107 protein-coding genes and 2 pseudogenes (2 of these 109 running past the window's edge) are annotated in these 112,659 nt (G+C 69.8%); 61 read left to right on the top strand and 48 right to left on the bottom strand.

Annotated features, from left to right (window positions below; all coding sequences use genetic code 11):
* Positions 1–718, top strand: the end of a protein-coding gene (locus tag ABZT74_RS11705) for a Na+/H+ antiporter (RefSeq protein ID WP_356166559.1). The gene continues 878 nt to the left of window position 1, outside the view; 718 of the gene's 1,596 nt are visible here — the last part of the coding sequence; the start codon falls outside the window, past its left edge; its stop codon occupies positions 716–718.
* Here ABZT74_RS11705 and ABZT74_RS11700 read toward each other — a convergent pair.
* From ABZT74_RS11700 to ABZT74_RS11690, 3 genes are all read right to left on the bottom strand, one after another.
* Positions 700–1,599 carry a pyridoxal-phosphate dependent enzyme gene (locus ABZT74_RS11700; protein WP_356434457.1) on the bottom strand — a complete coding sequence of 300 codons (900 nt, stop codon included), beginning with the start codon at positions 1,597–1,599 and terminating at the stop codon, positions 700–702. The genes ABZT74_RS11705 and ABZT74_RS11700 overlap by 19 nt on opposite strands.
* A 165-nt stretch (positions 1,600–1,764) precedes the next feature.
* Positions 1,765–2,355, bottom strand: a complete 591-nt coding sequence (locus ABZT74_RS11695; protein WP_356434286.1) for an N-acetylmuramoyl-L-alanine amidase — start codon at positions 2,353–2,355, stop codon at positions 1,765–1,767.
* 135 nt (positions 2,356–2,490) lie between these two features.
* Positions 2,491–2,724: a hypothetical protein gene (locus tag ABZT74_RS11690; protein WP_355882780.1), complete on the bottom strand. Its 234-nt coding sequence runs from the start codon at positions 2,722–2,724 to the stop codon at positions 2,491–2,493.
* A 210-nt stretch (positions 2,725–2,934) separates the two neighbouring features.
* Between ABZT74_RS11690 and ABZT74_RS11685 the strand changes: the two genes are divergently transcribed.
* The 3 genes from ABZT74_RS11685 (at position 2,935) to ABZT74_RS11675 (ending at position 6,476) form a co-directional block, all read left to right on the top strand.
* The gene (locus ABZT74_RS11685) at positions 2,935–4,341 is read left to right on the top strand and encodes a family 2B encapsulin nanocompartment shell protein (RefSeq protein ID WP_355882777.1); all 1,407 of its coding nucleotides are present in this window, start codon (positions 2,935–2,937) and stop codon (positions 4,339–4,341) included.
* 220 nt (positions 4,342–4,561) lie between these two features.
* A complete protein-coding gene (locus ABZT74_RS11680) occupies positions 4,562–5,620 on the top strand; it encodes a family 2 encapsulin nanocompartment cargo protein polyprenyl transferase (RefSeq protein WP_356434282.1) in 1,059 nt (352 codons plus the stop codon).
* A 226-nt stretch (positions 5,621–5,846) separates the two neighbouring features.
* Positions 5,847–6,476: a GNAT family N-acetyltransferase gene (locus tag ABZT74_RS11675; RefSeq protein WP_356434279.1), complete on the top strand. Its 630-nt coding sequence runs from the start codon at positions 5,847–5,849 to the stop codon at positions 6,474–6,476.
* Here the strand turns inward: ABZT74_RS11675 and ABZT74_RS11670 are convergent.
* Positions 6,473–7,093: a TetR family transcriptional regulator gene (locus tag ABZT74_RS11670; RefSeq protein ID WP_356434276.1), complete on the bottom strand. Its 621-nt coding sequence runs from the start codon at positions 7,091–7,093 to the stop codon at positions 6,473–6,475. The two genes, ABZT74_RS11675 and ABZT74_RS11670, sit on opposite strands and share 4 nt — an antisense overlap.
* 164 nt (positions 7,094–7,257) lie before the next feature.
* Between ABZT74_RS11670 and ABZT74_RS11665 the strand changes: the two genes are divergently transcribed.
* The 4 genes from ABZT74_RS11665 (at position 7,258) to ABZT74_RS11650 (ending at position 10,010) form a co-directional block, all read left to right on the top strand.
* Positions 7,258–7,842, top strand: a complete 585-nt coding sequence (locus ABZT74_RS11665) for a dihydrofolate reductase family protein (RefSeq protein WP_356434273.1) — start codon at positions 7,258–7,260, stop codon at positions 7,840–7,842.
* 164 nt (positions 7,843–8,006) lie between these two features.
* Positions 8,007–8,420: a YciI family protein gene (locus ABZT74_RS11660; RefSeq protein ID WP_356166567.1), complete on the top strand. Its 414-nt coding sequence runs from the start codon at positions 8,007–8,009 to the stop codon at positions 8,418–8,420.
* Between the two features lie 5 nt (positions 8,421–8,425).
* On the top strand, positions 8,426–9,652 hold the full coding sequence (locus ABZT74_RS11655) for a sigma-70 family RNA polymerase sigma factor (RefSeq protein WP_356434270.1): 1,227 nt from the start codon (positions 8,426–8,428) through the stop codon (positions 9,650–9,652).
* Between the two features lie 10 nt (positions 9,653–9,662).
* Complete coding sequence (locus tag ABZT74_RS11650; RefSeq protein WP_356166573.1) at positions 9,663–10,010, top strand: DUF952 domain-containing protein; 348 nt, start codon at positions 9,663–9,665, stop codon at positions 10,008–10,010.
* 43 nt (positions 10,011–10,053) lie between these two features.
* On the opposite strand, the gene ABZT74_RS11645 is transcribed toward ABZT74_RS11650, so the two are convergent.
* The 5 genes from ABZT74_RS11645 to ABZT74_RS11625 form a co-directional block, all read right to left on the bottom strand.
* Positions 10,054–10,809 (bottom strand): VOC family protein, encoded by a 756-nt coding sequence (locus ABZT74_RS11645; protein WP_356166576.1) that lies wholly within the window; start codon positions 10,807–10,809, stop codon positions 10,054–10,056.
* Positions 10,806–11,681 carry a hypothetical protein gene (locus ABZT74_RS11640; RefSeq protein ID WP_356166579.1) on the bottom strand — a complete coding sequence of 292 codons (876 nt, stop codon included), beginning with the start codon at positions 11,679–11,681 and terminating at the stop codon, positions 10,806–10,808. Before ABZT74_RS11640 ends, ABZT74_RS11645 begins: the two co-directional genes overlap by 4 nt.
* A gap of 116 nt (positions 11,682–11,797) precedes the next feature.
* On the bottom strand, positions 11,798–12,217 hold the full coding sequence (locus ABZT74_RS11635; RefSeq protein WP_356434267.1) for a VOC family protein: 420 nt from the start codon (positions 12,215–12,217) through the stop codon (positions 11,798–11,800).
* A 10-nt stretch (positions 12,218–12,227) separates the two neighbouring features.
* On the bottom strand, positions 12,228–12,608 hold the full coding sequence (locus ABZT74_RS11630; RefSeq protein WP_164372013.1) for a helix-turn-helix transcriptional regulator: 381 nt from the start codon (positions 12,606–12,608) through the stop codon (positions 12,228–12,230).
* A gap of 158 nt (positions 12,609–12,766) precedes the next feature.
* On the bottom strand, positions 12,767–13,180 hold the full coding sequence (locus ABZT74_RS11625; protein ID WP_355882744.1) for an SHOCT domain-containing protein: 414 nt from the start codon (positions 13,178–13,180) through the stop codon (positions 12,767–12,769).
* 182 nt (positions 13,181–13,362) lie between these two features.
* Between ABZT74_RS11625 and ABZT74_RS11620 the strand changes: the two genes are divergently transcribed.
* Positions 13,363–13,560, top strand: a complete 198-nt coding sequence (locus ABZT74_RS11620) for a hypothetical protein (protein WP_355882741.1) — start codon at positions 13,363–13,365, stop codon at positions 13,558–13,560.
* Between the two features lie 143 nt (positions 13,561–13,703).
* On the opposite strand, the gene sodN is transcribed toward ABZT74_RS11620, so the two are convergent.
* Complete coding sequence (gene sodN / locus ABZT74_RS11615; protein WP_266846929.1) at positions 13,704–14,099, bottom strand: superoxide dismutase, Ni; 396 nt, start codon at positions 14,097–14,099, stop codon at positions 13,704–13,706.
* Positions 14,100–14,244: 145 nt separating this feature from the next.
* Between sodN and sodX the strand changes: the two genes are divergently transcribed.
* Positions 14,245–14,676, top strand: coding sequence for a nickel-type superoxide dismutase maturation protease (sodX, locus tag ABZT74_RS11610; RefSeq protein ID WP_355882806.1), 432 nt, complete (start codon positions 14,245–14,247; stop codon positions 14,674–14,676).
* On the opposite strand, the gene ABZT74_RS11605 is transcribed toward sodX, so the two are convergent.
* Positions 14,580–15,209, bottom strand: coding sequence for a CGNR zinc finger domain-containing protein (locus ABZT74_RS11605; protein WP_355882736.1), 630 nt, complete (start codon positions 15,207–15,209; stop codon positions 14,580–14,582). The genes sodX and ABZT74_RS11605 overlap by 97 nt on opposite strands.
* 100 nt (positions 15,210–15,309) lie before the next feature.
* Between ABZT74_RS11605 and ABZT74_RS11600 the strand changes: the two genes are divergently transcribed.
* Entirely contained in the window at positions 15,310–16,068 is a 759-nt protein-coding gene (locus tag ABZT74_RS11600; RefSeq protein WP_356166581.1) for a class I SAM-dependent methyltransferase, read from the top strand.
* Positions 16,069–16,175: 107 nt separating this feature from the next.
* On the opposite strand, the gene ABZT74_RS11595 is transcribed toward ABZT74_RS11600, so the two are convergent.
* Genes ABZT74_RS11595 through ABZT74_RS11585 form a run of 3 tightly spaced genes read right to left on the bottom strand, consistent with a single transcriptional unit; the run spans position 16,176 to position 18,888 of the window.
* Positions 16,176–16,937, bottom strand: coding sequence for an amino acid ABC transporter ATP-binding protein (locus ABZT74_RS11595; RefSeq protein WP_355882730.1), 762 nt, complete (start codon positions 16,935–16,937; stop codon positions 16,176–16,178).
* Positions 16,934–17,899: an amino acid ABC transporter permease gene (locus tag ABZT74_RS11590; RefSeq protein ID WP_356166584.1), complete on the bottom strand. Its 966-nt coding sequence runs from the start codon at positions 17,897–17,899 to the stop codon at positions 16,934–16,936. The genes ABZT74_RS11595 and ABZT74_RS11590 overlap by 4 nt, the downstream gene beginning before the upstream one ends.
* 29 nt (positions 17,900–17,928) lie before the next feature.
* Positions 17,929–18,888: an ABC transporter substrate-binding protein gene (locus ABZT74_RS11585; protein ID WP_356166587.1), complete on the bottom strand. Its 960-nt coding sequence runs from the start codon at positions 18,886–18,888 to the stop codon at positions 17,929–17,931.
* A 538-nt stretch (positions 18,889–19,426) separates the two neighbouring features.
* Here ABZT74_RS11585 and ABZT74_RS11580 point away from each other — a divergent pair.
* The 4 genes from ABZT74_RS11580 to ABZT74_RS11565 all read left to right on the top strand — a co-directional run bounded on the left by ABZT74_RS11580 (position 19,427) and on the right by ABZT74_RS11565 (position 22,779).
* A complete protein-coding gene (locus ABZT74_RS11580) occupies positions 19,427–20,650 on the top strand; it encodes an NADP-dependent malic enzyme (protein WP_355882718.1) in 1,224 nt (407 codons plus the stop codon).
* Positions 20,651–20,859: 209 nt separating this feature from the next.
* Positions 20,860–21,825, top strand: coding sequence for a zinc-binding dehydrogenase (locus tag ABZT74_RS11575; RefSeq protein WP_355882715.1), 966 nt, complete (start codon positions 20,860–20,862; stop codon positions 21,823–21,825).
* 172 nt (positions 21,826–21,997) lie between these two features.
* On the top strand, positions 21,998–22,207 hold the full coding sequence (locus tag ABZT74_RS11570) for an HTH domain-containing protein (protein ID WP_081219377.1): 210 nt from the start codon (positions 21,998–22,000) through the stop codon (positions 22,205–22,207).
* Positions 22,207–22,779 carry a Clp protease N-terminal domain-containing protein gene (locus ABZT74_RS11565; RefSeq protein ID WP_356166590.1) on the top strand — a complete coding sequence of 191 codons (573 nt, stop codon included), beginning with the start codon at positions 22,207–22,209 and terminating at the stop codon, positions 22,777–22,779. Before ABZT74_RS11570 ends, ABZT74_RS11565 begins: the two co-directional genes overlap by 1 nt.
* Before the next feature lie 522 nt (positions 22,780–23,301).
* Here ABZT74_RS11565 and ABZT74_RS11560 read toward each other — a convergent pair.
* Both ABZT74_RS11560 and ABZT74_RS11555 read right to left on the bottom strand, forming a co-directional pair.
* Positions 23,302–24,384, bottom strand: a complete 1,083-nt coding sequence (locus ABZT74_RS11560) for a helix-turn-helix transcriptional regulator (protein ID WP_356434263.1) — start codon at positions 24,382–24,384, stop codon at positions 23,302–23,304.
* 1 nt (position 24,385) lies between these two features.
* Entirely contained in the window at positions 24,386–25,408 is a 1,023-nt protein-coding gene (locus ABZT74_RS11555) for a DUF4097 family beta strand repeat-containing protein (protein WP_356434260.1), read from the bottom strand.
* Positions 25,409–25,572: 164 nt separating this feature from the next.
* Here ABZT74_RS11555 and ABZT74_RS11550 point away from each other — a divergent pair, with 164 nt between their 5' ends.
* Positions 25,573–26,412, top strand: coding sequence for a hypothetical protein (locus tag ABZT74_RS11550; protein WP_356434257.1), 840 nt, complete (start codon positions 25,573–25,575; stop codon positions 26,410–26,412).
* Positions 26,413–26,483: 71 nt separating this feature from the next.
* Here the strand turns inward: ABZT74_RS11550 and ABZT74_RS11545 are convergent, their stop codons facing one another.
* Positions 26,484–26,675 (bottom strand): DUF6104 family protein, encoded by a 192-nt coding sequence (locus ABZT74_RS11545; RefSeq protein WP_355882700.1) that lies wholly within the window; start codon positions 26,673–26,675, stop codon positions 26,484–26,486.
* A 162-nt stretch (positions 26,676–26,837) separates the two neighbouring features.
* On the opposite strand from ABZT74_RS11545, the gene ABZT74_RS11540 reads away from it, so the two are divergent.
* From ABZT74_RS11540 to fxsT, 8 genes are all read left to right on the top strand, one after another.
* The gene (locus tag ABZT74_RS11540) at positions 26,838–27,284 is read left to right on the top strand and encodes a CU044_2847 family protein (RefSeq protein ID WP_356166600.1); all 447 of its coding nucleotides are present in this window, start codon (positions 26,838–26,840) and stop codon (positions 27,282–27,284) included.
* On the top strand, positions 27,281–29,407 hold the full coding sequence (locus ABZT74_RS11535) for a trypsin-like peptidase domain-containing protein (RefSeq protein ID WP_356434254.1): 2,127 nt from the start codon (positions 27,281–27,283) through the stop codon (positions 29,405–29,407). The genes ABZT74_RS11540 and ABZT74_RS11535 overlap by 4 nt, the downstream gene beginning before the upstream one ends.
* 157 nt (positions 29,408–29,564) lie before the next feature.
* Positions 29,565–30,593, top strand: coding sequence for a MoxR family ATPase (locus ABZT74_RS11530; RefSeq protein ID WP_356434251.1), 1,029 nt, complete (start codon positions 29,565–29,567; stop codon positions 30,591–30,593).
* A 7-nt stretch (positions 30,594–30,600) separates the two neighbouring features.
* Positions 30,601–33,903, top strand: coding sequence for an SAV_2336 N-terminal domain-related protein (locus tag ABZT74_RS11525; RefSeq protein ID WP_356434248.1), 3,303 nt, complete (start codon positions 30,601–30,603; stop codon positions 33,901–33,903).
* A 57-nt stretch (positions 33,904–33,960) separates the two neighbouring features.
* Positions 33,961–34,164, top strand: a complete 204-nt coding sequence (gene fxsA, locus ABZT74_RS11520) for an FxSxx-COOH cyclophane-containing RiPP peptide (RefSeq protein WP_356434245.1) — start codon at positions 33,961–33,963, stop codon at positions 34,162–34,164.
* A gap of 365 nt (positions 34,165–34,529) precedes the next feature.
* Positions 34,530–35,654: an FxsB family cyclophane-forming radical SAM/SPASM peptide maturase gene (locus tag ABZT74_RS11515; protein WP_356434454.1), complete on the top strand. Its 1,125-nt coding sequence runs from the start codon at positions 34,530–34,532 to the stop codon at positions 35,652–35,654.
* Positions 35,654–37,366: an HEXXH motif-containing putative peptide modification protein gene (locus tag ABZT74_RS11510; RefSeq protein ID WP_356434451.1), complete on the top strand. Its 1,713-nt coding sequence runs from the start codon at positions 35,654–35,656 to the stop codon at positions 37,364–37,366. Before ABZT74_RS11515 ends, ABZT74_RS11510 begins: the two co-directional genes overlap by 1 nt.
* A 196-nt stretch (positions 37,367–37,562) precedes the next feature.
* Positions 37,563–40,574: an FxSxx-COOH system tetratricopeptide repeat protein gene (gene fxsT, locus ABZT74_RS11505; RefSeq protein ID WP_356434243.1), complete on the top strand. Its 3,012-nt coding sequence runs from the start codon at positions 37,563–37,565 to the stop codon at positions 40,572–40,574.
* A 124-nt stretch (positions 40,575–40,698) separates the two neighbouring features.
* Here fxsT and ABZT74_RS11500 read toward each other — a convergent pair whose 3' ends face one another.
* From ABZT74_RS11500 to ABZT74_RS11485, 4 genes are all read right to left on the bottom strand, one after another.
* Complete coding sequence (locus ABZT74_RS11500) at positions 40,699–44,511, bottom strand: multifunctional oxoglutarate decarboxylase/oxoglutarate dehydrogenase thiamine pyrophosphate-binding subunit/dihydrolipoyllysine-residue succinyltransferase subunit (protein ID WP_356166612.1); 3,813 nt, start codon at positions 44,509–44,511, stop codon at positions 40,699–40,701.
* 291 nt (positions 44,512–44,802) lie between these two features.
* On the bottom strand, positions 44,803–45,939 hold the full coding sequence (locus ABZT74_RS11495) for a HAMP domain-containing sensor histidine kinase (protein WP_355875925.1): 1,137 nt from the start codon (positions 45,937–45,939) through the stop codon (positions 44,803–44,805).
* 62 nt (positions 45,940–46,001) lie between these two features.
* Positions 46,002–46,739, bottom strand: a complete 738-nt coding sequence (locus tag ABZT74_RS11490; protein WP_355875922.1) for a response regulator transcription factor — start codon at positions 46,737–46,739, stop codon at positions 46,002–46,004.
* Positions 46,740–46,851: 112 nt separating this feature from the next.
* Positions 46,852–47,529, bottom strand: coding sequence for a spermidine synthase (locus ABZT74_RS11485; protein ID WP_356434241.1), 678 nt, complete (start codon positions 47,527–47,529; stop codon positions 46,852–46,854).
* Positions 47,530–48,043: 514 nt separating this feature from the next.
* Between ABZT74_RS11485 and ABZT74_RS11480 the strand changes: the two genes are divergently transcribed.
* Positions 48,044–48,832, top strand: a complete 789-nt coding sequence (locus ABZT74_RS11480) for a rhomboid-like protein (RefSeq protein WP_356434448.1) — start codon at positions 48,044–48,046, stop codon at positions 48,830–48,832.
* Here the strand turns inward: ABZT74_RS11480 and ABZT74_RS11475 are convergent.
* Positions 48,829–49,494: a GNAT family N-acetyltransferase gene (locus tag ABZT74_RS11475; RefSeq protein ID WP_356434238.1), complete on the bottom strand. Its 666-nt coding sequence runs from the start codon at positions 49,492–49,494 to the stop codon at positions 48,829–48,831. The two genes, ABZT74_RS11480 and ABZT74_RS11475, sit on opposite strands and share 4 nt — an antisense overlap.
* A gap of 254 nt (positions 49,495–49,748) precedes the next feature.
* Between ABZT74_RS11475 and lon the strand changes: the two genes are divergently transcribed.
* Positions 49,749–52,163, top strand: coding sequence for an endopeptidase La (lon, locus tag ABZT74_RS11470; RefSeq protein ID WP_356434236.1), 2,415 nt, complete (start codon positions 49,749–49,751; stop codon positions 52,161–52,163).
* A gap of 114 nt (positions 52,164–52,277) precedes the next feature.
* Here lon and ABZT74_RS11465 read toward each other — a convergent pair whose 3' ends face one another.
* Positions 52,278–53,096 (bottom strand): lysozyme, encoded by an 819-nt coding sequence (locus ABZT74_RS11465; RefSeq protein WP_356166622.1) that lies wholly within the window; start codon positions 53,094–53,096, stop codon positions 52,278–52,280.
* Positions 53,097–53,376: 280 nt separating this feature from the next.
* Between ABZT74_RS11465 and ABZT74_RS11460 the strand changes: the two genes are divergently transcribed.
* On the top strand, positions 53,377–53,895 hold the full coding sequence (locus ABZT74_RS11460) for a MarR family transcriptional regulator (RefSeq protein WP_355875907.1): 519 nt from the start codon (positions 53,377–53,379) through the stop codon (positions 53,893–53,895).
* A 54-nt stretch (positions 53,896–53,949) separates the two neighbouring features.
* Here ABZT74_RS11460 and ABZT74_RS11455 read toward each other — a convergent pair whose 3' ends face one another.
* Positions 53,950–54,738, bottom strand: coding sequence for a protein phosphatase 2C domain-containing protein (locus ABZT74_RS11455; RefSeq protein WP_356434234.1), 789 nt, complete (start codon positions 54,736–54,738; stop codon positions 53,950–53,952).
* A gap of 359 nt (positions 54,739–55,097) precedes the next feature.
* Here ABZT74_RS11455 and ABZT74_RS11450 point away from each other — a divergent pair, with 359 nt between their 5' ends.
* The 5 genes from ABZT74_RS11450 to ABZT74_RS11430 are packed head-to-tail and all read left to right on the top strand — an operon-like array spanning position 55,098 to position 61,030.
* Positions 55,098–58,220, top strand: a complete 3,123-nt coding sequence (locus tag ABZT74_RS11450; RefSeq protein ID WP_356434232.1) for a nitrate- and nitrite sensing domain-containing protein — start codon at positions 55,098–55,100, stop codon at positions 58,218–58,220.
* A complete protein-coding gene (locus ABZT74_RS11445; protein ID WP_355875900.1) occupies positions 58,217–58,720 on the top strand; it encodes a roadblock/LC7 domain-containing protein in 504 nt (167 codons plus the stop codon). Before ABZT74_RS11450 ends, ABZT74_RS11445 begins: the two co-directional genes overlap by 4 nt.
* Positions 58,717–59,127: a DUF742 domain-containing protein gene (locus tag ABZT74_RS11440; RefSeq protein WP_355875898.1), complete on the top strand. Its 411-nt coding sequence runs from the start codon at positions 58,717–58,719 to the stop codon at positions 59,125–59,127. The genes ABZT74_RS11445 and ABZT74_RS11440 overlap by 4 nt, the downstream gene beginning before the upstream one ends.
* Complete coding sequence (locus tag ABZT74_RS11435) at positions 59,108–59,746, top strand: ATP/GTP-binding protein (RefSeq protein ID WP_355875896.1); 639 nt, start codon at positions 59,108–59,110, stop codon at positions 59,744–59,746. Before ABZT74_RS11440 ends, ABZT74_RS11435 begins: the two co-directional genes overlap by 20 nt.
* A 30-nt stretch (positions 59,747–59,776) precedes the next feature.
* Complete coding sequence (locus ABZT74_RS11430; protein WP_356434230.1) at positions 59,777–61,030, top strand: styrene monooxygenase/indole monooxygenase family protein; 1,254 nt, start codon at positions 59,777–59,779, stop codon at positions 61,028–61,030.
* A 156-nt stretch (positions 61,031–61,186) separates the two neighbouring features.
* On the opposite strand, the gene ABZT74_RS11425 is transcribed toward ABZT74_RS11430, so the two are convergent.
* Positions 61,187–61,486: a hypothetical protein gene (locus ABZT74_RS11425; protein WP_356434228.1), complete on the bottom strand. Its 300-nt coding sequence runs from the start codon at positions 61,484–61,486 to the stop codon at positions 61,187–61,189.
* A gap of 326 nt (positions 61,487–61,812) precedes the next feature.
* Between ABZT74_RS11425 and ABZT74_RS11420 the strand changes: the two genes are divergently transcribed.
* Complete coding sequence (locus tag ABZT74_RS11420) at positions 61,813–62,259, top strand: hypothetical protein (protein WP_356434226.1); 447 nt, start codon at positions 61,813–61,815, stop codon at positions 62,257–62,259.
* A 147-nt stretch (positions 62,260–62,406) separates the two neighbouring features.
* On the opposite strand, the gene ABZT74_RS11415 is transcribed toward ABZT74_RS11420, so the two are convergent.
* From ABZT74_RS11415 to ABZT74_RS11395, 5 genes are all read right to left on the bottom strand, one after another.
* Positions 62,407–62,817, bottom strand: coding sequence for a peptidase inhibitor family I36 protein (locus ABZT74_RS11415; RefSeq protein ID WP_356434224.1), 411 nt, complete (start codon positions 62,815–62,817; stop codon positions 62,407–62,409).
* 326 nt (positions 62,818–63,143) lie between these two features.
* Positions 63,144–64,355, bottom strand: a complete 1,212-nt coding sequence (locus tag ABZT74_RS11410) for an NlpC/P60 family protein (protein ID WP_356434222.1) — start codon at positions 64,353–64,355, stop codon at positions 63,144–63,146.
* A 109-nt stretch (positions 64,356–64,464) separates the two neighbouring features.
* A complete protein-coding gene (locus ABZT74_RS11405) occupies positions 64,465–64,785 on the bottom strand; it encodes a hypothetical protein (protein WP_355875890.1) in 321 nt (106 codons plus the stop codon).
* A gap of 10 nt (positions 64,786–64,795) precedes the next feature.
* Positions 64,796–65,521 (bottom strand): TetR/AcrR family transcriptional regulator, encoded by a 726-nt coding sequence (locus ABZT74_RS11400; RefSeq protein ID WP_356166636.1) that lies wholly within the window; start codon positions 65,519–65,521, stop codon positions 64,796–64,798.
* Between the two features lie 92 nt (positions 65,522–65,613).
* Positions 65,614–66,543, bottom strand: a complete 930-nt coding sequence (locus ABZT74_RS11395) for a diiron oxygenase (RefSeq protein ID WP_164371821.1) — start codon at positions 66,541–66,543, stop codon at positions 65,614–65,616.
* Between the two features lie 195 nt (positions 66,544–66,738).
* Between ABZT74_RS11395 and ABZT74_RS11390 the strand changes: the two genes are divergently transcribed.
* Positions 66,739–67,638 (top strand): ADP-ribosylglycohydrolase family protein, encoded by a 900-nt coding sequence (locus tag ABZT74_RS11390; RefSeq protein ID WP_356434220.1) that lies wholly within the window; start codon positions 66,739–66,741, stop codon positions 67,636–67,638.
* Here the strand turns inward: ABZT74_RS11390 and ABZT74_RS11385 are convergent.
* The 7 genes from ABZT74_RS11385 to ABZT74_RS11355 form a co-directional block, all read right to left on the bottom strand.
* Complete coding sequence (locus ABZT74_RS11385; protein ID WP_356434218.1) at positions 67,635–68,108, bottom strand: DUF3291 domain-containing protein; 474 nt, start codon at positions 68,106–68,108, stop codon at positions 67,635–67,637. The genes ABZT74_RS11390 and ABZT74_RS11385 overlap by 4 nt on opposite strands.
* Before the next feature lie 122 nt (positions 68,109–68,230).
* Positions 68,231–69,706 (bottom strand): penicillin-binding transpeptidase domain-containing protein, encoded by a 1,476-nt coding sequence (locus ABZT74_RS11380; RefSeq protein ID WP_356434217.1) that lies wholly within the window; start codon positions 69,704–69,706, stop codon positions 68,231–68,233.
* Positions 69,703–71,079 carry an FtsW/RodA/SpoVE family cell cycle protein gene (locus ABZT74_RS11375; protein ID WP_356434215.1) on the bottom strand — a complete coding sequence of 459 codons (1,377 nt, stop codon included), beginning with the start codon at positions 71,077–71,079 and terminating at the stop codon, positions 69,703–69,705. Before ABZT74_RS11375 ends, ABZT74_RS11380 begins: the two co-directional genes overlap by 4 nt.
* Positions 71,080–71,167: 88 nt before the next feature.
* Positions 71,168–71,695, bottom strand: a complete 528-nt coding sequence (locus ABZT74_RS11370) for an SH3 domain-containing protein (RefSeq protein ID WP_356434213.1) — start codon at positions 71,693–71,695, stop codon at positions 71,168–71,170.
* Between the two features lie 70 nt (positions 71,696–71,765).
* Positions 71,766–73,049, bottom strand: a complete 1,284-nt coding sequence (locus ABZT74_RS11365; protein WP_356434211.1) for a HAMP domain-containing sensor histidine kinase — start codon at positions 73,047–73,049, stop codon at positions 71,766–71,768.
* Complete coding sequence (locus tag ABZT74_RS11360; RefSeq protein ID WP_356434209.1) at positions 73,046–73,846, bottom strand: hypothetical protein; 801 nt, start codon at positions 73,844–73,846, stop codon at positions 73,046–73,048. The genes ABZT74_RS11365 and ABZT74_RS11360 overlap by 4 nt, the downstream gene beginning before the upstream one ends.
* A 290-nt stretch (positions 73,847–74,136) precedes the next feature.
* Positions 74,137–74,643: a dual specificity protein phosphatase family protein gene (locus tag ABZT74_RS11355; protein WP_355875863.1), complete on the bottom strand. Its 507-nt coding sequence runs from the start codon at positions 74,641–74,643 to the stop codon at positions 74,137–74,139.
* A gap of 98 nt (positions 74,644–74,741) precedes the next feature.
* On the opposite strand from ABZT74_RS11355, the gene ABZT74_RS11350 reads away from it, so the two are divergent.
* The gene (locus ABZT74_RS11350; RefSeq protein ID WP_356434208.1) at positions 74,742–75,545 is read left to right on the top strand and encodes a nuclease-related domain-containing protein; all 804 of its coding nucleotides are present in this window, start codon (positions 74,742–74,744) and stop codon (positions 75,543–75,545) included.
* Positions 75,546–75,579: 34 nt separating this feature from the next.
* Here the strand turns inward: ABZT74_RS11350 and ligD are convergent, their stop codons facing one another.
* The gene (ligD, locus tag ABZT74_RS11345) at positions 75,580–76,461 is read right to left on the bottom strand and encodes a non-homologous end-joining DNA ligase (protein ID WP_356434206.1); all 882 of its coding nucleotides are present in this window, start codon (positions 76,459–76,461) and stop codon (positions 75,580–75,582) included.
* A 62-nt stretch (positions 76,462–76,523) separates the two neighbouring features.
* Between ligD and ABZT74_RS11340 the strand changes: the two genes are divergently transcribed.
* The gene (locus tag ABZT74_RS11340; RefSeq protein WP_356434204.1) at positions 76,524–77,660 is read left to right on the top strand and encodes a Ku protein; all 1,137 of its coding nucleotides are present in this window, start codon (positions 76,524–76,526) and stop codon (positions 77,658–77,660) included.
* Between the two features lie 250 nt (positions 77,661–77,910).
* Here the strand turns inward: ABZT74_RS11340 and ABZT74_RS11335 are convergent, their stop codons facing one another.
* The 6 genes from ABZT74_RS11335 to ABZT74_RS11310 form a co-directional block, all read right to left on the bottom strand.
* A complete protein-coding gene (locus tag ABZT74_RS11335; RefSeq protein WP_356434202.1) occupies positions 77,911–79,674 on the bottom strand; it encodes a beta-ketoacyl-[acyl-carrier-protein] synthase family protein in 1,764 nt (587 codons plus the stop codon).
* 491 nt (positions 79,675–80,165) lie between these two features.
* The gene (locus ABZT74_RS11330; RefSeq protein WP_356166662.1) at positions 80,166–80,987 is read right to left on the bottom strand and encodes a transferase; all 822 of its coding nucleotides are present in this window, start codon (positions 80,985–80,987) and stop codon (positions 80,166–80,168) included.
* Positions 80,984–82,270, bottom strand: a complete 1,287-nt coding sequence (locus tag ABZT74_RS11325) for a glycosyltransferase family 4 protein (RefSeq protein WP_356166664.1) — start codon at positions 82,268–82,270, stop codon at positions 80,984–80,986. Before ABZT74_RS11325 ends, ABZT74_RS11330 begins: the two co-directional genes overlap by 4 nt.
* Positions 82,271–82,644: 374 nt before the next feature.
* Positions 82,645–82,974, bottom strand: a complete 330-nt coding sequence (locus tag ABZT74_RS11320; protein ID WP_356434200.1) for a hypothetical protein — start codon at positions 82,972–82,974, stop codon at positions 82,645–82,647.
* Positions 82,975–82,984: 10 nt separating this feature from the next.
* Positions 82,985–83,599: a hypothetical protein gene (locus ABZT74_RS11315; protein ID WP_356434198.1), complete on the bottom strand. Its 615-nt coding sequence runs from the start codon at positions 83,597–83,599 to the stop codon at positions 82,985–82,987.
* A gap of 485 nt (positions 83,600–84,084) precedes the next feature.
* Positions 84,085–84,705 carry a hypothetical protein gene (locus ABZT74_RS11310; protein WP_356434196.1) on the bottom strand — a complete coding sequence of 207 codons (621 nt, stop codon included), beginning with the start codon at positions 84,703–84,705 and terminating at the stop codon, positions 84,085–84,087.
* Positions 84,706–85,507: 802 nt separating this feature from the next.
* Here ABZT74_RS11310 and ABZT74_RS11305 point away from each other — a divergent pair.
* The 3 genes from ABZT74_RS11305 (at position 85,508) to ABZT74_RS11295 (ending at position 90,102) form a co-directional block, all read left to right on the top strand.
* The gene (locus ABZT74_RS11305; protein ID WP_356434194.1) at positions 85,508–86,407 is read left to right on the top strand and encodes a DNA adenine methylase; all 900 of its coding nucleotides are present in this window, start codon (positions 85,508–85,510) and stop codon (positions 86,405–86,407) included.
* Between the two features lie 148 nt (positions 86,408–86,555).
* On the top strand, positions 86,556–88,658 hold the full coding sequence (locus ABZT74_RS11300; protein ID WP_356434192.1) for a DUF87 domain-containing protein: 2,103 nt from the start codon (positions 86,556–86,558) through the stop codon (positions 88,656–88,658).
* 10 nt (positions 88,659–88,668) lie between these two features.
* Positions 88,669–90,102: a hypothetical protein gene (locus tag ABZT74_RS11295; RefSeq protein ID WP_356434190.1), complete on the top strand. Its 1,434-nt coding sequence runs from the start codon at positions 88,669–88,671 to the stop codon at positions 90,100–90,102.
* A 32-nt stretch (positions 90,103–90,134) separates the two neighbouring features.
* On the opposite strand, the gene ABZT74_RS11290 is transcribed toward ABZT74_RS11295, so the two are convergent.
* Positions 90,135–90,974, bottom strand: a complete 840-nt coding sequence (locus ABZT74_RS11290) for an HNH endonuclease (RefSeq protein ID WP_356434188.1) — start codon at positions 90,972–90,974, stop codon at positions 90,135–90,137.
* Complete coding sequence (locus ABZT74_RS11285) at positions 90,974–92,500, bottom strand: AAA family ATPase (protein ID WP_356434186.1); 1,527 nt, start codon at positions 92,498–92,500, stop codon at positions 90,974–90,976. The genes ABZT74_RS11290 and ABZT74_RS11285 overlap by 1 nt, the downstream gene beginning before the upstream one ends.
* 298 nt (positions 92,501–92,798) lie before the next feature.
* Between ABZT74_RS11285 and ABZT74_RS11280 the strand changes: the two are divergent.
* From ABZT74_RS11280 to ABZT74_RS11245, 8 genes and pseudogenes are all read left to right on the top strand, one after another.
* A pseudogene (locus ABZT74_RS11280) lies at positions 92,799–93,170 on the top strand (replication initiator); the annotation flags it as partial.
* A gap of 20 nt (positions 93,171–93,190) precedes the next feature.
* Positions 93,191–93,364: a helix-turn-helix domain-containing protein gene (locus tag ABZT74_RS11275; RefSeq protein WP_356434445.1), complete on the top strand. Its 174-nt coding sequence runs from the start codon at positions 93,191–93,193 to the stop codon at positions 93,362–93,364.
* A pseudogene (locus ABZT74_RS11270) lies at positions 93,361–94,712 on the top strand (site-specific integrase). Before ABZT74_RS11275 ends, ABZT74_RS11270 begins: the two are co-directional and overlap by 4 nt.
* Before the next feature lie 173 nt (positions 94,713–94,885).
* Positions 94,886–95,521 carry a hypothetical protein gene (locus tag ABZT74_RS11265; protein WP_356434184.1) on the top strand — a complete coding sequence of 212 codons (636 nt, stop codon included), beginning with the start codon at positions 94,886–94,888 and terminating at the stop codon, positions 95,519–95,521.
* 558 nt (positions 95,522–96,079) lie between these two features.
* A complete protein-coding gene (locus ABZT74_RS11260) occupies positions 96,080–97,531 on the top strand; it encodes a hypothetical protein (RefSeq protein WP_356434182.1) in 1,452 nt (483 codons plus the stop codon).
* A gap of 11 nt (positions 97,532–97,542) precedes the next feature.
* On the top strand, positions 97,543–97,896 hold the full coding sequence (locus ABZT74_RS11255) for a hypothetical protein (protein WP_356434181.1): 354 nt from the start codon (positions 97,543–97,545) through the stop codon (positions 97,894–97,896).
* Positions 97,897–97,973: 77 nt separating this feature from the next.
* Positions 97,974–98,420 carry a winged helix-turn-helix domain-containing protein gene (locus tag ABZT74_RS11250; protein WP_356434180.1) on the top strand — a complete coding sequence of 149 codons (447 nt, stop codon included), beginning with the start codon at positions 97,974–97,976 and terminating at the stop codon, positions 98,418–98,420.
* Positions 98,421–98,431: 11 nt separating this feature from the next.
* Positions 98,432–99,001, top strand: coding sequence for an HD domain-containing protein (locus tag ABZT74_RS11245; RefSeq protein ID WP_356434178.1), 570 nt, complete (start codon positions 98,432–98,434; stop codon positions 98,999–99,001).
* On the opposite strand, the gene ABZT74_RS11240 is transcribed toward ABZT74_RS11245, so the two are convergent.
* Both ABZT74_RS11240 and ABZT74_RS11235 read right to left on the bottom strand, forming a co-directional pair.
* Positions 98,989–99,462: an NUDIX domain-containing protein gene (locus ABZT74_RS11240; RefSeq protein WP_356434176.1), complete on the bottom strand. Its 474-nt coding sequence runs from the start codon at positions 99,460–99,462 to the stop codon at positions 98,989–98,991. The genes ABZT74_RS11245 and ABZT74_RS11240 overlap by 13 nt on opposite strands.
* Entirely contained in the window at positions 99,462–100,229 is a 768-nt protein-coding gene (locus ABZT74_RS11235) for a helix-turn-helix transcriptional regulator (protein ID WP_356434174.1), read from the bottom strand. The genes ABZT74_RS11240 and ABZT74_RS11235 overlap by 1 nt, the downstream gene beginning before the upstream one ends.
* A 619-nt stretch (positions 100,230–100,848) precedes the next feature.
* Here ABZT74_RS11235 and ABZT74_RS11230 point away from each other — a divergent pair.
* From ABZT74_RS11230 to ABZT74_RS11165, 14 genes are all read left to right on the top strand, one after another.
* Positions 100,849–101,016: a hypothetical protein gene (locus ABZT74_RS11230; RefSeq protein ID WP_356434172.1), complete on the top strand. Its 168-nt coding sequence runs from the start codon at positions 100,849–100,851 to the stop codon at positions 101,014–101,016.
* A gap of 117 nt (positions 101,017–101,133) precedes the next feature.
* Complete coding sequence (locus ABZT74_RS11225; protein WP_356434170.1) at positions 101,134–101,451, top strand: hypothetical protein; 318 nt, start codon at positions 101,134–101,136, stop codon at positions 101,449–101,451.
* Positions 101,448–102,113: a GGDEF domain-containing protein gene (locus tag ABZT74_RS11220; RefSeq protein ID WP_356434168.1), complete on the top strand. Its 666-nt coding sequence runs from the start codon at positions 101,448–101,450 to the stop codon at positions 102,111–102,113. Before ABZT74_RS11225 ends, ABZT74_RS11220 begins: the two co-directional genes overlap by 4 nt.
* On the top strand, positions 102,113–103,237 hold the full coding sequence (locus tag ABZT74_RS11215) for a conjugal transfer protein (protein ID WP_356434166.1): 1,125 nt from the start codon (positions 102,113–102,115) through the stop codon (positions 103,235–103,237). The genes ABZT74_RS11220 and ABZT74_RS11215 overlap by 1 nt, the downstream gene beginning before the upstream one ends.
* A complete protein-coding gene (locus ABZT74_RS11210; protein ID WP_356434164.1) occupies positions 103,234–103,620 on the top strand; it encodes an RRQRL motif-containing zinc-binding protein in 387 nt (128 codons plus the stop codon). Before ABZT74_RS11215 ends, ABZT74_RS11210 begins: the two co-directional genes overlap by 4 nt.
* 93 nt (positions 103,621–103,713) lie before the next feature.
* Positions 103,714–105,891, top strand: coding sequence for a cell division protein FtsK (locus tag ABZT74_RS11205; RefSeq protein WP_356434162.1), 2,178 nt, complete (start codon positions 103,714–103,716; stop codon positions 105,889–105,891).
* A 140-nt stretch (positions 105,892–106,031) separates the two neighbouring features.
* Entirely contained in the window at positions 106,032–106,325 is a 294-nt protein-coding gene (locus tag ABZT74_RS11200) for a hypothetical protein (RefSeq protein ID WP_356434160.1), read from the top strand.
* Positions 106,326–106,330: 5 nt separating this feature from the next.
* Entirely contained in the window at positions 106,331–106,519 is a 189-nt protein-coding gene (locus ABZT74_RS11195; RefSeq protein WP_356434158.1) for a hypothetical protein, read from the top strand.
* A gap of 11 nt (positions 106,520–106,530) precedes the next feature.
* Entirely contained in the window at positions 106,531–107,133 is a 603-nt protein-coding gene (locus ABZT74_RS11190; RefSeq protein WP_356434156.1) for a hypothetical protein, read from the top strand.
* A gap of 84 nt (positions 107,134–107,217) precedes the next feature.
* A complete protein-coding gene (locus ABZT74_RS11185) occupies positions 107,218–108,486 on the top strand; it encodes a DNA cytosine methyltransferase (RefSeq protein WP_356434154.1) in 1,269 nt (422 codons plus the stop codon).
* Between the two features lie 85 nt (positions 108,487–108,571).
* The gene (locus tag ABZT74_RS11180) at positions 108,572–109,498 is read left to right on the top strand and encodes a bifunctional DNA primase/polymerase (protein ID WP_356434152.1); all 927 of its coding nucleotides are present in this window, start codon (positions 108,572–108,574) and stop codon (positions 109,496–109,498) included.
* Positions 109,495–111,033: a YfjI family protein gene (locus ABZT74_RS11175; RefSeq protein WP_356434150.1), complete on the top strand. Its 1,539-nt coding sequence runs from the start codon at positions 109,495–109,497 to the stop codon at positions 111,031–111,033. The genes ABZT74_RS11180 and ABZT74_RS11175 overlap by 4 nt, the downstream gene beginning before the upstream one ends.
* A gap of 314 nt (positions 111,034–111,347) precedes the next feature.
* The gene (locus tag ABZT74_RS11170) at positions 111,348–111,539 is read left to right on the top strand and encodes a helix-turn-helix domain-containing protein (protein ID WP_355981502.1); all 192 of its coding nucleotides are present in this window, start codon (positions 111,348–111,350) and stop codon (positions 111,537–111,539) included.
* A protein-coding gene (locus ABZT74_RS11165; protein WP_356434147.1) for a tyrosine-type recombinase/integrase crosses the window boundary here: on the top strand, positions 111,536–112,659 show its 5' portion. Its footprint extends 319 nt past the window's final position; 1,124 of the gene's 1,443 nt are visible here — the first part of the coding sequence; the start codon lies at positions 111,536–111,538; the stop codon falls past the right edge of the window. The genes ABZT74_RS11170 and ABZT74_RS11165 overlap by 4 nt, the downstream gene beginning before the upstream one ends.

The raw sequence follows: 112,659 nt of genomic DNA, 5'->3' as shown, positions 1-112,659 counted from the left end.
CGAGGGGACGAGCGCCGCCTGGTACGCGATCGCTCTCTTCGTCGTCGTCGTCGCGACCCGGTTCGTGTGGGTGTACCCCGCCACCTTCCTGCCCCGCATCCTCTCGTCACGGATCCGCGAGCGCGAGGAGAACCCCACCTGGAAGGCGCCGTTCGTCATCGGCTGGGCGGGCATGCGGGGCGTCGTCTCGCTCGCCATCGCCTTCTCCATCCCGCTGACGATGCACGGCGGCGAGGCCTTCCCCGGCCGTAACCTGATCCTCTTCCTGACCTTCACGACCGTCATCGGCACCCTCGTCGTCCAAGGGCTCACGCTGCCCCCGCTGATCCGGCTGCTGAAGCTGCCGGGCCGCGACCCCCAGGCCGAGACGCTCGCCGAGGCCAACGCGCAGGCACAGGCCTCCCAGGCCGCCGAGCAGCGCCTCGACGACCTCCTCGCCGACGAGCGCAACGCCCTGCCCCCGCCGCTCGCCGAGCGGCTGCGCTCGGTGCTGGAGCGGCGCCGCAACGCCGTCTGGGAGCGGCTCGGCGCGGTCAACCCGGTCACCGGCGAGACCGCCGACGACACCTACCGCCGGCTCTCCCGCGAGATGATCGGCGCCGAGCGCGAGGTGTTCGTCAGGCTGCGCGACCTGCGCTACATCGACGACGAGATGCTGCGCACGCTGCTGCGCCGGCTGGACCTGGAGGAGGCCGCCGCCTATCGCGAGGCGGCCTGAGGCGCCGCCCCGGCGGCGGTGAACGGCGCTCCGGTGATCACCGCCGCGACCGTCGTGCCGCGCGGGAACGCGCGCTCCTCGGCCAGGGCGACAAGTCCGTACAGCATCTTGGCGACATAGAGACGTTCGACCGGCAGACCGTGCCGCTGCCCGAAGTCCTCGGCGAAGGCGTCGAGTTCGGGGGTGGTGCGGGCGTAGCCGCCGAAGGTGAAGCGGTCGTCGAGGGACCAGGTGCCGCGCCGGCCGCCGAACGCGGCGGTCTGGAGCGACTCCGTCTCCGTGCCGAGAAAGCCGCCCCTGAGGACCGGGACGCCGAGGGCGCGCTGGTCGGGGGCGAGGCCGGCGGCCAGGCCCGCGAGGGTGCCGCCGGTGCCGCAGGCGAGCGCGGCCACGTCGACGCCGTGGCCGCGCAGCTCCTCGCCGAGCGTCCGGCAGCCGCGCACCGCCGGCGCGTTGCTGCCGCCCTCCGGTACGACGTACGCGTCCTCGGCCCCCGTGGCGCGCAGGATCTCCGCCAGGGTCTCCGGCTCCGCCTTGCGGCGGTAGGTCGATCTGTCGACGAAATGCAGGCGCATGCCGTCGGCGGCGCAGCGCGCGAGCGAGGGGTTGAGGGGACGGCCGGCCAGCTCCTGGCCGCGGACCACGCCGAGGGTGGGCAGACCGAGGAGCCGGCCGGCCGCGGCGGTGGCCCGCAGATGGTTCGAGTACGCCCCGCCGAAGGTGACCAGGGTGCGGTCGGCCGCCGCCGCGAGGTTCGGCGTGAGCTTGCGCCACTTGTTGCCGACGAGGTCGGGGTGGATCAGGTCGTCCCGCTTCAGCAGCAGGCGCACCCCCCGGCGGGCGAACCGCTCGTCCACCGCCTCCCGCAGCGGGGACGGCAGCCGTGGTGCGGTCCCGAGCCGCCCGGGCGCCCCCCACCCATCGCGTCGAGGGCCGCCGGAGCGCGACGTCGCGGCGGCGGTGCCGGTGGTCTCCGGGGTGTCGGGGCTGGTCACCCGCCCATTGTCGGACACCTGTCCGCAGACGGCCCGGCGCGGGGGCCGGTACTACTTCAGCAGCTCGCGGACGCGGCCCCGCAGGGACGTCATCGTGAAGCCCTTCGGGTCCACCTTGCCCGGCTGCCACTCCAGGTGGCCGATCACCGAACGCTCGCTCCACCCGTGATGGCGGCAGATGGCCGCGGACACCTTGGCCACGGCCGCCAGCTGGGCCTCGGGCCACGGGTCCTTGCCGTCGCCGAGGTTCTCGCACTCGAAGCCGTAGAAGTGGCGGTTGCCGTCGGTGTTCGCCTCGTTGTCGTGCGGGAGGGACTTCTCGGCGATCACCGCGCGCAGCACGTCGTCGTCGCCGAGACCCGCGTGGTTGGCCCGACCGTACCCGACGAGGTGGACGACACCGTCCTTCGTGATGACGCCGTGGCACAGCGGACCGGGCAGGTCCTCGCGTCCGTCACGGCACAACCCGACCGTGCGCGCGGCGCCCGAGGTCACCGTGTGGTGGATCATCACGCCGTGCACCGGACCCCACGGTCCCTTGTGGTTGCGGTTGTGATGTCTCCAGTCGCCCACCTCGACGACGTGGACGCCCTCGTCCCTGATCCGGTCCAGGAAACTGCCCGCGGACATGGGCGATGCCATGGCCGCCTCCTTCGCGCTGCGCGCCGGCCGCCTCGCGCGGCCGTCTCGTATCGCAGCTTGTATCGCCGACGCGGCCGCCGGACCCACTCGTTCGCACGGCGAGCGAGCCGATCCGGTCAGCGGCGCGGGATCCGGTCAGGAGTGGAGGAAGCTGTCCCCGTGGGTGGCGATGTGGCTCTCCAGGGACTGGAGAGCCTGCTGGGTCGCCTCGGTGGAGCCGGTGCCGTGCCGCTCCGCGTAGTACGCGGCGCCGAGTCTCTTCAGGAGGTCGGCGCCCGCCCGCTGGGCCTGCACGTCGTCCAGCTTCTGCTTGCCCTGATTGAGGCCGCGCTGCGCCTGTTCCTTCGCGCGGTCCAGAAAGCCTGCCACTGCGATCTCCCGTCGTCGTCCGTCAGTGATCAAACGGATGGCCGGAAGCGGGAGTTCCCCGGCCGACGCGCGGTGAACGCTCGACGGAATCACCCTCTCTGCCCAACTCGCGGGTGATCCATTCCCCCTCATTCGTGTAATAGCACCGGCACGCTCCGTGATGGAAGGCTTGCTCTCGAAGATCAGCGCACGACCGGGAGGGCAATTTTCATGTCGGTAGGCGAAGAGGTCCGCGCGGAGCAGAACCGTCCGCAGCAGAGTCTCGGCACAACAGCCGCGCGGAACCTGGCCACCACCACCAAGTCCGCGCCACAGATGCAGGAGATCAGCTCGCGGTGGCTGCTGCGCATGCTTCCGTGGGTGAACGTGCAGGGTGGCACGTACCGCGTGAACCGGCGGCTCAGCTACTCCGTGGGCGACGGCCGCGTGACGTTCGTGAAGACCGGGGACCAGGTCCAGGTCATCCCCGCGGAACTGGGCGAGCTGTCCGTCCTGCGGTCGTACGAGGACCAGGAGGTGCTGGCCGAGCTCGCGGCCCGGTGCCGGCAGCGGGAGTTCGTCCCGGGCGACGTACTGGCCTCGTTCGGAAGCCAGGCCGACGAGGTGTTCCTGCTGGCGCACGGCAAGGTCGAGAAGATCGGCACCGGTCCCTACGGGGACGACGCGGTGCTCGGCGTCCTCGCCGACGGCGCGTACTTCGGGGAGCAGTCCCTGATCGACCCCGAGGCCATCTGGGAGTACACGGCCCGCGCGGTCACGTCGGTGACCGTGCTCGCGCTGCCCCGTCAGGACCTCGAACAGGTCGCGGAGCGTTCCGATTCGCTGCGCGAGCACCTCCAGGCGCTCCGCGCCATCCCGTCGCAGCGCACCAACAAGTACGGCGAGAAGGAGATCGACCTCGCGGCCGGCCACACCGGTGAGTCGGACATCCCCGGAACCTTCGTGGACTACGAGGGCAGCCCTCGCGAGTACGAACTGAGCATCGCCCAGACCGTCCTGCGCCTGCACACGCGCGTGGCCGACCTCTACAACCAGCCGATGAACCAGACGGAGCAGCAGCTCCGGCTCACCGTCGAGGCGTTGAAGGAACGCCAGGAGCACGAGCTCATCAACAACCGGGAGTTCGGCCTGCTCAACAACTGCGAGTACGACCAGCGGCTCCAGCCGCACGACGGCGTGCCCAGCCCCGACGACCTGGACGAGCTGCTCAGCCGCCGCCGCGGAACCAAGATGCTCCTCGCGCACCCGCGGGCGATCTCCGCGATCGGCCGCGAGTTCAACAAGCGCGGACTCGTCCCCGAGAGCATCGAGATGGCGGGCAACCGCATCCCGACGTGGCGGGGCATCCCGATCTTCCCGTGCAACAAGATCCCGGTCACGGACGCCCGTACGACCTCGATCATCGCCCTGCGTACGGGTGAGGCCGAGCAGGGTGTGGTCGGGCTCCAGCAGGCGGGCATCCCGGACGAGATCGAGCCGAGCCTGTCGGTGCGCTTCATGGGCATCAACGAACAGGCGGTCATCTCCTACCTGGTGACGGCGTACTACTCGGCCGCGGTGCTCGTGCCGGACGCCCTCGGCATCCTGGAGAACGTCGAGATCGGCCGCTGGCGGTGACGTTCCGCACGGCGGAACCCGGCGTGCGCCCGTCCTCCGGGGCGGGCGCACCCGGGCAGTCCGTGCCCGGCGGCCGTGACGGCGCCACGATCGGCCCGCTCTGCGAGACGACCGCGGGGGAGACCGTATGACGACGGGGACGAAGCAGGGTCCGGCCGGCATCCCGAACAGGCGGCCTCCGGCCGGGATCCCGGACACGCGAGGCGCCGGCGGGAGGTCCATGGGACGACACGGTGAGCGGCGGGCGGTGCCGGGTCCGCCCGAAGGGCAGGAGGCCGTGGACGTCCTGGAGCGTGCCCGGGCGCTCGTCGACCCCGAGCTGCGCAGGGCCATCGACTCGCTGCCCGGTTCGATGCGCAGGGTCGCGCTCTACCACTTCGGCTGGGAGCACGCGGACGGCACTCCGGCCGCGGGCAACGCGGGCAAGGCCATCCGGCCGGCGCTCGTCCTGACCGCGGTGCGGGCGCTCGGCGGACAGCAGGCGGCGGCCGTCCGCGCGGCCGCGGCGATGGAGCTGATCCACAACTTCACCCTGCTCCACGACGACGTGATGGACCGGGACACCACGCGCAGACACCGCCCCACCGCGTGGACCGTGTTCGGCGACGCCGACGCGATCCTCGCCGGGGACGCGTTGCAGGCACTGGCCCAGCAACTGCTCGCCGAGGATCCGCACCCCGCGTCCGCGGCGGCCGCGGCCCGGCTCGCGGGCTGCGTCGTCGAACTGTGCGCCGGCCAGCACACGGACACGGCCATGGAGAAGCTCGGCCCGGACGAGGTCACCCTCGACGAGTGCCTCGCCATGGCCGAGGCGAAGACGGGCGCCCTCATCGGGTGCGCCTGCGCCCTCGGGGGGCTGTACGCCGGGGCGGACGCGCAGGACGTCGACGCGCTCGACGCGTTCGGACGGGAGGCCGGGCTCGCGTTCCAGCTCATCGACGACGTGATCGGGATCTGGGGGGACCCGAGCCGCACCGGCAAGCCCGCCGGGGCGGACCTCGTCGCCCGCAAGAAGTCCCTGCCGGTGGTCGCGGCGCTCGGGTCGGGCACCCCGGCAGCCGTCGAGCTGGCCGAGTTGTACGGAGCGCCCTACCGGGAAGGAGAGCTGGAGCGCACGGTGCTCGCCATCGAGCGGGCCGGAGGCCGTGACTGGGCGCAGGCCCAGGCGGCGGACCGGATGGCGCGGGCGATGCACGAACTGTCCCGGGCGGTCCCCGATCCGGAGGCGGCGGGAGGCCTCCTCGCACTCGCCGAGTTCGTGACCCGGCGCAGCAGCTGACCGGCCCCGGCCGGTGGAAGACCCCGGAGCCCCGGGCACCGTACGGAACCTGACCGCCGTACGGTGCCGGACTCCGGTGAGCGGGTCCCGCACATCCCCACGGCGTGCGGGGCCCGCGCCTTTTCCCTCGGTCCGCACCCAGCAGGGGCCCGACCGGATCGGGCCCGCGTACTAGGCTCAACCTCCGTACGATCAAGGGCGGTTGGGGCGAGGGGTGGGGCAGGTCATGGGTGTGGCGATCCGGGTGGCGGACAGCGGTGACCGGGAGCTGGTCGTCCGGCTGCTGGACGAGGCGTTCCAGGACGATCCGGTGAGCGGCTGGGTCTTCCCCGACCCCGCGGACCGCCGGGCGACCCATCACCGGCTGATGGCCGCGTTCACCGACATCGTGCTCGCCGAGGGCCGGGTCGACCTGGCCGAGGACGGTTCGGCGTGCGCGCTGTGGCTGGACGTCCCCGCCGGGGATCACGACGGCGGGGAGGGGGAGACGCCGGGCGAGGACGGCCCCGCGCAGCTGCGTGCAGCCGTCGACCCGGACAACGAACGCGTCGAGCTGATCGGCCGGCTCACGGCGGACGTCCACCCCTCCGGCCGCGCGCACACCTACCTCTGGATGATCGCGGTGTCGCCGGAGCGCCAGGGCGAGGGACTCGGCAGCGCGCTCATGGAGCCTGTGCTCGACCGCTGCGACCGCGAGGGCCTCGCCGCCTACCTGGAGGCGAGCAACGCCCGCAGCCGCGCCCTGTACGAGCGCCTCGGATTCGTCCTCACGGGCGGCCCGCTCGACCTGCCCGACGGCCCGCGCATGTGGCCGATGTGGCGCGAACCGCGCGCGGGGCGGCAGGTCACGAGCTAGTCCCGCTCCTCGTTCCCGTCTCCGGCGCGGACCTCGGGGACGATCGTGGTCACGATCTGTTCGAGGAGGGCGTCCGGTACGGCCACGCCGGGCAGGACGCCCTCCAGGACGCCGGGCAGGGTGAGGTGTTCCAGGAGCAGGCCGAGGACCGCGAGGTAGAGGACGGCCACGGTCGGGTCCCCGCCGGGCAGCCCGGCGTCCCGGTGGAACTCCATCGCCTGTTCCAGATCGCCGCGCACCGACGCCGTGTACGAGGCGCGCAGGGCCGGGCGGCGGGTCGCTTCCAGGCGCATCTCGAAGAGGGCGAGGTAGCCCGTGCGGTCGCGGGTCGCCCGGCCCACCAGGTCGCGCATGAACTCCAGGACGAGGGCGCGGTCGCGGGGGGCCTCCAGCAGAGCGGCCAGGACCGCGGGGTCCGGGGCCAGCCGTCGGTGGAGGTGGCTGTCGACCTGGTTCAGCAGATCGTCGCGGTCGGTGAAGTAGTTCGACGCCGTACCCACCGGAACCGCGGCCTCCGCGTCCACCGCGCGGAACGTCAGTCCCCGGGCACCCTCCCGGGCCAGCACCGCCACCGCCGCGTCGACGAGGGCTGCCCTGCGCTCGATGTTCCTGGCCATGCCGGTTCCTCTCCCCGAGCCGCTCCGGCCTCCCGGCGTCAGGCCGGCGGGACTTCCGGAGGCGGACTCGTCAATCCCCTTGAACCACTACGGATGAAGCACTATAACTGAAGTGGTTCGGCAGGAGCCGTCCAACACGATGCCGCCTCGGAAGAGAGACCCGCTTGCGCAAGCTCTCCTACTTCGTCGCCTGCTCGATCGACGGCTTCATCGGCGATCCCGGCGGCGACGCACACCCCTTCATGCCGTTCGTCGACGAGGAGTTCCTCGCCTTCCTGAAGGCGGAGTATCCCGAGACCGTCGCGACCCACGGCCGCCGCGCCCTCGGCATCGACGACCTGGAGAACCGGGCCTTCGACACGGTCGTCCAGGGCCGGGCCAGCTATCAGGTGGCCCTCGACATCGGAGTGACCAGCCCCTACGCACATCTGCGCCAGTACGTCGCCTCCCGCACCCTCACCGAGTCGCCCGACCCGGCCGTCCGGATCGTCGCCGACGACGTCGTCGGCACCGTCCGCGAACTCAAGGCGGAGGACAGCGAGTTCGGCATCTACCTGTGCGGCGGCTCGCAGCTCGCCGGTGAGCTGATGGACGAGGTCGACGAACTGGTCGTCAAGACGTACCCGGTGGTCCTGGGCTCCGGGATGCCGATGTTCGGCTCCGGATTCGACGTCGGCGTGTTCACCCTCGACGAGCTGCGGATCTTCGGGAACGGCGTCATCGTGCGGACCTACGGCAGAAAGCGCTGAATCCGCCGTCCCCCTACCCTGAAAGCAGGGAACGGCCCGCCCCCGAAAAAGAAACCGACGTCGTGGACCCCGTCGTGTCGAGAACCGCGGACCGGCTCCGACGTCCCCTGTGAGAGCCGCCCCGCACGGGTGGCCCGAGCCGAGGAAACAGAAGGAGCGGACTCATGAAGTACCTGGTGATGGTGCAGGGAACGCAGGCCGACTACGCGAGCATGCGGGGCGACACCTCCGCCCGGCCGCCGGTCTGGAACGAGGAGGAGATCCAGGCCATGTACGCGCACATGGGCGCGATCAGCGACGACCTCTCCGAATCGGGCGAGCTGGTCGACGCTAACGGCCTGCTCGAACCCGCGAGGACCCGCCTGGTGGGCCGCGGCGCGGACGGTGAGGTCGTGATCACCGACGGCCCGTACAGCGAGACGAAGGAACTGATGGCCGGCTACTGGGTCCTCGACTGCGCGAGCCTGGAGCGGGTCACCGAGATCGCCGCGCGCGTGACCGCCTGCCCCGCCCCGAAGGGCGCCCCCGAATACCCGGTGGTCATCCGGCCCATCGCGGACGGGGCCGGGGACATCTGAGCGGGATGAGCGGCACGACCGAGGTCGAGGACCTGCTGCGCCGCCACGCGCCGCAGGTCCTCGGTGCGCTGGTCCGCCGCTACGGGCACTTCGACGCCGCCGAGGACGCGGTCCAGGAAGCGCTGCTGGCGGCGGCCGGCCAGTGGCCCGACAAGGGAGTGCCGGACAACCCGCGCGGCTGGCTGATCAAGGTGGCCTCACGGCGGCTCGTCGACGCCCTGCGCGCGGAACAGGCGCGCCGGCTGCGGGAGGAGAAGGCGGCGGCGCTCACACCGCGCGACGCGTTCACCGCACCGCCGCCCGGCGCCGGCCGTGCCCCGTCCGAGGACGACACGCTGACGCTCCTCTTCCTGTGCTGCCACCCCGACCTGACCCCGCCGGCCCAGATCGCGCTCACCCTGCGCGCCGTCGGCGGACTCACCACGGCGGAGATCGCGCGGGCCTGGCTGGTGCCCGAGGCGACCATGGCGCAGCGGATCAGCCGCGCCAAGCGGAAGGTGCGGGGCGTACGGTTCGCCCGCCCCGAGCGCTGGGAGGAACGACTCCCCGCCGTCCTGCACACCCTCTACCTGATCTTCAACGAGGGCTACACGGCCACCTCCGGGACCTCCCTGCAACGGGCCGAACTCGCCGGTGAGGCCATCCGGTTGACGCGTACGGTCCGCCGGCTGCTGCCCGAGGACGGTGAGGTGGCCGGACTGCTCGCGCTGCTGCTGCTCACCGACGCCCGCCGCGCCGCGCGCACCGGACCGCACGGGGACCTGGTCCCCCTCGACGAACAGGACCGCGACCGCTGGGACAAGGCGGCGATCGAGGAGGGCGTGGCCCTGGTGACGGAGGCGCTGGCACGAGGACGGGCGGGCCCGTACCAGCTGCGGGCCGCCATCGCCGCCGTCCACGACGAGGCGCCCGCGCCGGAGGCGACGGACTGGGCCGAGATCCTCGGTCTGTACGACGTCCTCGTCCGCCAGGTCCCCGGTCCCGTCGAGCAGCTCAACCGCACCGTCGCCGTGGCCATGGTGCACGGCCCGCGCGTGGCCCTCGCCGAACTCGACCGGCTGGAGGACGCGTCGGCCGCCGGGCACCGGCTGGACGCCGTCCGCGGTCATCTGCTGGAGCGCGCGGGGGACGCACCGGGAGCCCGCGCCGCCTACCTGTCCGCCGCCGGCCGGACCCTCAGCCTCCCGGAACGCCGCTATCTGGAAGCGCGCGCGGCCCGGCTGAGGCCGTAGCGTTCGTCCCATGTCCGAACCCCTGCTGCACCTGACCGAGCGCTCCCTGTGGGACGCGGCCCGCGCCTCCGGCGCCTTCGAGATGTCCACCCGCGGCCGGACCCTCCAGGAGGAGGGCTTCATCCACTGCTCGCTGCGCCACCAACTCCAGCCGGTGGCAACGATGTTGTACGGCTCCTACACCGGCCCGGATGAACTGGTGGTCCTGGTCGTCGACCCCGAACGGCTCACCGTGCCGGTCCGCTTCGAGGCGATGGAGCCCGGCGGCGAGGAGTTCCCGCACGTCTACGGGCCGATCCCGGCCGACGCCGTCGTGGACGTGGAGCTCTGGAACCCGGGAGCGACGCCCTCGCGGTGACGAACCCCGCCGCCCGGACCTCGGCCGCCCGGCTCTTCGCCTTCTACGGCAGGCTGCCCGTAGCGGGGTCGCGGCCGGTCAGGCAGTAGGTGCCGCCGGCCGGGTCCCGCATCACCGTCCAACGGGCGCCCCGGCCGACCTCCCTCGCCCCGAGCGTCTCGTGGTGGGCCCGTACCGCGTCGACGTCCGAGCAGGCGAGGTCGAGGTGGGCGGCGGCGGGCCGGTCGGTGCCCAGGCGCTGCAGCAGGACGCGCAGCGGCAGCCCGGCGGGCTGCCGGACCACGTGGAACTCGGGGAGCGCGCCCGCGAGGGACTCCCAGCCGGTCAGCCCGGCCCAGAAGGCGGTCTCGGCGGCGTAGGCACCCGGCGCCACGTCGAGACACACCTGGTCGAGCCGGCTCGTCGCACCGCCCGGCGCCCCGGTCACCGGCGGGCGCACGGACTCGCCCTGCCAGGGCACCGCGCAGAACAACTGCCCGCCGGGGGACCGCAGTACGGCCCAGCCGTCATGGCCGGCGACGACCTCGGCACCCAGCCCGAGCGCCCACTCCACCAGGGCCGGCACGTCCTCGACGGACAGGTCGAGATGCGCGCCCCCGGGGCCGTCGCCGACGCCCTGCGCCTTCACGCAGGGGTCCGATCCGTCGGGCAGCAGCGTCACGAACTCGCCCCGGTCGCCGCGCGGTTCGGAGACGGCCGTGCCGGTGACCGCGGTCCAGAAGGCCAGCGCGGCCCCGAGATCCGGCACCGGCCGGTCGATGAAGACATGGGTCCACCGGATCATCGGTCGGGTGCTCATCGAGGACGCTCCTCCTGTCGTACGGACGTCGTGGCTCGTACCGTCTCCCGGCCGATCAGCGCGTGCAACGACGTTTTCATCCGTGAGACGAAGGCGTCCCGCGCCTCGGGGGAGAGGACGTCCAGGGAGAGGTAGGGGTTGAGGTCCTCCAGCTCGACGAGGAGCAGTTCACCGCCCGGGGCCCGGCAGGCGTCGACGCGCTGGATGCCGTGCGTGATGTCGTTCCAGTCGACGAACCGCTGCGCGAACTCCCGGTCCTCGTCGGTGGGTTCGTAGGGCTCCAGGGCCCACCGCCGCTCCGGGTCCGGTGCGTACAGGGCGTACTGGAGGGTGTCGTCGACGAAGTAGAAGGACACCTCGTACCGGAAGTCGATGCGCGGCTGGACGAGGAGGTCGCCGAACGGCAGCCCGGCCAGCCGGTCGCGCTCCACGAACTCCAGGCCGATCGAGTCCGCGCCCTGCTTCGGCTTCACCGCGTAACTGTCCGCCTCCGGCAGCCGGTCCAGGTCGGCCGCGCGGTCCACGGTGGGGATGACCGGGAACCCGGCGGCGGTCAGCTCCAGCAGATACCCCTTGCCGGCCATGTCGCCCTTGCCGGACAGCTGGTTGTAGACCCGCACACCGTCCGCGAGCGCCTGCTCGCGGAACGCCTCGTACGCCGCCTGATGGTGCAGGACGGGTCCGCTGTTGCGGACGACCACGGCGTCGAAGCCGGCCATCAGCGCGGCCGCGTCCAGCGGATGGCACACGGCGATGTCGAAGTCCTCGCGCAGCCGCGCGGTGAGGGCGATGTCCTCGTCGCAGTACCGCCGGCCCTTGGCCGGATAGGCCAGGTCGCTGACGTAGAGGACACGGGGGCGCGCGGACGGCACGGGGACTCCTCGAAGGACGCTCGGGCGGCTCGGCCCGCGGACGCGCCGCGGGCACACGCACGTAGTCTCCCTCCCGCCCGTGCCCCGGCACCCGGCGCCCCGGGCGGTCCGCGGGGTCAGCCGTCGCGGCGGGTCTCCGCGAACCGCAGCAGGTTGCCCGCCGGATCGCGGAAGGCGCAGTCCCGCAGGCCGTACGGCTGGTCGGCGGGCTCCTGGAGGACCTCGGCGCCCGAGGCGCGGACGCGCTCGAAGAGGCCGTCGCAGTCGGTCGTCGAGAAGATGACCCCGCGCAGCATGCCCTTGGCCAGCAGCTCCGCCATGGCCTGCTTGTCCGCGGGGGAGGCGTCCGGGTCCGCCGCCGGGGGCTCCAGGACGATCTCCACGTCGGGCTGGAGCGGCGAACCGACCGTGAGCCAGCGCATCCCCTCGAACCCGACGTCGCCCCGGACCTCCAGGCCCAGCACATCGCGGTAGAAGGCGAGCGCCTTGTCATGGTCGTCGACGGAGATGAAGCACTGGGAGAGTTTCAGGTCCATGCGGTCCAACCTAGAGCCGCGTGCCCGGTTCCGCCTCGGGGTTGCGGTGGCGGGCCGGGCGGGTCATCCGGCGGGCCACGCAGGACGGAATGGGTGCGCCGTGGTCGTGCGGACGGGCCCGGTAGGCGCTCGGCGTCTCGCCGACCAGCTCCGTGAACCGCGAGCTGAACGAACCGAGCGAAGTGCACCCCACGGCGAAGCACACCTCTGTCACCGTCATGTCGCCGCGCCGCAGCAGCGCCTTCGCCCGCTCGATCCGGCGGGTCATGAGGTACGTGTACGGCGTCTCGCCGAAGGCGTCACGGAAGCTGCGCTGGAAGTGGCCCGGCGACATCAGCGCCGTCCGCGCGATGGTCGCGATGTCCAGCGGCTCCGCGAACTCGCGGTTCATCCGGTCACGGGCCTTGCGGAGCCGGACCAGGTCTTCCAGGAGTCTGGGATTTCCCACCCGCCCAGAATGACACGGGCCACCGACAACGGGCCCCGAACGCCCGCGAACGCCCCGTGACCGCCGGGCCGGCGGCCCGGCGGTCGGGCGACAACGACGGGTCAGGCGGCCAGGACCTTGGCCTTGGCCTGCTCGAACTCCTCGGACGTGAGGTGACCGCTGCTCTTGAGCTCGGCGAGCTTCGCGAGTTCGTCGGCCTTGCCGGTGGACCCGGCTGTCTCACGGATGTAGGACTGCACGTCCTCCTGGCTCCTCTGGATGCGCTTCGCCTCGCGCTCGCCCATCCCGCGGCCCCGCGCGATCAGGTACACGAAGATGCCCAGGAAGGGCAGGATCACCACGAAGACGCACCAGCCGGCCTTGCCCCAGCCGTTCAGCTCGTCGTCGCGGAAGATGTCCCCGATGACGCGGAAGAGCAGCATGAACCACAGGATCCACAGGAAGAACCACATCGTGGTCCAGAAGACGTTCAGCAGGGGATAGTCCGCTGCCAGGTCGAACGTAGAGCCGTTCATGGTCGAACTCCTGTCGTTGTACGACATCGCCACGCTCGACCACAGTGCGTCGACGGCCCGCACGACCGCCTCACCCCCGGCGGGTGAGCTGGGGAGTCCCCGGAGGGCAGACGATGACAGGGGATCGCAGCGGACCCCGGCGGACCCGGCCCCCGAACCCCGGTCCTGAGGGAAGTGCTCGTATGCGCTACGAATTCCGCGTCGCCGGCATCGTGTCGGACACGCTCGTCTCGGCGTTCTCCGAGCTGGACAGCGTGCCCACGGCGGAACAGACGCTGTTCTTCGGTCACGTCATCGACGACGCCCATCTGCACGGGCTGCTCAGCCGGTTCCAGGCGCTCGGCCTGCGCGTGATCGAACTGCGCCGGCTGCCCGCGTGACCGTGACAGCAGAACGCACCCGGACCGCCGGGCCACCGAGTTCGGTGGCCCGCGGACCAGGTGCGTGTCGCGAGACGTGCGGCCGGACGAACCGCAGGTCGGCGCGGCCGGACCCGGAGGTCCGGCACCCCACAGGACCGGGGTCAGGCCTGCTTGGTCTCCCAGAAGATCTTGTCGATCTGGGCGATGTAGTCGAGGGCCTTCTGGCCGGTCGCCGGGTCGGCGGACGCCTTGGCGGCCGAGAGGGCCTTCAGGGTGTCGTTGACCAGCTGGTGCAGCTCCGGGTACTTCTCGAAGTGCGGGGGCTTGAAGTAGTCGCTCCAGAGCACCGACACGTGGTGCTTGGCGAGCTCGGCGCGCTGCTCCTTGATGACAACGGCGCGAGCCTGGAACTGCGCGTCGTCGTTTCCGGCCATCTTTTCCTGGACGGCCTTCACCGACTCCGCCTCGATGCGGGCCTGGGCCGGGTCGTACACGCCGCAGGGCAGGTCGCAGTGCGCGCTGACCTTCACCTTGGGGGCAAACAGGCGGGAGAGCATTGAGCTGTCCTTCCTCGTGATCGTCTTCTCAGGTGGGACATTACTCCGTAGGAGACCTGTTTTCGCGAGTGCCCCCATGGGCTTAGGACAAAAGTCCAGGGTGAGACTGGGACTGGTGGAGGATGGAACCGGGGAGGTGCCGGTGATGCCGGAGCTGTCGCAGGAGACCGAGCAGGGGAGGGCCCTGCTGCCGTTCGGGGCGGCGGAGGTGACGGGCCCGTCCATGGTGCCCACGCTCCAGCACGGGGATCGGCTCGTGGTGCAGTGGGGTGCGCGGGTGGGGCCGGGTGACGTGGTCGTCCTGCGGCATCCCTTCCAGCAGGACCTGCTCGTCGTGAAGCGGATCGCGGAGCGGCGCGAGGGCGGCTGGTGGGTGCTGGGCGACAACGCGTACGCGGGCGGGGACAGTACCGACTACGGAACCGTTCCCGAGGACCTCGTCCTCGGGAAGGTGCGGTTCCGGTTCCGGCCGCCGGCCGGTCAGCGCTCGCCGTTCGCCGTCGCCCGCTGGGTGCTGGTCGCCGCCAGGCCGGTGCTGTCCGCCCGGTCGGCCTCCAGGCGCTTGCGGGCACGGTAGGCCGCGACGTTGGCGCGGGTCGCGCAGCGGTCCGAGCAGTAGCGCCGGGAGCGGTTGGTCGAGGTGTCCAGGTAGGCGTTGCGGCACGGCGCCGCCTCGCACAGGCCGAGCCGGTCCACGCCGTACTCGGTGAGGTGGAAGGCCAGGCCCATCGACGCGATCGCCGCGTAGCCCGCGGTCGCGTTCGAGGGGTGGTCCGCCAGGTGCATGTGCCACAGCGGCCTGTCGTCGTCGTCGCGGTGGTCGTGCCCGGAGATCTGCGGGCTCACCGGGAATTCCAGGAGCAGCGAGTTCAGCAGGTCCACCGCGAGGGTCTCGTCACCGCCGTCGGCCGCCTCGAAGACCGCGCGCAGCCGGGCCCGTACGGAGCGGAAGCGGGTGACGTCCGCCTCCGCCGCGCGGCGGGCCGCCGAGGCGTTGCCCTCGAACAGGTCGCGGACGGCCTCGACCGAGGTCAGCGTGTCCTTGCCGCGGGCCGGTTCCTCGCTGTTGACGAGACGGACGGCGTAATCCGCGTAATAGGCCAGTTCCACTTGTAGTCCTTACGGAGGCGCTCTATCGTCGTGACGGCGGTCAGGTAACAGATGATCGCCATTACAGGGTATTACGTGGTCGAGTGGAGAAGAGGCTTTCATGGCCATCGGCACCGGAACGGACTGGCACGCCTGGCAGCGCAGCTGGGACCGCCAGCAGGAGTGGTACATGCCGGACCGCGAGGACCGCTTCACGGTCATGCTCGACCTGACCGAGGCGCTCGTCGGCCCCGCTCCCCGCGTCCTCGACCTGGCCTGCGGCACCGGCACCATCACCGCCCGGCTGCTCGACCGCCTCCCCGGAGCCACCAGCACCGGCGTCGACCTCGACCCCGCGCTGCTCACCATCGCCGAGGGCACCTTCGCCGGCGACGACCGGGTCTCCTTCGTGACGGCCGATCTCAAGGACCCCGAGTGGCGCACCCGGCTGCCGTACGACACGTACGACGCCGTGCTGACCGCCACGGCCCTGCACTGGCTGCACAGCGAACCCCTCGCGGTCCTCTACGGCCGGATCGCGGAACTCGTCCGCGACGGCGGTGTCTTCATGAACGCCGACCACATGATCGACGAGACGACGCCCAGGATCAACGCGGCGGACCGGGCCCTGCGGCACGCCCGGATGGACGAGGCCCGGGAGACCGGCGCCCTCGACTGGGCCGAGTGGTGGAAGGTGGCCGCGCAGGACCCCGTCCTCGCCGGCCCCACCGCCCGCCGCTTCGAGATCTACGGCGAGCACGCCGACGGCGACACCCCCTCCGCCGAGTGGCACGCGCGCGTGCTGTGCGAGAAGGGCTTCACGGAGGCCCGCGCGGTGTGGCGCTCGCCCTCGGACGCGGTGGTGCTGGCGGTCAAGTAGCCGCGCGGAGCGCCGCCGGGGCACGCGGAAGGGGCGGTACGGGAATCCCGTACCGCCCCTTTTCCCTCCGCACCTCGCCGCACCTCGCGCGCGAGGAAGGCCTTCGGTCAGAGGACCTTCGACAGGAACGACTTGGTGCGCTCGTGCTGCGGGTCCGTCAGGACGTCGCGGGGGTTGCCGGACTCGACGACCACACCGCCGTCCATGAAGACCAGGCTGTCCCCGACCTCACGGGCGAAGCCCATCTCGTGCGTGACGACGACCATCGTCATGCCGGACTCGGCGAGGTCGCGCATGACGTCGAGGACGTCACCGACCAGCTCCGGGTCCAGGGCCGAGGTCGGCTCGTCGAAGAGCATCAGCTTCGGGTCCATGGCCAGCGCGCGGGCGATCGCCACACGCTGCTGCTGGCCGCCGGAGAGCTGCGAGGGGTAGCTGCGCGCCTTGTCGGACAGGCCGACGCGTTCGAGCAGCTCCATCGCCCGGTGGTGGGCGTCCGACTTCTTCGCGCCCTTCACCTGGATCGGGGCTTCCATGACGTTCTCGATCGCCGTCATGTGCGGGAACAGGTTGAAGCGCTGGAAGACCATGCCGATGTCCCGGCGCTTCAGCGCGACCTCCCTGTCCTTCAGCTCGTAGAGCTTGTCGCCCTTCTGGCGGTAGCCGACCAGTTCGCCGTCGACGTACAGCCGGCCGGCGTTGATCTTCTCCAGGTGGTTGATGCACCGCAGGAAGGTCGACTTGCCGGAGCCGGACGGGCCGATGAGGCAGAACACCTCACCGGTGCGTACCTCCAGGTCGATGCCCTTGAGGACCTCCAGCGGACCGAAGGACTTGTGGACGCCCTCGGACTTCACCATCGCGGTCATGCGTTGCCCCTCTCACGGCCCAGACCGAGCATGTTCGCCTTGATCTTCTGGAAGACGGTCGGCGGCAGGCTGCGGCTGGAACCGCGTGCGTAGTAGCGCTCCAGGTAGTACTGGAAGACGCTGAACACACTGGTCATGGCCAGGTACCAGATGGAGGCGACGAACAGCATCTCCATGACGGCGTACGACGTGGAGCCGATCGCCGAGGTGGAACGCAGCAGTTCGTTGTAGGTGACCGCGTACACCAGCGACGAGGTCTTCAGCATGTTGATGAACTCGTTGCCGGTCGGCGGCACGATCACGCGCATCGCCTGCGGGATCACGATCCGGAACAGCGTCTTGGTGTGGCTCATGCCCAGGGCGTGCGACGCCTCCGTCTGGCCCTCGTCCACGGCCAGCAGGCCGGCGCGGCAGATCTCGGCCATGTACGCGGCCTCGTTCAGACCGAGACCCAGCAGGGCGCACATGAACGGAGTCATGACGTCCGTCATCTCGTTCTTGTAGATCGGACCGAGATTGAGGACCGGGAAGATCAGCGCCAGGTTGAACCAGAGCAGCAGCTGGACGTAGACCGGGGTGCCGCGGAAGAACCAGATGTACAGCCAGGCGACCGTGCTCGTCACCGGGTTCTTCGAGAGCCGCATGACCGCGAGGATGATGCCCAGCACCACACCGACGACCATGGCGAGCACACTGATCAGCAGCGTGCGGCCGGCGCCCTGGACGACGCTGGACACGAAGAGCTGGTCGCCGACCGTGTGCCACTGGATGTTGCCCTGCGAGAACGCGTAGCCGAGCGCCACCAGGAGCACGACGACGACGACACCGCTGACCCACCGGCCGTAGTGGCGGACGGGAATCGCCTTGATGGACTCCGGAGGCAGCCCTGAGGCCGCGTCCTTCGTCACCGTGCCGCCCGGAGGCGGGGTGTCCTCGGGGGACTTGTCGAGTTTGTCAGTCATGTGACTGCCCTTCAGTGGTGCGCTCGGGCTTACTTGCCGCCGTTGACGGCGGACTGCTCGATCGCGCCGGACTGGGCGCCCCACTTCTCCAGCACCTTCTGGTACGAGCCGTCCTTGATGATCGCGTCGACGGCTTCCTTCAGGACGTCACGCAGCTCGGTGTTCTTCTTGTTGAGGACGATGCCGAAGGGGCCGGCGTCGTACTGCTTGTTGATGACCTGGAAGGCCTTGCCGCCGTCGGCCTTGTTGGCCAGGTCGACCGCCACCGGGTAGTCGTTGATGCCGGCGACCGCGCCGCCGGCCTTCACACGGGTCTGGGCCTCCGTGTCGTTCTCGAACGACTCGATGTTGATGGCCTTCTTGCCCGCGTCCTTACACTTCTTGGACTGGTCCTGGAGGGCCGTCTCGTAGGTGGTGCCACGCTGCACGGCGGCCGTCTGGCCGCACAGGTCCTCGATCCCCTTGATGCCCTTGGGGTTGCCCTTCTTCACGTAGATGGCCGTACCGGCCGTGAAGTAGTCCACGAAGTCGACGCCCTCGCCGAGCTTCTTGCCCTTGTCGTCCAGGCCTTCCTGGCGCTGCTTGTTGTCCGTGATGGACGACATCGCGATGTCGTAGCGGCCGGAGTTGACGGCCGTGATCAGGCCGTCGAAGGAGCCCGAGGTGAAGGTGAACTTCACACCGAGCTGCTTGGCCAGCGCGTCCGCCAGGTCGGGGTCGACGCCGACGATCTTGCCGCCCTCGGTGGACTCCATCGGGGCGTACTCGGCGTTCGTGCCGACCTTGATGACGCCCGCGTCCTGGATCTTCTTGGGCAGCTTGGAGAACAGCGGGGCGCTGTTGGACTTGGCGGACTCCGTGGAGCTGCCGCTCTTGTCCGTCTGGTCACCGCAGCCGGTGAGGATGAGAGCGCCGGCGACCGCGATCGCACCGGCCGCTGCTATCCGGGACTGCGCGGCGGTCGTACGACGGGTGGTGCGTGCGGTCATGAGGGTCCTCCGGCGGATGAGGGAGTAGCCGACAGGTCGACGAGATCACACACCTTCGTGTGTCGCGACCTCCTGTGATGACGGCATCTTGCCATTCGGACTACGGCATTCAGGGTGCCCGCTATGTCAAAATCGGATAACGGGTGACCCCCGAACCGCTACGGGCCGGTAGGACCTGACCGGATCTTGTGCGGGAATCTCTCCTTCCGACCGGAAGATCTTCGGCGCACTCCACCCTGCGGACGGCCGCTACTGCGCGCCCTGGGCCGAATGATCGCTTGTCCTGAATTGTCAACGGATCCAGGCATGAGTCATCTCACCGGCGTGTGATCTTGGCGTTATGGACTCGTCCGCGACACCGTGCGTCGGGTAAGAAGGTTCTTTACACCCCTCATCCGGGGCTCAGGGCGCGTGTGCGGCGCGCCCGTCGCGCAGCCGCCCGTACGCAACCACGGCGGCAGGGCCTGCGCGGTGCCCGCCCACCCCTCAACCAGGAGTGGTCACCCTCAGACACTGAAGACTTAAGGGGTAAAACAAAGTGGCAGCGGAGATCGTCAATCCTCGCAGCGACAGCAGTACGGATCAGGAAGACGGGGCGGAGCCCCTCGACTCCTTCGACCCTGCTTTCGCGCTGCACCGCGGCGGCAAGATGGCTGTGCAAGCCACCGTGCCGGTCCGCAACAAGGACGACCTGTCCCTGGCTTACACGCCCGGCGTCGCGAAGGTGTGCAGCGCGATCGCCGAGCAGCCGGAACTCGTCCACGACTACACGTGGAAGTCGTCCGTGGTCGCCGTCGTGACCGACGGAACGGCCGTGCTCGGGCTCGGTGACATCGGCCCCGAGGCCTCGCTCCCCGTCATGGAGGGCAAGGCCATCCTCTTCAAGCAGTTCGGCGGCGTCGACGCGGTCCCGATCGCGCTCGCCTGCACCGGTGTCGACGAGATCGTCGAGACCGTGGCCCGGCTCGCGCCCTCCTTCGGCGGAATCAACCTGGAGGACATCTCGGCGCCGCGGTGCTTCGAGATCGAGCGGAAGCTCCAGGAGCGCCTGGACATCCCCGTCTTCCACGACGACCAGCACGGAACCGCGATCGTCACGCTCGCGGCCCTGCGCAACGCCGCCCGGCTGACCGGACGCTCCATCGGATCGCTGCGCGCGGTGATCTCCGGTGCGGGCGCGGCCGGTGTGGCCATCGCCAAGTTCCTGCTGGAGGCGGGCATCGGCGATGTCGCGGTCGCCGACCGCAAGGGCATCGTGTCGCGGGACCGGGACGACCTCACGGACGTCAAGCGGGAACTCGCCGAGATCACCAACAGGGCCGGCCTCTCCGGTTCGCTGGAGGCCGCTCTCGCGGGCGCCGACGTCTTCATCGGCGTCTCCGGCGGTACGGTGCCGGAGCCGGCGATCGCCTCCATGGCGGAGGGCGCCTTCGTGTTCGCGATGGCCAACCCGAACCCCGAGGTGCATCCCGAGGTCGCCCACAAGTACGCGGCCGTCGTCGCGACCGGGCGGTCGGACTTCCCGAACCAGATCAACAACGTGCTGGCGTTCCCCGGCATCTTCGCAGGCGCTCTCCAGGTCCGGGCCTCCCGGATCACCGAGACCATGAAGATCGCCGCGGCCGAGGCGCTGGCCGCGGTCGTCGGTGACGACCTCGCCGCGGACTACGTCATTCCCTCGCCGTTCGACGAGCGGGTGGCGCCCGCGGTGACCGCCGCTGTGGCCGCCGCTGCCCGTGCGGAGGGTGTGGCCCGCCGCTGAGCACGCGTTCGCTGTGACCCCGCCGGGAGCTGTCTCCCGGCGGGGTCATTGTTTTTCGCCCCCTCCGCCCCTGCCCGTCCCGTAGCGGGGGCGCTGCCCCCGGACCCCCGCTCCTCGAACGCCGGTGATGCTGATTCCTCGCCTCCAGGGACGCGTGTCACAACGGGAGGCGGTTCCGCCGGGAGGGGGCGGAGCCTATCGTCGGGGCCATGTTCGCTGCCTATGCCGCCCGAATCGACCGTGACCAGCCGCTGAACGGCCTGGAGTTGGGGGAGCGTCCGGCTCCCGAACAAAGGCCCGGCTGGACCACCGTGAACGTACGGGCCGCCTCCCTCAACCATCACGACCTGTGGTCGCTGCGCGGAGTCGGTCTCGCCGAGGACAAACTCCCGATGATCCTCGGCTGTGACGCCGCCGGAGTCGACCAGGACGGCAACGAGGTCGTCCTGCACTCCGTCATCGGCCAGACCGGCCACGGGGTCGGCCCCACGGAACCCCGCTCCATCCTCACCGAGCGCTACCAGGGGACCTTCGCCGAGCAGGTCTCCGTACCGTCCTGGAACGTCCTGCCCAAGCCCCGCGAGCTCTCCTTCGAGCAGGCCGCCTGCCTGCCGACCGCCTGGCTGACGGCGTACCGCATGCTGTTCACCAACGCCGGGGTGCGGCCCGGCGACTCCGTGCTCGTGCAGGGTGCGGGCGGCGGGGTCGCCACCGCGGCGATCGTGCTCGGGAAGGCCGCCGGCCTGCGGATGTTCGCCACCAGCCGCGACGAGGCCAAGCGGAAGCGGGCGCTCGAACTCGGTGCCGTCGAGGCGCTGGAGTCCGGGGCGCGGCTGCCGCAGCGCGTGGACGCGGTCATCGAGACGGTCGGCGCGGCCACCTGGTCCCACTCGATCAAGTCGCTGCGTCCCGGCGGCACCGTCGTCATCACCGGCGCCACCAGCGGGGACAGGCCCTCGCACGCCGAGCTGACGCGCATCTTCTTCCTCGAACTCAAGGTCGTCGGCTCGACCATGGGCACGAAGGACGAGTTGGAGGACCTGCTGGCGTTCTGCGCCACGACCGGAGTACGGCCGGTCATCGACGAGGTGCTGCCGCTCGACCGGGCCCGCGAGGGGTTCGAGCGGCTGGAGGCCGGTGACCACTTCGGCAAGATCGTGCTGACGGGGAGCTGACCGGAAACCGGCGGCGGGAGCCGATGCGTGCGGCGGGTCCGGGTTCCGGGCCCGCCGTTTCGCGTGCCCGTGCCCGTGCTCGCGCCTGTTCTCGCGCCCGTGCGGGTGCCCTCACACCTGTCTGGCGTCAACGTTGGTTGACGAGGAGCTCTTGTCAATGTAAGTTGACATCATGACCGAAGCAACGGATCTTGCCGAGCGCGCGGGTGATCGCGATCCGCGGGTCGGGCTGCGGGCGGTCTCCGCGCTGCGGAGGCTGCTGGAGCAGTTGGAAGCGGTACAGGTGCGCAGTGCGCGCAATCAGGGCTGGTCGTGGCAGGAGATCGCCGCGGAACTCGGAGTGACCAGGCAGGCCGTGCACAAGAAGTACGGGAGGCAGTGATGTTCGAACGCTTCACCAAGGACGCGCGGGCCGTCGTCACGGGGGCGGTGTCGCACTCGGAGCGGGTGGGGGCCGCGACCGTGGAGGAGGAGCACCTGCTCCTCGCTCTCCTCGACCGCGAGGGCAGCCGGGGTTCCTTCGCCCTCGGGTCGCTGAGGTCGGCCGGCCCGCGGGAGTCGCTGGAACGGGACCTCGCCGAGGCCCGCCGCCGGGGCGGGCTGTCCCGTGCCGACGCGGATGCCCTCTCCGGGCTCGGCATCGATCTGTCGGAGATCGTCGCCCGGATCGAGGAGGCGCACGGCGAAGGGGCGTTGGAGAGAGGCGGGCGGGGTGCGAGCGGCCGCCGCGCCGGGCGACGGCCCTTCGGGCAGAGCGCCAAGGACGTCCTGACCCGGTCCCTGCGTGTCGCCGTGGCCCGCCGGGACCGCCACATCGGAGACGAACACCTGCTCCTGGCCATCACCCTGCAAGGCGGCCTGGCGTCCGAGGTCCTCGCCGACCACGGCGTCACCCACGCCTCGGTGACCCGCCTGCTCTACGGAGAGGGGGGCGGGGTGGCGGAGGCGGGGTGAAGGGAACCGGGGGAGTGGGGGAGGGTGAGCCGGCGGTCGGCCGGGGCGCTGTGTGCGTCCAGCCGGCCCCGGTCCGGCCGGCCGGTCCGGCCGAGTGACATCCGTCCGTGCCGGTGCGGCGACTCCGGCACGGTTCCCGGCGCCGGCTCGGGCGTTCGGACCGGGGCCATGCCCTGCTCGTCCCCGAGGAGGTGCCGGGGACTGCCTGGCGCCGAGGGGTACGCAGGCCGAACCCGACCCCTCGACTCGGGCTCCGGCGTCGCGAGTGGGTACCGTCCCGGCGTTGCTGGTGGATACGGGCTGATCGGATCGGGCACCGGTGTCCCCGGTGGTCCGGCTCGCGGGCTTGCGGTCCGGCGTCCCCGGTCGGTCGGCGGCGCGCCGGTCGGCCTGTGACCCCGGGCGGTCGCCGGCCGTTCCGCTCGCGCCCCCGGTCGGGCCTGGCCCGGTCTGGCTGAGGGGCCTGTCGGCGGCCAGGGGGCCGGCGGAGGGGCCGGGATCGCGGCCGACCCGTCCGGTCGGCTACACCCGCTTGTTTCTCAGGGTTGATGCGATGTGCGCCGCCGCTGCCGACAAGTGGCTCCGGACGTCGCTGAGTTGGGCTTCCGTCACGCCGTGGTCGCGGGACGCGTCGCGGATGTCGTCGCGGAAGCGGTCGAGGAGGCGGTCCAGATCGCGGGCCGGGTTGCCCGTGGAGTCCTCGTGGGCCCAGGAGGGTTCGTACTCCGCGGGGAAGTCCTCCGGGGTGGCCGTGTACTCCGGCTCGGCGGGGGCGCCGGTCGGGGTGCGGCCGAAGCCGAAGTCCTTGCCGAAGTCCTTTCCCAGGTCCTTGCCGAAGTTCTTTCCGAAGTCGCCGAACTCCTTGGCCAGTTCGGTCAGTCCCTCGCGGACGCCCGTCGGCCAGTCGCCCCGCGCGAAGTGGTCCTGGACCTGGTCCTGGACGCGCTTGGCCATGCGCTGCATCTCCTCCTGCGCCTGGGCGCGGGCCCGCTCCTGGGCCTCCTTGGCCTGGCGGCGGGCACGCTGGGCCTCGTCGCGGGCGCGGCGGCTCTCGTCCTTCGCGCGGCGGGCCTGCTCCTTCCACTCCTGGCGGACGCGCCGCATCTCCTCCTTGGCCGCCCGCCAGGACTCCCTGTCCTGGAAGTCGTCGATGCCGCCGGAGCCACCCGCCGCGGAGTCGTGACGATCGGCGCCGGCCGCGCCCTTGGCGCCGCCGCGTCGAGCCTCCGTGGCCGCGGCCCGCATCTCGCGTCGCAGGTCACCGGCCGCGCCCCGCACGTCGGCGCGGATCTCCGCCGCCAGCTCCGCGACGGACTCGCGGATCTCCAGTTCGAGGTCGGCCAGCTCGCCGCTGCGGTCGGCCAGTTCGGCGCGGCCCGCGTCGGTGATCGCGTACACCTTGCGGCCGCCCTCGGAGGTGTGCGTGACGAGCCCCTCGGCCTCCAGCTTGGCGAGCCGGGGATAGACGGTGCCCGCCGAGGGTGCGTACAGCCCCTGGAAACGCTCCTCCAGGAGCCGGATCACCTCGTACCCGTGGCGCGGCGCCTCCTCCAGGAGCTTGAGGAGGTACAGACGCAGTCGGCCGTGGGCGAAGACGGGAGCCATCTCAGAGCACCTTCTTGTCGGTCGGGGTGTCGGCCGGGCGGCCTCCGCCGGAACCGTCGCTCGCGGTGGCGTCGTCCGGTCCGGCCGTCTCGGGGCCGTCCGTGCCCTTCGTCAGGTCCGCGGCCTGCGGAATGCCCGTGGCCTCGGGAGCGCTCGGGGTGTCCGTGGGCTTCGGGGGGTCCGTCGCCTTCGGGGTGTCCTCGAAGGGTTCCTCCTCCGCCGGGGGCCGGCGCAGCAGGGCGATGGAGCCCGAGACGGTCACCGCCTTCAGCCGGCCGTTGCCCGCGCCGAGCCGGCCGGTGATCTTCTTGGCGCCCCACTGGCCGCCGACGCGGAGGTCCTCGAAGGCGCTGGAGACGGTACCGCTCGCGGTGTTGGCCTCCACCTCCGCGTCCGCCGGGTGCGGGAGCCGTATGGCGATCTCGCCCGAGACGTTCGACAACTGGACGTCCGTCGGGGCGCCCGCGGCGTCGAGGTCGACGATCATCGAGCCGCTCACCGACTCGGCCCGCACGGAGGAGCCGGAGCCCTCGACGACGGTCAGGTCGCCGGAGACGGAGTTGAAGCGCAGGTCGCCCGTGACGGCCTGGGCCTCCAGGTTTCCGGAGACGGTGGTGACGTGGGTCGGGCCGGCGACGCGCACGAGGGTCGTGTCACCGCTGACGCCTTTCACCTCGACCTGTCCGTCCACCCCGGAGACCACGGCGGCGGCGCCCACCACGCCCACCTCGACGCGGGTGCCGGCCGGAACGGCCAGCGAGACCACCGCCGAGCGGCGCCAGCCCTTGGTGTCGAACCACTTGAGGAAGCCCTTCCAGGGCAGATCCTCATAGGCCACGGTGAGCGTGCCGTCCTTGTGGGCGACCTGGAGCGGGGGCCCCTCCAGTTCGGACACTTCCAGGCGGGCGGAACCCTCGTCGGTCCCCACGACGTTCACTGTTCCGTTGACGACGCGCACGCGCAGCGTCGTCACCGGGTCGTCGAAGGAGAGCTTCTTCGGCTCTGCCACGGACCACTCGGACATGGTGCAGACCTCCTCGACCGGGCCGGACCCGCTCGCGGGCCCGAACTCGACGCGCCATATCGCGTCTAGCGCTATTCACGATATATCGCGGATACGGAAAGTCAAGACACCCGTTCCGGTGGCATCGCAGCGCTGAAGTGGGCAAATCGCCCTAAAGTGGCACCATGTCGACTGCCTCCGGCACGCCATGGGACGACCGTCCGGCCCGTGCCCCTGGCGCGCTCCTGCTCTGCCGGGCCCGCCCCGAGGCCGTCGCCCCGGCGGCCACGCTGCTGCGCGAGCGGATGGTGCTCGCCGGAGCGGGCGCCGAGTGGAGCCTGCTGGTTCCCGAGGGAAAACCCTGGCAGGACGGGGCGGAACCCGTCGACCGTGTGCTCACCGGCTGGGCCACGGCCCTGGCCGTCGGCGCCCTCTGGCCCGTCCTCGCCCTGTGGTGGGACACCGACCGCAGCGGCTTCACCCTGGCGTCCGGTTTCCGCCGGCCCGTGGGCTACGAATGGCTCGCCGACGGCACCCCGGTCGGTGAGGACGAGGCGATGCGCACCTTCGCGGCGCGCCTCGGGCTCGACCCCGTGCTCGACGTACAGGCTCTGGAGCCGCTGACCCGGTCCGATCCGGAGGCCGACGCCCCGGCACGCGTGCGGGGACTGCTCGCCGTCCTCACGCGCGCGGGGCTGCTGCTCCCGGCCGGTCTCGCCCCCGGGGAGCCCGCCGACCGGCTCCGTGGCGCGGCCCGGATCCTGCCCGACGCGGAACAGGTCGAGTGGGCCGGCTGGCGCGGCGCCGTCGGAGCCGAACTCGACGTCGTGGAGGGCGGCGCGCTCGGGCCCTGGCTGCGCGGCCCGCGAGCCCGTGCGCTCGCCGTCGCCCAGTTGGCGCTGGGCCTCCCGCTCACCGCCTGGGGACTACGGCACCGCGGCGGCGGCTGGATCGTCGCGGGCTCGGTCCTGACGGCCCGCGGCGCCCTCGGCCTCGCGTACGACCGTCTGCGCGCCCGCTCCTGAGCGCTTCCTCGCGAGGGGCGACCCGGACGGGCAGGGGCCGGCAGGCGCGAGAGGGCGGGTGCGGCGAGGGGCTACTCCTCGTCCCCGTCGTCGTCCTCGTCGTCCAGCCGGGCCAGCCACGTCGCCAGCCGCTCCACCGGGACCTCGAAGTCCGGGTTGAGGTCGACGAACGTACGCAGCTGCTCGGCGAGCCACTCGAAGGTGACCTCTTCCTCGCCGCGCCGCTTCTCAAGTTCCTCGATGCCGCGGTCGGTGAAGTACATGGATGGTGCTCCGTCGGTGCAGGGGAAGTGGAACGCTGGGACGCGCTGGGAAAAGGATAGGCGGGCCGCTGTGCCCGTGAAGGGCCTCTGTCGTGTGCGGGGACCTGGGGCTAGCCTGCGAGGTCGGCGGTACCACGGGGGCGTGGGGGAACGGGGGATGCCATGGGTGACGCAGTGACCCGGATCGCACGGATCGAGATGCCGGACGGGACACCGGTGTGGGCCCGGATCTCGGGCGCCGACGAGCTGGAGGAGCAGTCCGGCGAGCTGTCCCTGTCGGACGTCGGCTTCGGTGAACGGGTCGAGGCCCAGGTCGAGAGCCTGCATTCGGTCATCACCAGTGTCGCGCGCTCGCTCGCGGCGCCGCTGCGCGCCGTGCGGCCCGACGAGGTGAGCGTCGAGTTCGGCATCGAGCTGACCGCGAAGGCCGGCAAGGTGGTCGGCCTGCTCGCGGACGGCGAGGCCAAGGCGGGCATCACCGTGACGCTCACCTGGAACGGAGGCCCGCCGGACCTGGACGACACCACGGCCCTCCCGCACGCGGGCGCGTCTCCCGGCGCCCCGGCGCACGGCGGCGCCGACGACGCCCCCGGCGGGGGCGGAGCATGAAGGACGGGCACGCCCCGGGAGCACCGGGCGGCCCGGGCAACGGCCACCGTGCGCTGCACGACCTCGTCATGGCGGCCACCGTACGCATCCATCGAGCGGGTGCCGGGTATGCCCTGGACGAACCCGGCACGTTCCTCGGGAGCGGCTTCTTCATCGCTCCGAACTGGGTTCTGACCTGCGCGCACGTGGTCCGGAGCGGCGAGGGGGACGAGGTGACCGTGGTGTACGAGACAGGGCCGGGCCGGGGCACGTCCGCCGTCGCGGGAGTGGTGGCGACAGCACTCCCGGATCACGTCCGCCTCCCCGCGCGCGGCACCTGGCCCTCGCCCGACCTCGCCCTGGTGCGGCTGAGCGAACCCGTGGACCACGACTGCGCCTACGTCACCGAGCGCCCGGCGGCCTACTACGAGGAGGCCGTCGTCCTCTACTCCGGCTGGTCCGTGGTCGGCGGGGAGCTGCGCCGGCTGAGCGGTACCTGCACGGTGCAGGGCACCCTCGGCGGCTGGTCCGACGACGAGCAGATCCGGCTGGGCGGCGACGTGCTGCCGCCCGGCGTGTCGGGCGGTCCCGTCGTCGATCCCGTACGCGGAGAGGTCGTCGGCGTCCTCAAGTCGCGCGCGGACCGCGGACTCGGAGGCACCTGCACCGGGGTCGAGCAGTTACGGTCCCTGCCGGTGCCCGCCGAGGAGCCGCGTGCCGAGCACGACGACAGCTACCAGGCCGTCTTCCACGCCCACGACCGCTACCACCGGGACCGGCAGCGCCATCCCGACACCGACCGCAGCACCTGGGCCGACGTGCAGAACCAGCTCGGCGCCCGCCCCGGCCGGGCGCTGAGCCCCGAGGAGCGGACCCAGCTGCTCGGCCGGCTCGCCGACCTGCCGCCGCCGGTCAGCACCCGCGCCCTCCTCGGTCTGCTCGAATCCCTCCTCGGTGACCAGACCGCGATCCCGCACCCGGCGCCGCGAGGCTGGCGCGACGGACTCGGCGCGCTGTACGAGAGCTCCCGCCAGGACGCCGCCCTGGACCTCGTCCTCGACTACGCGATGCGGGCCATGTCCGCCGAGCGGCCCTTCGTCACCCCGGGAACCCAGGCCGCCGAGCGGGCCCTGTGGGAATGGGTGCGGCAGACCGCCGAGGGCCGCCCCGGCCCCGGCTACCGGCGCCGCCTGGGCCAACAGTGGATCGAGCGGCTCCAGTTGCCGCCGCGCGGCCCGTCGGCTGGGGCAGGGGCGGCGCGCGCACCCGCGCGGAGCGCCGACCGTGCGCCCCGGCTGTTCGTCCTGCTCGAACTGGAGCAGCTCGGCTGGGAGCCGGGCCGCTGCGACTGGCACGTGGCGGTCGGCCGGCCGACCGGCGAGGTGGTGCGGCTGCGCGACGGCGAACGCACCGTGCTGGAGGATCTGCCGGCCGTCCTCGCGCCGGCCCTCGCGGAGGCCTTCCGCCAGTGCGACGAGCCCGGGCGGCCCGCCGACCTCCAGGTCGCACTGCCCCATCTGCTGCTCGGACTCGACGTCGACGCCTGGCAGTTGGGCGCCGACGAACCGCCGCTCGGCGCGTACCGCCCCGTCGTCGTGCGCTGCGCCGACCGGGAACAGCTGCCCGACCCCGGCGACGGGAGCGGACTCCCGGACGGGAAGGAGGAGCCGCTGCCCGAGGAGGAGCGGGACGTGCGGGAGGCGCGCTGGAAGTGGATCCACACGCACGGCGCCCAGGCCGAGGTCCTCGACTGCGAGGACGGGCTGCGGGTGCCCGTCCCCGCCGCGGAATCGCTGCGCGGGCTGCCGCACCGGACCGTCCCGGTGCTCTGCCGGTACGGCGACCACCGCTTCGAGGACGACCGGGTGGCGCTCGTGCGGATCGTGCACGGCGGCTACGGCGTGGCCCTGTGGCGGCGCTGGCGCGGGCAGGCCGACGCGGTCTGCGGCGAGTTCCACCGCAGAGCCGGCGACACGGTCGCCGGCGCGGGCGGCGCGGACCGGCTCCCCGAGCTGGTGCACGCCCTGCGTGCCGGGCTGCGCGCGGGTAAACCGGAGACCTACTGGGCCGACGGGATCGCCCTCTTCTACGACGACCCCCGCCGGCCCCTGCCCGGCACCGGAGACCTGCTGGAGGCGCCGTGACCGCACGGGCCGGGGCACGGTCCCGCGATGCGCCGGGCGAGCCCAAGTGGGCTGCCGTGAGCCCGCCTTGGGACCTTACGGGGCCTCCCGAGGGTCGATACGGTGATGCAGACTCCGACGGCTGCCGTGGTGGACGAGTGACGACGAGGACTGGGCAATGACCGAATCCAGTGAGTGGCTCATCTACCGGGGTGCCGGCGAACCCCACGACGGCCTGGACCGCCTTCCGGCCCCGCCGCCGTGGCGCGACTTCGCGAGCCGGGACGCGGCCGGAGCCGGCGCCGACGGCTCCGAGGACCGCAGGCTGGGCGCGCACCGGCATCTGGCCGAACTGCACCGGCCCGGCGCCGAGGAGCTGGAGATGATCAACGCGGCGCTGTACCTGCGCCGTCCGCTGCTCGTCACCGGCAGCCCCGGCGCGGGCAAGAGCACTCTCGCGCACTCGGTGGCGTACGAACTCGGCCTGGGCAACGTGCTGCGCTGGCCCATCGTCAGCCGGTCCACACTCCAGGACGGGCTGTACCACTACGACGCCATCGCCCGGCTCCAGGACGTGCAGATCGCCGCCCCCCAGGGCGCCGGCCCGGCCACGCCCGGCGCCCCCGGTTCCGTCGAGGGCATCGGCAGCTACATCCGGCTCGGCCCGCTCGGCACCGCGCTGCTCCCGTCCGACACCCCGCGCGTGCTGCTCATCGACGAACTCGACAAGAGCGACATCGACCTGCCCAACGACCTCCTGAACGTCCTGGAGGAGGGCGAGTTCGCGATCCCCGAGCTGGAGCGTGTCGCCGACCGGCTGCCCGGCGGCGAGGCCGAGGTGCTCACCGCCGACGGCAGCAAGGCGCGGGTCCGTGACGGGCGGGTGCGCTGCCGCGCCTTCCCCTTCGTGGTCCTCACCAGCAATGGCGAGCGCGACTTCCCGGCCCCGCTGATGCGCCGCTGCATCCACCTCGAACTCGGCCGCCCGGACCACAAGCGGCTCGCCACCTTCGTCCGCGCCCACCTGGGTGACGAGGCCGCGCGCGTCGGGGACGATCTCATCACGCACTTCCTGGAGCGCTCGCGCAGCGAACTCGTCGCCGCCGACCAGCTCCTGAACGCCATCTATCTCACGGACGCGGCCGCCCCGCCCAGCCGCGACCGGCTCGCCGACCTGCTCATCCAGCGACTCGACCGCCCGAGGTGACGCGCTGATGCCCGGCGGCGACCCGATCGCCGAACTCATCGCCCGGATGCGGCAGATCGGGCTCGATCCCGACGCCGGACAACTGGCCGACGCGCTGTGGCTGGCGCGCTGGTCCCGTCCGACGGACGCCGTGGAGAGCGGGCGGGGGAGTGCGCCGCCGGACGGAGCGGTCACGCCGGGCGGCGATCCGCTTCCCGTACGGCCCGATCCGCGCGACACCGACCGCCCGCCGCCCGGCGACGGGACCGCGCCGCCCCGGCAGGACGCCCGCACGGACCGGCGCGTCGCGCTGTACCCGGTTCCGCGGGACGGCGCGCCCCGCGGACCCGTGCGGGGCCGTGCGGCGGAGCTGCCGGTCGGCGTACCGGCAGCGCCCGCGTTCCCCTCTCCGCTCGAACTCCAGCGCGCCTTGCGCCCGTTGCAGGGCTACCGGACCGCGGCGCCGCCGCTGCGCACCGCCCTCGACGAGACGGCGACCGCCGAACTCAGCGCCCGCGCGGGCGGGTTGGTCCTTCCGGTGTTCCGTGGTGTCACCCGCGCCGACGCGGCTCTCCAACTGGTCATGGACGCCTCCTCGTCCATGCGTGTCTGGGACCGCATGTTCACCGAACTGGAGCAGGTCTTCGGCCAGTTGGGCGCCTTCTGGGGCATCGAGGTCAGCCATCTGCACCAGGGGCCCGACGGCGAGCCCGCGGTCAGCCGCAGTCCCGAACCCGGCGCCGCCCCGCTGCACTCCGCCGACCGGCTCAGCGACCCCACCGGCCGCCGGGTCACCCTCCTCGTCAGTGACTGCGCGGGTCCCCTGTGGCACAGCGGCCGCGCCCACCGGCTGCTCCACCACCTGTCCCGGCTCGGCCCCGTCGCGGTGCTCCAGCCGCTGCCGCAGCGCATGTGGAACCGCACCCGGCTCCCGGTCTCCTACGGCCGCCTGACGCGCGGTGAAGCCCTCGCGGGTGCCGCCACGCTGAAGGTCCGGCTGCCCGCAGGAACGCCGCCGGAGGCACGCGCGGGCGCCCTCCCGGTGCCGGTCCTGCCCCCCGAGCCCACCGCCCTCGGTGCCTGGGCGCGGCTGCTGTCCGGGGCCGGGGCGGGACCCGTCGCCGGCGCGGTCGGATGGGTCCTTCACGACCACGGCCCGGCCCAGGGACCCCGCGCCGGGCGGCGGCTGTCCGGACTGGAACTGGTCAGCCGGTTCCGGTCCAACGCCTCCAAGGCCGCCGGGCGGCTCGCCGGATACCTCGCGGCGGCCCCTCTCAGCCTCCCCGTGATGCAGCTCGTCCAGCGCACCATGCTCCCCGACTCCGGGCCCTCAGAACTGGCGGAGGTCCTGCTCAGCGGACTGGTCTCGCGCGCCAAGACCGAGGACCACGGCGACGACGGCGCCCAGTGGTACGAGTTCGCCCCCGGCGTGCAGGAGGCCCTGCTGTCACCCCTGGGCCGCGACGAGGCCATGCTCGTCCTCAAGCACTGCTCCGAGTACATCGAGCACCGCTTCGGCAGGGGCGGCCCCAACTTCCCCGCCCTGGCGCTCGCCCAGCTCGGCGACGGCGGCTCCGGACGGCCGTACCCGCCCGGCACCGGATACGCGGGCGAGAACGGCGACAACGGCGGCGCCACCCTCGTACCGCAGCCCTTCGCCGAGGTCGCCGCCCGGGTGCTGGAGCGCTTCATGCCGCTGCCCGAACAGTTCGCGCTGTACGGCGGGCGCGGCCGCGACGACGTGCCCGGCGGCCGGCCCACCCACGCCGCGGTGATCCGGGCCCGCACCCTGGCCGGCCAGTTCGACAGCGACGGCATGGTGCAGGACCTCATCGACGCCGTCCAACTGCTGCGCGGCGCGACCGAACACGAACGGCCCGCGGGCGCCGACCCGGAGCTCTGGGCGGAGTACGCCACCTGCGTGCTGCGGCTGTGGGAGGTACAGGGCGGCGCCGACCTGCTGCGCGAGGCGGAGGCCGCCGCCGAACGGGCCGTCGCGCACCCCCGGGCCCTGCGCGAACGCGCCGCCCTCGCCCGGGTACTGCACGCCGCCGCCACCGACCGCAGGCGGCGCGGCGACCGGCGCGGCGCGCTCGACCTGCTGCGGCGCGCCGACCGCGAGTACGCGGTGGCCTGCGCCGCGCCCGGCCTGGAGGACACCGAGGCCCTGCGGCTCACCCTGGAGCGGGTCCGCGCCCTGGAGGCCCAGTGGCGCCTCGGCGGCGACAGCGCCCTTCTGCAGGGCGCGGTCGGCATGCTGGAGGCGTTCGCCGACGCCTGGCCCGACGAGCAGCCCCGCCCGTCCGAACTGCCGCTCGCCCACGGCCGCGTGCTGCTCCGCCTCTCCGGCGCCACGGCCGACCACGAACAGTCCAGGCTCTACGCGGAACAGGGCGCCCACTCCCTGCGCGCCGCCCTCGAACCCGGCCCCGCGAGCGCGACCGGCGTGGCCGCCGAGACCGCGCGCGTCCGGATCCTCCTCGACCTCGTCGACGCGGTCCTGCGGTCCGGCGGCCCTCTCGACGACGCCCGTGCCCACGTCGAGGAGGCGCTCGGCCTGACCCGCGACCAGGGACTGCGCGCCGCCCTGCAGGTGCGGGCCGGCCGCGTCCACGTGGCCCGGTACGCCGAGAGCGGCGACCCCCGTGAACTCCAGGACGCCGCCGACCGGTTCCAGCAGGCGTCCCGCGGAGTGCCCCGGGACGCCCCCGCGCACGCGGACGTCCTGGCCGAGTGGGGCGAGGCCCTGCTGCACCGCGCGGTCCTGGACCGCGGAGCCGAATCGCTGTCCCGGGCCATCCGGGTGCTGCGCGACTGCCGCGCCGAGACCCCGGCGGGCAGCCGCGATCTCGCCCACCGCCTGCTGCTGCTCGGCCGCGCGCTGATGCTGCGCTACCGCGCCCGCGGCGACCGGGTCGACCTGCGGGAGGCCGAGCACCTTCTCGGGCTCGCGGCGCTGGAGGAGGGCCCGCCGCTGACCACCGCGCGCTGCTGGCTCGAACTCGGGCAGGCGCAGTTCGAGGCGTACCAGAGCCTCGGCCGCAAGGCCCGTCTCGACGAGGCCATCGACGCCTTCCGGGCCGCCGCCGAGACGGCGCACGACGCCGAGGGCGAGGCGGAGACGGACCGTGAGCGCCAGGAGGCCGTGGAACTGGGGGCGCGGGCGCAGCACTGGCGGGGTATGTCCTACGAGGCGGCGGCACGGCCGCGGGCCGCCCGGGAGGCCTACCGGGCCGCACGGACCGAGTGGTCCAGGCTCCCGGAGGGCGCCCTCGGCACGGGCGAGCCGACGGCCCGGCAGACGGCGCAACGGCTGGCCGAGCTGGAGTGAGCGAAGGTGCCCGCCGGCGTTCGCCGGTGCGGCGACAGGGAAGCGTAGGGGGAAGACATGGGCGTACGGGATGAAGCACGGGACGCGGACGTCACGGGGGACCGCCCGCTGGGGCCGGCGGAATTGCCCGACCTGCTGGAACTGGACCTCGCGGAACTGCGGGCCGTCCGGCACCCGGTGCTGGACGAGGTGCTGGCCGATCTGCGGGAACGGGCGGGACAGCCCAGCGAGATCCTGTGGGGGTTCAACAACTCCTTCTGAAGGGCGCGAAGGACGTGGGGAACGCCGACGCGGTCGCGCAAGACGTCAGTTCCGGTCCGCTCCGGTGACTGAACCGGACAACTTCCGACGCTCCGCGTTTGTGTCCGGGCCCCGCCCGGGAATGCCGCCCCGTACGGGCAGGGGCCGAGGCGCGGTGCGCGCCGCGGAACCGAGGGGCCGTACGTCATGGGGGTGCCGGAGTGTCGGAAGAGGTGACCTCCGCGATCCCCACGACGTCCACCCCGCACCGGGACACCCCACATCCCGGTCCGCGCGCCACCGCGACCTCCCGCCCACCGGGCCCCGCCCCGTCGCACGCCGCTGCGGCGCGTCCCGGTGAACCGCCCTTCCCCTTCCGGCAGTTCATCGTCAAGATGCACGGCCGCTGCAACCTCGCCTGTCGCTACTGCTACCTCTACGAGGGCCCCGACCACGGCTGGCGCACCCGCCCCGCCGCCACCCCGCCCGCCGTCCTGGAACACACCGCGCGGCGGATCGGTGAACACGCCCGCACCCACGGTTCGACCGCCCTGTCCCTGGTCCTGCACGGCGGCGAACCGCTGCTCGCCGGCGCCGGCACCCTCGCCCGGTTCACCGACCGCGTCCGCCACCTGGTCCCGGACGACTGCACGGTGCACGCCACCGTCCAGACCAACGCCACCCTGCTCACCGAACGCCGGCTCGCCGTCCTCGCCCGGCACGGCATCCGCGTCGGCATCAGCCTCGACGGCGGCCTGCCCGAGCACAACACGCTGCGCACCGACCGCGCCGGACGCCCCTCCTGGCCCGCCGCCACCCGGGGCGCCCGCCTGATCGCAGCGCACCACCCCCGCGCGTACGCCGGAATCCTCACCGTCGTGGACCCCGCGACGGACCCGGTCGAGCTGTACGAGTCACTGCTCGCACTGCGGCCACCCGCCCTCGACCTGCTGCTCCCGCACGGCAACTGGACCTCGCCGCCACTGCGTTGGGCCGCAGGCGCGACCCCGTACGGGGACTGGCTGTGCGCGGTCTTCGACCGCTGGTGGGGGGCCGGGCGGCGGGAGACCCGCGTCCGGCTCTTCGAGGAGTGCCTCGCGCTGCTCCTCGGGCTGCCCGCCGCCACCGAGTCGCTCGGGCTCGCGCCGTTCGACGCCGTCGTCGTGGAGACCGACGGCTCCATCGAACAGGTCGACTCCCTGAAGTCCTGCTACGCGGGGGCGGCCGAGACCGGACTCGACGTCTTCCGGCACGGCTTCGACGAGGCTCTCGGCCATCCCGGGATCGCCGCCCGGCAGGCGGGTGCCGCCGCGCTCGCTGCGGACTGCCGGGCCTGCCCGCTGCTCACGGTCTGCGGCGGCGGGCACTACGCGCACCGCTACCGGGCCGGGCAGGGCTTCGCCAACCCGTCCGTCTACTGCGCCGACCTCCAGCGGTTCATCCGGCACGTCGCGGGGAGACTGGCCGGGGCCGTCGCCGGCCCCGGCGCTTCCGAAGGAGGCGCCCCGTGATCCTGCCGCCGGTCCCGGAGCGGGCCCTGACCGAACTGGGCCGCACCGAAGGCGGTCCCGAGACCCTCGGGCTGCTCGTGCGCGACCAGCACACGCGACGGCTGCTCCTGCTCCGCGCGGTCCTCGACGCCGCGGAGGCCGCCGACGCGCGCGTCCTGCCCGCCGCCGCCCTGAACCGGCTGCACGATGACTGGGCCCTCCTGGAGGAGGCGGAGCGCCTGGAGCGCGCCGCCCACCGCGCGCGCCCGGCGGCCGGGACGGGCACCGGGGCGAGGCCGGCCCCCGGGACCGGGCCGAACCAAGTGGGCTCGCCGACAGGGGTGTTCGGCCCGGCGAGCGGTGACGCGTCCGACCTCGCGGCCGGACCGCCCGCCCGGGACCCGGACGCCTTCGCGCCCGGGCCCCCGGCCGAACGGTCCACCGGTGACGGGAACGGTCACGTCCCCGCGGACGGCGCGCCGTCGCCGTCCCGCCCCCCGCACCGGACCGGCCACGACACCTGCGCCCCCGCTCTCCCCGACCCGCCCCCGACCGGCGTCCGGTCCCTGCTCCTGCACCCCTTCACCGGCCCCTGGGCCCGTGACGCCCTGCGCGGACTCGGCACCGTGACTGGCCCGGCCGCCGAGCGCGACCCCCGCGAACCGGCCCGCGCGCTCGCCCACTTCGGGGCGCTCGCCGTCGTGGGAGCCGTCCGCGCCGGGGTGTCCTGCGCCGTGCGCCTGAGCGCGCGCGACGGCGTCCTCACACTGCCCTCGCTCGGGGCGCTGCGCACCGGCCGGCCCGGGGACACCGAGGTGGGCGTCGTGCACCGGCGGGGACGGCTGACGTTCCGGCTGCCCGGCGAGGCCGACGTGGTCGTCCAGGCGCAGAGCGGAGTCGGCGCGTGGTCGGAGGCGCCGGCCTGGACCCCCGCGTACGCGCTGCCGGGGCTGCTGCCGGGCTCCGCGCCGATGCCGCTCGACGACCTCGACCCCTACCGGACGGCGCGCGGCGGACCCCGGCCGTACACGCTCAGCGGCCCCGTCACCCTCGACGACGCCGACCGCAAGCACTGGCTGCACGCCTGGTCCGGCACGGCGGCTGCGCTCGGTCTCGGCGGCGAGCGGCGCCTCATGGAAGCGGCGGCCCTGCTGCGCTGCCTCGTCCCCCTCTCCGCGCCCCCCGGAGCGGCGCCGGGCCGGGCGGCCGGCAGTTGCAGCGGCACCCGCCGTGAGGCCTTCGGCGCCGTCCTGAGCAGCGCCCCGGCGACCGCCACCGCCTTCGCCGCCACCCTCGTCCACGAGATACAGCACACCAAACTCGCTGCGCTCGGCGACATGACGACGCTCCATCACGCGGACGACGAGGCACGGCACTTCGCGCCCTGGCGTCCCGATCCGCGCCCCTACGACGGCTTGTTGCAGGGCGCCTACTCCCACCTCGCGCTGGCCGACTTCTTCCAGCGCACCGCGCTCGCCGCACGGCACCCCGCCGACCGGGACGCCGCCTGGGCCCGGCACGCCCGCTACCAGGAGCAGGTCGGTGCGGTCCTGCCCGCGCTCGTCGGATCCGGCGATCTGACCACGCGGGGACGCCAGTTCGTCGACCGCATGGTCGAGGTGTACGAACGGCTCGCCGAGCAGCCCGCCCCGCGCGGCCAGACGGCGCGGGCCACCGCCTACGTACGGGCCGCCCGCACGCTGTGGACACAGCGGCACACGCCCCGCCGGTGAATGCCTTCACGCCACCGGCCGGATCGAGCCATCCTCGCCGAAAGCTGCGGCTTCCCGGACGCGGGACCCTCCGTGCGCCAAGATCGTCGCTGAACACGTTTGACCAAGGACCGTGGGCAGGCGGCGGGCGGCTGTGTCGGCGCCCTATCGCAGGCCCTCGCGGCGGTTCTAAAATCACGCGCGGGGAGGCCGCTGCATGTCTGGAGCTCGTACGCCGGTCCGGCCAGCCGAGAGGGGGGCCGTGAAGCAGACCGTCACGATCAGCTTCGCCGGGTTCAACCGGGCCTGGGCCGCCTGGATCGGCGACCGCCTGGAGCGGCGCGGCCACCGCGTGGTCTACCAGCGCTGGGACTCCCCGGCGGAGGTCCCGCTCGTCGACCTGCTGCGCGACCTGACCCTCGCCCAGGGCCGGATCCTGATCGTGGTCAGCGAGTGGTACTTCCAGCTCGGCCCGCGCACCCAGGAGGAGTGGAACACCGCGCTGCGCGAGGTCGTCGCCCCCGACCCGTCCCGCTTCGCCGCCGTCTCCGTCACCACCAGCCCGGTCCCCACGGCCACCGCCGTCCTCGGCGCCGTCGACCTCAACAACCTGGGCGCCGACGAGGCCGAACGCCGCGTCCTCGACCGCCTCGACCTGCCCTCGGAACCGCTGCCGGAAGCCACCGAGAGTGCCCGGCGCGGCCCCCGCTACCCGGCCGCCATGCCCGAGGTGTGGGGCGGCGTCCCGCGCCGCAACACCCGCTTCACCGGCCGCGAGCCGCTCCTGAACGACGCCTACCACCTGCTCCAGGGCGCCGAGCCGGGCGCCAGCGTCGTCACCCTGCACGGCATGTCCGGCGTCGGCAAGACCCAGCTCGCCGCCGAGTACGTCTACCGCTTCGGCTCCGAGTACGACGTCGTGTGGTGGGTCAACGCCGAGAAGCGGGTCACCTACCGGCGCCGACTGGCCGAACTGGCACCGCAGTTGGGGCTCAGCACCGGCGCCGAGTACGGCGAGCGGCTGCGTGCCGTACGCGACTCGCTGCGCCGGGGCGAGCCCTACGGCCGCTGGCTGCTGATCCTGGACGGCGCCGACGAGCCCGACCAGATCTACGACCTCGTGCCCACCGGGCCCGGACACGTCCTGATCACCTCGCGCAACCCCGAGTGGTCCGAACACAACAGCAAGCTGCTCGAAGTACCGGTCTACGCCCGCGACGAGTCCGTCGCCTTCATCCGCCGCCGCGCGCCCCGCCTCACCGAACCCGAGGCCGACCAGCTCGCCGAGGCACTGGAGGACCTGCCGCTCCTGCTGGACCAGACGGCCGGCTGGCTCAACGACTCCGACCTGTCCGTCCAGGAGTACATCGCCCTGCTCGACGGCGGCATCGACCAGGACGTCGTCAAGATCTCCGCCGACTTCCCGGTCGCCTTCCAGACCGCCTGGTCGATACTCCTCAACAAACTCCGCGACACCGTCCCGGAGTCCGTCGACCTGCTGCGCCTGTGCACCTTCTTCGCGCCCGGCTTCATCCCCGTACGCCTGCTGAAGGAGATGCCGCACGACCAGCTCCCCGAACAGATCGCGGGCCTGCTCAACGACCCGCTGCTGTGGAACCGGGCGATCAACCAGCTCCGCCAGTACTCCGTCGTCCGCCTGGAGTCCCACGAGGCGGCCGGCGACGAGACCGCCTCCTCCGGCGAGTCGCTCTACCTGCACCGCATGGTCCACCAGATCGTCCACAAGGACATGCCCGACGAGGACCGCCGCGAGTTCGTCGACGTCGTCCGGCGCGCCCTGGCCGCCGCCGACCCCCGGCGGCCCACCGACACCCGCCTGTGGCCCGGCTACGCCGAGATCGTCCCGCACCTGAAGTTCGCGGACGTCCTGCAGAGCAAGGACCCCGCCGTGCAGTCGCTGGTCTTCAACTGCCTGCGCTACATGTACATCTCGGGCGAGTACCGGGCCGGCACCAAGCTCGGCGAGCGCGCCCTGGCGGCCTGGAAGCCACTCCTCGGCGAGAACCACCCGCGCGTCTGGGAACTCACCTACCACTACGCAAACCTGCTCCGCGCCGCCGGCGACTACCAGGGCACCGAGGTCCTGGAGCGCGCCACCGTCGAGCACCTGCGCGAGCAGCGCGGCGAGCAGGACCTCGACCATCTGCGCGCCCTCGGCGGACTCGCCGCCGACCTGCGCGGCCTCGGCCGCTACGACGAGTCCCTGCGGCTCTCCGAGCGGCTCCTGGCGCTGTACCGCGACCTCCTGGGCGACGCGGACTCCCGCACCCTGAACGCCCAGAAGAACCTGGCCGTCTCCTTCCGCCTCCTCGGCCGCTACCAGGACGCCCACGACGCCGACCTGCGCACCCTGGAGTCACGCCGCCTGCTGCTCCGCGGCCGGCACCCCTGGACGCTGTACTCGGAGATCTCCTACGCGACCGACCTGCGTCTGCTCGGCCGGTACGCCGAGGCCGAGTCCGCGCAGCGCGCCAGCGTGCGCGAGCACCGCAACGTCATGGGCCGCGACAACCCGCAGACCCTGGACGCCGAGCACAACCTCGCCCTGTGCCAGTACCGCACCGGCGACCGCACCGCCGCGGGCCCGATGTTCTCCAGTGTGCTGGAGCGCTGCGAGCGGGTCCTCGGCGAGACCGACCCGCAGACCCTCCGGTTCGCCGTCGGCACGAGCTGCTTCTACCGCGAGCACGGTGACATCGACCAGGCACGGGAGATCGGCGAGGCCGTCCTCGCCCGGTACGAGATCATGCTGCCCGAGGGCCACCCGTTCATCGTCGGCGCCCGCGCCAACCACGCCCTGATCCTGCGCAGCGTGGGGGAGTGGGACCAGGCGCACGAGGTCGTCGAGCAGGCGTTGGCCGACATGACCGGCGCGGTGGGCGAGCACCATCCCTGGACGCTCGGCTGCGCCCTGAACGCCGCCGCCCTGCGCAACCTCGTCATCGGTCCCGAGCCGGCCACGGAGCTGAGCCGGCAGACGGTCGCCCGGGCCACCGAGACCCTCGGCCGCACCCATCCGCTCACCCTGTCCGCGCGCGTCGCGCTCGCCGCCGACCTGCGCGGCATGGCGGACCGGCAGGAGGCCGAGAAGGTGGAGCAGGAGGCCCTGTCCGACCTCGACGCCACGCTCGGCGCCCGGCACGTCCACACCATCTCCGCCCGCTCCCGCAACCGGCCGCACTGGGACTTCGAGCCCCAGTCCACCTGAGCCCGGCGCCCGGTCCCCCGTACGGGGGAGTCGTCGGGAAGGCAACGCCGAAGGGCCCGGCCCGAGTCCACAGGGACTCGGGCCGGGCCCTTCGTTCGTGCTGCCGTGGCGAGGGAGCCGAGGCCTAGGCCTCGTACACCTCACGCACCAGCTGCTCCTGCTCCGCCTGGTGCCGCTTCGCGGAACCGACGGCGGGCGACGAAGAGTGCGGACGCGAGATGCGGCGCAGTCGCTCACCGTGCGGGACATCCGCTCCGACCGCGAGGTCGAGGTGGTCGATCAGGTTGAGCGCGATGAACGGCCAGGCACCCTGGTTCGCCGGCTCCTCCTGGGCCCACAGGTACTTCTCGGCGTTCGGGTACTTGGCGATCTCCGCCTGGAGCTCGGCACCCGGCAGCGGGTACAGGCGCTCGATGCGGATGATCGCCGTGTCCGTGGAGCCGCGCTTCTTCCGCTCGGCCTCCAGGTCGTAGTACAGCTTGCCGGCGCAGAACACGACCTTGCGCACGGCGGCCGCGTCGACCGTGTCGTCGCCGATGACCGGACGGAACTCGCCCGTCGTGAACTCCTCCGCCTTCGAGGCCGCGGCCTTCAGACGCAGCATCGACTTCGGGGTGAAGACCACCAGCGGCTTGTGGTGCGGGTTGTGCACCTGCCACCGCAGGAGGTGGAAGTAGTTCGACGGGAGCGTCGGCTGCGCGACCGTCATGTTGTTCTGCGCGCACAGCTGGAGGAAGCGCTCGATACGGGCCGAGGAGTGGTCCGGACCCTGTCCTTCGTAGCCGTGCGGGAGCAGCAGGGTGACGCCGGACGTCTGGTTCCACTTCTGCTCGGCGGCCGAGATGTACTCGTCGACGATCGTCTGCGCGCCGTTGACGAAGTCGCCGAACTGCGCCTCCCACATGACCAGCGCGTCCGGGCGGGCCAGCGAGTAGCCGTACTCGAAGCCCATGACCGCGTACTCGGAGAGCAGCGAGTCGTAGACGTTGTAGCGGGCCTGGTCGTCCGAGAGGTACTGGAGCGGGGTGAAGTCCTCGCCCGTGACCCGGTCGATCAGCACCGCGTGACGCTGGCCGAAGGTGCCGCGGCGCGAGTCCTGGCCGGACAGCCGGACCGGCGTGCCCTCCAGGAGCAGCGAACCGATGGCGAGGGTCTCGCCCATGCCCCAGTCGATCGTGCCGTCCTCGATCATCGCGGCACGGCGCTGGAGCTGCGGGAGCAGCCGCGGGTGCACGGTGACGTTGTCCGGGATGTTGACCTGGGACTCGGCGATCCGCTTCACGACCTCCTGGGAGACCGCGGTGGGCACGGCGACCGGGAACTCGGCCTGGACGTCCGGGACATGTGCCTCGGGCGCCTGGGCGACGGCCTCGCGGACCTCCGTGAAGACCTTCTCCAGCTGGCCCTGGAAGTCCTGAAGCGCCTGCTCGGCCTCTTCGAGGGTGATGTCGCCGCGACCGATGAGGGACTCGGTGTACAGCTTGCGCACCGAGCGCTTCTTGTCGATCAGGTCGTACATCAGCGGCTGCGTGAACGCCGGGTTGTCGGACTCGTTGTGACCGCGGCGGCGGTAGCAGATGAGGTCGATCACGACGTCCTTGTTGAACGCCTGACGGAACTCGAACGCGAGCCGCGCGACCCGGACGACGGCCTCGGGGTCGTCGCCGTTCACGTGGAAGATCGGCGCCTCGATCATGCGGGCCACGTCGGTGGCGTACATGGAGGAGCGCGACGACTCCGGGGCGGCCGTGAAGCCGACCTGGTTGTTGATGACGATGTGGACCGTGCCGCCCGTGCGGTAACCGCGCAGCTGCGACATGTTGAGCGTCTCGGCGACCACACCCTGGCCGGCGAAGGCCGCGTCACCGTGCAGGGCGACCGGCAGGACGGTGAAGTCCGTGCCGCCCTTGTTGATGATGTCCTGCCGCGCGCGGACGATGCCCTCGATGATCGGGTCGACCGTCTCCAGGTGGGACGGGTTCGCCGCGAGCGAGACCTTGATCTGCTCGCCGTCCAGGCCGGTGAAGGTGCCGTGGGCGCCCAGGTGGTACTTCACGTCGCCGGAGCCGTGCATCGACTTCGGGTCGAGGTTGCCCTCGAACTCGCGGAAGATCTGCGCGTACGACTTGCCGACGATGTTCGCGAGGACGTTCAGCCGGCCGCGGTGGGCCATGCCGATGACGACCTCGTCCAGGCGGGACTCCGCCGCGCTGTCGATGACGGCGTCGAGGAGCGGGATGACGGACTCGCCGCCCTCCAGGGAGAAGCGCTTCTGGCCGACGTACTTCGTCTGCAGGAAGGTCTCGAAGGCCTCCGCCGCGTTCAGCCGGCGCAGGATGCGCAGCTGCTCCTCGCGCTCCGGCTTGGAGTGGGAGCGCTCGATGCGGTCCTGGATCCACTTGCGCTGCTTCGGGTCCTGGATGTGCATGAACTCGACGCCGGTGGTGCGGCAGTACGAGTCGCGCAGCACGCCGAGGATGTCGCGCAGCTTCATCAGGGACTTGCCGGCGAAGCCGCCGACCGCGAACTCCCGCTCCAGGTCCCACAGGGTGAGGCCGTGCTCGGTGATGTCCAGGTCGGGGTGCTTGCGCTGGCGGTACTCCAGCGGGTCGGTGTCGGCCATGACGTGGCCGCGGACCCGGTAGGAGTGGATCAGCTCGAAGACGCGGGCGGCCTTCGTGACGTCGTCGTCGTGGCTGGCGTCGATGTCCTTGAGCCAGCGGACCGGCTCGTAGGGGATCCGCAGGGCCTCGAAGATGTCGTCGTAGAAGCCCTGCTCGCCGAGGAGCAGGTTCGCGACGACCCGCAGGAACTCGCCGGAGGCGGCGCCCTGGATGACCCGGTGGTCGTAGGTCGACGTGAGCGTCATGACCTTCGAGATGCCGAGCTTGTTCAGGGTGTCCTGGGAGGTGCCCTGGAACTCCGCCGGGTAGTCCATGGAGCCGACGCCCATGATGACCGACTGCGCGGGCATCAGGCGCGGGACCGAGTGGACGGTGCCGAGGCCGCCGGGGTTGGTCAGCGAGACCGTGACACCGGAGAAGTCGTCCATCGTCAGCTTGCCGTCACGGGCCCGGCGGACGATGTCCTCGTAGGCCTGCCAGAACTCGAAGAAGTTCAGCGTCTCGGCCTTCTTGATGCCGGCGACGACGAGCTGGCGGTCGCCGTTCGGCTTCACCAGGTCGATGGCGAGTCCGAAGGTGACGTGCGCGGGCTTGACGAGGGTGGGCTTCCCGTCCTTCTCCGCGAAGTGCCAGTTCATCGACGGCATGGCCTTGATGGCCTGCACCATCGCGTAGCCGATGAGGTGGGTGAAGGAGATCTTCCCGCCCCGGGCCCGCTTCAGGTGGTTGTTGATCACGATGCGGTTGTCGAAGAGCAGCTTCACCGGGACCGCGCGCACGGACGTGGCCGTGGGCACCTCCAGCGAGGCGTTCATGTTCTTCGCGACGGCACCGGCGGGACCGCGCAGGGTCACGTACTCGGGGCCCTCGGGCGCCTCGGTGGCCGGCTCGGCCTTCGGCTGCGCGGCGGCCGGAGCGGCCTTCGCGGGAGCCGGGGCGGCGGCAGCGGGCTTCGGAGCCGCGGGAGCGGCCGCCGGAGCGGGCGCGGGCGCGGCCGGAGCGGCGGGAGCCGCCTGAGGGGGAGCCTGGCGCGCCGCGGGCGGCGCGGGCGCGGCCGCAGCGGCCGGCGCGGGTGTGGTGGTCCCTGCGGCCCCCGCGGCCGCAGTACCCGCCGGAGCCGAGACGGCGGGCGCCCCGGGCTTGTAATCGGCGAAGAAGTCCCACCAGGCTCGGTCTACGGAGTTCGGGTCCTGGAGGTACTGCTGATAGATCTCGTCGACGAGCCACTCGTTGGGTCCGAAGGCGGCAGCGGGGTTCTTCCCGGCTTGGTCCTCGGTCGAAGTGCTCGAGTTACTGGGGGACTGTGGCGACACGGCGGCAACCGCCCTCTTCCGCTTCACAAGGTGATGGACAGCGGGAATAAAGGCTACGCCTCCCCGGCCGGGTAGGTCAGGCCGGGCCCGTCCAACGTCGTGCAAGTCACACCGGAATCCGTGTTTCGCGCAGGGAAATGGCGGGAAACAAGCGGGGTTCCGCTTCTGGGAGCGTACGCCGGGACATGCTTGACGCGGGCTGCGGCACGACACGCGCGGCCCTGTGCCTGATCACACGTGTACGCCGAGGGCGACCGTGATGGATCTTGCGGCTCCGCTTCGAACTTTACGTCAACTTGGCAGAGAAGGAAGTCCCGGAAGGATGACCTGGATCCGGCAACCCCGCTCGGATTCGGCCACACCGATCCGGCCGCCGTGCAGATCGACCGCCCAGCGGGCGATGGCCAGGCCGAGGCCCGTGCCGCCGTCGCTGCCGGGGCCGTGCGGAGCGGGCACCCCGCCGCGGTTGAACCGCTCGAAGACGCGGTGCCACTCCGACTTCGGGATGCCCGGACCCTCGTCCAGGACCTCCAGCGACAGCGACTCCGGGTGATCGCCCCGTCGCGCCCTGACCGTCACACGGCCGTGCGCCGGACTGTGCTTGACCGCGTTGTCGATGAGATTCGCCACGACCTGGTGGATCCGCTCCGGGTCCGCGTGCGCGGTCAGCTCCGGAGGGGACACGTCGAGGTGCAGATGGACGTCGGTGCGGGTGTGACTGCCGGAGCCGGACGCGATGTCCGCCCGCGCCGAGGCGACCATGTTGGCCTCCTTCAGCACACCCGACAGGTAGGGCCACACCTCGAAGCGCCGGCGGCGCAGCGGGACGACGCCGTTGTCCAGGCGGGACAGGTCGAGCAGGGTCTCCACCAGCCGCCCGAGCCGCTCCGTCTGCTTCAGCGCCGTGCGCATCGTCTCGGGGTCGGCGGCGGACACCCCGTCCACGACGTTCTCCAGCACCGCCCGCAGTCCCGCGATGGGGGTGCGCAGCTCGTGCGAGACATTCGCCACGAGTTCCTTGCGCTGGCGGTCCTGGGCCTCCAGCTCGTCCGCCATGAGGTTGATCGTCTGGGCCAGGTCGCCCAGTTCGTCGCGCCGGTCGTCCCGCACCCGGCGCGTGTAGTCGCCGTGCGAGATGGACCGGGCCACCGCGTTCATCTCGTCCAGCGGCGCGGTGAGCGAGTGCGCCACGAACTGGGTGATCAGCAGGGTGGCGATCATCGAGAACACCGTGATGAAGCGGAGCTCCGTCTTGGTGTGCACCGCGATCATGGACAGACCCGTGGTGATGAGCACCGAGATGACGACCAGCGCGCCCAGCTTGGTCTTGATCGAGAAGGGCCGGAGACCGGCCCAGGGGCCCGCGCCCCTGCGCTCCCCGGAGGAACGCGCGCCGAGCCCGCGCCCCCGCTCGCCGAGCACGCTCATCACATCAGCCCCTCACGAAGGTCCCGGTCGTGCAGGTCCCGACGTTCCGACGACGGCCCGGCTCAGGGAGTCGGGGTCTCCAGCGCGTAGCCCACGCCGTGCACCGTACGGATCCGCTCTGCACCGATCTTGCGACGCAGCGCCTTGATGTGACTGTCCACGGTCCGGGTACCGGACGCGTCGGCCCAGTCCCACACCTCGGCGAGCAGCTGCTCGCGCGAGAGTACGGCACGCGGGGTGTTCGCGAGGCAGACCAGCAGGTCGAACTCGGTGGGAGTGAGGTGCACGTCCTCGCTGCGCACCCGCACCCGGCGCTGCGCGTGGTCGATCTCCAGCTCGCCGAGGCGCAGGATGCCGCTGCGGGGCGTGGAGGCGGCGACCACGGCGCGCTCGACCCTGCGGAGCAGGACGTGCACGCGCGCGGCCAGCTCGCGCATCGAGAAGGGCTTCGTCATGTAGTCGTCGGCGCCGACGCCGAGCCCGACCAGCATGTCGGTCTCGTCGTCGCGCGCGGTGAGCATCAGCACCGGCACCGGGCGGGCGGCCTGCACGCGGCGGCAGACCTCCAGGCCGTCGAAGCCGGGCAGCATGATGTCGAGGATCAGCAGATCGGGCTGCCAGGCCTCGGCCGTGTCCACCGCGGCGGGACCGTCCCCCGCGGTTTGCACGAGGAATCCCTCGGCGCGCAGGCGGGCCGCGATGGCCTCGACGATCGTCGGGTCGTCCTCGACCACCAGCACCCGGCGCTGAGCGCCCGGTGTCGCCGCCGTGCCGTTCTGGGAGGTGTGTGTCTGCTCCATCGCCCGCCCCTGAGTGTGCTTTCCGGAATCCGTGGGGTGATCCCATGACTGCGCTTGACGCTTGAATGATCCGCGTCAGGAAAGCAGAGTACGGGCAGGCACGGGGCCTCGGCTATCCAGGCCTTACCGCGAGATGCACCACGTCGGGAACGCCCCGGGCAACGGGGATCTCTTCGGTACGGACCCGTTGGAATCCGGCATTCCGCAAGGTTCCTTCAAATTCCGGAGAGGGCTGGGCCGACCACACGGCCAGTACGCCGCCCGGCTTCAACGCCCTTGCGCAGCTTGTGAGTCCGGCCCTCCCGTACAGGCCCGCGTTGCCCTCTGTGACCGTCCAGCCGGGTCCGTTGTCGATGTCGAGACACAGGGCGTCGAACGTGTCGGAGATCTCATTGACGTAGTCGACGAGATCGTCCTCGACGATCTCCGTCCGCGGGTCGGCGAGCGCCGTGGCCGTCAGCCCGGCGAGGGGGCCCCCGCGGTGCCAGTCGATGACGGCCCGCTCCCGCTCGACCACCGTGATCCGCCCCCAGCGCTCGTCCGCGGCGGCGTGCGCGAGGGAGAACCCGACGCCCAGCCCGCCGATCAGCACGCTCGGCTCCGGACGTAAGTCCAGGGCGTCATGAGCGGCGTCCACGAGCAGGCGCTCGGAACGCCCGTCGGACGTGTCCATCAGGAAGCATCCGTTGGCGATGATCTGCAGCAGTGCGCCGTGACGCCGCAGCACGACCTCGCCGTACGGGCCCTGGCGCCGGTCGAGGACCACGGGGATGTCGTACGTGGCAGTCATGGCCTCCATCCTGGCACCGGGGCGGGGGCGGAGAGGCGGATTGTCCGGGGCCCGGACGGGCCTCGGGGGCCCCGACGGCGTCTCGCTTCTCTCCTCCTCTTCTCCCTCCTCCTTTCTTTCCGCGCCCCGTGAAATCCCGGGGGCATCCTGAGGAGTTGCTGAGAATCACTCCCCATGTGGCGCCGGTCATGGACGGCGGTTCACGGGGAACGAAGGCTTGGACGCGAGGGAAGGGGCGGTGGACGTGAACCGGAACAGCGGCGACGGGCGACGGCGGACCGACAGGACGCCCGCCGGTCGTGGCGACGCTCCCGCCGAGCGCCGCGCTTCGTCCGCGCCGCCGGAGCCGGGCGGGGTCGCGCCGGGGCTTCTCGACGGGCTGCCCCGGCAGCGGGCCGTGCCGGCCGCGGTGGGGCGGTGCTCCGCCACATCACCCGCCGCCGCGTGCTTCCGCACGGCCGAGGCCGCGCCGGCGGCCGCGTCCGGGCCGGGGGCCCGGGGCCCCGTCGGGCCGGTGGCGGAGTTCGCATCCAGCCCGGCCGCCTCGCCGAGGCGGCCGGGTACCCGGCCCGCTCGACGGCCGGCCGGCCCCGTGGCCCGGACCGCCCGATCCGTCGGACGGCTGCTGCCCACTCCTCTGGGCACGCCCTTCACCTTCGGGTACGCCACCGTCCTCGCCGTCACCTCGTACGTCGCCGGTCACGCGGATCCCGCGCTCGTGCGCGCCCTGCACCAGGCGTCCAGCACGGACGTCGCGCACCTGGTGCGGTACCCCGTGGCGGTGCTGTTCGCGAGCGCGCTGTGGATCGTCGGCGGGATCCTCTCGCCGTACGCTGCCGGGTTCCTGCTGGTGCTGACCGCGCTGGAGCGGCGGATCGGGGGAGCCCGGGCCGCCGGTGTCTTCCTGCTCGGGCACGTGGTCGCCACGCTGGCCACCGAGGTACCGGTCGGGCTGGCGGTGTGGGCGGGGCATCTTCCCGGCAGCTCGCTGCACCGGTTCGACTACGGCATCAGCTTCGGGGTCGCCGCGAGCGTCGGCTCCCTCGCGGGACTCCTCTCCCCGTGGCTGCGGTGGCCCCTGCTGGCGCTCGTCGGTTCCGTCCTCGCGGAGGACCTGATCCTGCTCGACGACCCGATGACGAACTGGGGCCACCTCCTGGCGCTGGCCCTCGGCGTCGCGACCTGGCCGCTCGTGCGGCGTGCGGCGCGAGCGCGCGGCGACTTGAGGACCGGCCGCGACCTGGCCGACCCGCCGACCGCAACCGCTCGGGGCGCCGGAGCCGACAGTCCGGCGGCTTCCTAGCGCGGGTCCGCCCCGTCGTACCGCGCGCTCAGCAGCGGCGCCTCGACGCGCCAGCCCAGTGACACGTAGAGCGCCCGTCCCTCCGGCGTTCCCGCGAGGACGGCGGTCTCCGCGCCCTGGTCCGCCGCCGCCCGGTGGAGCGTGCGCATGACCGTGCGGCCGAGTCCGCGCCGCCGGTGCCCGGCCGACGTCTCGATCTGGTCCACGACGGCCGTCGCTCCCGTCGTGGCGATCTGTCCCCGGGCCGCCCAGGAGCCGTCCGACGCCGTGACCAGGGCACGGGTGACGCCGCCGCGGGACCAGGCGCGCAGCCGGTAGCCGTGCGGGAGGGGCTCGTCCGGGCCCGCGTCCTCGGTGGTGACCAGCGGGGCCGACATCAGGTAGCCCGGTTCGGGGTCGGTCCACCAGCCTCCGCCGAGCAGCTGACGGACGGCCGACGGCTCGGCGAAGACCTTGAGCCAGACGCCGGGTGCGGTCACCGCTTCCGCGACCTTGCGGACGACCGCGGCCTCGACCAGGCCGTTCGTCTCCCCGAGGACGTGCCGCGTGACGTGTCCCTCCTGCCCGACGTCGATCGTGTAGCCCCACTCCCGGACCACCGGCGGCGCCGCCCCGCGCGATACGACCCACCCGTCCACCCAGGCCCGCACGATCCTGTCCACCCCTGCCCCCTGTCCCCGGCCGTCGTCTGCGACCGCTCACGCCCCACGCCTTACGTAAGAGTCCTATGCGCTCAGTGACCATTACTGGGGAGATCATGTCAGGCCGGCCGGCCGCGCGCCATACGTGCCGCCCGCCGGACCCCGCCTCCGGCCGTCCCCGCGTGATCGCTCACAGCGAACAGCCTCCGGGGAACATTGAGGGACTCCGATGCATTGAGTCGACATAGCTCAACTTGTATGCCGAAGGGAAGATCATGGCTTCGACGTCCGCATCACTCACTCTGCCCGTGCTGCCGCTCGACGACGAGGTCGTGCTGCCTGGAATGGTGGTTCCGCTCGATCTGAACGACGCCGATGTGCGGGCCGCCGTGGAGGCAGCCCAGTCCGCCGCTCGTTCAGCGCCCGGCAAGCCCCAGGTACTCCTGGTTCCGCGCATCGACGGGACGTACGCGAGCACCGGTGTGCTCGGCACCGTCGAGCAGGTCGGCCGGCTGGCCGACGGCGACCCGGGCGCGCTGATCCGCGGGCGAGGTCGCGTGAAGGTCGGCGCGGGCACCACCGGGCCCGGGGCCGCGCTGTGGGTCGAGGGCACCCGGGTCGACGAGACCGTGCCCGAGCCGCTGCCCGGCCGGGTCACCGACCTGGTCAAGGAGTACAAGGCGCTGGCCACCAGCTGGCTGCGCAAGCGCGCCGCCTGGCAGGTCGTGGACCGCGTCCAGCAGATCGACGACGTGTCCGCGCTCGCCGACAACTCCGGTTACTCCCCCTTCCTCTCCCGCGACCAGAAGGTCGAGCTGCTGGAGACCGCCGACCCGGTGGCCCGCCTGAAGCTCGCCACCGAGCAGCTCCGCGAGCACCTCGCCGAGCAGGACGTCGCCGAGTCCATCGCCAAGGACGTCCAGGAGGGCGTCGACAAGCAGCAGCGCGAGTTCCTGCTGCGCCGCCAGCTCGAAGCCGTACGCAAGGAGCTGCGCGACCTCAAGGGAGAGGAGGGCGAGGAGGAGTCCGACGACTACCGCGCCCGTGTCGAGGCCGCCGACCTCCCGGAGAACGTGCGCGAGGCCGCGCTCAAGGAGGTCGAGAAGCTGGAGCGGTCCAGTGACCAGTCGCCCGAGGGCAGCTGGATCAGGACCTGGCTCGACACCGTCCTCGAACTGCCGTGGAACGAACGGACCGAGGACGAGTACGACATCCAGGGCGCGCAGGCCGTGCTCGACGCCGAGCACGCCGGCCTGGAGGACGTGAAGGAGCGCATCACCGAGTACCTCGCCGTGCGCAAGCGCCGCTCGGACCGCGGCCTCGGCGTCGTCGGTGGCCGGCGCGGCGGTGCCGTGCTCGCGCTCGTCGGCCCGCCCGGCGTCGGCAAGACCTCGCTCGGCGAGTCCGTCGCGCACGCCATGGGCCGCAAGTTCGTCCGCGTCGCCCTCGGCGGCGTCCGGGACGAGGCCGAGATCCGCGGCCACCGTCGTACGTACGTCGGCGCGCTGCCCGGCCGGATCGTCCGCGCCATCAAGGAGGCCGGGTCGATGAACCCGGTGGTCCTGCTCGACGAGATCGACAAGGTCGGCTCCGACTTCCGGGGCGACCCGGCGGCGGCGCTGCTCGAAGTCCTCGACCCGGCACAGAACCACACCTTCCGCGACCACTACCTGGAGGTCGAACTCGACCTCTCGGACGTCGTGTTCCTCGCGACGGCCAACGTGCTCGAAGCCATCCCGGAGGCCCTGCTCGACCGTATGGAGCTGGTCCGCCTCGACGGCTACACCGAGGACGAGAAGGTCGTCATCGCCCGGGACCACCTGCTGCCGCGCCAGCTGGAGCGGGCCGGTCTGGAGAAGGACGAGGTCGTCCTCGACGAGAGCGCGCTGCGCAAGCTCGCCGGGGAGTACACCAGGGAAGCGGGCGTGCGGAACCTGGAGCGGGGCATCGCCCGGCTGCTGCGCAAGGTCGCGGCCCAGCACGAACTGGGCGAGCGGGAGCTGCCGTTCACGGTGACCGACGCCGACCTGCGCGGACTCGTCGGGCGCCCGCACCACGTGCCCGAGTCCGCCCAGGACCCGGCCGAGCGCCGCACCGCGGTGCCCGGTGTCGCCACCGGTCTCGCCGTGACCGGAGCGGGTGGTGACGTCCTCTTCGTGGAGGCGTCGCTGGCCGACCCGGAGACGGGCGCCGCCGGCCTGACCCTCACCGGTCAGCTCGGCGACGTGATGAAGGAGTCCGCGCAGATCGCGCTCTCCTTCCTGCGCTCGCACGGCGCGGAGCTCGAACTCCCCGTCGGCGACCTGAAGGACCGGGGTGCGCACATCCACTTCCCGGCGGGCGCGGTCCCCAAGGACGGACCGAGCGCGGGTGTCACCATGACGACCGCCCTCGCGTCGCTGCTCTCGGGCCGGCTGGTGCGCACCGACGTGGCCATGACCGGTGAGGTCTCGCTGACCGGCCGTGTCCTGCCCATCGGCGGGGTGAAGCAGAAGCTGCTCGCCGCGCACCGGGCGGGTGTCACGACCGTGATCATCCCGAAGCGCAACGAGGCCGACCTGGACGACGTCCCGGCCGAGGTCCTGGAGAAGCTCGACGTCCACGCCGTCACGGACGTCCGCCAGGTCCTGGAGCTGGCACTGGCGCCGGCGACCAACGGTGTCGTGCCGGAGGTTCCGGTGGCGGCGTGACGGACGCCCATCGGAGGGGAAGGCCCGGGTCCCGTGAGGGAGGCCCGGGCCTTCGCCGTGCGGCGGGCCCGTCCGTCGTGCGTCGGGTGCCCGCCTGGTGCGTCGCGGCGCGGGTCAGCCGTTGGCGAGGGCCACCACGCGGTCCAGGGCGCCGTTGAAACGGTCGTGGTCACCGACCGTCGGGCCGGACGACGTGTACTGCCACATCGTGTAGTAGCCCCACCCGGCCGGCAGCGTCCCCGGATCGGAGGCGTACCGGGCGATCCACAGCGGGTTGGCGGCGGCGAAACCGGCGTAGTTGCCGGTGCACTGGCTCCACCAGCTGGTGGCCGTGTAGATCACCGCGTCACGCCCGGTGCGGGCCTTGTACTGGGTGAGGAAACTGCTGATCCAGCTGACCATCGCACTCGGGGTCTTGCCGTAACAGGCGGCCCCGTACGGGTTCCACTCGATGTCGAGCGTGCCCGGCAGCGTCTTCCCGTCCTTGGACCAGCCGCCGCCGTGGTCGACGAAGTAGTTGGCCTGGACGGCGCCGGTCGTCGTGTCGGGAGTGGCGAAGTGGTAGGCGCCGCGGACCATGCCGACGCCGTAGGAGCCGTTGTACTGCTGGGTGAAGGAGGGGTTCGTGTAGTACGTCCCCTCGCTCGCCTTCGTGTAGGCCCAGCGGACTCCGCTGTTCCACAGCGTGGACCAGGCGACGGTGCCCTGGTAGCCGGAGACGTCGACGCCTTCCGTCTGGGTGGCCTGGGTGCCGGTGGGCAGACCGCCCTGGCCGTCGTGGGCGACGACCCCCATGCCCATCCGGGCGGAGCCCCGGGCGGGGATGTCCGCGGCGGAGGAGGGGAGGGTGGACAACAGGGAGAACGCGGCGAGCAGGGTTCCGGCCGCGAGCAGGCGCAGGCGGCGGGCCGTTCCGGATCTGTGCACGGGCATGTGCGTGCCTCCGAAGGGCGATGGAGCTCCACGGGAGCTCGGTGGGGGGAGAGCGCGGGCACGCGGGCCTTGGGGAACGGGTCGCCGTTGACCCAGAATGGCGTGCGCATGCCAGCGAGATAAGTGCCTGATAAAGAAGCTACGCACGTAGACCACGGCGTGGGAAGAGGGGCCGGGCGCTGCCGTTGGTCTACGCCTGCGAAATACTGGCGGAGCTGCGGTAACGGGCGAGTTCTGGCTAAAACTTTCAGGATCGGGAAACCGAGTCAGGGGTGCTGACGTGCACGATCACGGCAACGACGGCGGGCTTCCGGCCGCGTCCGACGCGTCGGGCCACGGGGCGGGGCGGACCGTGGACCACGGGGACGGGGTGCACGAGTTCCTCTCCCTGGAGCGCGAGTTGACGGTGTTCCTGCGCCGGGCCCGGGCCAGCCAGGGCGAGATGGCCCGCGAGGTCCACCCCGATCTGGAGTCCGCCGCGTACGGACTGCTGGTCCGGCTCGACGAATGCGGCCGCCAGCGCGCCACCGAACTCGCCGCCTACATCGGCGTCGGCAAGGCCACCATGTCCCGGCAGCTGCGCGCCCTGGAGGAGTTGGGCCTCGTCGCCCGCGAACCCGACCCGGCCGACGGCCGCGCCTGGCTCGTCCATCTCACCGACGAGGGCCGCGGCCGCGTCACCAGCGTCCGCGAGGCCCGCCGCGCACGTTACGTCCGCCAGCTCGCCCACTGGGACCAGGACGAGGTCGCCGAACTCGCCCGGCTGCTGCACCAGCTGAACTCCGGCATGGAGAAGTGAGCACCCGCGTCCGCAGCTGAACGGCGCCGATCCCGGCGCCGATCCCGGCCTTGCTCACAGTTCCGCGAACACCACCGTCGCGTCGTCGTGCGCCTTGCTCCGCCGCAGGTGCCGCCGCTCCACCGCGTCGGCGCGCTCCAGCTCCCGGACGCGGTCCACCACGGACGCGGACCCCTCCTTGCGCACCAGCGCGAACAGAGCGGCCCAGTCGCCCTCGTGGAACTTCTCCACCCAGCGGGTCGCGCCGTCCGTGAGAGCGGCCAGGGCGCGGACCGAGGCGCGGGGCAGCGTGCCCGTCACCGCGCGGGCGGCCACCGCGGGATCCGCCGCCGCCGTGAAGAAGCCGCCCTCCCTGTTGCGGACCGTGGCGTCGGCCACCGCGTCCGAGACGAGGGAGGCGCGCGGCACGCGGGAGAGGCGGTCGTCGAGCAGCGCCGTCACCTCGCCGACGGGTGATTCCACCAGCAGGGCCGAGTCGGACAGGACCAGATACTCGACCTCGGAGGCGGACCACCGTGCGAGCACGACGGTTGCCTGAGGCGTCCTTGGGTGAGAAAGGTCACAGGTCGTGGCGTGCGCCGCGGCCACCCGGCGGATCGCCTCGGCCAGCACCTCCCGCAGCGTCACATCGCCCTGCGAAACGGACAGTTCGACCAAGGCGCCGCCGAGCCGCGCGGAGAACCAGGCGACCGTGTGCCGGCAGCCGTAGTCGCTCCGGGGCGGAGTCACCCCGTCCAGCACGACCAGTGAACCGCCCTGTCCTGAAGCGGGAAGCCCGACCGATGCGAAGTCCTCATTGGGGCGGGCCGGGTCGCCGGGCTCCGAGACGAGTTCAGTGCGCATCACACCAGTCTGCACGAGCCCTTCACAAGGCTCACGAAAGCCCGGCAACGGTCGCCGAACCCGTGCCGACCACCAGCCCGGCAGCCTGGTTTGGCATGGAATGATCGACTCCGGCAACGCGTGGCGGCGCATCCTGCCAAAGCCCGGTCCCGACGTCCAACCGGCCCGCCGCGCGGGCTCGTGGCAAACGCCGCAGGAACTTGCCCGCCAACTCCCCTCCGGGGTTCACTCCTTCGGGTGGCGGGCCGGACGAAGCGGGACCACCGCCCACCGGCACTGGGAGGGTCGGGAGCCGTACCGGGCGGACGCCGCGATCGACGGGACGTCACCCGGGCCCCAGATGGGTACACGAGTCAGGAATGCGAGCACCGGTGCAGAAGACGCGGCCGAGGCGCACAGGCAAGAAGACGGTCTCCAGTTCCGCGGAGGGTGGCGCCGTCGGCGACGCCACCGGCTCCACGGACCGGGGCAGGACCGCCCACGTACGCAACCGGCTCATCGTCGCCGTGGCGGTCGTCGCGGTCGCCATCGCCGGAGCCGGCGCGCCCACGGTGCTGGCCGCCTCGCAGCAACTGAACGACTCCCAGAACCTGGTGACGCTCTCCCAGCGCACCCAGCAGGCGCTCACCCTCGCGCACTCCTTGGCCGACGAACGCGACGACGTCACCTCCTACGTCGCCGCCGGACGCCCCAAGGTCAAGGCGCCCTCCGAGCAGCGCGGCGCCCGCGTCGACCGCCAGGTCGACGAACTGCGCGCCGACGACGAGGCCCCCGCCGCACTCCTCAAGGACCTGGACGGCATCGCCGCCCTGCGGCGCGCGGCCCTTACCGGCAAGAGCACCGCCCTCGAAGCGCACCAGGCGTACTCCGAGGCCATCGCCGAACTCCACGCCCTCGCCGAGGACCTGGCCGACCGCATGCCGGTCCGGGCCGGTTCCGGCGCACACGCGCTCGCCGAACTGGACACCGCCGTCCAGCAGTCCGCCGCCGCCCGCGGACTGCTCCTCGCGGCCCTCGCCATCCCGCGCACCACACAGACCGTCATCGACCCCCTCACGGGCCTGGCGACCACCACGACCGCCTCCTCGGCCGCCGGCGCCAAGCAGCGCGACGCGCTGAGCAGCGCTGCCCAGCAGGCCCGGGTCCGCTCCGACGCGGCCCTCGCGGGCTTCCGGGAGACGGCACCCAAGAAGGCCGTCACCTCCTACGACTCCACGGTCACCGGCCCCGACGTGGGCACCGCCGACAAGTACCTGGCGGGCCTCACCGACGAGCCGAAGCTCGCGGACGGCGAACTCGACACCTCCGCCGAGAAGCTGGACGCCGCGCTGTCCGCCCGCATCGACCTGATGCGCGGCGCCGAGTCCTCCCTGAACGACCACCGCACCAAGGACCTCGAACAGCTCCGGGACGACGACGTCACCGCCCTGGAGATCCGCGTCGTCCTCCTCGGCGCGCTGCTCCTCGTCGCGGTCGGCGTCACGATGGCCATGGCCCGCACGCTCACCCGGCCGCTCTCCGTGCTCCGCCGCGGTTCGGCCCGGCTCGCCGCCGACCCCGGCTCCCAGGAACCGGTGACGTTCACCGGCCGCAACGACGAGTTCGCCCAGGTCGTCCGCTCCGTCAACGCGCTGCACGAGCACGCCGCGGCGCTCCAGGAGCGGCACGCCACCCTCGAAGGCGACCGCAAGCACCTGATCGGCCAGCGCCGGCTGATGGCCGACGAGCGCGACAAGCTCCGCATCGAACTCGCCGCGGCGGCAAGCCACTTGGAGCAGGTTCGCGGCACCATCCACGGCACCTTCGTCAACCTCGCGCTGCGCACCCTCGGCCTGGTGGAACGACAGCTCGGGGTCATCGAGGGCCTGGAGGAGCGCGAGCAGGACCCGGACCGCCTCGCCACCCTGTTCAAGCTCGACCACTTCGCCACCGTCATGCGGCGGCACAGCGAGAACCTCCTCGTCCTCGCGGGCGCCGAGCACGTCCAGCACCACGCGAGCCCCGTCCCGCTCGTCGACGTCGTCCGGGCCGCGGTCAGCGAGATCGAACGCTACGAGCGGGTACGGATCGCCGCGCTGCCGCCGCACGCCCACCTCGCCGGGTTCGCCGCCGACGACCTCAGCCACCTGGTGGCCGAACTCCTGGAGAACGCCTCCTCGTTCTCGCCGCCCGACCTGCCCATCGAGGTCTCCGGCTGGCTCCTGGAGAGCGGCGAGGTGATGCTCTCCGTGCAGGACGAGGGCATCGGCATGACGGACGAGCGGATGAGCCAGCTCAACACCCGGCTCGCCGACTTCGACCCCGAGGACGCCTACGACCAGGAGAGCGGCGAGGGACTCGGGCTCGGCCTCTACGTGGTGGCCCGGCTCGCCCACCGGCACGGCGTCCGCGTACAGCTGCGCGAGCAGAAGCAGGGCGGGGTCGCCGCCGTGGTCGTCCTGCCGAAGTCCCTGCTGGCGACGGCACCCTCGTCCACCGTCCCGCCCCCGGCCACCCGGCTCGCCGGAGCCGCCCCCTCGGTGGCCCTGCCCGGCGCCGACGCGGAGGCCAACTCCAACGTCCTGCGCGGCCGTTCGGCCCCCACCACGACTCCCGCCGGTGACGCGGACCCGCTGATCGCCGCGGCCCAGGCGGCCGTACGGGACGCCGGTGAGCCCACGCCGGACCATGCGCCCGAGCAGGCCGCCGACCTCGCGCCCGGTTCCGCGGAGACCCCGGTCATCCCCGCGCCCCGCGAGCCGCTTGCGTCCGCTGCCCCGGCACCGGCACCGGAGGCCACACCCGAGACCACCATGGAGCTGCTGCTCCCGGACCTCGCGGCCGACGCCCGGGATCCGCACCCCGCCGACCCGGCGGCCGACCGGAGCGCGGAGACCCCCGGGGCCTTCGGCGAACCGGAGCCCGGCCCCGCGCCGGCGCCGCCCGGAGCGGACGTCTCCGCCGAGCCGCTGCCCCGCCGCGACGGGACACGCGCCCCGGCCGGAGCCGTACCCACCGCACCCACCGGAGCCGTACCCACCGGAGCCGCACCCACCAGTGCCGAGGCCCGCCCCGGCGCGGCGCCCGCACCCGCGGAGCCGCTGCCCACCCGGACGGCCGGCACCGATCCCTACGCCATCGGCCCCGACAGCCACGAGCGTGCCCCCGATGAGCGCCCCCGGCTCACCGACAAGGGCCTGCCCAAGCGGACGCCGAAGATCTCCGCCCCCGCCGCGGCACCGCGCCCCCGGGTGGGCGGCGTGGACGCCGACGCCCTGCGACGCAGGCTGGGCGGGTTCCACCGGGGCGCGGTCGAAGGCCGTCGTGAAGTGGAGGCCGAGATCGCCGACCGGACGGGCGAGACGCCCGCCCCCGCGGGACAGACCCCGCCGGCACCCGCGCCCACCGCACACGCGCCCGCGGGATCCACGCCCACCGGGCGCCCGCGCACCGCACAGGACGTAGAAGCATCGGGGGGCACCGTCGAGGAGGCAAGCAGTTGACCGCGCCCAGTACCTTCGGCCTGAGCAGCGAAGCCCGCAACCTGCACTGGCTGTTGACGAATCTCGTCGAGGAGGTGCCGGGCCTCCAGTCGGTCGCGGTCGTCTCCTCCGACGGACTGCTGCTGCTGTCCTCCGACCCCGGCCGCAACGCCGAGGCACGGACGGCCGACACCACCAGGCCCTCGGGACCCAAGGGTTCGGCGGCAGACCTCGCCACCATCGTCTCCGGCATCGGCAGCCTCACCATCGGGGCCGCCAAGCTGATGGACGGCGGTGGCGTCAAGCAGACGATGGTCGCCATGGAGGACGGCAGCCTCTTCGTCATGTCGATCAGCGACGGTTCGCTCCTCGGCGTGCACGGCTCCCCGGACTGCGACATGAGCGTGGTGGCCTACCACATGGCGCTCTTCGTCGGCCGGGCCGGACACGTGCTGACGCCCGAGCTGCGCACCGAACTCCGAAAATCCCTTGAGGCCGAAGCGCTCGGGAGTGCCCGATGACCGCGTCGAACAGTGTGCAGAAGCTCCCCGTGCGCGGCAGCGACCGCAAGCCCGCACGGGTACGCCCGTACTCGCTCACCGGCGGACGGACCCGCTTCGGGCACGTCCTGCTCGTGGAGACCTTCGTGGCCGCGCTGGAGGCCCCGGAGGAACGCAAGGAACTGACGAACGGCTCGCTCGCCAACCGGGTCATGCCCGAGATGCTGGCCATCGTCGAACTCTGCCGCCGTATGCGCACGGTGGCCGAGATCGCCGCCCTCCTCAGGATGCCCCTCGGCGTGGTCCGAGTGCTGCTGAGCGACCTGGCGGACCAGGGAAAGATCCGTGTGTACGGAACAGGTCACGGCCCGGGACAGCCGGACCGCGCTCTGCTGGAAAGGGTGCTGAGTGGACTCCGTCGTCTCTGACGCCGCACCTGGCGTCGCCCCCCTCCTCGACGAAGAGGAGAACCTTCAGGCCTGGCAGACGGACCGCACGCGTGCGCCGATCGCCACCAAGATCGTGGTGGCGGGCGGCTTCGGCGTCGGCAAGACCACCATGGTCACCGCCGTCTCGGAGATCACGCCTCTCCAGACGGAGGCGCTGATGACCCAGGCCAGCGAGGAAACCGACGACCTCACGGGGACGCCGGACAAGGTCACCACCACCGTGGCCATGGACTTCGGCCGCATCACCCTCGACGACGACCTGGTGCTGTACCTCTTCGGCACGCCGGGTCAGCAGCGGTTCTGGTTCATGTGGGACGACCTGGTGCGCGGCGCGATCGGCGCGGTGGTCCTCGCCGACACCCGCCGTCTGTCCGACTGCTTCCCGGCGCTCGACTACTTCGAGAGCTGCGGCCTGCCGTACGTCGTCGCCGTCAACCACTTCGACGGCAGCGAGCGGTTCGAGCCGGACGACGTGCGCGAGGCCCTGACCGTGCCCCCGCACATACCTGTCATGATCATGGACGCGCGCCGCCGGATCTCGGTCGTCGAGACCCTGCTGGCCGTGGTCGGCCACGCGCTGGAAGTCAGCCCCGAATAGGGACGCCTAGGTCCTAGGAGATACACCCGCATGCGGAAGATACTCGTCGTCGGAGCCGGTCAGTCCGGACTCCAGCTCGCCCTCGGCCTCCAGTCGCAGGGATACGAGGTCACCCTGATGTCGAACCGGACGGCGGACGAGATCCGCACCGGCCGGGTCATGTCGACACAGTGCATGTTCGACACGGCACTTCAGCACGAGCGCGATCTCCAGGTGAACTTCTGGGAGTCCCAGGCGCCGAGGATCGAGGGCCTCGGTGTCTCGGTCGCCGCCCCCGGCTCCTTCGACCCGGGCCCCTCGCAGCGCGCCATCGACTGGGTCGGCAAGCTCGACGGCTACGCCCAGTCGGTCGACCAGCGGGTCAAGATGGCCGGCTGGATGGAGACCTTCGCCCAGCGCGGCGGCCAGCTGGTCATCCACGGCGCCGCGGTCTCCGACCTCGACTACTTCTCCCGTACGTACGACCTGGTGCTGGTCTCCGCCGGCAAGGGCGAACTCGTCTCCATGTTCGGCCGCGACGCCTCCCGCTCGCCGTACACCGAGCCGCAGCGCGCCCTCGCCGTCGCCTACGTCCACGGTCTCGCCCCGCGCCCCGAGCACCCCGACTTCGACGCGGTGCGCTGCAACCTGGTCCCGGGCGTCGGCGAGCTGTTCATCATGCCGACCCTCACCACCTCGGGCCGCGCCGACATCCTCTTCTGGGAGGGCGTCCCCGGGGGCCCGCTCGACGTCTTCAACGGCGTCAAGGACCCCGCCGAGCACCTCTCGCTGACCCTGGAACTCATGGAGCGGTTCACGCCCTGGGAGTACGCGCGGGCGACCAACGTCGAACTCACCGACGCGGGCGGCACGTTGTCCGGGCGGTACGCCCCGACGGTCCGCAACCCGATCGGCCGGCTTCCCGGGGGTGGCCTGGTCCTCGGCGTCGCCGACGTCGTCGTGGCCAACGACCCGATCACCGGACAGGGCTCCAACTCGGCGTCCAAGTGCGCCGCCGCCTACCTCTCCTCGATCGTCGAGCACGGCGACAAGCCCTTCGACGAGGAGTGGATGCAGGCGACGTTCGACCGCTACTGGGACACCGCGCAGCACGTCACCAAGTGGACGAACGCCATGCTCGGCGTCCCGCCGGAGCACGTGCTCAACCTGATCGGCGCGGCCGGCCAGCTCCAGCCCGTGGCCGACCGCTTCGCCAACGGCTTCAACAACCCGGCCGACTTCGAGAACTTCTTCTACGACCCGGAAAAGACGGGCGCCTACCTGGCCTCGGTTGCCGGCGCCTGACAGACGTCTGACCTGCGGTCGGGCTGTCGGCGCCTGTCGCCATCTGTCGACGTCGGCAGCCGATGAGAGCAACGCCGATGTCTGCGGCCGACCGGCCGCAGACATCAGGTGGACAAAGGTCGTGCTGTTCGGTTGACCGGATTCCGTATCCGGGAATCAGGCCGTGGGGCGGCGGCGGCGGGCGCGGTGCAGGCGGAGGCCCTTCACGGCGTAGCCGACGCTCATGAGGACGAAACCGGCGAGGGCGAGCCAGAACCAGGACTCCGAAATCCTCTGACTCAGGGGCATGCCGCAGAAGAGCAAGATGCTGCCGATCGTTTCCAACAGGTCGAAGCGTGCTTTGGTTCGCACCTCTGGGTCGAGTTCGTGCGTCCTGCGGACGATGGGGGGCAGGGCGAGAGCCTGCCAGACGGCCAGGCCGAGGAAGATCCAGTCGAACCAGTCAGGTATGTCCACGGCGCGGACTGTACCGCTCGCCTTACCTTCGACGTCGGGCATCGGTGGCGGAGCCCAACGCGCCACCTGTGATGCGAGGTTGATTCGTCACCAACTCTCGTCATCTGCCGATGTCGGCCACCCCCGGACGGCTCGCAGAGGGTCCGGCCGCGGGCCTCTAAGGGGGTGAGTTGTGCGGTCTCGCCCCATTCGTGATGGGGGTCGCGTACTGGTCCGCCTCGTTGGTGACCTGGATCATTCTGCGTTTAGATAGACGCATGTCGGAGGGGAAGCGGGGCTCGACCCGTTGGCGGGGTGCGGTGTTCAGCGCCGCGATAGTCGCCGTCTTGGCGGGTGGCACTGGCTGGCTGCTGCTTCCAGATGAAGCGGACCCGCACGACTATGTCCGCAAGCCGGACGACGTGGTTATTGGCGACGGTTCGCTGGGAGCCGTGCTTGAGCGTTACCGCGTGAGCCTGCCCGACAGGGCGGCGGACGTGCGCTTCCATGACGACGAATCTCTGATCGGCTCCGAGGGAACCCTCTTCCTTCACTTCAAGGTCCCCCACGCCGGCCTGACAACATTCCTTCAGTCCCTCAAGCTGGGTCCACTCACGCCGGGCCTGCCCGCCGGTTGGGATCTCGGCGGGGAAGGTCAGCGCTTCGGGTGGAGCTTCCCGGGCAGTTCCTGGCATGGAGCGCAGAGAAGAGCTGAGGGAACCGTCGCCTATTCCGTTGCGGTCGGCCAGGCGGCCAAGGCCGACTCGGTCTATGTGGTCGCCGAACACCCTTGATCCCGGATCCGCCGGCTTGCGTCGCCCGATCCGACGGCCCACGGCCCGTAACAGAACCGCCAGTTGGAAGGAATTCGGAGTAGCGACGTGACGGGACCGTTCGCCGGGCGCTCGCTCAGCGTGTACTCGGCGGCGGTCAACGAAGGCCTAGTGGATGACCCCTTGGGTGACGTGTCGCGTGCCGCTGCACAAGCCATTGTCATTCCAGATGTGGATGGCGTCGACGTCGTTTGCCCAGGTTCCCCTGCCGCTCAGTGCGTAGTCCCCGAGATTGACCTGGGTGTTTGCGGGAATGCAGAGGTACCGACTGCCGGAGCTTCGGGTGTCGATCAGCCAGACCGAGTCGTCGTTGCGTGTGTTGACGACGGAATCCGCCTTGTCCTTCCGATTGCTCGGTAGGTTCTGCGCGTAGGTGTCCCTGTACTGCACAAGCTTGCTGCCGTTGTAGTAGGCCCCGTTGTACAGGCAGACGTGGGGATACGCGCAGTCGCGGTAGGTCGAAGCCTGCGCGGGCGCCGTGAGAGTGAGAGCGGCCACCGAGGCGGTCGCGATGGCCACTTGCGCCATAATTTTTCGCATAGCCGACTGTTCTCCCGTTCTGTCTGGAGTCCCCAGATTTCCCGGTGCCGTCTGCGGGCGTCCAGAGCTGGTCCGGCGGCGCTCGGGGCGTCCAGGGGGAGTCCGTCCCGCCGGTCACTCCCTGGCTGCCGTCCCGAAGCCGATGCATGCGCCTTGGTACTCGAACTGGGCTCCTACTGGGCAGGCTGGGACGGTGACAGCGGCGGGGCGACCCATGGGAAGGCGCTGGACGCCCTACCGGTGAAAGCTGCTGGTAGACAGGACTGAGGCCGTTGGGCAGCTTCTCCGCCCCGCGATTCCGGCGCCTACCTGGCCTCGGTTGCCGGGGCGACGGAGGCGTAGCCCTCGTCTGTTCCTTGCGTGGCGTCCTCGGGGAGCTTCGGCGGTGTGTAGTGCCGCAGGGGCTCCCCGCCCGGGTCGGGGCGGACCGCGCCCAGCAGGGGGTTGGCCGCGATGGGGGAGACCTTGATGTCCGTGCCGGGCCGCGGGGCCTGCACGACCATTCCGCCGCCCAGGTAGAGCGCGACGTGCGTGGCCTCGGGGAAGTAGACCACCAGGTCGCCGGGGCGCAGCTCGTCCAGCGGGACCTTCGGGAGTTCGGCCCACTGTTCCTGGCTGGTGCGGGGGACGGGCCGGCCCGCCCGGTCCCAGGCCTGTGAGGTGAGCCCCGAGCAGTCGTAGGCCGCCGGGCCCTCGGCGCCCCACTCGTAGGGCTTGCCGATCTGTCCGACGGCGTAGCGCACGGCCCGCTCGCCCGCCGGGGACGGCGCCCGCGCGCTGCTGAGCGCCCCGGACGTCATGATGGTCCGCTGCGCCGTGTCCGTCCCGGCCTTCTCGGTCCTGTTCAGCTCGGCGATCTGGTCCGCGGTCAGCGAGGCGAGCAGCTTCTGCACGGCGTCGAGGCGCGCGCGCACCGCGTCGCGTTCCTTCTTCTGCCGTTCGGCGAGCGACAGTTGACCGTCGAGGGCCTTGCGGGCCGCCCGCGCGAGCACGTCGATCCGCTTCTCGCTGCCGGTGACCCGCTGCACGGTCTCGGCGCGCTCCAGCGACAACTGCCCGATCACGTGCCCCTGGTCGAGCGCGTGCTGCGGATCCCGGGCGAGCAGCAGCCGTACGTACGAGGAGATCTCGCCGCTGCTCTGGTACTGCTGCCGGGCCAGCCGTCCGGCGGCTCCGCGGCTGTCGTGCAGGGAGAGGCGGGCCGTGGCGAGGCGGGCGTCGAGTCTGCCGGTCTCCGCGCGCTGCTTCTTCAGCTTCTCGGCGGTGCCGTTGTACGCCTCGGTGGCCTTCTCGGCCTCCCGGTAGAGCCGCTGAAGCTCCGTCAGGAGTGTGGCCGCGGACTGCGGGGCGTCCGGAGCGGCGGCGCCGTCGGTGCCGCTCCCGCCGTCGTCCGAGGGGTCCGCGGAGCTGCCCGCGGCCGGGGAGGGGTCGGCGACGGCCACCGCGGGCGAGGGCGCGAGCAGCGCTCCGGCCGCCACCGCCGCCGTACAGACCAGACGCAGAAGCCTTCCTGACATGCCATCACCTCCGGTGCCGGGGCGGCCCGTCCACCGCCCGTCTCGCACCGGCAGGATCGAGCGGGCGCGTCCCCGGCGCGCGCCGGGTGACCGCTTCGGCCCAAGAAGGTCACTCGTCGGCGTTGCCGCCCGGCGTGGCGTCGCCCGTGCCGGCGCCCTTGTGCCTGCGCGTCGACCAGGGCCAAGCGAACCGCGGTCCCGACCCGTCGTCCTCGGGGTCGTACTCGTACTTCCACCCCTTGTGGAGCCCGAGCCGCCTGCTCGTCGCCGCCTGCACGCGCCGGTACACGAGCACGGTGGGCGGGCCGCCGTCCGCGGCGGGCACCGGGACGCGGTACGTCTTGGGCGGGTGGCCGGTGATCCCGAGCAGTACGGGCAGCACGCGGCCGTCCAGCGGGCCGCCGGCAAAGGGGGTGTCTTCGCTCTTCACCGGACCAGTGTCACAGCAGGTGGGCCGCGTCCCCGACAACGGGCAGCACCCGGCGCACCAGCGTCCCCACGATGCCGTCCGCGGGCTCGATCGCCAGCGAGGCCCGGACCACCGCGGCGGTCTGCGCGTCGCGCCCGGCGCTCGCGGTGAGCACCGCCACGAACTGCTCGACGAGCCAGTCCCGCAGCTCGTCCAGCGGCGGCTGCTTGCCCTCGTCGAGCCAGATCAGCGAGGCGGCCTCCACCGCCGTGATCCACATCCGCACGGTCATCCGCAGCCGGGGCCCGGGGTCCTGCACCGCGAGGTGATCGAGGATGTGGTCCGCCGCCGCACGGCGGACCCCGTCGACGATCGCCGTCGTCCGGGAGGTCTCGATGACGCTGCCGCCCTGGAGCAGGGCGCTGAACCCGGCGTCGTGCTGGTCCACGAAGGCGAGATAGCGGTCCAGGGCGTGCGAGAGGCGCTGGGACAGCGGCCCCTCGGGGGGTTCCGCGAAGCACTGCTCCAGCTCGTCCGCGGCGGAGCGCAGGGCGGCCTCGTACAACTGCTGCTTGCCGCCCGGGAAGTAGCGGTACACGAGCGGCCGGGACACCCCGGCCGCCTCCGCCACGTCGTCCAGCGAGACCTCCTCGGGCACCCGCTGGGCGAACAGCGAGAGCGCGGCTTCGAGGAGCTGGCTGCGCCGTTCCTCGACGCTGAGACGGCGGTAGGCGGGGGTGGAGGCCTGCGAGGTCATGTCGGGCAGCGTAACCGGCCCGTACACAACTCCCACACAACGGCGGGTGACCGGCGGGACCGGCCCGGGGCCGGTCCCGCCGCCACAACGGCTCAGGCCAGCAGCCCCGAGGACTTCCACAGCCGCCGCCCCGCTCCACGCAGTACCCCGATGTCGTCCAGGAAGTCCGTCAGCCGCTTGGCGCCGGTCTGCATCACCTCGCGCCGGTGTCCGCTCGCCTTGACCTGGGCCATCGCCTCGCGCTGGTCGAGGCCGACGTTCGTGTACACGTCGGGGTTGATGAAGGCCACCGAGAAGACGCGGGCGAACTCGCCCGAGGTGACGCGGGTGAACTCCTGGGACCAGCGCGGTGCCGTGACCATCTGGCGCCGCAACTCCTCGCGGGCGTAGCGGACGTGCCGGGCCTCCTCCACGACGTGGATGCGCGTGACGCCGCGGACCAGGGTCTGCACCCGCTCGTCCGGGAACGTCAGCCGCTGCATCCAGTCGAGGATCTCCTCACCGAGCAGCGTCGCCGTGAACGAACCCGGCGTGGTCGAGATGGTCTTGAACAGCCGCCCGAGGTTGAGGTGCGCCCGGCTCACGGGGTAGTGCGGGGTGCCGCCGCGGGTGATCAGCCGGGCGAACATCTTCGAATGCCGGCACTCGTCCTCGATCTCGGTCAGCGCGTAGCGCACGTGCGCGCTCGTCGCCGCCTTGTCGTAGATGTGCCGCACCAGCAGCTGCATCAGGATGAGCTCGAACCAGATGCCCAGCGAGGCCAGCGCCGCCGCCTCGTGCTGGGACAGCGCGATCCGCTGCTCCTCGCTCATCCGGTGCCACATCGGGGTGTCGTACAGCGACACCAGCTCGGGCGGCCAGAACCACTTGCCCTCCTCGAAGGGCGCGTCCCAGTCGAGCTCCTTGTCGGGGTCGAAGGAGTGCTTGGCGGATGAGTCGAGGAGGCGCTCTGCCACCTGCTCCCGGTCCTTGAGCAGACCGAGCGCGTCACGGAGCACCTCGGCTTCGGTCACCGTCGTCATGACTGTTTCCACCTCGTCGTACGGGATCTGCGGGGGTTACCGGCGGTCACAACTTATGAGACTGCTTGTCAGCAAGCTCGTCAATCCCCTGGGCAGGACTAGTTGGCGCAACCGGTGCGCGACCGTCCGCGACGCGACACCCCGACGCGGGAAAACCCCTGCGCAACCGGCCGCCGGGCCCGGCATCATCACCCCATGACCCCGCCGATCCCCGCCGACCGCCCAGCAGCCCGCCGCAGCCTCGACGGGCTGTCCCTCGGCGACGCCTTCGGCGAGCGCTGGTTCCCCCTCTTCCGGGACCGGCTCCAGGCGTACGAGGAGATCCGCGCCCGGCGCACCCCGCAGGAGCACACCTGGCACTGGACCGACGACACCGCGATGGCGCTCGGTGTCCTGCGTGTCCTCGACGAACACGGCGAGATCCGGCAGACGGAACTGGCCCAGGTCTTCGCCCTCGGCTACGACGCGGACCCCGCCCGCGGCTACGGCTACGGCATGCACGAACTGCTGCCCCGGCTGCTCCAGGAGCCGCACCGCTGGCCGGAGCTCGCGCGCGCCCTGTTCGGCGGCGAGGGCAGCCTCGGCAACGGCGCGGCCATGCGGGTCGCCCCGCTGGGAGCCTGGTTCCACGCCAGCCTGCCCGCCGTCGCCGAACAGGCCGCGCTGTCGGCCGAGGTGACGCACGCCCACCCGGAGGGCGTCGCGGGCGCGGTCGCGGTGGCCACGGCGGCGGCGCTGTCCGCGCGGGGCGGGCTCGACCTGGCCGCGGTCGCCGCCGCGACCCCGCCGAGCGCCGTACGGGACGGCGTCGAGAAGGCCGCCGCCCTCTCGTTCGGCACTCCGCCCTGGAAGGCATCGGACGTCCTCGGCAACGGTCAGCGGATCCGCGCCGACGACACCGTCCCCTTCGCCCTCTGGTGCGCCGCCCGGCACGCGACCGACCTGACCGGGGCCCTGTGGAGCACCGCCGAGGGCTTCGGCGACGTCGACACCACCTGCGCGATCACCGGCGGCGTGGTGGCCGCCCGCACCGGCGTGGCCGGCGTCGCCGACGACTGGCTGCGCCGCAGGGAGCTCGTGCCCGGGGGTCTCTAGATCCCGGACGACTCGGCGGGAGCGAACGACGTCCGCAGGGTGAACGCGTGCTGTGTGGGCCCGTGTTCACGCAGGTGCAGCAGGCGGGACTCGGCCTCCTCGGCCGACGGACGGTGACCTGCCGGAACCCACCACAGCGCGGTCGCCGCCTCCGCGAGCCGCTCGAAGAAGTCGCTCCGACGGGACATCAGCTCGCGGTGCCGCCCCTGGTACATGAAGGCCCTGAGGGCCGCGACGTCCCGCCAGGTCGAGAGGTTGATCATCATCCGGTCGTCGCCGAGCACGCGATAGTCCGTGGCGTTGCCGGAGTCGCTCTGGAGCCGCCAGACGAAACCGTCGGCCGCGTCCGCGACAGCGTTCACCGGATCGAGAGCGTCGACGAAGGCCTTCAACTGCGGGGAATCCAGGGGTGCTGCGAGCCGGGCTATGTTCACCTCGGCGAGTTCGTGCGCGCCTGTCGGTAAGGTCATGAGCGAACGGTAGGCGGCCTCGGACGGCCGGCACACCCACGTCTCACAGGACGAGAGCGGACACGCCGGGCCCGCCCGCCCCCGGTTCGGATTTCCGGCTCAGCGACCCACGCCTTCCCCTTTCAACGGTCCCCGTGGTCCCGCGTGTCCAGCACCGCCTCCATCACCGACCGGGCGATCGGACCCGCGGAGCCGCCGCCGCTGATGTCCCCCCGGTTCGCCGCCGCGTCCTCGACGACGACCGCCACCGCCACCGCCGGCTGCATCGAGTCGTCGGGCCGGGCCCAGGAGATGAACCACGCGTACGGGGTTCCCGCGTTGCCGACGCCGTGCTGCGCGGTGCCGGTCTTGCCGCCGACGGTGGCACCGGGGATGGCGGCCACCGTCCCCGTGCCCTCCTCCACCACGTCGGTCATCAGCTCGCGCATCTGCTGCGCCGTCGACGCGCTCATCGCCTGATGGAGCGTCCGCGGGCCCGTCGTGCCCAGAGTTCCGCCGCCGCGCCGGGTCGTCCGCTCCACCAGGTACGGCCTGCGGACCGTGCCGTCCCCCGCGACGGCCGCTGAGATCATCGCCATCTGGAGCGGGGTCGCCCGGGTGTCGAACTGGCCGATGGACGACAGCGCCAACTGCGCCTTGTCCAGCCGCAGATCGAAGTTGCTCGGCGCCACCGCGAAGGGGATGCGCAGCTTGCGGTCGTTGAAGCCGAAGTCCGCCGCCGTGCGCGTCATCGCATCGAGCCCGACGTCCACCCCCAGCTTGGCGAACACCGTGTTGCACGACCAGGTGAAGGCATAGCGCAGCGACGCGTCCTCGCAGCCCTCGACCTCGTTCGTGAGCCGTGTCGTCGTGCCGGGCAGCCGGTACGGGTTCGGCGAGTGGCTCGGCGCGTCCACGTCGTCCACCACCCCCGCGTCCAGCGCCGCCGCCGCGGTCACCACCTTGAACGTCGACCCCGGCGGATACGTCTGCCGGATCGCCCGGTTGAGCATCGGCTTGTCGTCCTCCGCGTTGAGCCGCGCCCACGCCTCGGAGACGGCCGGTCCCGTCCCGGACAGCGCCCCGGGGTCGTACGAGGGGGTGGAGACCAGTGCCAGGATCCGCCCGGTGGACGGCTCGATCGCCGCGACCGCGCCCCGGCGCGACCCGAGTCCCTCGAACGCCGCCCGCTGCGCCGCCCCGTTCAGCGTGGTGACCACCTTGCCGCCGGCGCTGCGGGCCCGCGTGAAGTCGTTCCACAGGGGGAACGGCGCGAGCATCGGGTCGGCGCCGGACAGAACGCCGTCCTCGGTGCCCTCCAGCAGCGTCGTCCCGTACACCTGCGAGGCGAACCCGGTGACGGGCGCGAACAACGGGCCGTCCCGGTAGGTGCGTTCGTAACGGAGCTGCTCCCCGGTGTCCCTGGACCCGGTGACCGTCCTGCCGTCGACGACGATGTCCCCGCGCGGCTGGCCGTAACGGGCGATCGCCTGGCGGCGGTTGGCGGGGTTGCCGTCGTACGACGGGGCCTGGACGACCTGGACGCGGACGGCGTTGACCAGCAGCGCCACCAGCAGCACGGCGCACAGCCCGATGGCCCGCCGGATGTACTTCGTCACGATGTCTCCGTCCCGTCGTACTGGCCGCGGGCGCTGTCGCTGATGCGGATCAGCAGGGCCACGATGATCCAGTTGGTGACGACCGAGGAGCCGCCCTGGGCGAGGAAGGGCATCGCCATGCCGGTCAGCGGGATCAGGCCGGTGACGCCGCCCGCGATGACGAAGACCTGGAGGGCCATGATCGAGGCGAGCCCGATGGCGAGGAGCCGGCCGAAGGGGTCGCGCACCGCGAGGCCCGCGCGGTAGCCGCGTTCCACGAGGAGCGCGTAGAGGAGGAAGATCGCGGACAGGCCGACCAGTCCCAGTTCCTCGCCCGCGGTCGCGAGGATGAAGTCGGACTTGGCGGCGAAGCCGATGAGGATCGAGTGGCCGAGCCCGAGGCCGGTGCCGAGCAGCCCGCCGGAGGCGAACGCGAAGAGGGACTGGGCCAGTTGGTTCGGGCCGTCCCCCGCGGTGATCGAGGCGAAGGGTGCCAGCCAGTCCTCCACACGGCTGTGCACGTGCGGCTCCAGCCGGCCGACCGCCACCGCGCCCACGGAGGCCAGCATGAGCCCGACCGCGATCCAGCCGGTGCGGCCGGTGGCGACGTACAGCATGATCACGAACAGGCCGAAGAACAGCAGCGAGGTCCCGAGGTCCCGCTCCAGGACCAGCACCAGAACGCTCAGCAGCCAGATCGCCACGATCGGGCCGAGGACCCGGCCGGTGGGCAGCTGCAGCCGCCGGAACCGCCAGATCTGCCGGCCGCTGTACGCGAGCGCGTTGCGGTTGGCGGCGAGGTAGCCGGCGAAGAACACCGCGAGCAGCACCTTCGCGAACTCGCCCGGCTGGATGGAGAACCCGGCGATGCGGATCCAGATGCGGGCGCCGTTCACCGCCGGGAAGAAGATCGGCAGGACGAGCAGGGCGAGCGCGCTGACCACCGACACGTAGGTGTAGCGCTGCAGGACCCGGTGATCGCGCAGGAGGACCACGGCCACGATGAAGAACGTGACGCCGAGCGTCGACCAGACGAGCTGGATCGGTGCCGCCTGGTCGTCCGGGGTCTCCAGATCCAGCCGGTAGATCAGCACCAGTCCCAGGCCGTTGAGCAGGACGCCGATGGGCAGCAGCAGCGGATCGGCGTACGGGGCCCGGACGCGCACGGCCACATGGGCGAGGAGCGCGAGCACACCGAGCCCGGCGCCGTAACCGGCGGCGCCGGGCGGGACGGTGCCGTTCTTGGCGAGACCGACAGCGCAGTATCCGTACACGCTGAGCAGGACGGCCAGGACGAGGAGGGTGAACTCGATGCCACGGCGCCTGGGCAGGCGTACAGCGGGAGGGGCCGGTTCCACCGCCACGGTCGTTCCGGACATTCCGGGCTGGGTCATGTCCGGAACGTAGCAAGTGGTCGACCTGATGTCCCGTTATGAACTGACAAACCGGCCGTTGCGGTTCACCTGTCGCGGTGCCGGGCCGTCAGCACCAGCGGGGGGACGGACCGATGTTGTCGATGTAGCGGGCGGGGCCCCAGGCCCAGGTGCCGTCGGTGAGGAGGTACCAGAGCGGGTTGCCGTCGACCTTCTGGCCCGGGGTCTTGCAGTAGATCGAGACGATCTCGCCCTGCCGTGCGACCCGGATCAGCCGGCTGCCGCGGTTGGGCGCGCTGCGCAGGGCGAGGCCGCCGCGCGCGGTGATCCGGCCCTTGTACCGGCGCTGGTTGTCCTGGCGGCCGTCCCCGCGTCCGTTGTCGCCGGTCTCGCGGCCGTCGCCGCCACCGCCGTTGTTCCACTCGCGGCCGTCGCCGTTGCCGCCACCGCCACCGCCGTCACCGCCGTTGTTGCTCCACTCGTGGCTGCTGCTGCTGCTGTTGTTGTTGCTGTTGCTGTTGGTGTTCGCGAAGCCCCCTTCCCCGTCGGCGAGGGCGGGGCCGGCCGCCGTGAGCGCGACCATGCTGCCGGCGGCGAGGGCCATGGCGATTCGGGTGGGCGTGGACCGCAGGGACATGGGGGCTCCTCCAGAAAGGGGGCGAAGCTGACTATTCGCCACATTAGGAGGGGGAGCCGGGGACCGCAGGTCACACTCCGCCATCGGGGACGCCAGGCTCCCCCCGCCCGTCCTGAGGGAGCGTCAGCGTCGCCACCGCGCCGCCGTCCGGCGCGTTCGTGAACTCCAGACGCGCGCCCAGGACCTCCGCCTGGCCGACCGCGATGGTCAGCCCGAGACCGTGCCCCGTCGCGCCGCCCTCGGTGCGGAAACGCTGCGGCCCGTGCTCCACGAGGTAGTCCGGATAGCCCTCCCCGTGGTCCCGGACGGTGACGACCGGCCCGTCGACCGTCAGCACCACCCGCCCGGCGCCGTGCTTGTGCGCGTTCGCCACCAGGTTCCCGAGCACCCGCTCCAGCCGCCGCCGGTCCGTCTCCACCCACGCAGCGCGCACCACGAGCACCTCGGTGTCCGTCCCCGACGCCCGGACCACCCGCTCGGCCAGCGGAACCAACGGCTCCGAGTCCACCTCAGGACGCTCCCTGCGAGCGTCGAGCCGCGAGATCTCCAGGAGGTCCTCCGTCAGAGTGCGCAGCGTCGCCACCCGGTCGCGCACCAGCTCCGTCGGCCGCCCGGGCGGGAGCAGTTCGGCCGCCGCGTGCAGCCCGGTCAGCGGCGTCCGCAGCTCGTGCGCCACGTCCGCGGTGAACCGCTGCTCGCTCAGCAGCTTGCGCTGCAACGACGACGCCATCGTGTCGAGCGCGCCGGCCACCGCCGCCACCTCGTCCTGCGCGCGCCGCGGATTCTGTGCCCGCGGATCGTCGACCCGCGCGTCCAGGTCGCCCGCGCTGATCCGCCGCGCCACCCGAGCGGTCGCGTGCAGCCGCCGCGTCACCCGCGTCACCGCGAACGCGCCGACCAGCAGCGTCGCGCCGATCGCCAGGGCCGACGACCACACGATCGCCCGGTCCAGGGCGTCGATGGTGTGCGCGCCCTGGGCGTAGTCGTACTGCACGGCCAGCGCCCGCCCTCCGTCGGCGGGCCCGGCGGCCCACATCGTCGGACGGGTGTCGTGCTCGCCGACCATCGAGCCGCGCCGGCCCGCCACCGCCAGTTCGCGCAGCCGCACGGGCAGTCCGGGCGGGTCGACGCCCGCGCCCGGCGGCAGCCGGTCGCCCGCCTCGTAGGCCGCCGTGACGTCCGTGAGCCGGTCGAGCGCGCGGTTGCGCGCCTCGCCGACGGTCTGGTCGGTCACCGAGACGTGCACGAGGACGCCGAGCAGGGCGGCGAGCCCGCAGCACATCACCGCGATGAACGCGGCCGCCTTCCAGGTCAGCGTCGCCGTCCAGTCCGGCAGCCGCGGCCGGGGGCTCATGAACCGCTCGCGGGCGGAGCGGCGGGCGGCGAGGCCGAGGGGGAGTGCGAGGGAGAGGGGACGAGGCCCGGCGGCGGGGTGCGGGAGCCGCGCGGAGCCGCCGGCCCGACCCGCAGGATCTCGTCCCGGGTCGCGAGCATCGCGTTCTGGTGCGGATCCCAGGACCACACCGTGCGGAACTCGTAGCCGGGCAGCGTCGAGGGCGACCGGATGATCACGTCCCGGCCGGCCAGCTCCACACTCACCACACTGTCCGAGGTGCCCATGACCTCCACCAGCTTGTGGTGCAGGAACGTGTAGACGCGGACCGCCAGCTGGTCCTTCGGGAAGCGGATGCCGAGCACGAGGTCGTCCTTGCCGTCCCCGGTCAGGTCGCGGTAGTACGCCTGGAGGATCGGGCACTTCCCGTCCCGCGCTCCGCGCTCGCCGCAGTCCGCGAGCTGCTTCACCGTCTGCGCGTACGGCGCCTTCGGTCCGGTGTAGTCGTCCGGATGGGCGGCCACCTCGGCCCGCACCACGGCGAGCGGATCGACCTTGTGGATGTCGTCGCCGGGCGCGGTGACGCCCTTGACGGTCTCGGTGTCCGCCTCCCCGTAGTCGATCGCCGGCGTCGAGGCGGGCGCGAGCTGCGGCCACAGCTTGCTCGGGCCCACGGCGGTCGGGGTCGCCCCCGCGCCGCGCAGGTCGCCGGAGTCCCCGCAGGCCGTCAGGGCGACCGCCAGCACGGCGGTGACGACGGCTCCGAGAACGGCACGCGCCGGCCCCGAGGCCGTACGCGCGAGGCGGCTGTGGATCACTGCGCTCCTGCGTCCGGGCCGACCGTCCGGAGGCGCGGGCGCGCCGCTGCCGCACGTGGTCGACGAAGAGAATGCTGTGGATGCTGTCGTCGGAGCGGCGGCCGTCCTCGACGGACCCGCCCCGGACGTCCGGGCGCGACCCGGGACGACCGGTCGCCCCGTACACCTTATTCATACGGAAGTCCTTTTTGTTCACCCGGCCTGCCTGGGAGACCTCCCGCACCCGCGCCGTACAGGCCCCGCGCCGCCCCGGCGCCCGACCCGCGCGGACGCCGGCCCCGTCAGCTCGTCTACTCCGCGAGTTCCTCGAGGAGCCGCGCCGTGGTGAGCCCGGCCCGCAGGTACTCCACGAACAGCTGGTTGTGCAGCGCCCACGGCGAGCGCCGGGCCCGGATCAGCCGGATGGCGTCGTCGGCGGAGTGTCCGGCGAGGACGAGCGCGTGCGCGACGACCAGACCCGATCGGTTGTAGCCGTGATAGCAGCGGACCAGCACCCGCCGCCCGTCCTCCAGCGCGTCGTCCGCCGCGCGCGCGAGCCGCATGACCCCGGTGAGCTGCGTCCCGTCCAGGGGCCCGTCCGGTATCGCCCACACGTGGTGCTCGACCCCCGGGTCGGGTCCGTGCCCGGGCAGCCGCAGCAGCGTCAGGACCAGGTCGAACTCATCCCGTACGACCACGGCCTCGGCCGGTCCGGCCCGTCCCGCGAACTCGTGCCCGCCCATCCACAGACCCGGCACGATCTCGCTCCACGGGCTGTCCGGAGCCGGAACATCCGGATGCTTTCTGCGACCCCGCAACGGCGCCTCCCGCCCAACTCCCCCAACTCCCCTCAAAGGTAACCGGGTTCTTGCCCCTGGAGCACCCCGCCTGTTCCCATGGACGGGGGTGATGGTGCATGAACGGACTGCGCGTCGTACCGGCCCGGCGCCACGGACAGGACCGCCTGTACGTGTGCGGGACCGACGGAAGGAACGTCGCCTGGTACGACCGTGAGGCGGCCCGGGTCAACCTGCTCAGCGAGGACCGTCGCGCCGACGTCCTGCATGCCCTGGGCCCCTTCCTGACCGGCCCCGTGACGGTCGGCCCGCCACCCGTCCCGACCCCGGCCGAACTGGCCAGGCTGACCCTCCACCCGGACGACGACCTCGCGCCGAACCGGCCGGGCGAGGCCCTGGTCATCGACCTCGACCGCGACCCCGGTCCCGCGCACCGGCTGCGCCCCGACCCGCGCCGCCGGGCGCTGGCCGCGGAACAGGCCGTCGGGGAGGCCCTGGACGCCCTGGAGGGCGGCGGCTGGCACACCCTGCACTCGATTCCCCTGCCGGGCGGCGACCGCGTCCACCACCTGGTCATCGGCCCGGCGGGACTCTTCTGCATCCGCGCCCTGTACGCCCGCAGGCAGCGCGTCCTGGTCGCCGACCCGATGGTCACCGTCGGCCGCCACGAAGCGCAGCCGCTGCTCCGCCGGGTCCGCGCGGACGCCGACCGTGTCTCGCACGCCCTGACCGCCCAGGTCCACGCCGTCCTCGCGGTGGTCGAGGCGCCCCGGCTCGACGTCCTGGCCCCACCGCGGCAGATCCGCGTCCTGCGCGACACCGACCTGGCCGGTCTCGCCCGGCTCGGAGGCGTCCTCAAACCGGCCGACGTGGAGGCCCTGCACGCGATGGCCCGGGACCGTCACACCTGGCTGCGGGTGTGAGGACGACAGGGCGCGGCCCCTCCGAGACCGCCGCTCAGGGCAGCGGACGCGGGTGCTCCGGGTCGAGCAGCGGAGCCATCAGGTCGCCGAACTCCGCCACGCGCTCCGTGACGTCCGGCGCCCGGAACACCAGGGCCGCCGGCTCCCGGCACTGCTCGACCTCGGCCCAGGTCACGGGCGTCGACACCGTCGGCTCGGGGCGCGCCCGCAGCGTGTAGGGCGTGGCGGTCGTCTTCCGGCCCGCGTTCTGGCTCCAGTCGACGAACACCTTGCCGGGCCGCAGGCTCTTCGTCATCCGGTGCACGACCAGCCGCGGCAGCGCCTTCTCCGCCTCCACGGCCAGGTCCTTCGCGTAGTCGCTGACCTCGTCGGACGGCGTCGGCGCGACGGCGGCCAGCAGATGCAGCCCCTTCGACCCGGACGACTTCGCGTACGCCTCGAACCCGTCCGCGGCCAGCCGCTCACGCAGCCACAGCGCGACCTCGCAGCACTCCACGACCGTCGCCGGCGCCCCCGGGTCGAGGTCGAACACGATCCGGTCGGCGACCCCGGGCGTGCCGATCGTCCACTGCGGCGTGTGGAACTCCGTCACGAGGTTCGCCGCCCACATCAACGAGGCCAGGTCCTGGAGGAGGACCATCCGGGCGGGCCCCTCCGTGCGCGGCACCTCGGCCGTCCTGACCCAGCCGGGCGTACCGGGCGGCACGTTCTTGGTGAAGAACACCTGTCCGTCGGGTCCGTCGGGATAGCGCAGGAAGGAGACGGGCCGGTCGCGCAGGTGGGGGAGGAGCACGTCCGCCACCGTGGCGTAGTAGTGCAGCACCTCGCCCTTGGTGAACCCGGCGGCCGGATACAGGACCTTCTCCAGGTTGCTCAGCGCGAGCCTTCGCCCCTCCACCTCCGTGATCGGCGTCATACGATGAGAATGCCACGAAATCGGCACAAAAACGGCCCACGGTGATCGGAAGGGTGCTGCACGTGCGATCCATCTGGAACGGCGCGATCTCCTTCGGCCTGGTCAGCATCCCCGTCAAGCTCATGAACGCCACCGAGAACCACGCGATCTCCTTCCGCCAGATCCACCTCGACGACGGCGGCCGCATCCGCTACCGCAAGGTCTGCGAGCTGGAGGACACCGAGGTCGAGAGCGCCGAGATCGGGAAGGCCTACGAGGAGGCCGACGGCACCCTGATCCCGATCACGGACGAGGATCTCGCCTCGCTGCCCCTGCCGACCGCCCGGACCATCGAGATCGTGGCCTTCGTGCCGGAGGACCGGATCGACCCGCTCCAGATGGACACGGCGTACTACCTCTCGGTGAACGGCGCCCCGGCGGCCAAGCCGTACGTCCTGCTCCGCGAGGCACTCAAGCGCAGCCAGAAGGTGGCGATCGCCAAGTTCGCGCTGCGCGGGCGCGAGCGGCTCGGCATGCTGCGCGTGGTCGACGACGTGATCGCCATGCACGGCCTGCTCTGGCCGGACGAGATCCGCGCCACCGACGACGTCGCGTCGGACGACGGCGTCACCATCCGCGACAAGGAACTCGACCTGGCCGACGCCCTGATGGACACGCTCGGCGAGGTCGACCTCGACAGCCTGCACGACGACTACCGCGAGGCCGTCGAGGAACTCATCACCGCCAAGGCCGAGGGCCACGAGGCTCCGGCCGCTCCCGCGGAGAAGGACGGCGGCAAGGTGCTCGACCTGATGGCCGCCCTGGAGAAGAGCGTGAGCGCCGCCAAGCAGTCCCGGGGCGCGGACGCGGGGGAGGGCGCGGGGGGCAAGGACGCCGAGGTCCACTCCCTGCCGGCCGGCAGGTCGGGGACCCGTGGGTCGGCCCGTACGGCACCCAAGGAGGTCGGCGGCAAGAAGTCGACCTCCACGGCGAAGAAGACGACCGCGAAGAAGACCGCGGCGAAGAAGACCCCGGCCCGGAAGTCGGCCACCAAGACGGCCGCCAAGACCTCCGCGGGCTCCGCCAAGTCCTCCGGAGACACCGCCGCCTCCCGGACGGCGGCCAAGAAGACCGCCGCCAAGAAGACGACTGCGAAGAAGGCGACGGCGAAGACGACGACGGCCAAGAAGACGACGGCGAGGAAACGGGCGTCGGCGTAGGTCTCCGCGCGGACACCGGGGTCCGTGGTCCGTGGCCCCGTTCGGGGGTGTCCGTCGGGCACGGGCGGGACTGCGGAGCCCCGAGGTGTACCGCCGTTGGTCTGCTGGGATGTGCACGGTGGGATGTGCGCCGTGGGATGTGCACGTCCGTTGTCGCCGGTGAGCGGAGCAGCCCGCCGACCGCTGCTCTCGCCGACGGCGTCGGTCCGAGCGGGAGTGGCACCCTCCGCGCGCCGATCCCGTGCTCCCCTCAGGCCGTACGGCGCAGCGCCAGCACCGCGTTGTGGCCGCCGAAGCCGAACGAGTTGCTGAGGGCCAGGTCGCCCCGCGCGGACAGGGTCCGCGGGGATTCGGTCACCACGTCCAGCCCGATGGCCTCGTCCTGCTCCTCGCACCCGATGGTGGGCGGGATGAGCCCGTGGTGGAGCGTGAGAACGGTGGCGACCGCCTCCACCCCGCCCGCCGCGCCCTGCAGATGCCCGAGGTGCCCCTTGAGCGCGGTCACCGGTACGTCCCCGCCCAGCACGGTCCGCAGCGCGGTCGCCTCGGCGAGGTCGCCCTCGGTGGTGGCGGTGGCGTGCGCGTTGACGTGCACGACGTCGACGGCGTGGCCGCCCGCGTCCCGCACCGCGCGCCGCAGCGCGAGCGCGACCCCGCCGCCGGACGGGTCCGGCGCGGCCATGTGGTGGGCGTCGGCGGACAGCCCCCAGCCGGCGGCCTCGCAGTAGATCCGCGCGCCCCGGGCCCGTGCGTGCTCCTCGGACTCCAGGAGCAGGAAGCCCGCCCCCTCGCCGTTCACGAAGCCGTCGCGGTCCTTGGCGAACGGCCGGGACGGACTGACCGACCCCAGCTCGTGGGTGGACAACGCCCGCATCGAGGCGAACGAGGCCATGATCGCCGGTGTGATGACGGCCTCCGCGCCTCCGGCGAGCGCCACGTCGACCCGCCCGTACCGGATGCGGTCGATGGCCTGTCCGATGGCCTCCGTGCCCGACGCGCAGGCGCTCGTCACCGTGCGGGCCTCACCGGTGATCCGCAGCGCCAGCGACACCTGGGACGCGGGCTGCGACGGCACGGTCATCGGCGTGGTGAGCGGGGACACCGCACGCGGCCCCTTGTCCCGCAGCTTGCGGTCGCCTCCGACGAGCACCGAGGCGTCGCCGAGGATGGCGCCGACACTGACGCCGACCCGTTCGGGATCGAGGCCGCTCTCGACGGTCCCCGCCTCGTCGAAGCCGCCGTCGCGCCACGCCTCGCGCGCGGCGAGTACCGCGAACTGCGCGGCCCGGTTCATCCGCCGCGCCTGAGCCCTCGGCAGCAGTTCGGCGGGGTCGACGGGCACACGGCCCGCGATCCGTACCGGCAGCCCGTCGAACTCGTCGTCCGCCAACTCCGTTATCCCGCACCGCCCGTCGACCAGTCCCTGCCACAACTCGCCGACGCCGACGCCGAGCGGGGTCATCGCTCCGACCCCGGTGACGACGACTCGTCGGGGCACGACACCGCCGGCGACGCTACGACGCGGACGCGGGAAGTGCCGTACGACGTGACCGCTCTCGACGGCTCGCCCGACCTCCTCGCGCAGCCCGGTGTCGGAGACGGGCTCCTCGCCCCGGTCCTCCAGATCCCGGTGCCAGCGCCCCCAGCGCCGGGTGTACGACACCTCGACGGCGGCGGGGTCGACGACCCGCAGCGAGGTGACCCGGTCGCCGTCGCGGAACTCCACCCCGTCGAGGTCGGCCGAGGCGATCTCGGGAATGCCCGCGACATCCATTCGCCGACAGCCCACGGTCACTTGGTGCCCCCGGTCGAAGACACGGTCGTGGTCTCTCCCCCCGAGCGGCGGCCGCAGGGTCACCCGGATCGTGTGCGGCGTCTCGGGAAGCGTGTGCATCACCACGTACCACTCGTCCCGCGCCACATCGCTCTCGGACAGGGCGAGAAGGTCACCCGGAACGAGCTCGGCGACAGAGACGGCGTGAGGCTGCACGGGAACGTCGGAAGAATTGCGCATGGGTTCGCCTGCCTTCGCTGTGGGGGGTGGGAGAAATCCCGCCACAACAGTCGGCGATAAGTCCGAATTTGCCTAGACGTACCCCCCGTATTTGTGCGAAAGCTCACGAAAGCGCACGCTTAATTACCTGCTTGGAAGAATTGACCCCGACGCACCTTCTTTGGCAATTGAATTCCGAACTAACGCGACGAAACCCGAGGTGAGCGACCTCGTGGCGGCTCGCGCGAGGCGATGAGCCCTACGACGGCCGGGTGAATTGGCATATGCCTCACGCATATGTACGAAGTGACCTGAGACTCACCGATAAAGGCGCCGAAATCAGCCGGACGGTGACCCCCTGCGGAATGCGGAGCGTCGCATTGAGGAGGAAATAGTGAGACGAGTCACGGACACCGAGCGCTGCCCGGTAATGCGAGCACCTTCACGCGGACATCGTGTGGCCATCAGCCCGGACATCAACGTAGGCATCCCGGGGGCATCCGGCGCGGTCGTCAGGCGGCCCGGATCCGCGCCACCTCCACGGACAGGTCGTTGTCCATGGTGTAGTACGGCCTGACCTCGCTGCCGTCGACATCGATGGACGGGTAGACGAAGACCTCCTTGCGGTCGGCGACATCGTCGAGAAGGCGGCCGACCCGGACAGCAGGCGCGGAGGCGTCCGGCCGGACGTGCACGTCCCAGACGCCGTCACCGGACACGGGCCCGGCCAACTCGTCGCAGCCGACGCTGAAGGAGAAGCCGAGGCCGTCGTCCTCGACCCGCGGTTCGACCTTCCGGACCGTATCGGTCCCGCGCACCCGCATACGTACGACGGCACCGGCGCCGAAGGACGCTCCGTGCAGCCGGCCCGTGACATCGATCGCCCCGTCGTCGCTGACCACGATCCGGTCGGCCTCGGCGTGCGCGGCCCGCAGCCACGTACGGACCGAGAGATAGCCGGACTTGGTCACGTACGGCACCCGCACCTCGACGGGTGAGGACCGGTCCCGCGCGCCACCGTCGACGAGCACCCGAAGGTCCCTCGGCCCCGGGCGCAGCCGCTGCCGCTCCCCGTCCGGCTCGTCGAGGAGGTAGACGTCCCAACGCCCCTCGTCCAGCGACGTGTTGCCCTCCAGGGCGCCGACGAGCCGCCCGTCCTCCGAGGGCTCCAGGTCGAGCACGTGCGGCGCCTTCTCCGGCCGCCCCTTCTTGGGCCGCGGCTGCAGCAGCAATTGGGGACGGGCGGCCGAAGGCAGCCGCACACCGAAGGTGATCCGTCCGTCGGCATCCACCGTGCACCCGACACGCGGCTCCGGCTCGATCGACGTGGTCATAGCTCCACCTTCCCGTTCGCGTCGTCCTGGCTGCTCTTACTGCTCTTGCCCTTGTTCCTCCGGGCGTCACGGGCGTCGCGGAAGGCGAAGCGCCGCGCCACGAGGCTCTGGTAGAGCCCGTCACGGCGCGGCTCGGCGGGCCGTCCGTCCCGCTTGGCGGCGAGGACCTCGCTGAAGAACCGCTCGGCCTGCTCGACCACGGGCTCGGGCGCGAACCGACGCGAGTTCTCGCGGGCGGCCTGCCCCATACGCCGCCGTCTCTCGTCGTCGTTCACGAGCTCCAACAGGGCCCCGCCCAGGGCCTCCGGGTCCCCGACCGGAACCAGCCGGCCGTCGACGCCGTCGCGGATGATCTCGCCGGGGCCGTGCGGGCAGTCGGTGCTCACGACGGGCAGTCCGTTGCGCATCGCCTCGACGATCGTCATGCCGAAGGCCTCGAAACTGGAGGAGGCCGCACCGATCGACGCCTTCACCCATTCCCCTTCCATGTGGGGCACCGCCCCCATGAGGAACACGTTGTTGACCAGACCGAGTTCAGTGATGATCTCCCGCAGCCGGGCGTGTTCCTGACCCTTGCCGTAGATACGCAGCTGCCAGTCGGGACGTTCAGCGACCACGTGGGCGAACGCCTGGACGAGCAGGTCGTACCGCTTCACCCGGACCAGCCGGCCGGCCGCCACGACCACCTTCGACGTCCCGTCGGCGGGCGGCAGTTCGGGGTCGGGGACGCTGTTGGGCAGAGCCTCGACCCGCACCCCGGGCAACCGCATCTTGCGCGCGTAGGAGGCAGCGTCGGCGGAGGTGACGGTGGTGAGCGCGTCGAGCCGCCGATAGGCCGCGCGCAGAACCGTGCGCAGCTCCGGGGAATGACTGTCGAGCGTGAGGTGCTCCTGCCCGACCCGAACGACCCGCTCGGGCCCCTGGAGCGCGAGATGCACGTTGAGCCCGGGGCGCGTCCCCACGACGACATCGGCGTCGACCTTGTCCAGGAACGCCGCAATGCGCTGGTCGGTCAACTCGCTGTACTGGTCGTACCGCCGCTCCGACTCCGGATACACCCGCGCGGGCCGCAGATGGAGCGGATGATCCTTCTCCTCCCGCAGATCGACCAGCCCACGCAACGAAACCCGGTGATCCAACACGAGGCTGGGACGCTCCCGCGTCCGCAAGACCGAGACAACCTCCACACTGTGCCGCTCCGCCAACGCAGCGGCCAGATTGAAGGTGGTACTGATCGTGCCCCCTATCCCATAGGCGTTATGGATCAAGAACGAGATCTTCATGCCGTACTAGACGAACGCAACCCCCAAAGGGTTGCCGTTCGATACCAATCCTTACCCATGCCACACCTCGGGGCGTGATGTTCCGGTTGGGGTGAGGAGTCAGGGGTGAGGGGTCCGGGGGAGCGCCAGCCTCCGCATCCGGTCCCCTCAGGTCTCACGCCCTCGCGATGTCCCGCGGTCCCAACCGAGTGACGCCGGCACGGCGGGGCCATGACGACCGGACTTGGCGCAACCTCTCAACCGCACGTCCCGCCGCCCACCGCGAGCTGGTGGCCGCCACCTGCAGGCAGGCCGCCCTCAAGCGGGAACCCAATTCCGCGGCTCGGCCCGCCCGGCCGACAGGCCAAGAAGGGCAAGGCGTTGCGGAAGGCGCCTCAGCTGAGCCGTCTCCCCATGCGCGCAGAAAACCTCTCAGTCTCCTTCGTGTGCCACCACTCGAACAGATGGGTGCGTACGAGGAGTCCGAGGTAACTCAGGGTTTCCTCGGTGAGGTCTCCAGTCACGAGACTCGCTTCATACCCCTGGTAGTCCAGCGACACTTCCCACATCTGCCCGGAGACGCCCAACCGTACTTTCAGCAGCAGGTGAGGGAAGACGGACGGCACCGTCACCTCAAGGACATCGAGGGAGATCCCTCCTCCCTCGCTCTGCGGTCCTGAAAGCTTTCGGGCGAGTGCTTCCTGGACTTGCTCAGGGGTGGCCATACCGGTCCTCTCAGCACGCGACCGTGTGACGTGAAGGCGAAGCTACGATCGGAATCGTGTACTCGACCGTGGCCGTGATGATTCCCTGCGGTGTGAGGCCACCTGGCCTGCCGCCGAGAGGGCCCTTGTTGACGACCACTTTGAAGTTCTTCCTGCGATTCGGGGAGCAGCCGCTGCCGACCTTGTAGCGGTAGTACACCCCGGGACTTCTCTCGTAACCGTTGAAGAGTGTGTCACTTATCTTGTTCTTGAAGCTGGTGCTCCAACGTCCGCGCGCAACTACATGGTTGTAGCCCCAAGTCTGCGTTCCGCAGCGTAGCGGCATCTTCGTCGGGCCGATCCAGAAGTTGTACGCGACCTTTGAGTAGTGCTGCGACCGACAGGGGTTCGCCGCGCTCGAAGTGACTGCTGTGGGCAGCTCGGTGGTTGCGTGCACGGGTGAGGGCACAGTGACCAGTGCGAGGGCACCCGCTCCTGCGATAAGTATTGCAGTGGACTTACGTAATCGCGTGAAGTGCACTTTTCCCTTTCCGGTATTCAATGCTTCTGTATCTCTCCAGAGGGCCCACCTATATTCTCTGTACAGGATTTGAGGTGCAAGGAAACTCGGCGTGACCATGTTCACGCCACGGAGTGGAACGGGCACTGTGCGTTGCCCGTCCGGTGCGAGTACCCGGCGTGCGACCGAGGCCGGCAGCCTGGGCGCAGTGAACCCGCCCTCTCGAAGGGCCACTCCCCAGCAGGGGACGGGGCGTTCGGGCAATCGCAGTCCGGCCTACTCGTCCGGGAGGGCCGGGACCGGTATCTGTGTCGCGCCCCCCGGGGCGCGGGGCCGGTTGTGCGCAGTGGGACTCGAGCGGCGCAACGAGGGACCCCCCTGTCCCTCCTGCCCCTGAGCTCGACGTGGGCAGGCCGGATCCCTCGGACCACGCGCTCGCAATCAGCGATAGGAAAGGGCAGGGACAGGGCTCACTACGACTGAGTCCAGGTCCTTGTATGAGGCACTCCAGCTGGTCAGCGTCCTGCCCTCGTTGTGTCTCGCGTCGCGGCCTTCAGAATCAATCTCCTGATCCGGCAGGCGCTAATTCCAAGGTCCGCACCTCACCGGCATCACCCATGAACGTCAGCGTCGACACGGCCATGTGTCGACAGCTGAGAGTCGGAGTCGAACCAAGCCGGCAGTTCCTCAGAGGCGTGTACCTCCAGGCGCATGAGCGCTCGTACACGACCCTGTTGCGGGATGATCGAATCCAAGAGGCCAATCAGCTGGCTGATCTTTGCTCGACGAGTTGAAGGGTCTGACTCGTCCGCAACGTTCATCAGATATCGGTAGGCGGTTGTGAGTCGGTCGTTCACGCCACTCTCAGCTGCGAGAACTGCGTCACTCGCGACGAGTTGGGCTTCAGCCCGTGTGTCTCGCTGGGCGCGCCGCGCGGTGCTCACTTCAGCCGCTTCCGCATCGGCGGATCCCGAATTGAAGGCGTACGCGTACGCCAGCATTGCGTCCCTGTATTGACGGTCATGGGCGTTCAGCTGGACGTAGCAGGTCCGTAACTGGTTGATCTTGTGCTGACTCTCGGAGGCCCGCTGCTCCTCGGCACGGAGTTGTTGTTCCCGATCCAACCTCCGTGACTCCGCCCGCTGGGCCAGGACTTGAGTGATCACCGCAGAGGCCAGCGTGCCTCCGACACCAGCGATTGCAACGATGAGAGAAACGGTCGCGCCTGACATCCCCACCCCTTGGCACCTATCTGAGTTCCCGTGATGGTGCAGACGGTAGCCAAGAAGCCCGCACGGCCTTGCACAAACGCTGATGGCGTTCGATCGAGCAACGCCTACCGACCGTCCTTGTCGTTGGCCGGCTGAGCAGGGGACGCCTCAAGATCCAAGAATGGCCCCAGCCGACGACGCGTGGGGCGGCACACGGCTGCGCAGGGCTGTAGATACGTGAAGACCCCGGCCTCAGCGTTTCGGCTGGTGACGGGGTCTTTGGGCACCTTATAAGGGGTGCCCCCGGCAGGATTCGAACCTGCGCACACGGCTCCGGAGGCCGCTTGGCTCTCAGACAATGCTGCTGGTCAGGGTTAGGCGGGCAGCCAATTGGCTGAACTCAGTCCGCAGGTAGTCCAGGAGACCTGGTCACCTTCCTTGGGAGCTCTCTCATCTGCCGAACGGGAGAGTTTGGCTCTGGCAAGTGTCACCGGGGCGGTCTCCGCGTGGTTTCGAGAGGGCTACGCAAGAGCGTCGTGCCGCGTACGGTCTGCTGGCTGCGGAGCTCGGAGGCTGCGACACCCGACGAAGTTGCCTGGAGGTGCGGGGCGGCCGCGAAATTGAGCATCTGACCTGGGGGAACGTTGGAAGACCGCTACAGTAACCGTGTCGACGAGACCAGTTGGTTCGTCATAGGCATGGAGGTAGAGAGGATCCGATGGGGACAAAGCGAGGTGTCACACGTCGCCGCAGTTCGTGGCCGCCGGAAGCGGTGTTGGACAAGGCTGAGCCCCTTGTTGATCAGTCACTCTTCAGTCGCTCCGTGATCAGCCCTCTCAGATACCCGGGCGCCAAGCGTCAGTTGGTACCTGTCATCGAGGGTCTCATCGCCGCCAACATTCCCCCTCCACGCCTGCTAGTGGAGCCGTTCTGCGGAGGCGCGACGACGACCTTGAGGCTACTCGGCGCAGGAGTGGCTGAGCACGGCATCCTGGCAGACGTCGACCCGCTGGTTGCTGCCTTCTGGAAGACAGCCGCCTTCGATGCGTCGTGGCTGATCTCTTCCATGCATGAGCTGACGATAACGGTCGAGGAGTGGGACCGTTGGCGTGCCGCCAGTCCTCGCAGCCGACGAGATCGTGCTCTGAAGTGCCTCTTCTTGAATCGCACGACCTTCTCGGGGATCCTCCACGGCCGGGCGGGACCCATCGGCGGGCGTGCTCAAGCATCGAAGTACACGATTGACTGCCGATTCGGCCTGGAGGGTCTGACCCGAAGGATCAATGGTGTGGCCGAACTGGCCTCGACAGGACGCCTACTGGATGTCTGGCAGGCTGACTGGCGAACTACCCTCCAGAGGGTCTCCGAACGCTTCGGGTTCCTTGAAGATCATGAAGTGGTCGTCTACTTGGATCCACCATACGTAGACAAGGCCCTGTGGCTGTATGAGTGGTCGTTTGATAGCGGGGAACACGGCGCCCTCGCCTCGGCTCTGCTGACAGACACTCGTTATCGCTGGCTACTGTCTTACGACGACCATGGAGCGGTACGCGACCTGTACTGCCATCAGCAGCGGCAGACGACGTTGCACGTCTCTCACAGGTACACCGCGGCGGGTTCCGAAAAGCGTACCGTCAAGGACGAGTTGCTCGTGACGAACCTCCCAACGATCCCGCCTTCGGACGACTATAGGGTCCTAGATCTACAAGGGCCCGCCAACTAGCGCGAGTTGGACTAGCCTCAACCGGGGGCCCCTCTGCGTTCGATGAAGTTGTCGGAGGCGTAGGGGCGCTAGGCCGGCGTCAGGTCACACCTGCGCAGGCGCGGTTCTGTCTGGTAGGCAGGCCGGACCTAGCTCTAGGGGAGGGCACATGACCAGGCTATCGGGTATTGCTGGAGCGGCCACAGCTGGCGGGAACCCGTTGACGGCGCTACTCGATGGCGCTAAGAGGCTGGGCGGGATCTACCACCTTGACTATGACAAGGCCATCGTCATCACCGACGACTTCGTAAAGAGGGAAGCGGGTGGTATCCCGCGCAACGGATTCCTGCTGGCGGCAGCCACGGTGCCTACTAAAGAGACGAATGCCCCGCTAGACGAAGACGAAGTTATCTTGCTCCGCGTCCGGGGAACCGCTGCGCTGCCCAATGAGAGCGAATTGATCGCCACGCGGCTCGCGGCCATGCGCACCGCAGATGTTCGCGAGCAGCGACCGGAAGCCGTGATCGATAACCTGACCTCAAGTCAGATCGAGATGTCCGCTTTTGACTGCGAGGTGCTTGGGACCTTCTACTCGGATTTGGTTGCACGTCAGCCGTATGTACAGTGGGGCGCCGATATCGACAACGTGTACTCGGGCGCCCGCTATTTTGTATACCTCCCCTCAGCGGAGGTGCTCTCCTTCATCGCTTCTTATCCTGACAAAACATCGGAAGAGATCGAGAAGAAAGAAGAGCCCGACCTGATCGACATTGGTGTTGTCCGTTTCTCTTCCACGCGCCGCCGCGCGGTAGCTGCAAAGATGGACAATGTCCCCGTGAAGGTTCGCGTGACCGACTTCATCTCGCGAAAGACCGCGGTCCTCGGTATGACACGCGTGGGTAAGTCGAACACCAATAAGACCCTTTGCACGGCCGTCTTCGAACATGCAGCACGCACTCGAAAGAACATCGGTCAGCTTATTTTTGATCCACAGGGTGAATACGCCAACGTAAACGAGCAGGACAAAACTGGCCTTCGGTTGCTGGGTATCGGCAGCGATCGCGTCCGGATCTACAAGATGAAGCCCGATCCCGACGATAGCCAGGAATTCCCCCTGGCTGTAAACTTTCATGACACGAATGAGTTTCCCATGGTGTGGGAGATGCTGGGGGATTCACTTGCGGACATGAGTGCGTCATATGCCAACGCGTTCAAGACAGCTCGGCTGCTGGAACCCGATCGTGACGACTATCCCGTCGGACCTGCTGGCGAGCGTGAATATTACGACACCCTTTGCGATGTCCAAAGGGGCAAACTTGCATTCTATGCCCTGCTTGCCAAGGCGAGCTACCCAGGGTCTACGCCAGGTTTTACTCTCCGTTTCAAGATGGATAAGGCCACCCGGGCCGCGTTTGAAAAGGATCGACCGAGCATCCTCGAGCTCGTAAATTCCAGCAATGGTCTCTGCGCTGTCCATTCCCCCGCGGAGGCCAAGACGGTTGTTACGTGGCTATCGGAACGCATAGCAGAGGTCGTGAGCGACAATGTGCCGACTCAATATCAGCAAGTGAATGCCGCCACGTGGCAAAACTGCGATCCTTTTATGGCAGTGCTGGCCGTCTTTGACGCCAGGGTAGGAAGCGCAGTAATCAACCGAATTAGGACACTCGTTGACTTCCATGACCCCGCGAGTCGCGGTGATCTAGCTGACAAAGTTTGGGATGATCTGGTGGCAGGAAGGCTGGTGATTATTGACCTCTCCGTCGGGAGCGACCGAGTCATCACGATGCTTTCCGAGCGCCTGGTTTTCCGGCTCATCGATCGCGCCAATCAACGATTCAGGGCAAACCGGCCAAATGTGCCAATTCAGATCGTAGTTGAAGAGGCTCACAACCTCTTTGATCGAACTAAGGCGGGCAAGTCCACCGTAAAGGACGACCCCTGGGTGCGCCTCGCGAAAGAAGCCGCCAAGTACGAAATGGGCCTCGTGTACGCGACGCAAGAGGTAACGAGCATTGATAAGCGAATTCTGTCAAACACCTCGAACTGGGTTGTGGCACATCTGAACTCTGACAATGAGACGCGTGAACTGAGTCACTATTACGACTTTGCCGTCTTTGCCGATGGCTTGCGGAAAGTGGAGGATCGCGGCTACGCCAGAATGAAGACATTCTCAGGGAAGTACATCGTTCCGGTGCAGATTGCAAAGTTTGACCATGCCATGATCAACCGTGCACGCGAGGCGGCTGGTCTTCCTCCTATCAATCCCTGAGGATGATGAAATGCCTTACGAGCAAGAGCGGGCCTCACGGATTGGCCATGTACAAACTGCGCTCAGTCCCGCGATCAGCGAAGCGATGGAGCGCTGGCAAACCCCCGCCCTTGAGGTAGGTGACCCTGCTCATATCACAGAGAGGCTCACTTCACTCGATAGTCTAAACAGAGATGACCGCCCCGATCCAACATTTGCCATTGCCTTTGATGGCTCTAACCAGGAAGTTGAGGCTCGCCCGGGATACCCGTCGGTCCGTGTGGGCTACATTCAGATCGCCGGCGTGTACGTCGACATCTTGAAGTTCCTAGGAGCCAACAGCTCAGGACTTGTTAATGCGCGTCAGCTGGAACGTGCACAGATAACGCAGACGGTGAACAGCGTCCTCCCTGGGTCCAATGTTTTCCTCAAAGGAGTCACTGGGCGAGACTCCTGGCGCGCGGAGTTCGACAGGAGTTTCACTGAGTCAGAGATCACTGATTTTGGTAATTCATTCAGTCTTACCGATGCTCTCATGACCATCCACGGCAAACCCGGTGCTCCGGCTTCGTCTCTAACTCTGAGTAAATGCCCGGCCTGTGGAGCGTCAGCTCAGAGAGTAACGGCCTCAGGAGGCGTATGTGCGACTCCGGACTGCATGGAGAAGCTTTACCCAACAGATGTCCTTCGCGGATACGAGGAGTTCACTGAAGATGGGGAGAATGCACTAACTCTCACGCGGGCCATGAACATGGCTGAACGCCTGCTGCTTATTTCCTACATTGACGGCTTCTATCGGGTGGAACCCCGGATGCTGTCACAAGGCATCTTTATTACTGACGGCCCATTGGCTGTCTACGGTCCTGCTGCGCCCATGAAGTCCAAGTTCCTCGAATATTGGACTCAACTTTGTGTTGCCATGGATCGGCGCGACATTGCGCCTCCTCTGTTGGTTGGAATTGAGAAGTCCGGCCGCTTCGCCGATCACGCACGTGTAATTGAGCGTCACATCCCAAACGGGCACGTCATGATGCTGGATACTCCTTATATCAATCGATATGTGACGAATCAAAAACCCGACCATTATTATGGGAAAGATGAGTTCTACGGTCGCCGCTTCATCTACAAGACGAGTACCGGCGAGTCACTCGTCGTGACGGTTCCGCGAGTTCCTGGGGGGCATCCATATGAGAAACCTCGTCGGGATAGCGCCGGCGACTTCATCGAGGTTCCATCCGAAAAATACGAGTCGTATCCAACGCTCAGAGTGACCCTTGAGGCATTGGATCTTATGCAGACCCAGTTGTATCCCAACGCCGTTATTCCTGTCGCCCTCGCCCATTCGGCTTCTTCGCTCCCCTTGGGAACGGGCCGCAGCGTCCTGACGCTGCTCGCTCAAAGAAGCCTTAGAATGCCACAAGACAGCGTTGGACTGAGTCGGTTCAAGCCGCCCAAATATAGGTAACAGCGTGAGGCTCCGCATGTGGGCGGCGAATCTTAAATTTCGTTCATACCGCCGTTTACATACCATTGGCTATCAGCCAAGGCATTGCAGAGAGCGCCCTCCCACGTATTACCCGCAGTCGACCAATATCCCGCTGCGGCCTCCTGTAGGTGCAGGCGCAGCTCATCTGGCCCGGCACGTTTGAGTAGGCCGGAGTGCTGTATTCTGTCAGTCGCGAGCTTTCCTGCCGCGGCAAGGGCGTACTGTCGGCGCAGCCCAAAAAACGTAAAGTGCCGTACTACCCGATCGGTAAAAGTAGCGCTCCAGTCGCCACCCGGTCTAACAAAATACTCGGCACGAGCTGGCGAATCTTCGTGAATCCGCGCCTCCAGCCATTGACTCGTTCCTAGGCTGTCGAAGTAGGGATGAAGGAGCGTCTCGGTTTCATCCGCAGGATCCTTACTGGACTTCCTTTGGTTGCACTTGTTGCATGCCGGGACCAAGTTCGCTGGAGTGATCGCCAGAATTGGGTATTCACTCTTAGGTAGCTGGTGGTCGAGAGTTGTTGCGATCCCTCGCCCGCACAAAGGGCAACGCTCGTACGGTGCACCCGCCAGAATTTGATCATATATATCCCGGCCTGCCTTACTAGTGACCAAGCCGCCGTCGTACGCGAATTCCAGGTACTCTCCATCGCTCCCTGTTGCAGGAAGTTGTCTGCTGAGATCGTGCAACGTTCCGTCACGCCCGGCTGCGAGGTACAGCACCTCTGCCGCTTTCATGTCGGACGTTCGTGCTTCAATCCTATTGGAGTGTGGTTGACGTCGCATTCGTAGCGTCACCGCTGCCGCGGCTTCTGCGACGGTAACCTCAGGAATGTCAAGTTGCAGCATTAGCCCTCAAGTTCAGAGCGGCGCTCAGCGATCAGGGCGCGCAAAAGAGCACGTGCTTCGGTTCCAATAGAATTAAACCGGTCGACAATTTCCTCATAGCTTGCCCCGGAGTCAACCAATTCAGCAAGCCGCCGGTAGTAACCAGTTGCGGTTACCTCAAGGTGGAATACGGAACGAGTCAGATCACCCACGTTCTCGCCCCACGTCTCGATCTCCGGGGGATCAGCCCGCAGCCTTCGGCCGTGCCGGCGGAGCACGAAAGTACACTTGCGGGGGATCTCCTGGAGAACCACAGGAGAGTGTGTCGCGAGCAGAGCCATGCCGTTTCTGTCCCGTAGAAGATCCGAGATGCTCTTAACCAATGCTGACAGTAGGGGTGGGTGAAGGTGCGTTTCTGGTTCGTCGATAAGGACTAGAGTCCGTTCCGTGACGCTTGCGACCAAATGGGTCATCGTCTGATAGACCATTCTGTGCCCTGAACTTAGCTCTTCTAGCAACTCCTCGGCTTCTGCGGCAACCTCATGGATCGGCTCGCCCTCACTGACTTGCAGCAGCAGATCCTCCCGACCCTCAAGGAATCCAGATCCTGCGTAGTTGAGGGTCTGCATAGCTTGTAGCCATAGCTGCCGTCTCGTGCCGATCATGCAGACTTCAAAACTTTCTAGAAACTCGCGCTTTTGATCTGCCTCTGGTTTTAGGAAAGTTCCCCTATTTCCGCTTGCGTGAAGCCCAACGTATTTAAACGGGAGCAGTGTTGAAGTGCGCGTGTCGCTGGCGAAGAGAGTGTCAAAGGCGCTGAATGATACGGCGACGACATTCATTGGCTCCGCCGTATCATCGCTCAAGTCCGAGATGATTGCCGCGCTCCTGGAAACTTTACTCGCTAGCTGATGCAGGATTCTAGTTTTTCCGGCACCGTTGCGACCGATCAGCGCGTAGACATTTGATGGCGGATCGGAGTGGGGGTCCACCTTAAAGCGAAGACTAATGGAATTGGAGGCGCCAATTGGTTTGGCTTCAAATGTCCACTCGTATTGAACCGTCCTGGCTCGCCCATAGGCGATCTTGGCTAGGCGATCGATTTCTGCCTCGCGGTTCTCAATCCCGCGCATGACGGATTGTTTCAAAACAGGTGCATCTCGAACCCGGCGCCAGAGGTGAGTATTAAATGCGAGATCATTCAACCCGCGGAAGAGGTTGTGACGGATTTCATTCGGCAGTTCGTTTAGATTGGAATAGTAGGAATCGTCGACGCCGAGACTGAAATACCCTTGGGGTAGTCGATCGAATGTTTCGTCGAGTTGTTCGCGGGTTGAGGAGATGCCTGGCAGTTCATCGCTCTGCATTCCGGGGTGTGCAATTCGAAGGCGCCCTATCTTGACAAGTCGACCGCCTTGAGTGATGCGTATTTTCAGTTCGAATAGTGTCTGAAATCCGAAATCATTCCATTGCTCCGGGAGCAGGTAGGCGCCTGGGGCTTTTCCGACCGCACTGCGCCACTCAACTAGCTTGAACGTGAAGCTCATCCAGGTAACTCCTAGCCACGTCGGGCGAACCACGGACCGTATGGTGGTGGCAGGCCCGAGCTCCACGTTCGTTCGAAGGCGCTGGCGCGTGCGAGTGCCCAACGCAGATTACCGCTCAGTCGTTTGATCGGGCACGTCCCGTTTGCGGGCAGTGATACCCCAAGGTCGCCCCTAGGAGTCTTCGTTCTCTGGGAATGGCGTCGATGCCCTGCACCGACGCTCGCGGTCGGTGGAGCGGCTTTGGGCTGGAGCTGCTTTGGTGCGAGTGATCATGGCCCCTTAAGCTTCCGGCGCGTCGCTCAAGTTCCTCGCCGAGCTGGCCCAGCTCGACATCAGCGAGCATGCTCGCCAGTTGATCCGGACGGCTTGGGCCCTCGGCGCACGCAAGGAATTGGAGGATCTCCGACTCCGCGCTTGGGCCCACATGCTCGGCTTCCGCGGCCACTTCTCCACTAAGTCTCGCCGCTACTCGACCACCCTCGGCGCCCTCCGCACGGCCCGCGCGGACTGGCGCCGCGCTCAAGCGGCGCCCGCACAGCCCGAGTACGAGACCGAGACGACGTACGTCCTCGCGCACTGGGCCTTCGCTGGAACCGGTCTCTCGGCAGCCGAAGCCTGGCTCTCCGCATCCCTCGAACCTGCTCCTGGCACGGAAGGAGAGCCGACGTGAACCCGCATCGCGACGAACTGATGACCGTTCGCCAGGTCTTGGAGGAGCTGGGCGGGGTCTCTCGACGGACGTTCTACCGCTGGCGTGAGTTGGGGCACGGGCCAGCCGCATTCAAGCTGCCCAACGGGGAGCTCCGGTTGTGGCGGAGTGACGACTTCTCCACGTGGCTGCGGCAGTTGGAGGCCGCGGCGTGAAGTCTCTCGATGTGAAGGTGTGGGGCGTTCGTAAGCGGGACACGAAGAAGTCGTCCTATGACGTCCGGTGGATCGTCGCGGGGAACGTGTTCTCGGAACAGTTTCGGACCAAGGGGCTGGCGGATCACTACCGATCCAAACTGCTCCAGGCCGCCCACGGTGGTGAGGGGTTCGACACGGCCAGCGGCTTGCCCGACTCGATGGTCGAAAGAGCGGCCTCGATGAGCTGGTACGCCTTCGCTCTGCGGTACCTCGCCATGAAGTGGCCTCATGCTGCTCCCAACACGCGCAGTGGGATCAACGAGTCTCTAACGGCGGTGACCATGGCTCTGCTGGACGAGCGGCCGGGACAGCCGCCTGAACGCTTCGAAACTGGGCGTTCGTCCTCCCCGGACCTGATGAGCGCGAGTTGCCGCATGACGTAGCGAACACACTGAGCTGGGTGTCGAAGGCTTCGCGGCCCTTGGCGGACCTCGGTGATGCAGCCCTTACACGGGCAGTCCTGGACTCGCTGAGGCTGAAGCTCGACGGGACCGCAGCAGCCGCGGAAACCGTGCGTCGTAAGCGTCGAACACTGGTCAACACCCTGCACTATGCGGTGGATCTCGGGGAGTTCAAGGAGAATCCGGTGACCAGGATTCGGTGGAAGAAGCCGAAGGTAGCCGGTGATGTCGACCCGCGCGTGGTCGCCAACCCCGAGCAGGCACGTGCTCTGCTGACAGCAGTGTCGTGCGTTGGCGGGTACGGCCGGGCTCGCGGTCGTCGGCTCGTGGGCTTGTTCGCCTGCATGAACTACGGAGCCTTCCGGCCAGCTGAGGCTGTGGCGCTCGCCGAGGCCGATTTGAAGCTGCCGGACGACGGGTGGGGTACGGCGCTGTTGAACCGGACCCGGCCCAGCGCCGGAAAGCAGTGGACGGACTCGGGCGAGACCCACGACGACCGGGGCCTGAAGAATCGTCCTGCCGAGGAGGTCCGGCTCGTTCCGATTCCGCCCCAGCTCGTCGTCATTCTCAAGCAGCATCTCGACACCTTCGGCACTGCTGAGGACGGGCGGTTGTTCACGAACGAGCGCGGGGGAGGCTCGTCGACGTACTACCGCGTTTGGCAGGAGGCTCGGACGCTGGCCTTTTCGCCGGCCGCGGTCGAATCACCGCTCGTTGCCCGGCCGTACGACCTTCGGCACTCCGCCTTGTCGACCTGGCTCAACTCCGGCGTGGACCCGACCGAGGTGGCGGAGCGAGCAGGCAACAGCGTTGAGGTCCTGCTCGGTCGGTATGCGAAATGCCTGGACGGGCGCCAGGAGATCGCCAACCGGAAGATCGAGGAGTTGTTGCGCGAGTACGAGTGAGCCCGGTCGTACGTGCCTTGAGGCCCTTGGCATTCCCAGGGGCCTCTTCGTTGTCCCCAGCACTCCCGTGGCACTGTGTGCTCGTGCGCTATTCCGCGGATGATCTGCCAAGAGTCCTGGCCACTTGCTGGCTCTACTGGATCGCTGTACCGACAGGTGATCAAGCAGGGGTCATGGAACTGATGGGGCTTGTCCAGCCGCGTCCCGTGACGTTCGCCGAAGCCGAGGAGATCATCGACGACGACGGGCACGGAGGGGCGGAGGGCAATCCCGATGGGATGACTCGGGTGTACGTGAGCCCGGAACTCGACGGGTGGACTTTGGTCATCGGTCCGTGGTGCGACCCGTGCGATGCCGAGCGCAGCGACGACGTGTTGCGCCTGTGCCGGGATCTGAGCTCCCGCTACGGCCAGGCGCAGGCGTACTACTACGGGGCCCAACGCGATGGCTCGGCCTGGCTCGTTGCTCAGGACGGCGTCGTGCTGCGGCGCTACTGCGAGACTGGTGAAGGTGAAGATGCCTACATGACGCTGGGTGAGCCCTTGCCGATCGAAAGGGCTCACCGAGAGCAGCTCGGATTGCCGGCGGTATGGCACGAGGCGACGGAATCAAACGAGGATGAGGCCGAGTGGAAGTGGGCCGCCTTCGACCTGGCGCCTGAGATCGCCGCGGCCCTGGGTGTCAGTCCGCTGAAGTTGACAGCGGATACGTGCGCTGTTGGTACTGGGGTTATCGCTCTCACCCCGCACGCGACAGAGGTTCAATCTGCGCCTTCGCGCTTGGACGCTGGGGCTGACCTGGTCACCTAGCGGCTCCCAGGGGCTCGGGACAGGCAGGGGCCGGACTGCTCGATGGTCCACACGTCTTGGTGATTTGCAGTGCTGACCTGGTCATACGCCCCAAGATCCTGTCCACAAATAGTCCACAGACGCCGACATAGGGCCGCTCAGGGCGGCATTCGGCTGCACAGGGCTGTAGATACGCGAAGACCCCGGCCTCAGCGTTTCCGCTGGTGACGGGGTCTTTGGGCACCTTATGAAGGGTGCCCCCGGCAGGATTCGAACCTGCGCACACGGCTCCGGAGGGCATGTCTGCCTGGGGCGGAAGAGGGTGTCTGACCTGCACTTTCCCAGTACTACCTACTGAGTGACGATGATCTCTATCGCATACCATGCGCCGGGTGAGTACCCTCCCACCCGCTGGATGCAAGGCGGGGTGGCTGCCCTCGTGTCCGGCCGGGCTGAGGGAGGCCGGGAGATTGGCACACACGGCCGATTGCCCCCAACGGGATGTCCGCTGGTCCGTACGCGGTGTGGTGTCAGTGGCCGCGGGTAACATGCCGTCATTCCTCAGAGAGGGGTGGGGCGATGTCTGCGAGTGATCACGAAGTTGAGCCTGGAGCTACCGACGATGGTGCCGACGCAGGCCGAGGAAACGACGCCGGCACCATCAATCCGCGACTAAGTGATGTATTTGACTTGACAATTCGCCAGGACGAAGTGGGATTTGTCATCCCGCACCTTAAGGAGGATCTGCCGCTCTCAATTGACCCCTTCCTTCTTTGGAAGTCGGAAAGCGTCGAGTACGCGACTTTGCACGAAACCCTCTTGAGTTTTATCGAAAAAGTGAGGTCGGAAGCTATTGGGGGAAGCGAGGCGCGGGCACAGCTACTTCTCTCCGAGGTTGCTGAGCCGGTAGAGCTAGGGCTTGGATATGCGGCTGGAAGTAAGAGAGGTTCCGCTCTCGGGCCAGCCTTGAGGGCTGCCATTACCGCTACTTTTCGAGATACTCCGCAGCTTCACTCTGGGGGCCTCAATCATATCGAGTTGCTGGCTCTCCTCGTTCCAAAAGTAGCTGAAGACCGAATTAGCGACATCACAGCTTCCGTAATCAAGAAATGGCTTGCGGAATATAGTGAAAAACAGTCGAAGCAGCTCGGTATTCCGACTCGAAGCTTCAGAATGATTGGCTGGGATGGGAGCCGGCTCGATTGGGTGCCGTTTAGCTGCAAGCTTCCGTACAACCCTGTTGACGAATCTCCCATAATTCTGTGCCCGCTCGACCTGTTGCGTCGCCTGCCGTGGATCAATTATGCGGATTACTATCGTAGTGCATACGTGCCGCAGGTGCTTCCTCCAGGGAGATCCAGGAAGGCGGTACCTAAGGAATCGGTGCTGGCGTATAACCGTGCTCATTACGACACGGTCCAGGGATACGTGGACTCCCGTGAGGCTAATGCTTCGCTCTGCACTCCTGATCCACTCTTCACGCCGCTGCGCGTCACAACGCTTAAGCGGAAGCTTGCTGAGCTGCGCAAGTTGCCCACGGGTAGGGCAGGGGGTGCTGACAAGCAGTTCGAGGATCTGGCATACGAGTTGCTTTCCTCCCTGCTTTACCCTGAGCTCGATCTCGCAGCCGACCAAGTGCGGACAATCAGCGGCGCGCACATTCGTGATGTGATCTTCCACAACGACAGAAAGACCGCTTTTCTGGGTGACCTGCGTGATCAGTATGGAGCCCGCCAAGTCGTGGTCGAGTTGAAGAATGTGAAGTCTTTGGAGACTGAGCACGTGAATCAACTCTATCGTTATCTGGACGAAGAGGACATCGGGAAGTTCGGCATCCTCCTGGCACGTAATCCTTCGCCACGAAATGTGGCCCAGAATATTGTGGACCTGCACTCATCAAAGCGGGCGGCTGTGCTGTGCCTTGACGACAGCGACCTTGAGCTGATGCTTCAGTTGATGGAATCTGGACGTCGGCCGATTGAAGCCATTCGGAAGAAGTATGTGGAGTTTACGAGAACTCTACCGAAGTAGGAGCATTTGCTATGACCAACATTAGTGAAGCGCAGGCGGAAACATATGACCGCCTGGTTCCGATGCTGACAGCCGCCCATAGGGAGATGAGTGAGCTTTCGAAGAAGAAGCAGGATGGCATCGTCAATGCTTTGAAAATTAGGAACATCAACAGGCTCTTGGATGAGCTCGTTAAGGTTCTCGGCGACGATCCGAGTCGGGATTTTCTCGAAAAGCTGGACGAAGATACCCTGCCGCAAAACAGTGACGTAGTGCTGCTTCTGAGTCAATGGCAGGCTGCACTTGAGCAGTTCAGGAAACAACACTATGGGCAAGACTCCATGTACCAATATCGCTGGTTCACGGTGGAGAATCCGAGGTCGTAGTCTTGGAGGGGGATGCCTTGGAGTCGCGTGAACGTGGGAGGCTTGTTCGTGACTACCCGCTCGCGGAAGGGGAGGCTGTGCCACAAGCGAGTCCACGCGGCACCTATCTGCAAGTCTCTGAGGCGTTGCGGCAACAGATCGAGTTGCGCAACGCGGACAGTGTCTTGCCGTCGGAGGCCGCCCTCATGCGTGTGCATGACGTCTCGCGCAATACCGTCCGCCGCGCTCTTAAGGTGTTGGAGGCCGATGGTGTCGTTGAGTCCGCACCCGGCATCGGTTGGCGTGTTGTCCAGGGCGGTGATCGACGCTCTTTGGCACAGCGGATGACGGACCTGATCGCAGAGGACTCCCTTGCGGTGGGCGACACCTACCCCTCCGAGGCGAAGCTGTGTGAGCGGTTCGGGTCTTCCCGTACCGCTGTGCGCCGCGTGCTTGCCCAGATGGAAGGTAACGGCCTGCTCTTTACTGTCCACGGCAAGGGGAGAACCGTGCGTGCCCTCCCGACGCCCACCGTCCGGCCGTAGTCTTGGCCGCCATGGGACTGACTGAGTGGGCGTACTCGCTCTCCGAATCGCTGCTGTCCGATCCGCTCCCGCGCCGGTGGGCGCACTCCCTGGGGGTCGCCAAGCGCGCTCGCTCCCTGGGCCCGATCATGGGTGATGATGCGGAGTTGCTGGAAGCTGCTGCGGTGCTGCATGACATCGGGTACTCGCCGGCCATCGCCACGACCGGCTTTCACCCCCTGGACGGCGCGCGGTTCCTCCGAGATCAGGAAAAGGCAGACGAGCGGGTTGTTCGCCTTGTGGCCCATCACTCCTGCGCCTTGCTGGAAGCCGAGGAGCGCGGGCTGAGGCAAGAGCTTGAGGGAGAGTTTGAGCTAGAGCGTCCGGACCTGGTCGACGCTTTGCTGTACTGCGACATGACGACGACGCCCGATGGGACGCCGACCACCTCGACCGAGCGGCTGGATGAGATCGTGCACCGGTACGGTCCGGACACGATCGTCGGGCGATTCATCCAGCGCGCGGCCCCCGAGATCCACGCGGCGGCGAAGCGTGTTGAGGGCCGGTTGACGCAGGTCTCTGCCGACAGTCAGCCGATGTAGGGCTCTCGGCGCGTGTCGTCGAGACCGTGGCGGATGCGCAGCATCATCGACGGATGAATGTCCAATCCGTCAAGGTCCGTTGGGTCAACCCAGCGGACCTCTTTTGACTCGCTGCTCGTACGCAGGGAACCGCCGATAGGGTGGGCTCGGAAGCAGATGGAGAACTGCTGCCGGACCTCCCCGTCGTCGTACGCCAGCACGTGCTCAGGGTCGGTGTAGAGCCCCACGATGCTGTCTACCTCAACGTCAATGCCAGTCTCTTCCGCGACCTCGCGGACGACCGTGTCACCGATGCGCTCGCCGATGTCGTGGCCACCGCCGGGCAGTGCCCATAGATCGTTGTCCGTCTTGTGGATGAGCAGCAACCGCCCCGAGTCGTCTTGGACGACCGCGGTGACCGAGGGCACCACCGAGTTAGCTTGAGGCGCGTTCGGATCGCGGAAGTAGTCGATGCGGCTCATCAGGCAGTGCCCTCCCAATCGGCAGGTGAAGAGATCGGACGGGCCGATTCCCAGACCTTCTCAACGCTCTCAGCGTAGGCGTCGAAGAGCTCACCGCCGGGCACGCGTTGCAGGTGCAGCACCGGAGCCATGTAAGCACCGACGCCGTATAGGTGGCCGTTTGCCAGCATCTCGTCGTCGGCCCGGTAGATGGAGTTGTAGAGGGTAGTCCCGTGCAAGCGGAACTCCACTCCGGGCAGGACGAAGAGCGGTCCGTAGTTGATGAGGGCGTTCCGGATCTTGCCAGCCATCGCCGCGCCGATCCCTTCGTCCTCGCCGCGCACCGCTACGGCCGGCGACGTGGGCTCTCCCAGGATGAAGCGGATGGGTACTCCGTCGGCTGACTTCTCTTTCACGATGCGATGGAACGACGCGTCTTCTGTGAGCCAGAACCCGGAGTACACCAGCAGGTCGAACTGACGGGTCGCCTTGGAGTAGAGGCTTGTCCAAAGGGTCTGCATCACGACGGACCGGTGCGGATAGAGCCTGACCAACTCCGCGTTGCCGGCGGCCGCGACTTCAGCTGACGTGCGTTCGTCCGGCCACAGGTACGACACCTCGCACTTCAAGAGCGACGCTGTTGCGAACTGGAAGCGCCGGTATGGCTTGCGCTCAGGTTCGTTGATCCACCGTTCGACTGTCTTCGCTGCGACCCCGAGCCGTTCGGCGACCTCATCGAGCGTGAGGCCCAAGTCCACTATCGCGCCGCGCAGTCGCTCGTTCGCCACGGCCAACCTCCGACTTCCTGGGACGACTTGGTTCGACTTCACGGTAGCTAAGAACGACCTGAGCCGTACATCGGCGAAGTCGATCGTCGTCGCTGCTGACGCCAGTCTGTAGGTACATCGAGCACGAGGGGCTCGCAGACCTCCAACAGTCGAAGGGCTTGACGGAGCGAACCCTCCTCTGCAAGATGAGGAACACGTAATACATGTTCCTCTCGCATGGATCGCGTCAGCGAACCGAGCGAGCGCACGACCAGGAGCCCCGCGTTGGACGGGGGGAGGGCACCGGACAGTCGTCTGTTTTAGGCGATCCCTTGGCAGTCCGGATGGCAGACCGAAAGGTCAGGTCTCTGCCTACGACGGGGCCCTAGCGAGCTGTTCCTTGATCCGGCAGCCGCGTCCCCGAAAGAGACCACCCATCTGCCGCATCTATCTGCGGCCGGTTGCCTCCCCTGCTCGTCTCGTACGAGCGGGGCTGAGGGGAGCCGAGCACAGATCCATCAGCGCTCCACCACCGCGCCGTCTCCGCGGCCCGGGACCTCTCCGGGGCGGTCGTCGCCCGGAAAGGACCGCGACCACCCGGTCGGGGTCCGTACCTTCACCGCCTATGCCAGGAGTTCGAATGTCCGGCAAGAAGTCGCAGAGCGAGAACCCCGACCTGACCACCCCGGAGGCCGTTGCTCGCGGTCAGAAGGTCTACGACCGGATCGCCTCCGGCCAGTGCAAGGACGTCCGCTCTGAACTGGACGCCGCCTACGGCCAGGACGGCAAGCGCAAGCGCGCGAACTGACCTGCCACAGCGCTACCGCCCCGCTGAACACAGCCCCTCTTTCCTCGCCGGGGTGGCCGCCTCTCGCCAAAGACCGAGGCCGCCCCGGCTCCCTTCGCTCCGTCAGGAGAGATCCACATGCGTGAGTACATCGGTAACCACCAGGCCGTGAACGCGGCTGAGTTCGAAGAGCTGGCGCTCGGCTTCGACATCCTGCCCCTGGGTATCGACCGTGACCTGTTCCGCGGTCCGCTCGGTGCGGAGTCGGCCGAGGAGCGGGCGGCCCGGCTGGACGTGGCCCGTGAGGTCATCGCGGACCTGGCCGCTCAGGGTGAGGGCGGTGACGAGGTCGCCGCGTGGGATGCGCTGTATGCCGACGCGCTGACCCGCACCGTTCCGTTCCTGCGTGCCGCCCGTGCCGCCGGCCGTTCGGCTGGGACGGAGAACGCGGCATGAGCCAGAGCCTTGCGGCCCTGGCCGCAGCCTTACCGCTCGCGTCCGGCTGGTCCATCCACAGCCTGTGGATGCGCCGCAGGATCGAAGCTGCGCGTCGCGACCCGCTGACCGGACTGTGGACGCGGGACGCATTCGAGGAGCGGGCCCGCAACAGTCTCGCGCACGGGTCACATCGCGCGGTGCTCGTGTTGGACCTGAACTGGTTCAAGGAGATCAACGACACCCACGGGCATGCGGCCGGGGACGCGGTGATCCGCGCCACCGGCAGGCGACTCGGGGCGTGGGCGGCCGGATACCGGGGCGTGGCCGGACGGCTGGGCGGGGACGAGTTCGCCGCTGTCATCGAGGTGTCCGGCGAGGTCGACGTTCATCACGCCAACGTGAATGCCAGGGTGCTTGAGCTGATCGGCAGCCTTGAGCGGCCGGTGCCGTTCGAAGACTGCGACATCGACGTGCACGTATCGGTCGGTGTCGTCCGGCACTGGCACTGCGCCCCTGAGCTGTCCACCCTGCTCCGGCTGGCGGATGAGCACATGTACCGGATCAAGCGGGAGGGCGGGGGCGCGAGCATTGCTCCGGCACACGAGATCGCTCCCACGCTGGCCACCGTCCACGGCCGCCGTATCGGCCGGCGGGGCACCACCGGCAAGGAGGCATCGTAATGAGTACGCGCAAGCCGCTGACGAGGGTTCAGATCAGTGTTCTGACGGCCGCGTTCGTGCCCATGCTGGCCACGGGTGTTGTCGGCGGGATCGGCACGTACAGCAATATCGGCCACGCCTACGGTAAGGGGACCGCACTGGGTGCGCTCGGTGCCGGTGAAGGCGCGACCGCCGTCCTGGCCCTGGTCTTGCTCGGGCTGACCATGCTGGGCCAGTCCTCGCCGCGCGTCGTCCGGTCGGGGCTGTGGGCGCTTCCCGCCGCTGCTGCGTGCATGGGCGCCATGGCGGCATCCGACCCGGGCCGCACGGTCATCTACGCGTTGACCCCGATGGGCATGTCCGTTTCGGCTGAGGGCATGGCGTTTCTCGCCCGGCGGATCGTGGTGCACACGGACGGCCGCGACGCGGAGAACGAACGCCGCATCGCCGACGTCGTACAAGCCCTCGCCTACCACCGGGCCCGCGCCGTCAGCCACCCCAGTGACCGGGTCAGGAAGTGGTCGGAGCGCAAGTCGTGGCGGCTCGCACGCAAAGTTGGGGTCGGGGACGTGGCACTTGGATCGAGGCTGCTGGACGTCCAGCGCAAGCGGATTACAGGCGGGGCGGATGCCGCGCTCGCCTCGATGTTCGGCGGAACCGACCCGGCGCCCGCACCGATCGAGAATGCACAGGAATCGGCCGACACCATGAGGAATCGGTCTACGGCTGACCTGCCTGAATCGACCCCGGATCCGGCGGTCTCGCTGACTCGATTGCCAGTGCCGGAACCGGTGGCGGTCGACCTGGGGAAGTCGATTCTTCCGCTCAAGCCCGTGCGGGCGATCGCGGCCCCTGCCCCGATCCCGGCACCGGTTGTGGCACCGGTCGGTCGGACGCTTCCGGCGGAATCGAATCGACCGCGTTCAGCGACGGGACGCGTTCCGCAATCCGCCCGATCGCCGCGGCCCAGGCGGACGGCCGATCAACTGCTCACCGAAGCACGGTCGGTTACGGCCGGATGGTCGGATAGGCAGATCACCGCTGAGGGCATCCGCCGGGAGGTCCACACCTCACCGGCCAACGCACGACTACTGCGGGACACACTCCTCGCTGAGCGTGCCACCGCACGCAGTACGGCCCCGTGACGCGGCTACGGCTTGCCGACTGCTTCGACCCGACCGGCGAACGGTTCGGCATCCCCACCTACCCATGGCGCCATGTCCCCGATGAGTTGGGCTTGGCCACCCGCCGTCAGCTCCGCATCCGCGGACTGCGCCCGGGCGGCCAAGACGTGGCAGCGCAGATCCTGCGGCCTCGCCGCAAGCGCGTGCCCCTGACCGCCTACCTCTACCGGCTCGACCTCGCCCGGCCCGTCCGCCCGATGACTCCGGGCAGGTGGCGCGCACACGAGGCGATGATGCGTGCCCGCCGTACCTGCCCACAGTGTCGACGCGATGCCGGATACGTGATCCCGCCCACCCTCGGCATGTGCGTGAGCTGCGCGGATGCCCCGCGGCTCGCTGCCTGACCCGTCCAGCGAAACCCCGGACGGCCCGCCCGCTGCGGTGCCGTCCCACCCCCCTTCCACCTCACTCACTCGACCAGAGGGAGCAGGCTCACCGTGTCTGAGAACACCGTCACCGGCCAGGGCGAAGAGCAAGAGCGCCCGGACGCCGAAGTCTTCAACATCACCACCAAACAACCCATCGCCACCCCGGCTCCCGGACCGGCCGAGGTGCCCGTTCCCGCCGCGCCGGCCGAAGCGGACGACGACGAAGACGAGTCGCCCCGACTGCGTCCGGTCGACTCACCCGACCTGCCCGCCCCGGGCATCACGAACTACAAGCGGCTGCCGATCCTGCCGAGTTGGCTGACGTCCAAGCCGGGGTTCGTCTCCACCACCCAGCGCGCGGCCAGCAACGCGTTCTACTCCACCGTCTTCCACGGCATCCGCACCCCCTGGTACGCGCTGCAACTCGGGCTGAACGCCCCGCGCGGCACCGCCCGGCTCGTCCGCGACACCAACCGGTGGATGTGGGACGCCGAGGCTGCCCCGCTGCGCGCCTACGAGGTCTACAAGGAGAACACCGCCGAGTACCTCAAGCTCTCGCGCCAGCGCGACAGCCGGGTGCGGCTGCGGGTGCTGGTCACAGCGGTCAGCCTGATCTTCGGTACGGGGTTCGCGCTGACCATGTACGTCATGGCCCCGGGCTGGCTCGCGGTCCTGGCCTCGGCTGCGGTGCTGGTCGCCGGTTTCTGGGGCTCCCCTCAGGACCATCCCGTCATCGGGCCCGCGGTGCTCAAGACCGAGATCCAGAAGCTCACCGGTTCGATCGTGCTGCGCGCCTTGGACAACATCGGCAACGCGAAGCTGTCGGCTGCCCTCAAGAAGGGCGCCGACATGAACGGGATGCGCTTCACCAGCGAGATCACCCGCGACGGCCCCGGCTACCGCGCTGACCTGGACCTTCCCTGGGGTGTCACCCCGGAGGACATCATGGAAGCCCGTAAGCCGCTCGCGTCCGGGCTGCGCCGCAAGGTCGGCTGTGTTTGGCCCTCGGCCGACCCGACCGAGCACGAGGGCCGGCTGATCCTGTGGGTGGGCGACAAGCCCATGAACGAGACGACCAAGCCCGCCTGGCCGCTGCTGAAGTCCGGGCAGGTGGACCTGTTCAAGCCGGTCGTGTTCGGCAACGACCAGCGCATGGGCGACGTGGCCGTGACCATGATGTTCGCCTCGGTAGTCGTCGGGTCCATCCCGCGCATGGGCAAGACGTTCCTGATGCGCCTGTTCCTGCTCATCGCCGCACTCGACCCGCGGGCGGAGCTGTACGCGTTCGACTTCAAGGGCACCGGCGACTTCGGCGCCCTGGAACCGGTCTGCCACCGCTACCGGGCCGGTGACGAGGACGAAGACATCCTCTACGTCCTGGAATCGCTGCGAGAGCTGCGCACCGAGCTGCGCCGCCGGGCCAAGGTCATCAAGTCCCTGCCGCGCTCTCGCTGCCCGGAGTCGAAGGTCACCCCGGCCCTGGCGAACGACAAGTCCCTCGGGCTGCACCCGATCGTCGCCGGATTCGACGAGTGCCAGGTCCCCTTCGAGCACGAGAAGTACGGCAAGGAACTCGAAGAGATCGCAACCGACCTGTGCAAACGCGGTCCCGCGCTCGGCATGGTGACCCTGTTCGGCACCCAGCGGCCCGACGCGAAGTCGCTGCCCACCGGCATCAGTGCGAACGCGGTCCTGCGGTTCTGCCTCAAGGTCATGGGCCAGCCCGCCAACGACATGGTCCTCGGCACGTCGATGTACAAGGCCGGATACCGGGCCACGATGTTCTCCCGCACCGACCGCGGCATCTGCTGGATGGCCGGTGAGGGCGACGATCCGCGCATCGTCGCGTCCGCGTTCGTGGACGCGCTCGGAGCCGAACAAGTCGTCGTGCGGGCCCGCAAGATGCGCGAGGAGTACGGCAACGTCACCGGCCACGCCATCGGCCAGGAACCCGAGAGCGGTGAGGCCGCCTTCGACCTGCTGGCCGACATCCTCAGGGTCGTGCCGGCCGACGAGGACAAGGTGTGGAACGAGAAGGTCGCCGCACGCCTGGCCACCCTGCGCCCGGAGGTCTACGACGGCTGGAAGGCCGAGACGGTCACCTCGAACCTCAAGCCGCACGGCGTCACCGCGCAGGACGTATGGGGCTCCACCGACAAGGGCAAGGGCACCACCCGCCGCGGCATCGCCCGCGCCGACGTCACCGCGGCTGTCACCGTACGTGATGGGAAGCGGTCCGAGGGCTGACGCGAACCGTTGCTAGACCTAGCAACCGCCGCTGCTAGGTCTAGCACCTCTACTAGCAGCTCAAACCGGCCCTCATCAGCGATCTCGCATCTAGCATCCCACCTGCGAAAACGCCGGAAACCCCGCCTGGAAGGCACTCCATGACCCTCATCCTCCTTGCTGGCGCCTGCCTGCTCATCGTCACTCTCGGTTACATCGTCCTGTGTGTGGGCAGCCCGTACGGCGACTGCCGTAAGTGCCGCGGCTTCGGCTTCGCGATGAAGTCCGACCGCAAAGGCCGCGTCAAGCGCGGCAAGCCGTGCCGCCGCTGTAAGGGCCACGGCAAGCGCATACGCGTCGGACGCCACCTCTACAACCTGTGGCTGCGCCTCTACCGCGACGGCACCGACACCCCCGCCAAGAAGCCCGCGTTCAAGCCCGCCGCGAAGGGATGACCCCGATGGCCATCACCGTCTCGCTGGTCGCCCTGTTCGGGCTCGTCCTGTTCTTCCTGCTCCGCTCCAAGACCCTCGGCTACGGCTCCGCGTTCATCGCCATCATGTTCGGCTTCTACCTCGCCTCCACCGGCGCCTCCCAGCCGATGAACGACCTCACCACCGCCGTCGTCAACGCCATCGGCAACCTGTAGAGGAGCTGGCCATGAACGAACCGATCATTGCCCGACACTGGCTCGCCATCGTCGCACCCAAGGCAGCCCCTGCCATCGCCACTTCGACCGTGCTCACCCTCGGCAGGATCTGGAACGCCAACGGCGCCGAACACAGCGTCGGCAACGCCGCGTTGATGGTCGTGCTCGCCACCGGGGCCGCGACGGCCGGCGCTTTCGCGTCAGCCGGTCGCGCCGGAGACCGCCTGATCGCCGGAACCGCGTTCGCCGCCTCGGGCGGACTCGCCCTGGCCGGTGTCGCCGGATACGCGGACGGCATCTCACTGCCGCTCCTGCTGTGGGCCCTGGCTACCGCCGTCGCCTACGGACTCGCCGCCCGCTACTGGCGCACCGACCGCCGCGAACACATCGCACACGAGCGACACACCATCGACCGCCGCGAGACCCACGCGCACGTCGAACGAGTGGAAGCGCTGCGCGCCGGAGCACAGATCGAGGTGGCCCGCACCGGCGCCGCCTACGCCGAACAGCTCGCCACCGCACTCATCACCCGCGCCGCCCTGCCCGGCTTCAGCCCGCAGGCACTCACCGATGCGGGCCTGCCCGAACTGCCCGCCAACACCGAGCACCAGTAGCTGTGCCCGGGGCGGTCGCCTCTCGCCAAAGACCGCGACCGCCCCGGTTCTCCGTCCCTTCGCGTAAAACAGGAGACCCTCAGCATGACCAGTCCCACCACCGCGCCCCTAGAGGGCGGCAACGTCAGCTTCTGCACCGGTTCTGGCGCGCTGGACCAGGCCGTGAAAGCCGTCACCGGCCTGCCCACCGTCCTGGTCGGCGAGAAAGACCCGGCCGCCTCCCGGCTGCTGGCCGCCCGCCTGCCCCACGCCCGCAACCTCGGGGACATCACCGCGGTCGACTTCGCCGAACTCGCCGCTACCACGCCCCGCCCGGCGGCACTGACCGCCGGCTTCCCTTGCCAGGACATCTCCAACGCCGGACCTCGGGGAGGGATCGCCGGTGACCGCTCAGGACTCTGGAAAACCGTCGCCCACGCCATTCGCCACCTTCGACCCCGTGTCGTGTTCCTGGAGAACGTCGCCGCCATCCGCTCTCGGGGACTCGACGTCGTCGCCGCCGACCTGGCCGCGGTCGGGTACGACGCGCGGTGGATGTGCCTACGCGCTGGAGATCCCGAAGTCGGAGCCTGCCACCGCCGGGACCGCTGGTTCGCCGTCGCGTATCCCGCTGCTGAAGACCCCAACCTCACAACTCGGCAGGAACGGGGGACCGCAGCACCCGGACAAGCGCCGGGCGGGCGGGCACGGGCCCACGCTGGAGGACGAAGTGGTGTTCTTGCTTCCCCCGACGCACGGCTGACCCTGCTGCCCACCCCAGCCGCCGCCGACGGCACCGGCGGACCCGGTACCTCTCCCAAGCGGCGGGGCGGGATGAACCTGCGCACCGCCGTCACCCTGCTGCCCACCCCCGCGGCACGGGACTGGAAGTCCGGCGCCTCCCACCTGATCGGCGTCAACTCCCGCCCGCTGAACGAGGTAGTGGTGAACCTGCTGCCCACCCCCAAGGCATCCGACGGACCGCACGGCGGCCCCAACCAGCGCGACACCGCCGGGAACTGCTACCTGCCCGGCCAGGCCGTCCGCCACGACGGTCAGTGGGTGGCCACCAACGGCACCGACTACGGACCCGCCATCCGCCGCTGGGAGCAAGTCCTGGGACGCCCTGCGCCCGAGCCGACCGAGCCCGGGACCAAAGGGAACCGCCGGCTGTCCCCGGCGTTCGTGGAATGGATGATGGGCGCCGATCCCGGCTGGGTCACCGGCCCTGACCTGGGCCTGTCCCGCTCCGACCAGCTCAAGATCCTCGGCAACGGCGTCGTCATCCATCAGGCCGCGCTCGCCTACCGCACGCTTCTGGCCGCCGGCTCAGCCCCCGAAGCCACGACTCAGCTCACCCTCGACATCGCCTAAGCGTGCCCGGGGCGGTCGCCTCTCGCCAAAGACCGCGACCGCCCCGGTTCCTCTGTCCCTTCGCAGAAACAGGAGAACCCCCAGCATGACACCAACCTCCGTCCCGGCGCTGCTGTGCGCCGCCTTGGCCGCCGCTGAGCGCGGCTGGCCCGTCTTCCCCCTCCGCCCCGGAGACAAGCGGCCCGCCGGGCACCCCGAGCAGAACTGCCCCCGCACCGGCCGGTGCGCGGACGGCCACCGCATCCCCGAGCAGCGCGCCACCCGCGCCGCTGAGAACATCCGCGCGTGCTGGCAGCAAGCCCCCTACAACGTCGGCATCGCCACCGGCCCCGCCAACCTCGTGGTCATCGACCTCGACCTCCCCAAGGACGACAACGACACCGCGCCGCCCGAATGGGCGGGCCTGGCCGATGGTCTCGACGTGTTCGCCGTGCTGTGCGAACGGGCGGGGGAGCGGCTGCCCACGGAGACTTACACGGTGCGCACCCGCCGCGGCGGACAGCACCTGTACTTCACCGCCCCGGAGGGAAAGACGCTACGCAGCACGGGGGGCACCCTGGGGTGGAAGGTCGACACCCGGGCCTGGGGCGGGTACGTGGTTGCGGCCGGCAGTGCGGTCGGTGGCACCTCGTACGAGATCATTCACGACGCACCCCCGGCCCCCCTCCCTGCGTGGCTGGGTGACCTGCTCACCCCCGCACCCGCACCGGACCCGATGCCGCTTGCAGAGTTGTCCGCCCGGATGCGCAACGCCACCGCCTACAGCACCGCAGCGCTGCGCGGGGAGCTGGAAAAGGTGCTGTCCGCCCGTCAGGGCGGTCGTAATCGTGCTGTGTACTTCGCCGCGTACGCCCTCGCACGGATGATCCGCAACGGCGATCTCACCGAGGCAGCCGTCACCAGCGAGCTGACGAGCGCAGGGGAGTCCATCGGCCTGCCCGCTGGAGAGTGCCGGACCGCGATCCGCTCCGGACTCGTCCGCGGCGGCGCACTGGAGGCGAGTGCGGCATGAGCGCCGACCTGTGGGACGACGCATCGCCGCCCCCCGAAATGGATGACGCGGTGCTGCCGGTGTGGGACGAGCCCGTACCGCTCACCGGCAACCGGGTGCTGCGCGACTTCCCCTCGCACACCTTCCCGTCCTGGGTGAGGGAGTTCGTTGAGGCGGTCGCCGAGGAGACACAGACTCCGGTGGACCTCGCCGGATGCGTCGCCCTGTCGGTCCTGGCCACGGCGGCCGGCGGGAGGGCGGTTGTCCACATCCGGGGGAACTGGCGTGAGCCGACCAACCTGTTCACCGTCACCGCGCTTCCGCCGGCCAACCGGAAGTCCGCTGTCTTCGATCTGCTCACCGGCCCCATCTTCGAGGCCGAGAAGCAGCTCAAGACCGCGACCGCCCCGGCCATCGCAGAAGCGCAGATGACCGCGCGTATCGCCAAGGAAGCAGCCGAGCGCGCCGCGGCCAAGGCCGCATCCGCCGATGCCGGACAGCGGGACGCGCTCGTACAGACGGCCGTCGATATGGCGCAGACCGCCGAAGCGGTCGCCATCCCCGTAGAACCACAGTTGCTCGCGGACGACGCCACCGCTGAAACCGTCATCTCCCGCATGGCAGAGCAGGGTGGACGCATCTCCGTCATGAGCGCCGAGGGCGAGATTTTCGACATCATCGCCGGACGCTACTCAGGCACCCCCAACATGGGCCCCTTCCTCAAGGGCCATGCCGGGGACCGGTTGCGGGTGGACCGGCAGACTCGCAAGGAGTACATCGACCATCCCGCCCTGACCATGGGCCTGTGCGTGCAACCGCAAGTCCTCGACGACATCGGCCGTATCAAGGGCGGTCGTGGTCGCGGCCTGTTGGGACGCTTCCTGTACTCGCTGCCCGAATCCATGGTCGGGCGCCGTAAGTCCGCACCCGCCCCGATCCCCGCCGGCGCCCGCGAGATGTACACACAGCGGATCATCGACCTGACGCTGTTCCTGGCGGACTGGACGGACCCGGCGGTACTTCAGCTCACCCCTGACGCGGACGCAGCCCTGTTGGCCTTCCAGGACCGCGTGGAACCCAAACTCGCCGCGAGGGGAGGGGCGTTCGGACACATCAGCGACTGGGCAGGAAAGCTCGTCGGAGCGACCGCCCGTATCGCTGGGTTGCTACATCTGGCCGAACACGCCACGGACGCGCACACCCGACCCGTCACCGCGGAAACCGTGAGCGCGGCCATCGAACTAGGCGAGTACTTCGCCACCCATGCGCTGGCCGTCTTCGACCGGATGGGGGCCGATCCCACCGTAGCCCGCGCCACCACCGTCCTGGAGACCCTGCGCCAGCACGACGGGGCGGACATCAGCAAACGCGACCTGCTGATGAAACTCTCGCGCTCCGGGTTCGCCACCGTCGCCGACCTCGAACCCGCCCTCGGTCTCCTCGAAGACCACGGCTGGGTCCGCATCCAACCCGTCCAGCGCACCGGCGGACGAGGACGGCCCCCTTCCCCCCGCTACCTCATTCACCCCCGGCTGCACGGCGCGGCCACCGGCTGACCAGCCCGGACCGCGCCACAGAAACCACGCAATACACAAAAACCTGACAGCAAGCCCCTGACCAGCACCGGAACCCCCGAACAGGGGTTCCGAGCCGCTGCCACAGAAACAACCGGAAGTCCCACACAAATACCCCCGCCCTATTTCTGTGGGACTTCCAACCCTTTCTGTGGCAGCCCGCTCAGCCGTCCACCAAGCCACGTAACCGCAGGTCAAACGGCCGAACTCGGCTTTCTGCGTATTCCGTGGTTTCTGTGGCGGCCCTCAGACGCTCCGCTCCCCACCTGCCTTGCTCTCTCGCCCAAGGAGGCGTCGTGGCCCAGCCGCGCGACGAGATGTTGTCCATCCCCCAAGTCATCGAAGAGATCGGAGTACCGCGAGCGACGTTCTACCGCTGGCGGCAGTACAAGAAGGGCCCGAAGGCCATCAAACTCCCGAACGGCGCGGTGCGAATCCGGCGGTCCGAACTGAGCCGGTGGCTCCAGACGCTGGAGGAGAGCGCGTGACGAAGGGCATCGACAACGGGGCCGAGCAGAACAACCGCCTGGCCCCGGAGGGGTTTTCGCTCGATGTCCGCCTGTGGAAGGTATCCAAGGCCCAGAGCAAGACCCGTCCCCACCAACTCCGTTGGAAGGTCGGAGGGAGGGTCAGTAGTGCCACCTTTGCCACAGTGGCTCTCGCAGAGAGCCGCAGATCTGAACTGTGGCAGGCAATGCGCCGTGGCGAGGCATTCCGCATCACGGACGGCCTGCCTGAATCCGAGGTACGAGCCGAGGCCAATGCGGAGCAAGCCCGCGAGGAACTGCCCTGGTTTGCGTTCTGTCGCGAGTACATGGCGATGCGCTGGCCGACCGCCGCCGCCAAGACCCGTGAGGGTATCGCCGACGGGCTCGCCGCGGTGACGCTGGCCCTGGTGGAGCAGGAACAGAGAATGCCGTCACCGGAAGAGCTGCGTCTCGCCTTCCGGTGGGCGGTCATTCCCAAGAACGCCGACCTTGACCCGCCGGAGGAAATTGAAGACGCCTATAGGTGGATCTCCAAGAAATCGCTGCGCGTCTCCTCGCTGGAAGACCCGAAGATTCTTCGCGATGTCCAGTATCGGATCTCCTTCAAACTGGACGGCGCCCCTGCGGCGGGGGAGACCTCCCGTCGTCGCCGGCGCGCACTTAACACGGCAGTTGAATACGCCATCGAACGCAAGCTCCTGACGGAGAACCCACTCACTGCCATCAAGAGGGTAAAGAGTGCTTCATCGGACCGTGTGGACCCCCGCGTTCTCGTGAACAAGACGCAGGCTGCTCAACTCCTCGCCGCGGTCTCGTACGTCGGGACATGGGACCGCAAGAAGGGCCGGCGCCTGGTGGGCTTCTACGCAGTCATGTACTTCGGGGGGCTCCGCCCAAGCGAGGCTGTGGGGCTCAGGAAAGCTGATTGCTTCCTCCCGGAGAAGGGGTGGGGTGTGCTGACGCTTCGTGACACGCACCCTGTGTCGGGCAAGCAGTGGACAGACAGCGGAGAGCGCCACGACAAGCGCGGCCTGAAGTCGAGGGAGGCCAAGGAAGACCGACCGGTCCCGATCCCCCCACCGCTCGTGGCCATGCTCCGCGCCCACTTGACGGAGTTCGG

Source organism: Streptomyces sp. NPDC005302 (genome assembly GCF_040607345.1).
Lineage (GTDB): Bacteria > Actinomycetota > Actinomycetes > Streptomycetales > Streptomycetaceae > Streptomyces.
The sequence above is the reverse complement of the archived record's forward strand: the minus strand, read 5'-3'. Positions and strand labels throughout refer to the sequence as shown.

Bases quoted from the DNA above. Each gene is read 5' to 3' on its own strand.
- ABZT74_RS11655 (WP_356434270.1), top strand. From the start codon at position 8,426: ATGAGCGGCACGACCGAGGTCGAGGACCTGCTGCGCCGCCACGCGCCG.
- ABZT74_RS11300 (WP_356434192.1), top strand. From the start codon at position 86,556: ATGACCAGGCTATCGGGTATTGCTGGAGCGGCCACAGCTGGCGGGAAC.
- ABZT74_RS11645 (WP_356166576.1), bottom strand. From the start codon at position 10,809: ATGAGCACCCGACCGATGATCCGGTGGACCCATGTCTTCATCGACCGG.
- ligD (WP_356434206.1), bottom strand. From the start codon at position 76,461: ATGACGCCGATCACGGAGGTGGAGGGGCGAAGGCTCGCGCTGAGCAAC.
- ABZT74_RS11635 (WP_356434267.1), bottom strand. From the start codon at position 12,217: ATGGACCTGAAACTCTCCCAGTGCTTCATCTCCGTCGACGACCATGAC.
- ABZT74_RS11430 (WP_356434230.1), top strand. From the start codon at position 59,777: ATGCGGAAGATACTCGTCGTCGGAGCCGGTCAGTCCGGACTCCAGCTC.
- ABZT74_RS11625 (WP_355882744.1), bottom strand. From the start codon at position 13,180: ATGAACGGCTCTACGTTCGACCTGGCAGCGGACTATCCCCTGCTGAAC.
- ABZT74_RS11680 (WP_356434282.1), top strand. From the start codon at position 4,562: ATGGGACGACACGGTGAGCGGCGGGCGGTGCCGGGTCCGCCCGAAGGG.
- ABZT74_RS11465 (WP_356166622.1), bottom strand. From the start codon at position 53,096: ATGCCCGTGCACAGATCCGGAACGGCCCGCCGCCTGCGCCTGCTCGCG.
- ABZT74_RS11220 (WP_356434168.1), top strand. From the start codon at position 101,448: ATGAGCCAGAGCCTTGCGGCCCTGGCCGCAGCCTTACCGCTCGCGTCC.
- ABZT74_RS11590 (WP_356166584.1), bottom strand. From the start codon at position 17,899: ATGACTGACAAACTCGACAAGTCCCCCGAGGACACCCCGCCTCCGGGC.
- sodN (WP_266846929.1), bottom strand. From the start codon at position 14,099: ATGCTCTCCCGCCTGTTTGCCCCCAAGGTGAAGGTCAGCGCGCACTGC.
- ABZT74_RS11230 (WP_356434172.1), top strand. From the start codon at position 100,849: ATGTCCGGCAAGAAGTCGCAGAGCGAGAACCCCGACCTGACCACCCCG.
- ABZT74_RS11285 (WP_356434186.1), bottom strand. From the start codon at position 92,500: ATGAGCTTCACGTTCAAGCTAGTTGAGTGGCGCAGTGCGGTCGGAAAA.
- ABZT74_RS11410 (WP_356434222.1), bottom strand. From the start codon at position 64,355: ATGTCAGGAAGGCTTCTGCGTCTGGTCTGTACGGCGGCGGTGGCGGCC.
- ABZT74_RS11550 (WP_356434257.1), top strand. From the start codon at position 25,573: ATGTCGACTGCCTCCGGCACGCCATGGGACGACCGTCCGGCCCGTGCC.
- ABZT74_RS11330 (WP_356166662.1), bottom strand. From the start codon at position 80,987: ATGACCACGTCGATCGAGCCGGAGCCGCGTGTCGGGTGCACGGTGGAT.
- ABZT74_RS11585 (WP_356166587.1), bottom strand. From the start codon at position 18,888: ATGACCGCACGCACCACCCGTCGTACGACCGCCGCGCAGTCCCGGATA.
- fxsA (WP_356434245.1), top strand. From the start codon at position 33,961: ATGGGCGTACGGGATGAAGCACGGGACGCGGACGTCACGGGGGACCGC.
- ABZT74_RS11365 (WP_356434211.1), bottom strand. From the start codon at position 73,049: ATGAGCCCCCGGCCGCGGCTGCCGGACTGGACGGCGACGCTGACCTGG.
- lon (WP_356434236.1), top strand. From the start codon at position 49,749: ATGGCTTCGACGTCCGCATCACTCACTCTGCCCGTGCTGCCGCTCGAC.
- ABZT74_RS11225 (WP_356434170.1), top strand. From the start codon at position 101,134: ATGCGTGAGTACATCGGTAACCACCAGGCCGTGAACGCGGCTGAGTTC.
- ABZT74_RS11215 (WP_356434166.1), top strand. From the start codon at position 102,113: ATGAGTACGCGCAAGCCGCTGACGAGGGTTCAGATCAGTGTTCTGACG.
- ABZT74_RS11320 (WP_356434200.1), bottom strand. From the start codon at position 82,974: ATGGCCACCCCTGAGCAAGTCCAGGAAGCACTCGCCCGAAAGCTTTCA.
- ABZT74_RS11685 (WP_355882777.1), top strand. From the start codon at position 2,935: ATGTCGGTAGGCGAAGAGGTCCGCGCGGAGCAGAACCGTCCGCAGCAG.
- ABZT74_RS11200 (WP_356434160.1), top strand. From the start codon at position 106,032: ATGACCCTCATCCTCCTTGCTGGCGCCTGCCTGCTCATCGTCACTCTC.
- ABZT74_RS11255 (WP_356434181.1), top strand. From the start codon at position 97,543: ATGACCAACATTAGTGAAGCGCAGGCGGAAACATATGACCGCCTGGTT.
- ABZT74_RS11600 (WP_356166581.1), top strand. From the start codon at position 15,310: ATGGCCATCGGCACCGGAACGGACTGGCACGCCTGGCAGCGCAGCTGG.
- ABZT74_RS11525 (WP_356434248.1), top strand. From the start codon at position 30,601: ATGCCCGGCGGCGACCCGATCGCCGAACTCATCGCCCGGATGCGGCAG.
- ABZT74_RS11290 (WP_356434188.1), bottom strand. From the start codon at position 90,974: ATGCTGCAACTTGACATTCCTGAGGTTACCGTCGCAGAAGCCGCGGCA.
- ABZT74_RS11390 (WP_356434220.1), top strand. From the start codon at position 66,739: ATGACCCCGCCGATCCCCGCCGACCGCCCAGCAGCCCGCCGCAGCCTC.
- ABZT74_RS11670 (WP_356434276.1), bottom strand. From the start codon at position 7,093: ATGGCCAGGAACATCGAGCGCAGGGCAGCCCTCGTCGACGCGGCGGTG.
- ABZT74_RS11545 (WP_355882700.1), bottom strand. From the start codon at position 26,675: ATGTACTTCACCGACCGCGGCATCGAGGAACTTGAGAAGCGGCGCGGC.
- ABZT74_RS11530 (WP_356434251.1), top strand. From the start codon at position 29,565: ATGACCGAATCCAGTGAGTGGCTCATCTACCGGGGTGCCGGCGAACCC.
- ABZT74_RS11535 (WP_356434254.1), top strand. From the start codon at position 27,281: ATGAAGGACGGGCACGCCCCGGGAGCACCGGGCGGCCCGGGCAACGGC.
- ABZT74_RS11620 (WP_355882741.1), top strand. From the start codon at position 13,363: ATGCGCTACGAATTCCGCGTCGCCGGCATCGTGTCGGACACGCTCGTC.
- ABZT74_RS11650 (WP_356166573.1), top strand. From the start codon at position 9,663: ATGTCCGAACCCCTGCTGCACCTGACCGAGCGCTCCCTGTGGGACGCG.
- ABZT74_RS11660 (WP_356166567.1), top strand. From the start codon at position 8,007: ATGAAGTACCTGGTGATGGTGCAGGGAACGCAGGCCGACTACGCGAGC.
- ABZT74_RS11325 (WP_356166664.1), bottom strand. From the start codon at position 82,270: ATGAAGATCTCGTTCTTGATCCATAACGCCTATGGGATAGGGGGCACG.
- ABZT74_RS11570 (WP_081219377.1), top strand. From the start codon at position 21,998: ATGACCGAAGCAACGGATCTTGCCGAGCGCGCGGGTGATCGCGATCCG.
- ABZT74_RS11295 (WP_356434190.1), top strand. From the start codon at position 88,669: ATGCCTTACGAGCAAGAGCGGGCCTCACGGATTGGCCATGTACAAACT.
- ABZT74_RS11675 (WP_356434279.1), top strand. From the start codon at position 5,847: ATGGGTGTGGCGATCCGGGTGGCGGACAGCGGTGACCGGGAGCTGGTC.
- ABZT74_RS11395 (WP_164371821.1), bottom strand. From the start codon at position 66,543: ATGACGACGGTGACCGAAGCCGAGGTGCTCCGTGACGCGCTCGGTCTG.
- ABZT74_RS11540 (WP_356166600.1), top strand. From the start codon at position 26,838: ATGGGTGACGCAGTGACCCGGATCGCACGGATCGAGATGCCGGACGGG.
- ABZT74_RS11565 (WP_356166590.1), top strand. From the start codon at position 22,207: ATGTTCGAACGCTTCACCAAGGACGCGCGGGCCGTCGTCACGGGGGCG.
- ABZT74_RS11400 (WP_356166636.1), bottom strand. From the start codon at position 65,521: ATGACCTCGCAGGCCTCCACCCCCGCCTACCGCCGTCTCAGCGTCGAG.
- ABZT74_RS11485 (WP_356434241.1), bottom strand. From the start codon at position 47,529: ATGACTGCCACGTACGACATCCCCGTGGTCCTCGACCGGCGCCAGGGC.
- ABZT74_RS11455 (WP_356434234.1), bottom strand. From the start codon at position 54,738: ATGCGCACTGAACTCGTCTCGGAGCCCGGCGACCCGGCCCGCCCCAAT.
- ABZT74_RS11190 (WP_356434156.1), top strand. From the start codon at position 106,531: ATGAACGAACCGATCATTGCCCGACACTGGCTCGCCATCGTCGCACCC.
- ABZT74_RS11630 (WP_164372013.1), bottom strand. From the start codon at position 12,608: ATGAACCGCGAGTTCGCGGAGCCGCTGGACATCGCGACCATCGCGCGG.
- ABZT74_RS11350 (WP_356434208.1), top strand. From the start codon at position 74,742: ATGAACGGACTGCGCGTCGTACCGGCCCGGCGCCACGGACAGGACCGC.
- ABZT74_RS11490 (WP_355875922.1), bottom strand. From the start codon at position 46,739: ATGGAGCAGACACACACCTCCCAGAACGGCACGGCGGCGACACCGGGC.
- ABZT74_RS11495 (WP_355875925.1), bottom strand. From the start codon at position 45,939: ATGAGCGTGCTCGGCGAGCGGGGGCGCGGGCTCGGCGCGCGTTCCTCC.
- ABZT74_RS11245 (WP_356434178.1), top strand. From the start codon at position 98,432: ATGGGACTGACTGAGTGGGCGTACTCGCTCTCCGAATCGCTGCTGTCC.
- ABZT74_RS11195 (WP_356434158.1), top strand. From the start codon at position 106,331: ATGGCCATCACCGTCTCGCTGGTCGCCCTGTTCGGGCTCGTCCTGTTC.
- ABZT74_RS11265 (WP_356434184.1), top strand. From the start codon at position 94,886: ATGGAACTGATGGGGCTTGTCCAGCCGCGTCCCGTGACGTTCGCCGAA.
- ABZT74_RS11275 (WP_356434445.1), top strand. From the start codon at position 93,191: ATGACCGTTCGCCAGGTCTTGGAGGAGCTGGGCGGGGTCTCTCGACGG.
- fxsT (WP_356434243.1), top strand. From the start codon at position 37,563: ATGTCTGGAGCTCGTACGCCGGTCCGGCCAGCCGAGAGGGGGGCCGTG.
- ABZT74_RS11175 (WP_356434150.1), top strand. From the start codon at position 109,495: ATGAGCGCCGACCTGTGGGACGACGCATCGCCGCCCCCCGAAATGGAT.
- ABZT74_RS11335 (WP_356434202.1), bottom strand. From the start codon at position 79,674: ATGCGCAATTCTTCCGACGTTCCCGTGCAGCCTCACGCCGTCTCTGTC.
- ABZT74_RS11695 (WP_356434286.1), bottom strand. From the start codon at position 2,355: ATGGCATCGCCCATGTCCGCGGGCAGTTTCCTGGACCGGATCAGGGAC.
- ABZT74_RS11555 (WP_356434260.1), bottom strand. From the start codon at position 25,408: ATGTCCGAGTGGTCCGTGGCAGAGCCGAAGAAGCTCTCCTTCGACGAC.
- ABZT74_RS11310 (WP_356434196.1), bottom strand. From the start codon at position 84,705: ATGTCAGGCGCGACCGTTTCTCTCATCGTTGCAATCGCTGGTGTCGGA.
- ABZT74_RS11440 (WP_355875898.1), top strand. From the start codon at position 58,717: ATGACCGCGTCGAACAGTGTGCAGAAGCTCCCCGTGCGCGGCAGCGAC.
- ABZT74_RS11375 (WP_356434215.1), bottom strand. From the start codon at position 71,079: ATGACCCAGCCCGGAATGTCCGGAACGACCGTGGCGGTGGAACCGGCC.
- ABZT74_RS11180 (WP_356434152.1), top strand. From the start codon at position 108,572: ATGACACCAACCTCCGTCCCGGCGCTGCTGTGCGCCGCCTTGGCCGCC.
- ABZT74_RS11595 (WP_355882730.1), bottom strand. From the start codon at position 16,937: ATGACCGCGATGGTGAAGTCCGAGGGCGTCCACAAGTCCTTCGGTCCG.
- ABZT74_RS11370 (WP_356434213.1), bottom strand. From the start codon at position 71,695: ATGTCCCTGCGGTCCACGCCCACCCGAATCGCCATGGCCCTCGCCGCC.
- ABZT74_RS11240 (WP_356434176.1), bottom strand. From the start codon at position 99,462: ATGAGCCGCATCGACTACTTCCGCGATCCGAACGCGCCTCAAGCTAAC.
- ABZT74_RS11575 (WP_355882715.1), top strand. From the start codon at position 20,860: ATGTTCGCTGCCTATGCCGCCCGAATCGACCGTGACCAGCCGCTGAAC.
- sodX (WP_355882806.1), top strand. From the start codon at position 14,245: ATGCCGGAGCTGTCGCAGGAGACCGAGCAGGGGAGGGCCCTGCTGCCG.
- ABZT74_RS11385 (WP_356434218.1), bottom strand. From the start codon at position 68,108: ATGACCTTACCGACAGGCGCGCACGAACTCGCCGAGGTGAACATAGCC.
- ABZT74_RS11260 (WP_356434182.1), top strand. From the start codon at position 96,080: ATGTCTGCGAGTGATCACGAAGTTGAGCCTGGAGCTACCGACGATGGT.
- ABZT74_RS11450 (WP_356434232.1), top strand. From the start codon at position 55,098: ATGCGAGCACCGGTGCAGAAGACGCGGCCGAGGCGCACAGGCAAGAAG.
- ABZT74_RS11185 (WP_356434154.1), top strand. From the start codon at position 107,218: ATGACCAGTCCCACCACCGCGCCCCTAGAGGGCGGCAACGTCAGCTTC.
- ABZT74_RS11560 (WP_356434263.1), bottom strand. From the start codon at position 24,384: ATGGCTCCCGTCTTCGCCCACGGCCGACTGCGTCTGTACCTCCTCAAG.